Origin of the sequence: Paraburkholderia sp. J63, assembly GCF_905220245.1 — a bacterium.
GTDB lineage: Bacteria > Pseudomonadota > Gammaproteobacteria > Burkholderiales > Burkholderiaceae > Paraburkholderia.
This window is the reverse complement of the sequence record NZ_CAJMZF010000018.1, coordinates 1-115,343: the sequence shown is the minus strand read 5'-3', so window position 1 is coordinate 115,343 and position 115,343 is coordinate 1. Positions and strand designations below refer to the sequence as shown.

The 115,343-nt window shown below is 64.9% G+C and carries 96 protein-coding genes, 1 tRNA gene and 1 riboswitch (1 of these 98 running past the window's edge); of the genes, 36 read left to right on the top strand and 61 right to left on the bottom strand.

All coding sequences use genetic code 11. The features are described 5' to 3' along the window. From U5775_RS20420 to pyk, 3 genes are all read right to left on the bottom strand, one after another. Window positions 1-701: the 5' portion of a phosphoribosylaminoimidazolesuccinocarboxamide synthase gene (locus U5775_RS20420; RefSeq protein WP_322059900.1), read on the bottom strand. 190 nt of this gene lie to the left of the window's left edge; the window shows 701 of its 891 coding nt (coding positions 1-701); its start codon is at window positions 699-701; its stop codon lies off the left edge, out of view. Between the two features lie 221 nt (window positions 702-922). Next, window positions 923-1,987 carry a class II fructose-bisphosphate aldolase gene (gene fba / locus U5775_RS20415; protein WP_322059899.1) on the bottom strand — a complete coding sequence of 355 codons (1,065 nt, stop codon included), beginning with the start codon at window positions 1,985-1,987 and terminating at the stop codon, window positions 923-925. A 398-nt stretch (window positions 1,988-2,385) separates the two neighbouring features. Next, window positions 2,386-3,822, bottom strand: coding sequence for a pyruvate kinase (gene pyk / locus U5775_RS20410; RefSeq protein ID WP_322059898.1), 1,437 nt, complete (start codon window positions 3,820-3,822; stop codon window positions 2,386-2,388). Between pyk and U5775_RS20405 the strand changes: the two genes are divergently transcribed. Then, window positions 3,821-4,213, top strand: coding sequence for a hypothetical protein (locus tag U5775_RS20405; RefSeq protein WP_322059897.1), 393 nt, complete (start codon window positions 3,821-3,823; stop codon window positions 4,211-4,213). The two genes, pyk and U5775_RS20405, sit on opposite strands and share 2 nt — an antisense overlap. Here the strand turns inward: U5775_RS20405 and U5775_RS20400 are convergent. Beyond that, on the bottom strand, window positions 4,210-5,409 hold the full coding sequence (locus tag U5775_RS20400) for a phosphoglycerate kinase (protein ID WP_322059896.1): 1,200 nt from the start codon (window positions 5,407-5,409) through the stop codon (window positions 4,210-4,212). The two genes, U5775_RS20405 and U5775_RS20400, sit on opposite strands and share 4 nt — an antisense overlap. Window positions 5,410-5,997: 588 nt before the next feature. On the opposite strand from U5775_RS20400, the gene U5775_RS20395 reads away from it, so the two are divergent. The 5 genes from U5775_RS20395 to U5775_RS20375 all read left to right on the top strand — a co-directional run bounded on the left by U5775_RS20395 (window position 5,998) and on the right by U5775_RS20375 (window position 10,254). Further along, window positions 5,998-6,192, top strand: coding sequence for a zinc-finger domain-containing protein (locus U5775_RS20395; protein ID WP_028217833.1), 195 nt, complete (start codon window positions 5,998-6,000; stop codon window positions 6,190-6,192). Between the two features lie 515 nt (window positions 6,193-6,707). Further along, window positions 6,708-7,733, top strand: a complete 1,026-nt coding sequence (gene waaF / locus U5775_RS20390; RefSeq protein ID WP_322059895.1) for a lipopolysaccharide heptosyltransferase II — start codon at window positions 6,708-6,710, stop codon at window positions 7,731-7,733. A 265-nt stretch (window positions 7,734-7,998) separates the two neighbouring features. Continuing rightward, the gene (locus U5775_RS20385) at window positions 7,999-8,445 is read left to right on the top strand and encodes a nuclear transport factor 2 family protein (protein WP_322059894.1); all 447 of its coding nucleotides are present in this window, start codon (window positions 7,999-8,001) and stop codon (window positions 8,443-8,445) included. A gap of 80 nt (window positions 8,446-8,525) precedes the next feature. Beyond that, window positions 8,526-9,629, top strand: a complete 1,104-nt coding sequence (locus tag U5775_RS20380; protein WP_322059893.1) for a hydrolase — start codon at window positions 8,526-8,528, stop codon at window positions 9,627-9,629. Further along, on the top strand, window positions 9,622-10,254 hold the full coding sequence (locus U5775_RS20375; RefSeq protein ID WP_322059892.1) for a DUF2946 family protein: 633 nt from the start codon (window positions 9,622-9,624) through the stop codon (window positions 10,252-10,254). The genes U5775_RS20380 and U5775_RS20375 overlap by 8 nt, the downstream gene beginning before the upstream one ends. A 102-nt stretch (window positions 10,255-10,356) precedes the next feature. On the opposite strand, the gene U5775_RS20370 is transcribed toward U5775_RS20375, so the two are convergent. Then, window positions 10,357-12,327: a M48 family metalloprotease gene (locus U5775_RS20370; protein WP_322059891.1), complete on the bottom strand. Its 1,971-nt coding sequence runs from the start codon at window positions 12,325-12,327 to the stop codon at window positions 10,357-10,359. A gap of 181 nt (window positions 12,328-12,508) precedes the next feature. Between U5775_RS20370 and moaC the strand changes: the two genes are divergently transcribed. Further along, the gene (moaC, locus tag U5775_RS20365) at window positions 12,509-12,988 is read left to right on the top strand and encodes a cyclic pyranopterin monophosphate synthase MoaC (RefSeq protein ID WP_322059890.1); all 480 of its coding nucleotides are present in this window, start codon (window positions 12,509-12,511) and stop codon (window positions 12,986-12,988) included. 96 nt (window positions 12,989-13,084) lie between these two features. Here moaC and U5775_RS20360 read toward each other — a convergent pair whose 3' ends face one another. From U5775_RS20360 to recA, 8 genes are all read right to left on the bottom strand, one after another. Beyond that, window positions 13,085-14,920, bottom strand: a complete 1,836-nt coding sequence (locus tag U5775_RS20360; protein WP_322059889.1) for a PglL family O-oligosaccharyltransferase — start codon at window positions 14,918-14,920, stop codon at window positions 13,085-13,087. 242 nt (window positions 14,921-15,162) lie between these two features. After that, window positions 15,163-15,699, bottom strand: coding sequence for a pilin (locus tag U5775_RS20355; RefSeq protein ID WP_322059939.1), 537 nt, complete (start codon window positions 15,697-15,699; stop codon window positions 15,163-15,165). A gap of 389 nt (window positions 15,700-16,088) precedes the next feature. Beyond that, window positions 16,089-16,799: a TerC family protein gene (locus tag U5775_RS20350; RefSeq protein ID WP_322059888.1), complete on the bottom strand. Its 711-nt coding sequence runs from the start codon at window positions 16,797-16,799 to the stop codon at window positions 16,089-16,091. 191 nt (window positions 16,800-16,990) lie between these two features. Continuing rightward, window positions 16,991-17,872, bottom strand: coding sequence for a succinate--CoA ligase subunit alpha (gene sucD / locus U5775_RS20345; RefSeq protein ID WP_103706367.1), 882 nt, complete (start codon window positions 17,870-17,872; stop codon window positions 16,991-16,993). Window positions 17,873-17,970: 98 nt separating this feature from the next. After that, complete coding sequence (gene sucC, locus U5775_RS20340; RefSeq protein WP_322059887.1) at window positions 17,971-19,137, bottom strand: ADP-forming succinate--CoA ligase subunit beta; 1,167 nt, start codon at window positions 19,135-19,137, stop codon at window positions 17,971-17,973. Between the two features lie 50 nt (window positions 19,138-19,187). After that, window positions 19,188-19,880, bottom strand: a complete 693-nt coding sequence (locus U5775_RS20335; protein ID WP_322059886.1) for a DUF2889 domain-containing protein — start codon at window positions 19,878-19,880, stop codon at window positions 19,188-19,190. Window positions 19,881-20,011: 131 nt separating this feature from the next. Further along, window positions 20,012-20,977, bottom strand: a complete 966-nt coding sequence (gene recX, locus U5775_RS20330) for a recombination regulator RecX (protein ID WP_415913616.1) — start codon at window positions 20,975-20,977, stop codon at window positions 20,012-20,014. A 61-nt stretch (window positions 20,978-21,038) separates the two neighbouring features. Then, a complete protein-coding gene (recA, locus tag U5775_RS20325) occupies window positions 21,039-22,115 on the bottom strand; it encodes a recombinase RecA (RefSeq protein ID WP_322059885.1) in 1,077 nt (358 codons plus the stop codon). A gap of 272 nt (window positions 22,116-22,387) precedes the next feature. On the opposite strand from recA, the gene U5775_RS20320 reads away from it, so the two are divergent. The 4 genes from U5775_RS20320 to U5775_RS20305 all read left to right on the top strand — a co-directional run bounded on the left by U5775_RS20320 (window position 22,388) and on the right by U5775_RS20305 (window position 27,041). Next, entirely contained in the window at window positions 22,388-23,227 is an 840-nt protein-coding gene (locus U5775_RS20320) for a response regulator transcription factor (protein ID WP_322059884.1), read from the top strand. A gap of 12 nt (window positions 23,228-23,239) precedes the next feature. After that, window positions 23,240-24,895, top strand: a complete 1,656-nt coding sequence (locus U5775_RS20315) for a sensor histidine kinase (RefSeq protein ID WP_322059883.1) — start codon at window positions 23,240-23,242, stop codon at window positions 24,893-24,895. Between the two features lie 310 nt (window positions 24,896-25,205). Further along, window positions 25,206-26,864, top strand: a complete 1,659-nt coding sequence (locus U5775_RS20310) for an MFS transporter (protein WP_322059882.1) — start codon at window positions 25,206-25,208, stop codon at window positions 26,862-26,864. Window positions 26,865-26,964: 100 nt separating this feature from the next. Beyond that, window positions 26,965-27,041: transfer RNA gene (locus tag U5775_RS20305), tRNA-Met, on the top strand. 95 nt (window positions 27,042-27,136) lie between these two features. On the opposite strand, the gene U5775_RS20300 is transcribed toward U5775_RS20305, so the two are convergent. Further along, window positions 27,137-27,844: a FadR/GntR family transcriptional regulator gene (locus tag U5775_RS20300; protein WP_322059937.1), complete on the bottom strand. Its 708-nt coding sequence runs from the start codon at window positions 27,842-27,844 to the stop codon at window positions 27,137-27,139. A gap of 136 nt (window positions 27,845-27,980) precedes the next feature. Between U5775_RS20300 and dgoD the strand changes: the two genes are divergently transcribed. Together dgoD and U5775_RS20290 are read left to right on the top strand one after the other, a co-directional pair. Continuing rightward, complete coding sequence (gene dgoD / locus U5775_RS20295; protein WP_322059881.1) at window positions 27,981-29,129, top strand: galactonate dehydratase; 1,149 nt, start codon at window positions 27,981-27,983, stop codon at window positions 29,127-29,129. Between the two features lie 325 nt (window positions 29,130-29,454). Beyond that, a complete protein-coding gene (locus tag U5775_RS20290; protein ID WP_322059880.1) occupies window positions 29,455-29,754 on the top strand; it encodes a hypothetical protein in 300 nt (99 codons plus the stop codon). A gap of 34 nt (window positions 29,755-29,788) precedes the next feature. Here U5775_RS20290 and U5775_RS20285 read toward each other — a convergent pair whose 3' ends face one another. Next, entirely contained in the window at window positions 29,789-30,715 is a 927-nt protein-coding gene (locus U5775_RS20285) for a CopD family protein (protein ID WP_322059879.1), read from the bottom strand. Window positions 30,716-31,248: 533 nt separating this feature from the next. Between U5775_RS20285 and U5775_RS20280 the strand changes: the two genes are divergently transcribed. From U5775_RS20280 to U5775_RS20265, 4 genes are all read left to right on the top strand, one after another. Continuing rightward, entirely contained in the window at window positions 31,249-32,004 is a 756-nt protein-coding gene (locus tag U5775_RS20280; RefSeq protein WP_322059878.1) for a c-type cytochrome, read from the top strand. 21 nt (window positions 32,005-32,025) lie between these two features. After that, window positions 32,026-33,321 (top strand): cytochrome c, encoded by a 1,296-nt coding sequence (locus U5775_RS20275; protein ID WP_322059877.1) that lies wholly within the window; start codon window positions 32,026-32,028, stop codon window positions 33,319-33,321. Between the two features lie 321 nt (window positions 33,322-33,642). Next, window positions 33,643-34,263 carry a PAQR family membrane homeostasis protein TrhA gene (gene trhA, locus U5775_RS20270; protein ID WP_322059876.1) on the top strand — a complete coding sequence of 207 codons (621 nt, stop codon included), beginning with the start codon at window positions 33,643-33,645 and terminating at the stop codon, window positions 34,261-34,263. Window positions 34,264-34,528: 265 nt separating this feature from the next. Continuing rightward, the gene (locus U5775_RS20265; RefSeq protein WP_322059875.1) at window positions 34,529-36,202 is read left to right on the top strand and encodes a DEAD/DEAH box helicase; all 1,674 of its coding nucleotides are present in this window, start codon (window positions 34,529-34,531) and stop codon (window positions 36,200-36,202) included. Between the two features lie 127 nt (window positions 36,203-36,329). Here U5775_RS20265 and U5775_RS20260 read toward each other — a convergent pair whose 3' ends face one another. Beyond that, window positions 36,330-37,133 (bottom strand): ferritin-like domain-containing protein, encoded by an 804-nt coding sequence (locus tag U5775_RS20260; RefSeq protein ID WP_322059936.1) that lies wholly within the window; start codon window positions 37,131-37,133, stop codon window positions 36,330-36,332. Window positions 37,134-38,060: 927 nt separating this feature from the next. Here U5775_RS20260 and U5775_RS20255 point away from each other — a divergent pair. Then, a complete protein-coding gene (locus U5775_RS20255; protein WP_027817889.1) occupies window positions 38,061-38,258 on the top strand; it encodes a hypothetical protein in 198 nt (65 codons plus the stop codon). A gap of 344 nt (window positions 38,259-38,602) precedes the next feature. Here the strand turns inward: U5775_RS20255 and U5775_RS20250 are convergent, their stop codons facing one another. Continuing rightward, the gene (locus U5775_RS20250; protein WP_415913612.1) at window positions 38,603-38,971 is read right to left on the bottom strand and encodes a hypothetical protein; all 369 of its coding nucleotides are present in this window, start codon (window positions 38,969-38,971) and stop codon (window positions 38,603-38,605) included. A gap of 332 nt (window positions 38,972-39,303) precedes the next feature. On the opposite strand from U5775_RS20250, the gene U5775_RS20245 reads away from it, so the two are divergent. Beyond that, complete coding sequence (locus U5775_RS20245) at window positions 39,304-39,990, top strand: HAD family hydrolase (RefSeq protein ID WP_322059873.1); 687 nt, start codon at window positions 39,304-39,306, stop codon at window positions 39,988-39,990. Between the two features lie 196 nt (window positions 39,991-40,186). Here the strand turns inward: U5775_RS20245 and ribB are convergent, their stop codons facing one another. The 3 genes from ribB to U5775_RS20230 all read right to left on the bottom strand — a co-directional run bounded on the left by ribB (window position 40,187) and on the right by U5775_RS20230 (window position 43,683). Then, on the bottom strand, window positions 40,187-40,906 hold the full coding sequence (gene ribB, locus U5775_RS20240) for a 3,4-dihydroxy-2-butanone-4-phosphate synthase (RefSeq protein ID WP_322059872.1): 720 nt from the start codon (window positions 40,904-40,906) through the stop codon (window positions 40,187-40,189). 172 nt (window positions 40,907-41,078) lie between these two features. Next, a riboswitch (FMN riboswitch) is annotated at window positions 41,079-41,245 on the bottom strand. Between the two features lie 191 nt (window positions 41,246-41,436). Continuing rightward, on the bottom strand, window positions 41,437-42,273 hold the full coding sequence (locus U5775_RS20235; RefSeq protein ID WP_322059871.1) for an XRE family transcriptional regulator: 837 nt from the start codon (window positions 42,271-42,273) through the stop codon (window positions 41,437-41,439). A gap of 219 nt (window positions 42,274-42,492) precedes the next feature. Next, window positions 42,493-43,683 carry an MFS transporter gene (locus tag U5775_RS20230; RefSeq protein ID WP_322059870.1) on the bottom strand — a complete coding sequence of 397 codons (1,191 nt, stop codon included), beginning with the start codon at window positions 43,681-43,683 and terminating at the stop codon, window positions 42,493-42,495. A gap of 120 nt (window positions 43,684-43,803) precedes the next feature. Between U5775_RS20230 and U5775_RS20225 the strand changes: the two genes are divergently transcribed. The 5 genes from U5775_RS20225 to U5775_RS20205 all read left to right on the top strand — a co-directional run bounded on the left by U5775_RS20225 (window position 43,804) and on the right by U5775_RS20205 (window position 48,903). Continuing rightward, window positions 43,804-44,805, top strand: coding sequence for a LysR family transcriptional regulator (locus U5775_RS20225; protein WP_322059869.1), 1,002 nt, complete (start codon window positions 43,804-43,806; stop codon window positions 44,803-44,805). A gap of 237 nt (window positions 44,806-45,042) precedes the next feature. Then, entirely contained in the window at window positions 45,043-46,416 is a 1,374-nt protein-coding gene (gene miaB / locus U5775_RS20220) for a tRNA (N6-isopentenyl adenosine(37)-C2)-methylthiotransferase MiaB (RefSeq protein WP_322059868.1), read from the top strand. A 30-nt stretch (window positions 46,417-46,446) separates the two neighbouring features. Continuing rightward, window positions 46,447-47,571 carry a PhoH family protein gene (locus U5775_RS20215; protein WP_322059867.1) on the top strand — a complete coding sequence of 375 codons (1,125 nt, stop codon included), beginning with the start codon at window positions 46,447-46,449 and terminating at the stop codon, window positions 47,569-47,571. A gap of 59 nt (window positions 47,572-47,630) precedes the next feature. Then, complete coding sequence (gene ybeY, locus U5775_RS20210) at window positions 47,631-48,092, top strand: rRNA maturation RNase YbeY (protein ID WP_322059866.1); 462 nt, start codon at window positions 47,631-47,633, stop codon at window positions 48,090-48,092. A gap of 37 nt (window positions 48,093-48,129) precedes the next feature. Further along, window positions 48,130-48,903 carry a gamma-glutamylcyclotransferase gene (locus U5775_RS20205; RefSeq protein WP_322059865.1) on the top strand — a complete coding sequence of 258 codons (774 nt, stop codon included), beginning with the start codon at window positions 48,130-48,132 and terminating at the stop codon, window positions 48,901-48,903. Window positions 48,904-48,910: 7 nt separating this feature from the next. On the opposite strand, the gene U5775_RS20200 is transcribed toward U5775_RS20205, so the two are convergent. Genes U5775_RS20200 through U5775_RS20190 form a run of 3 tightly spaced genes read right to left on the bottom strand, consistent with a single transcriptional unit; the run spans window position 48,911 to window position 50,677 of the window. Further along, window positions 48,911-49,588 (bottom strand): DUF799 domain-containing protein, encoded by a 678-nt coding sequence (locus U5775_RS20200; protein ID WP_322059864.1) that lies wholly within the window; start codon window positions 49,586-49,588, stop codon window positions 48,911-48,913. A 10-nt stretch (window positions 49,589-49,598) separates the two neighbouring features. After that, the gene (locus tag U5775_RS20195; RefSeq protein ID WP_322059863.1) at window positions 49,599-49,979 is read right to left on the bottom strand and encodes a DUF4810 domain-containing protein; all 381 of its coding nucleotides are present in this window, start codon (window positions 49,977-49,979) and stop codon (window positions 49,599-49,601) included. Window positions 49,980-50,020: 41 nt separating this feature from the next. After that, window positions 50,021-50,677, bottom strand: a complete 657-nt coding sequence (locus tag U5775_RS20190) for a CsgG/HfaB family protein (RefSeq protein ID WP_322059862.1) — start codon at window positions 50,675-50,677, stop codon at window positions 50,021-50,023. A 469-nt stretch (window positions 50,678-51,146) separates the two neighbouring features. Between U5775_RS20190 and U5775_RS20185 the strand changes: the two genes are divergently transcribed. The 7 genes from U5775_RS20185 (at window position 51,147) to U5775_RS20155 (ending at window position 59,834) form a co-directional block, all read left to right on the top strand. Then, the gene (locus U5775_RS20185; protein WP_322059861.1) at window positions 51,147-52,040 is read left to right on the top strand and encodes an HlyC/CorC family transporter; all 894 of its coding nucleotides are present in this window, start codon (window positions 51,147-51,149) and stop codon (window positions 52,038-52,040) included. A 280-nt stretch (window positions 52,041-52,320) separates the two neighbouring features. Continuing rightward, window positions 52,321-54,039, top strand: a complete 1,719-nt coding sequence (gene lnt / locus U5775_RS20180; protein WP_322059860.1) for an apolipoprotein N-acyltransferase — start codon at window positions 52,321-52,323, stop codon at window positions 54,037-54,039. A 311-nt stretch (window positions 54,040-54,350) separates the two neighbouring features. Beyond that, complete coding sequence (glyQ, locus tag U5775_RS20175) at window positions 54,351-55,358, top strand: glycine--tRNA ligase subunit alpha (protein WP_322059859.1); 1,008 nt, start codon at window positions 54,351-54,353, stop codon at window positions 55,356-55,358. A gap of 16 nt (window positions 55,359-55,374) precedes the next feature. Further along, window positions 55,375-57,474 (top strand): glycine--tRNA ligase subunit beta, encoded by a 2,100-nt coding sequence (gene glyS / locus U5775_RS20170; protein ID WP_322059858.1) that lies wholly within the window; start codon window positions 55,375-55,377, stop codon window positions 57,472-57,474. 31 nt (window positions 57,475-57,505) lie between these two features. Continuing rightward, the gene (gmhB, locus tag U5775_RS20165) at window positions 57,506-58,069 is read left to right on the top strand and encodes a D-glycero-beta-D-manno-heptose 1,7-bisphosphate 7-phosphatase (RefSeq protein WP_322059857.1); all 564 of its coding nucleotides are present in this window, start codon (window positions 57,506-57,508) and stop codon (window positions 58,067-58,069) included. A 49-nt stretch (window positions 58,070-58,118) separates the two neighbouring features. Next, entirely contained in the window at window positions 58,119-58,880 is a 762-nt protein-coding gene (locus U5775_RS20160; protein ID WP_322059856.1) for a lysophospholipid acyltransferase family protein, read from the top strand. 57 nt (window positions 58,881-58,937) lie between these two features. Continuing rightward, on the top strand, window positions 58,938-59,834 hold the full coding sequence (locus tag U5775_RS20155; protein ID WP_322059855.1) for a SprT family zinc-dependent metalloprotease: 897 nt from the start codon (window positions 58,938-58,940) through the stop codon (window positions 59,832-59,834). A gap of 12 nt (window positions 59,835-59,846) precedes the next feature. Here U5775_RS20155 and U5775_RS20150 read toward each other — a convergent pair whose 3' ends face one another. The 13 genes from U5775_RS20150 to gloA all read right to left on the bottom strand — a co-directional run bounded on the left by U5775_RS20150 (window position 59,847) and on the right by gloA (window position 74,642). Next, the gene (locus tag U5775_RS20150) at window positions 59,847-60,263 is read right to left on the bottom strand and encodes a serine O-acetyltransferase (protein ID WP_322059854.1); all 417 of its coding nucleotides are present in this window, start codon (window positions 60,261-60,263) and stop codon (window positions 59,847-59,849) included. 43 nt (window positions 60,264-60,306) lie between these two features. Then, window positions 60,307-61,533 (bottom strand): hypothetical protein, encoded by a 1,227-nt coding sequence (locus tag U5775_RS20145; protein WP_322059853.1) that lies wholly within the window; start codon window positions 61,531-61,533, stop codon window positions 60,307-60,309. A gap of 113 nt (window positions 61,534-61,646) precedes the next feature. Then, on the bottom strand, window positions 61,647-62,342 hold the full coding sequence (locus U5775_RS20140; protein ID WP_322059852.1) for a WecB/TagA/CpsF family glycosyltransferase: 696 nt from the start codon (window positions 62,340-62,342) through the stop codon (window positions 61,647-61,649). A gap of 112 nt (window positions 62,343-62,454) precedes the next feature. Next, window positions 62,455-63,279 carry a heparin lyase I family protein gene (locus tag U5775_RS20135; protein ID WP_322059851.1) on the bottom strand — a complete coding sequence of 275 codons (825 nt, stop codon included), beginning with the start codon at window positions 63,277-63,279 and terminating at the stop codon, window positions 62,455-62,457. A gap of 18 nt (window positions 63,280-63,297) precedes the next feature. Then, window positions 63,298-64,104 carry a glycosyltransferase gene (locus U5775_RS20130; protein ID WP_322059850.1) on the bottom strand — a complete coding sequence of 269 codons (807 nt, stop codon included), beginning with the start codon at window positions 64,102-64,104 and terminating at the stop codon, window positions 63,298-63,300. A gap of 310 nt (window positions 64,105-64,414) precedes the next feature. Further along, the gene (locus U5775_RS20125) at window positions 64,415-65,629 is read right to left on the bottom strand and encodes a hypothetical protein (RefSeq protein ID WP_322059849.1); all 1,215 of its coding nucleotides are present in this window, start codon (window positions 65,627-65,629) and stop codon (window positions 64,415-64,417) included. Window positions 65,630-65,739: 110 nt separating this feature from the next. Then, complete coding sequence (gene wecC / locus U5775_RS20120) at window positions 65,740-66,984, bottom strand: UDP-N-acetyl-D-mannosamine dehydrogenase (RefSeq protein WP_322059848.1); 1,245 nt, start codon at window positions 66,982-66,984, stop codon at window positions 65,740-65,742. 52 nt (window positions 66,985-67,036) lie between these two features. Continuing rightward, the gene (gene wecB, locus U5775_RS20115) at window positions 67,037-68,161 is read right to left on the bottom strand and encodes a non-hydrolyzing UDP-N-acetylglucosamine 2-epimerase (RefSeq protein WP_322059935.1); all 1,125 of its coding nucleotides are present in this window, start codon (window positions 68,159-68,161) and stop codon (window positions 67,037-67,039) included. A 46-nt stretch (window positions 68,162-68,207) separates the two neighbouring features. Next, window positions 68,208-70,424 (bottom strand): polysaccharide biosynthesis tyrosine autokinase, encoded by a 2,217-nt coding sequence (locus U5775_RS20110; protein WP_322059847.1) that lies wholly within the window; start codon window positions 70,422-70,424, stop codon window positions 68,208-68,210. Between the two features lie 3 nt (window positions 70,425-70,427). Further along, window positions 70,428-70,868 (bottom strand): low molecular weight protein-tyrosine-phosphatase, encoded by a 441-nt coding sequence (locus tag U5775_RS20105; protein ID WP_322059846.1) that lies wholly within the window; start codon window positions 70,866-70,868, stop codon window positions 70,428-70,430. Then, complete coding sequence (locus U5775_RS20100) at window positions 70,865-72,109, bottom strand: polysaccharide biosynthesis/export family protein (protein ID WP_322059845.1); 1,245 nt, start codon at window positions 72,107-72,109, stop codon at window positions 70,865-70,867. Before U5775_RS20100 ends, U5775_RS20105 begins: the two co-directional genes overlap by 4 nt. A 17-nt stretch (window positions 72,110-72,126) precedes the next feature. Further along, window positions 72,127-73,536 (bottom strand): undecaprenyl-phosphate glucose phosphotransferase, encoded by a 1,410-nt coding sequence (locus U5775_RS20095; protein ID WP_322059934.1) that lies wholly within the window; start codon window positions 73,534-73,536, stop codon window positions 72,127-72,129. A gap of 722 nt (window positions 73,537-74,258) precedes the next feature. Continuing rightward, on the bottom strand, window positions 74,259-74,642 hold the full coding sequence (gene gloA, locus U5775_RS20090; RefSeq protein WP_322059844.1) for a lactoylglutathione lyase: 384 nt from the start codon (window positions 74,640-74,642) through the stop codon (window positions 74,259-74,261). A gap of 205 nt (window positions 74,643-74,847) precedes the next feature. Here gloA and panE point away from each other — a divergent pair, with 205 nt between their 5' ends. Beyond that, window positions 74,848-75,801, top strand: a complete 954-nt coding sequence (gene panE, locus U5775_RS20085; RefSeq protein WP_322059843.1) for a 2-dehydropantoate 2-reductase — start codon at window positions 74,848-74,850, stop codon at window positions 75,799-75,801. A gap of 109 nt (window positions 75,802-75,910) precedes the next feature. Here panE and rsmA read toward each other — a convergent pair whose 3' ends face one another. The 4 genes from rsmA to U5775_RS20065 all read right to left on the bottom strand — a co-directional run bounded on the left by rsmA (window position 75,911) and on the right by U5775_RS20065 (window position 81,641). Beyond that, window positions 75,911-76,738, bottom strand: a complete 828-nt coding sequence (gene rsmA, locus U5775_RS20080) for a 16S rRNA (adenine(1518)-N(6)/adenine(1519)-N(6))-dimethyltransferase RsmA (RefSeq protein ID WP_322059842.1) — start codon at window positions 76,736-76,738, stop codon at window positions 75,911-75,913. Between the two features lie 15 nt (window positions 76,739-76,753). Further along, window positions 76,754-77,776 (bottom strand): 4-hydroxythreonine-4-phosphate dehydrogenase PdxA, encoded by a 1,023-nt coding sequence (gene pdxA, locus U5775_RS20075; protein WP_322059841.1) that lies wholly within the window; start codon window positions 77,774-77,776, stop codon window positions 76,754-76,756. Window positions 77,777-77,799: 23 nt separating this feature from the next. After that, entirely contained in the window at window positions 77,800-79,170 is a 1,371-nt protein-coding gene (locus U5775_RS20070) for a peptidylprolyl isomerase (RefSeq protein WP_322059840.1), read from the bottom strand. A 95-nt stretch (window positions 79,171-79,265) separates the two neighbouring features. Then, on the bottom strand, window positions 79,266-81,641 hold the full coding sequence (locus tag U5775_RS20065) for an LPS-assembly protein LptD (protein WP_322059839.1): 2,376 nt from the start codon (window positions 81,639-81,641) through the stop codon (window positions 79,266-79,268). A gap of 145 nt (window positions 81,642-81,786) precedes the next feature. Here U5775_RS20065 and U5775_RS20060 point away from each other — a divergent pair, with 145 nt between their 5' ends. Together U5775_RS20060 and murU are read left to right on the top strand one after the other, a co-directional pair. Then, complete coding sequence (locus tag U5775_RS20060) at window positions 81,787-82,836, top strand: aminoglycoside phosphotransferase family protein (protein ID WP_322059838.1); 1,050 nt, start codon at window positions 81,787-81,789, stop codon at window positions 82,834-82,836. A gap of 90 nt (window positions 82,837-82,926) precedes the next feature. Continuing rightward, window positions 82,927-83,628: an N-acetylmuramate alpha-1-phosphate uridylyltransferase MurU gene (gene murU / locus U5775_RS20055; RefSeq protein WP_322059933.1), complete on the top strand. Its 702-nt coding sequence runs from the start codon at window positions 82,927-82,929 to the stop codon at window positions 83,626-83,628. A 25-nt stretch (window positions 83,629-83,653) separates the two neighbouring features. On the opposite strand, the gene U5775_RS20050 is transcribed toward murU, so the two are convergent. Then, window positions 83,654-85,555: an ABC transporter ATP-binding protein/permease gene (locus U5775_RS20050; RefSeq protein ID WP_322059837.1), complete on the bottom strand. Its 1,902-nt coding sequence runs from the start codon at window positions 85,553-85,555 to the stop codon at window positions 83,654-83,656. Window positions 85,556-85,874: 319 nt separating this feature from the next. Between U5775_RS20050 and U5775_RS20045 the strand changes: the two genes are divergently transcribed. Continuing rightward, the gene (locus U5775_RS20045; RefSeq protein WP_322059836.1) at window positions 85,875-86,270 is read left to right on the top strand and encodes an acyl-CoA thioesterase; all 396 of its coding nucleotides are present in this window, start codon (window positions 85,875-85,877) and stop codon (window positions 86,268-86,270) included. 24 nt (window positions 86,271-86,294) lie between these two features. Here the strand turns inward: U5775_RS20045 and U5775_RS20040 are convergent, their stop codons facing one another. Together U5775_RS20040 and U5775_RS20035 are read right to left on the bottom strand one after the other, a co-directional pair. Then, entirely contained in the window at window positions 86,295-89,837 is a 3,543-nt protein-coding gene (locus U5775_RS20040; protein WP_322059835.1) for an EAL domain-containing protein, read from the bottom strand. Window positions 89,838-90,055: 218 nt separating this feature from the next. Beyond that, window positions 90,056-90,550 (bottom strand): nitrate reductase associated protein, encoded by a 495-nt coding sequence (locus U5775_RS20035; protein ID WP_322059834.1) that lies wholly within the window; start codon window positions 90,548-90,550, stop codon window positions 90,056-90,058. Between the two features lie 336 nt (window positions 90,551-90,886). On the opposite strand from U5775_RS20035, the gene fdhD reads away from it, so the two are divergent. Next, window positions 90,887-91,735, top strand: coding sequence for a formate dehydrogenase accessory sulfurtransferase FdhD (gene fdhD, locus U5775_RS20030; protein WP_322059932.1), 849 nt, complete (start codon window positions 90,887-90,889; stop codon window positions 91,733-91,735). 66 nt (window positions 91,736-91,801) lie between these two features. Here fdhD and U5775_RS20025 read toward each other — a convergent pair whose 3' ends face one another. The 18 genes from U5775_RS20025 to U5775_RS19940 all read right to left on the bottom strand — a co-directional run bounded on the left by U5775_RS20025 (window position 91,802) and on the right by U5775_RS19940 (window position 114,660). Then, on the bottom strand, window positions 91,802-92,572 hold the full coding sequence (locus U5775_RS20025) for an enoyl-CoA hydratase (RefSeq protein WP_322059833.1): 771 nt from the start codon (window positions 92,570-92,572) through the stop codon (window positions 91,802-91,804). Window positions 92,573-92,705: 133 nt separating this feature from the next. Continuing rightward, entirely contained in the window at window positions 92,706-93,905 is a 1,200-nt protein-coding gene (locus U5775_RS20020) for an acetyl-CoA C-acyltransferase (RefSeq protein WP_322059832.1), read from the bottom strand. A 37-nt stretch (window positions 93,906-93,942) separates the two neighbouring features. Then, entirely contained in the window at window positions 93,943-96,384 is a 2,442-nt protein-coding gene (locus U5775_RS20015) for a 3-hydroxyacyl-CoA dehydrogenase/enoyl-CoA hydratase family protein (protein WP_322059831.1), read from the bottom strand. Window positions 96,385-96,548: 164 nt separating this feature from the next. Next, a complete protein-coding gene (locus U5775_RS20010) occupies window positions 96,549-98,336 on the bottom strand; it encodes an acyl-CoA dehydrogenase C-terminal domain-containing protein (protein ID WP_322059830.1) in 1,788 nt (595 codons plus the stop codon). An 88-nt stretch (window positions 98,337-98,424) separates the two neighbouring features. Beyond that, on the bottom strand, window positions 98,425-99,024 hold the full coding sequence (locus U5775_RS20005) for a TetR/AcrR family transcriptional regulator (RefSeq protein ID WP_322059829.1): 600 nt from the start codon (window positions 99,022-99,024) through the stop codon (window positions 98,425-98,427). A gap of 286 nt (window positions 99,025-99,310) precedes the next feature. Then, the gene (locus U5775_RS20000; RefSeq protein WP_415913615.1) at window positions 99,311-100,678 is read right to left on the bottom strand and encodes a phospholipase D-like domain-containing protein; all 1,368 of its coding nucleotides are present in this window, start codon (window positions 100,676-100,678) and stop codon (window positions 99,311-99,313) included. A gap of 131 nt (window positions 100,679-100,809) precedes the next feature. Next, window positions 100,810-101,295 (bottom strand): dihydroneopterin triphosphate diphosphatase, encoded by a 486-nt coding sequence (gene nudB, locus U5775_RS19995; protein WP_322059828.1) that lies wholly within the window; start codon window positions 101,293-101,295, stop codon window positions 100,810-100,812. A gap of 192 nt (window positions 101,296-101,487) precedes the next feature. Continuing rightward, window positions 101,488-103,293: an aspartate--tRNA ligase gene (aspS, locus tag U5775_RS19990; RefSeq protein ID WP_322059827.1), complete on the bottom strand. Its 1,806-nt coding sequence runs from the start codon at window positions 103,291-103,293 to the stop codon at window positions 101,488-101,490. 62 nt (window positions 103,294-103,355) lie between these two features. Next, window positions 103,356-103,985 carry a DUF502 domain-containing protein gene (locus tag U5775_RS19985; protein ID WP_322059826.1) on the bottom strand — a complete coding sequence of 210 codons (630 nt, stop codon included), beginning with the start codon at window positions 103,983-103,985 and terminating at the stop codon, window positions 103,356-103,358. 73 nt (window positions 103,986-104,058) lie between these two features. Next, entirely contained in the window at window positions 104,059-104,412 is a 354-nt protein-coding gene (locus U5775_RS19980) for an FmdB family zinc ribbon protein (RefSeq protein WP_322059825.1), read from the bottom strand. Window positions 104,413-104,615: 203 nt separating this feature from the next. Beyond that, a complete protein-coding gene (locus tag U5775_RS19975; RefSeq protein WP_322059824.1) occupies window positions 104,616-105,275 on the bottom strand; it encodes a thiopurine S-methyltransferase in 660 nt (219 codons plus the stop codon). A 54-nt stretch (window positions 105,276-105,329) separates the two neighbouring features. After that, complete coding sequence (gene ubiB, locus U5775_RS19970) at window positions 105,330-106,907, bottom strand: ubiquinone biosynthesis regulatory protein kinase UbiB (RefSeq protein ID WP_322059823.1); 1,578 nt, start codon at window positions 106,905-106,907, stop codon at window positions 105,330-105,332. 3 nt (window positions 106,908-106,910) lie between these two features. Next, window positions 106,911-107,594 (bottom strand): SCP2 domain-containing protein, encoded by a 684-nt coding sequence (locus U5775_RS19965; protein WP_322059822.1) that lies wholly within the window; start codon window positions 107,592-107,594, stop codon window positions 106,911-106,913. A gap of 160 nt (window positions 107,595-107,754) precedes the next feature. After that, on the bottom strand, window positions 107,755-108,771 hold the full coding sequence (locus U5775_RS19960) for a Tim44 domain-containing protein (RefSeq protein ID WP_322059821.1): 1,017 nt from the start codon (window positions 108,769-108,771) through the stop codon (window positions 107,755-107,757). Between the two features lie 36 nt (window positions 108,772-108,807). Beyond that, entirely contained in the window at window positions 108,808-109,539 is a 732-nt protein-coding gene (gene ubiE, locus U5775_RS19955) for a bifunctional demethylmenaquinone methyltransferase/2-methoxy-6-polyprenyl-1,4-benzoquinol methylase UbiE (RefSeq protein WP_322059820.1), read from the bottom strand. A gap of 100 nt (window positions 109,540-109,639) precedes the next feature. Then, complete coding sequence (locus U5775_RS19950; protein ID WP_322059819.1) at window positions 109,640-110,062, bottom strand: DUF971 domain-containing protein; 423 nt, start codon at window positions 110,060-110,062, stop codon at window positions 109,640-109,642. A 68-nt stretch (window positions 110,063-110,130) separates the two neighbouring features. Further along, window positions 110,131-110,562, bottom strand: a complete 432-nt coding sequence (locus tag U5775_RS19945) for an HIT family protein (protein WP_322059818.1) — start codon at window positions 110,560-110,562, stop codon at window positions 110,131-110,133. A 42-nt stretch (window positions 110,563-110,604) separates the two neighbouring features. Continuing rightward, window positions 110,605-114,660, bottom strand: coding sequence for an FAD/FMN-binding oxidoreductase (locus U5775_RS19940; protein WP_322059817.1), 4,056 nt, complete (start codon window positions 114,658-114,660; stop codon window positions 110,605-110,607). Window positions 114,661-115,343 lie beyond the last annotated feature (683 nt).

Below are 115,343 nucleotides of genomic sequence, written 5' to 3'. Positions count from 1 at the left end.
CAGAAACGCGACGAATCGGCGGTGAGCGCCTCGTCCATCAGATAAAGCTGGCCCTGGTCGTCGAGACCGAACTCGAACTTGGTGTCGGCGATGATGATGCCGCGCGTGGCCGCGTAATCGGCGGCTTCCTTGTACAGCTTGATCGAAATCTCTTTGATGGTGCGCGAGAGCTCGGTGCCGATGCGGCGCTCCATCTCTTCATACGTGATGTTCTCGTCGTGGTGGCCCATTTCGGCCTTGGCCGCCGGCGTGAAGATCGGCTCGGGCAGCTTCTGCGCGTTCTGCAGGCCCGGCGGCAACTCGACGCCGCACACGGCGCCCGTCGCCTGATAGTCCTTCCAGCCGCTGCCGGCCAGATAGCCGCGCACCACGGCTTCCACGAGGATCGGCTCGAGGCGCTTGACCACCACGGCGCGGCCCTTGACCTGCTCGACTTCGTCGGCGGCCACGACCGTTTCGGGCGCGATGCCCGTGAGGTGGTTCGGCACGACGTGCTTGAGCTTCTCGAACCAGAAGTCGGCCATCTGGTTGAGCACCTCGCCCTTGCGCGGAATCGGCTCGCCCATGATGACGTCGAACGCCGAGAGACGGTCGGTCGTGACGATCAGCAGCTTGTCGTTGCCCACGGCATAGTTGTCGCGGACCTTGCCGCGGCCGAGGAGCGGCAGCGAGCGGAGCGTGGATTCGTAGAGGGTAGACATCGTCGTGATTCGCTAAAAGGACAATCGAAAACGGGCAGATCCGGCTCGAATTCGCGGCGGCAAGCTGCGGCGGGAAACCGGATTCCCGGAGGTACTGAAGGGTAAACCAAAAATCTCAGAAAAGCCCATCGCCGTTCCCCCAAAACAGGCGGAAACGGCGATGTTTTTACGACTTCGGCGCGGCCGGACCGAGCCGGCGCGCCAGGCGCCCGAGGCCCGCTTTAGCGGACGATCTGCGCGAGTTCGCCCGACTTGTACTTCTCGGCAATCTTGTCCAGCGCGACCGGCTTGATCTTGCCAGCCTGGCCTTCGCAGCCGAACGCGAGGTAGCGGTCCACGCAGACCTTCTTCGCGGCTTCGCGCGCCGGCTTCAGGTAGTCGCGCGGGTCGAACTTCGACGGGTTCTGATACATATAGCGACGGATCGCGCCCGTGATCGCCAGACGCAGGTCCGTGTCGATGTTGATCTTGCGCACGCCGTGACGGATGCCTTCCTGGATCTCCTCGACCGGCACGCCGTAGGTTTCCTTCATGTCGCCGCCGAACTCGCGGATTTCCGCGAGCAGCTCCTGCGGCACCGACGACGAGCCGTGCATCACGAGGTGCGTGTTCGGAATGCGCGCGTGGATTTCCTTGATGCGCTGGATCGACAGGATGTCGCCCGTGGGCTTCTTCGAGAACTTGTACGCGCCGTGCGAGGTGCCGATGGCGATGGCCAGCGCGTCGCACTGCGTGAGCTTCACGAAGTCGGCGGCCTGCTCCGGATCGGTCAGGAGCTGTTCGCGCGTCATGGTGCCTTCGGCGCCGTGACCATCTTCCTTGTCGCCCTTCATCGTCTCGAGCGAGCCGAGCACGCCCAGTTCCGCTTCCACCGTCACGCCGATCGAGTGCGCCATTTCGACGACCTTGCGCGAGACATCGACGTTGTACTCGTACGAAGCGACCGTCTTGCCATCGGCTTCGAGCGAGCCGTCCATCATCACGCTGGTGAAGCCGCTGCGGATCGCCGCCATGCAGACCGCCGGCGACTGGCCGTGGTCCTGGTGCATCACGACCGGAATATGCGGATACGACTCGACCGCGGCTTCGATCAGGTGACGCAGGAACGGCTCGCCCGCGTATTTGCGCGCGCCTGCCGAGGCCTGCATGATCACCGGCGCACCGACCTGGTTCGCCGCTTCCATGATCGCCTGGACTTGCTCCAGGTTGTTCACGTTGAAAGCCGGCAGGCCATAGCCGTGCTCAGCCGCGTGGTCGAGCAGTTGACGCATTGAAACGAGAGGCATTGTTGCTACTCCTTTGATTTGAAACGAATTGCTTCGTGCCGCCGGCCGTCTTGCGCGACCGGTCGAGGGTGGCCTGGCGGCCACCGCCCGCGTGCCAGGCAGCGGGCTCGATGGCATGATTTTATCGCGAAGCCGCCGTGTTCCCGCCGCCAAAAAACTAAACTGGCATGAATTTGGCGTATCAGGACGTCAAATCGGCGAGAAGATGCAAAAAGAGTTGACAGCCCACGCGCTGCCTCTAGCGCGCGTGGGCCGCAATTGCAGGGAAAAAGCGCCTAATTAGCGCCCATCTGATACCAATTTGATACCAGTCGATCTCGGCACCCGTCGCCGCTCATCGACGTCAACGGCGCGACCTCGCGTGTCTCGAAAATAAAGCGAAAAAATTCGCCTTAAATTCAGAAGACGTCGCCGACCCGCACGATCTTCAGCGTGTTGGTGCCGCCGGGCTGCCCCATCGGCTCGCCCACGGTCAGCACGACCATGTCGCCGCGCGACGCGTAGCCCTTGCTCACCACCACTTCGATCGCCTGCTGGAGCGCGGTGTCGCGGTCGCTGCTGGTGTCCAGATGCAGCGGCGTGACATTGCGGTAGAGCGACATCGCGCGCTCGCTGCCCGTGCGCGGCGTGAGCGCGAAGATCGGCACGTGGGTCCAGTGACGCGACATCCAGAGCGCGGTCGAGCCCGACTCCGTGAGCGCGACGATCGCCTTGGCGCCCAGGTGGTAGGCCGTGAACAGCGCGCCCATCGCGATCGACTGGTCGATGCGCGTGAAAGTACGGTCGAGGAAATCCTTGTCGAGCTCGCTCTGCTCCGACTTCTCGGCTTCCACGCAGATCGCGGCCATCGCCTCGATGGTCTGCACCGGGTACTTGCCCGCCGCCGATTCGGCCGAGAGCATTACGGCGTCGGTGCCGTCGAGCACGGCGTTGGCGACGTCCGAGACTTCGGCGCGCGTGGGCACGGGCGCGTGGATCATCGACTCCATCATCTGTGTGGCCGTGATCACGAGCTTGTTCGACTCGCGCGCCATGCGGATCATGCGCTTTTGCAGCGCCGGCACCGCGGCATTGCCGACTTCGACGGCCAGGTCGCCGCGCGCGACCATGATGCCGTCCGACGAATCGAGGATCTCCTGGAGCGCCGGAATGGCCTCGGCGCGCTCGATCTTCGCGATCATCTTCGGCTTGATGCCGTAGGGCGCGCCCGCGATGTTCGCGAGCTGGCGCGCCATTTCCATGTCGGTGGCGTTCTTCGGGAACGACACGGCCACGAAATCCACGCTGAGCGACATCGCCGTGCGGATGTCCTCCATGTCCTTCGCGGTGAGCGCGGGCGCCGTGAGGCCGCCGCCCTGGCGGTTGATGCCCTTGTTGTTCGACAGGTCGCCACCCACGCGCACCGTGGTGTGGATCTCGCTGCCGATCACGCGCACGACGTCGAGCACGATCAGGCCGTCATTGAGCAGCAGCACGTCGGCGGGTTTCAGATCGCGCGGCAGGTCCTTGTAGTCGAGGCCGACACGCTCGTCGTTGCCGAGTTCGCACTCGGCGTCGAGGATGAAGGGCTGGCCCGGCTCGAGCGTCGTCTTGCCGTTCTCGAACTTGCCCACGCGGATCTTGGGGCCTTGCAGGTCGGCCATGATCGCGACTTCGCGGCCGGACTTGCGGGCGCACTCCCGCACCATTTCGGCGCGCTGACGGTGATCGTCGGCGCTGCCGTGCGAGAAGTTGAGGCGCACCACGTCCAATCCTGCGTGGATCATTTTCTGCAGGATGTCCGGCGTGCTGGAAGCCGGACCGATGGTGGCGACAATCTTGGTGGCGCGATGCATGAGTCTCCTCGTCTGGAAAGGATCGCTGGGAAAACCGTTGCTGCGAGACGTGCTGGCCGGCTCGACCGCCGATATGGCGTGGCCGGAACGCGCACCGGTTCGGGCCGGCGTCGCTTTCTGGGAGGGCGCCGCGCCAGTCGGCGAGACAGGCGCGGCGTTGCTGATGCTTGCGTTCGGGTCCGTGACGGGCGTCGCGTTCGCCCGCGCGGTGCCCGCGAGAGGCGCTGCGCGCCCCTGCGCTTTGGCGTTTTTTGCGTCTTTTACGTCATGCGCAGCCCCGGCGGCGCCGGCGCGACGCGGTTTCGCGGCGGCGGCCTTTGTCGCCGCGTTTGCGGTCGCTTTTGTCACCGCTTTTGCCACTTTAGCGGCCGGGGCGCGCGGCGCCACTTAGCTAGCCGCCCGGGTTTCGAGCACTTCGACGGCCGGCAGCTTCTTGCCCTCGAGGAATTCGAGGAAGGCGCCGCCGCCGGTCGAGATGTAGCTGACCTTGTCGGCGATGTCGTACTTCGCGATGGCCGCGAGCGTATCGCCGCCGCCGGCGATCGAGAACGCGCCAGAGCTGGCGATGGCGCTCGCGAGCGTCTCTGTGCCATTGCCGAACTGGTCGAACTCGAACACGCCGACCGGGCCGTTCCACACGATCGTGCCGGCCTGCGAGAGCTGCGCGGCGAGCGCGTTGGCCGTGACCGGGCCGATGTCGAGGATCATGTCGTCGTCGGCCACGTCGGCCACGTTCTTCGTCACGGCCTTGGCCGTCGGCGAGAATTCCTTGGCCGTCACGACGTCGGTCGGGATCGGCACCGAGGCGCCGCGCGCGCGCGCCGCGTCGATGATCGCCTTGGCTTCGTCGACGAGATCCGCCTCGGCCAGCGACTTGCCGATCTTCAGGCCCGCCGCAAGCATGAACGTGTTGGCGATGCCGCCGCCCACGATCAGCTGATCGACCTTTTCGGCCAGCGACTTGAGGATGGTGAGCTTGGTCGAGACCTTCGAGCCCGCGACGATCGCCACGAGCGGGCGCTTGGGCGCGCCGAGCGCCTTGCCGAGCGCGTCCAGTTCAGCCGCGAGCAGCGGGCCCGCGCAGGCGATGCCCGCGTACTTCGCGATGCCGTAGGTGGTGGCTTCGGCGCGGTGTGCGGTGCCGAAAGCATCGTTGACGTAGATGTCGCAGAGCTTCGCCATTTTTTGCGCGAGCTCGTCCGAATTCTTCTTCTCGCCCTTGTTGACGCGGCAGTTTTCGAGCAGCACCACGTCGCCCGGCGCGACGTTCACGCCGTTTTCGACCCAGTTCGCGACCAGCGGCACGTCGCGGCCGAGCAGCTCGGCAAGACGCTTCGCGACGGGCGCGAGCGAGTCTTCGGGCTTGAATTCGCCTTCGGTCGGGCGGCCCAGGTGCGAGGTGACCATGACGGCCGCGCCGGCGTCGAGCGCCGCCTTGATGGCCGGCACGGAAGCGCGCACGCGGGTGTCTTCGGTGATATTGCCCTGGTCGTCCTGCGGCACGTTCAGGTCGGCGCGGATGAACACCCGCTTGCCCTTGAGCTTGCCTTCGGAGATCAGATCGGAAAGACGCAGAACCTTGTTCATGGACATGTCATCTTGATGGTGGGAAGGCGGTGGCAAGGCGATGCGGGCGCCGGATGCAACACGGGCAATCAGCGCGCGGGCGGTACGGGCACAACGGGCGCGGCGCGGGATCCGCGCGGCTGCCTGGACTTAAACCTGGTCCTGGACCAGAGGCCGGCGCCGCTGCGGGTCGCTGCTCGGCGCCGGGCGCGAGGCCAGCATCGAATTGCGAGATCGGTATTTTAGCCGATAGCCAGGATGATCTGAGGCGTGCTTAAGCGAATGTCGCGTATTTGCGCGAACGCCGCGCGGATCTTGCTGACCCTTACAAGACTGACAGCTACAGCCGGCTCAGGCGCCGGGGCAAGCGAAACCCCACCGCATGCGCCCGCGAGCGCGCTTGCGGCGCACAAATGACGCTAAAATGCGTCTCTTTGCCCGGCGCACGCCCGAAGGGTTCGCGCATGGCCAGGTTGTGGCGTGAGAGCGGGCCTGTGCACATGCGGTCCGCTACGTCGCGCGACGCCCGGATTGTGGCCCCGAAGGTCTGAGCGCCCGCGGCCTGCCGCACCCTGCTGCACCCCATTGGATACAAAGAGAATCATCCTCATGAGCGAACTCAAGGAAATGCCGCTGGTCGAGTTGAAGGCCAAGGACCTGCCCGCGTATTGCCCGAATCCGTCGATGCCGCGCTGGAGCAATCATCCGCGCGTCTTTATCGACGTGACGCATGGCGAGGCGAAGTGCCCGTACTGCAGCACCCGCTACAAGCTGCGTGACGGCGAGGTCGTGCACGGTCACTGACGGCATCGTTGCTGGCATCGCTAGTGGCATCGCTGTTGGCATAAACGGCAGCTCGGTTCGCGCACACGGCAGCATATGAGGACAAGCAGCGCAAGGCGCCACGCCGCCCCCTGAACGCGCCGGCAACGGCAGGCGCACCGGGTTCGCGGCGGCGGCATCCGCTCTTGCAGCGCTCGCAACGCTTTGCGCACCCGGCGCCTCGACTGGAACCGGACGCGCGCAACGTTTGGGATTCCTCGCGTTTTTTGCCGGCGTCCAACGGCGCGGCACGCGGTGTGCTCCCAGTGCCTGCTCCGCGCTTGTCGCGTGCCTGCTCCGCGTTCGCCCCATGCCCGCCCTGCCGCCCAAGCCGCAGCCATGACATACAGCCGCTGCACCAGCCGCCTCGCGCGGCTCGCAGCCCGCCGGCGCGCTTGCCGCGCCGATCCCCTAACCGCGTTTCGCGCGCACGCTCTGGCCCAACCGGGCCAAACCGCGCACGAAATCTCTGCCCTTTTTCCGGACTCTGACTCCCGATGCGCCGCGCGCTGGTAATTGCACCGAACTGGATCGGTGACGCACTGATGGCGCAGCCGCTTCTTTCGCGGCTCGTAAAACTGCATCCGCGCATCGACATCGATGCGCTTGCGCCCACCTGGGTCGCGCCCGTACTCGAGCGCATGCCCGAGATACGCGACGTCTACGCCACCGACCTCGCCCACGGCAAGCTGCAGTTGCTGCGCCGCTGGCAACTGGCCGGCGACCTGCGCGCCGAACGCTACGACGCCGTCTATGTGCTGCCGAATTCGCTCAAGTCCGCGCTGATACCGTGGCTCGCGAACATTCCGCTGCGCATCGGCTACACGGGCGAGAGCCGCTACGGCTTCCTCAACGTGCGCCACGCGAATCCGCCCAAGGACGAGCGTCCGCCGATGGTCAAGCACTACGCCGCGCTCGCCTGGGCGCCAGGCGCCACCGTGCCCGACGATCTGCCGATGCCGCGCCTCGAATCGGACCCGAACGAGGCCTCGCGCGTCTCGGCGCGCTTCAATCTCGACACGCGCGTGCCGCTGCTGGTGTTCTGCCCCGGCGCCGAGTACGGCCCCGCCAAGCGCTGGCCGCCCGAGCATTTCGCGGCGCTCGCGCGCATGGTCGGGCAGTCGTTCCCGTACACGCAGATCGTCGCGCTCGGCTCGCCCAAGGACGCGCCGCTCGCCCAGGCCATCGCCGAAAAGGCCCCGAACGTGCGCAACCTGTGCGGCCAGACCGCGCTGGGCGAAGCCTGCGCGCTCATCTCGCGCGCGAGCGCCGTGGTCACCAACGATTCGGGCCTCATGCACGTGGCCGCGGCGCTGCGCCGGCCGCTCGTGGCGATCTACGGATCGACGGATCCGCGCCACACGCCGCCCTTGTCGGACCTCGCAAAGGTACAATGGCTGCATCTCGATTGCAGTCCCTGCTTTGCGCGCGAGTGTCCGCTCGGGCATCTGAACTGCCTGCGCGAACTGAGCCCCGAACAGGTCTTCGACGATTTGCGCGGCATGCTGGTCGCCCAGCGCTAGCGGCGCCAAACGCGGCGAGCGCGCCGCGCGTGCCCCGGCCGGCGATTTCCCTGCGGCCTGCCGGCAGACAGCCAGAAGTCGGCGAGCGGCACGCCTCACGCGCTTCGCACTGCGGATGTGCGGCACGCCACCGACGCCGTGCCTCGAGCGCGCGCCCAATTGAGGTAACGCGCATCGAAGCGGGGCGTCACAGGCCTGTCTCGCGTCTGTCTCACGAACGAAGCCAACGCCAACCCGCGCGAGAAGCGCATCAGATCAACGAGCCATGCCACGTTTTGCCCATATCTTCGAAGCCGCCGCGGACACTCTCAACGCGTACTACCAGGCCGTCGCGGAGGTCAACATCGACGCGTTGATGGGCCTGTGGATCGACGAGGAATTCGTGAGCTGCATTAGCGCCGAGGGCGCGCATCTGCACGGGCTGTCCGACATTCGCGTGGGCCTCGCCGCGGAGCTCGAGGCGGCGCCGGTGTCGATCGAGCCGCTCGACATCCGCGTCTACGACAGCCTGGGCACCGTGGTCTATGCCATCGTGGAGGCGCATCGGCCCGTGGATCCGGCTGCGATTCCGGCCATGGTCTTCACGACCTATGTGATGGTGCACGAGCGCGGCGAGTGGCGCATCGCGCACATTCACGCGAGCCGCATGCCCGACGACGCCGCAAGCCAGTTCTCGGCGAAGCTGCGCCACGGCCAGGGCGCGCTGCACTGACGTAAAGCGAAGCAAGGCGCGCCACGGAGCAGCACAGCGGTAGAAGAAAGTGGAAGCGCAGCAGAAAGAAGGGGACGGCCATGAGCACGGCAAGCGACAAAGCGGCGATCAGCCCGAGAAGCGACGATGCGGCAAGACGCGCCGCAACCTCTGTCCTGAACGGTGCGAGCGGCTACGCGCAGGCCAGCCCCGGCTATCGCGCGCCCTTCTGGCTGCCCGGCGCGCACATCCAGACCATCGTTCCCGCGCTGTTCTCGCATCTGCCCCTGCCCGTCTACCGGCGCGAACGCTGGGACACGCCCGACGGCGATTTCATCGAGCTCGACTGGGTCGATGCACCCGCTGACGTCTCCGGCTCCGCGCCGGCTGCAACGTCGGGCGCCCCGCTCTTCGTGCTGTTCCATGGCCTCGAAGGCAGTTCCGGCTCGCACTACGCGCGCGCGCTCGCCGCAGCGGCGCATGCGCGCGGCTGGCATGCGGTGATCCCGCACTTTCGCAGTTGCAGCGGGCCGATGAACCTCCTGCCGCGCTTCTACCATCTCGCCGATGCCGCCGAAGTCGACTGGGTCCTGCGCCGCCTCGCCGCGCGTCATGCGGGTCCGCTCGTAGCGGCAGGCGTCTCGCTGGGCGGCAACGTGCTGCTGCACTGGCTCGCGCAGCAGCGCGAGGACGCAAAAATCGTCTCGGCCGCCGCGGCGATCTCGGCGCCGCTCGACGTGCACGCGGGCGGCAAGATGCTCGCAAGCGGCTTCGGCATGATCTACACGCGCAGCTTCCTGAAGACGCTCAAAGTGAAGGCGCTGCAAAAGCTCGAACAGTATCCGGGCCTGTTCGACGCGCAAGCCGTGCTGGCGACCCGCAACATGTTCGAATTCGACGACGTCGTGACCGCGCCGCTCCATGGTTTTCAAAGCGCGCACGACTACTGGACCCAGGCGACGGTACGCCCGAAGCTCGGCGAGATTGCCGTGCCCACGCTCCTCATCAACGCCCGCAACGACCCGTTCCTGCCCGGCGACGTGCTGCCCGCGCGCCACGAAGTGAGCGCCGCCGTCGAGCTTGAGCAGCCCGAGGGCGGCGGCCACGTCGGCTTCATGACCGGGCCGTTTCCGGGCCGCAGCGACTGGCTCGCCCAGCGCGTGACCCGCTATCTCTCGCCTCACCTCCCCACGACTCATGGATGACATTGTCAAGCAGGCCCTCGCGCGCTGGCCCAACGTTCCCCATTGCACCGGCTGGCTGCTGCTCGACGCGCGCGGCCACTGGCGTCTGCGCGACGAAGCCGACCAGGCCCAGGGCGCACAGGGCACGCCGATCCGGCACGAGGCACTCATCGGCTTCATCAACCGCAATTACGAGCACGACGCGCAGGGCCAGTGGTTCTTCCAGAACGGGCCGCAGCGCGTTTATGTCGAGCTCGAATACACGCCGTGGGTCGTGCGTCTCGCGAGCGCGGACGGCGGCGCGCTGACGCTCACCGATCAAACGGGCCGGCCGTTCGAGCCGGCCGCCGTGTACGTGGACGAGCACGGCGCCGTGCTGTTCGCACAAGCTGGGGAGGCGGCGTCGGACACCGCGGACGGGACCGCCGATGCCGCCGCGAACGCGTATGCAAGTGTGGCACTGCTCCACGATCACGATCTCGACTGCTTCACCGAGCACGCGACGCTCGACGAGGACGGCGAGCGCGGCACGTTCCACTGGCGTGCCGGGACCGCGCTGCCCTTGCAATCCATCGCGCGCGCGGACGTGCCGGTGCGCTTCGCGTTCGTGCGGAGTCCCGAGCAAGCGGAAAAGGCTGCGGGCTGAGTGGCGCGGCGTGGCCTGAAAACAGCGCCGCCTTTATCGACGTTCCGACGTTCTCAAGCGATGAGCTAACCCGGCAAGCGCCGTGTGCCAAAGGCAGGCCGCTCATCCGCTGTCCTTGTCGTCCGCACGCTCTTCCTTGTAGCGCGCCTCGAATTCGTGCAGGCGCGCGTCGATCGTCGACAAGTCGTAGAACCCCAGCGACTTCATGTCGCGCGCCTCCTTGAGCTGCCGGATCGCCGAGGGCCACGCCCCGTCGAGCGCAAACTTCTCCGCGAGCGCGCGCCGCTGCGTGAGCAAATCGCCCAGACCCGCGCTCGACTGCGCGAGATACTGCCACCACGCGCCCTCGCGCGGCTCGGCCTGGGTCTCGCTGCGCGCGAGCGCCTGCGCTTCCTTGAAGCGGCGTGCGGCGATCAGCGCCTGCAGCAGGCTGTCGGTGGCCGCGTGCGACGCGGGCCACGCCGCATGCGCCGCATGCGCGAGCCGCACGGCCTCGTCGGTGCGGCCCGCGCGCCGCGCGATCTCGGCCGCGAGCACGTCGAGGCTGGGCGAACTATTCGGAGAACTGCCTGGAGAACCATTCGGAGAACTGAGCGCCTTGCCGCCGTCCGCGGCTTCGAAGCGGGCGAACGCCGCGCGCGCGTTCGCGAGCGACGCCGCAGCATCGTCATAGCGTTCCACTTGCAGTTGCGCAAAGGCGATCCCGTACCAGTTCGCCGCCACGTTGAGCGCGACGCGGTCGTCGATCTCGGAGCGCAAGCGCGCAATCTCGTCGAGATACTCGCCGTGCGAGCGATCCTGGAGCACCTGCACGCGCGCGCGCACGAAACCGTATTCGGGCGACTGGCGCGGCTGCCGGTAAGCCGCGCGGCGGGCGCGATCCTCCATGTCAGCGATGCGCGAAACGGTGAGCGGGTGCGTGCGCGCGTAGGCCGGCACGCCGGCGTCGCCCATCGAGGCGCGTTCGAGCCGCTCGAAGAACGCCACCATGCCCCACGGATCGTAGCCGGCGCCCGCCAGCAGCTTGAAGCCGACGCGGTCCGCCTCGTGCTCGGCGGCGCGCGAGAAGCGCAGTTGACTGTCCACGGCGTAGGCCTGGCTGCCGATGGCGATCGCGCTGCCGAGGTCGCCGCTACGCGCCAGCACGCCCGCGAGAATGCCGAACAGCATGCCCACGAGCGCGGCATAGCCGTTGCGCTCGCTCTGCGAGAGCATCCGCGCGATATGCCGCTGCAGCACGTGACCCATCTCGTGGCCGAGCACGGAGGCGAGTTCCGACTCGGTCTGCGTGGACACGATCAGCCCCGTGTTCACGCCGATGAAGCCGCCCGGCAGCGAGAACGCATTGATCTGGCCGTCGCGCACGGCGAACAGATCGAAGTCCGGTCGATATCCGCCAATGAACTGCGCCGCCGCCGACGCCGAGAGGCGCGCCGCAACCGAATCGAGATAGTCGCGCACGAGCCAGTCGCCGATGTAGTCGGGGTCGCGCCGGATTTCGCGCATCACGCGCTCGCCGATGCGGCGCTCGGCCTGCGGCGTGAGCGCGCCGCCCGAGCCATCGCCGAGATCGGGCAGTTGCGGGATCCAGGCGGGCGGGCGCGCGCTGCCGTTGCCGCTCGTGCCGGAGCTGTCTGCCGATTGCCCCGATCCGGACGAGCCGAAACGGCTCTGCGCGCCGCCATAGGTGCCGAATACGCCTTGCGCGATCGAGGCCGGAATGACGGGGTCGGCTTCGTCGTCGAGCGGGCCACTCACGAGCGCGGGCGAGTTGGGGGCGAGCGTAGTAGCGTCTGAGGTAGTGGCGCCACGCCTGATCGAACCCGACGTGGTGACTCTCGACGTAGCGGCGCCCGGAATAGTAACGCCCGGTTTGCCGGCCGACGGCGTGCCGGCACCCGGCCTGGCCGCGCCGGACACGCCGGACGCAGGCGCGCTCGCGGCACCGGGATCGAGCACGGCGGCACGCACAGCCGATGCCCCTGTCCCGCCGCCCGACGCCTGCGCGTATGCTTGCGGCGGAACGGCGAGCGTTGCGCACAACCACGCAGCAAGCAGCCGTTTCAGATGCATTGATGACAACGGGATCGGGAAAAGCGAATTGCCGGCCGGTGGCCAGCCACCGGGCAATTGTAGTCCGCACGGTCCGCCAGGCGCCCCGGACGGCCCGGCGTGAACCACCGCGGACCCGCGCGCCCGGGCCTGTCACACGCACCGCGCTGTTAAGATAGGCGCCCTTCACGGAGAACCCACCATGCCCGAACTCACGCATTTCGACGCCGCAGGCGACGCGCACATGGTCGACGTCGGCGGCAAGGCCGAGACCAAACGCATCGCCGTGGCGAGCGGCACGATCCGCATGCTGCCGGCCACCTTCGCGCTGGTGCGCGACGGCAACGCGAAGAAAGGCGACGTGATCGGCGTCGCGCGCATCGCCGCGATCCAGGGCGCCAAGCGTACCTCGGATCTGATTCCGCTGTGCCACCCGCTCGCGATCACGCGCGTGAAGGTCGATTTCGCGCTCGACGAGACGCTGCCTGGCGTGCATTGCACCGCGCAGGTGGAGACGCTAGGCCGCACGGGCGTGGAGATGGAAGCGCTGACCGCCGTGCAGGTGGGCCTCTTGACGGTCTACGACATGTGCAAGGCGGTGGACCGCGGGATGACCATCACCGATGTGAAGGTGATGGAAAAGCACGGCGGGAAGTCGGGGGATTGGGTTGCGGGGAGTTGAGGCACCAAGGAATACTACAGGGGCGCCGCGCAGCAATCCGGAAGCGCTGATCGGCGCCGCCGCGAGCGAGAACTCAGCCGCAGCAGCGCGGCCTCATCAATCGTCCGAATCGTCCTCGTCTTCTTCTTCGCCCTTCGCCGCGGGCTTGCCGTACTTCTTGACCAGCGCGGCCTTGAAGCCCGCGAGCGTCGGCTCGTCGTCGCACAGGGTGTAGAGCGAGGCCAGTTGCGTGGGCCAGTCGTGAAGCTCCAGCGCAAAGATCTTCAGGCGCTCGACCGTATCGAATGCGCCATCGTTATTCCCATCCAGCGCCTGCAGCACTGCATAGCGACGCAGCACGGTCTCGCCCGGCAGCAGCGCAATCGCGCGCTCGTGCGCCGCGAGCTTGGTCGCGAGGTTCTCGGCATCGATCGGCATGAGCGTCGCCATGCCGTAGTCGCCCCACGCGCGGAACAGGAACGACGGTTCGTCCGCATACTGCTGCGCGGGATGCGAGCCGTAATAGAGCACCTCGGCGCGGTTGTAGTCGCGCAGCACCGGCCACAGCGACGCGATGCCGCCGAACACCACCACCGCGTACACGGCGCGTGTGAGGTTCGACGGCACGACGCGCAGCGGTTTCGTCTCGAGCAGGCCGAACACGAACATCGCGGGCAGCAGGAAGAACATGTACTGCTGCGGATACTCGACGAGCGCATGCATGACCAGCGCGCCGATCAGCGCAAAACCGAAAATGCGCTCCGCCGTATGCGGCACGCGCAGCGCGCGCACGAACCAGGCGACGAGCCCGATCACGACGATCGCGCAACCCAGCACGCCCGTCTTGGCGAGCAAGTCGATGAAGATGTCGTGCGAGTTGTTGGCGATCTCCACGCCGCCCAGCTTGCGCGCGAGTTCGAACTGATGGATCGGGAAGTCGCCCCAGCCCACGCCCAGCAGCGGATGGGTCTTGAACATCGTCCAGCCGTAGCGCCATAGCGCGATGCGCGGCGCGATCTGGCCAGCGTCCTTGAAGCGGTCGGCCGCCGACTGGTCGAGTTGCAACTGATAGTGGACGTTGGCCCAGCGCACGAACCCATTCACGGCGAAGAAGATCGCGAAAAGCACGACCGGCACGACCCAGGCGCGCGCGTTGTCCACCCAACCGCCCGCCCAGCCGCCCGCGTCGGCACTGTTGCCTGCCTCGTCTTCGCCGCGCACGCCGCGCGTCGCGGAAAGCGCCATCCAGAACCCCGCAACGACGATCACGGCCATCTGCAGCCACGGGCCGCGCGAAACGGTGAGCGCAAGGCCGCCCGAGTAGATGGCCGAAAGCACGACCCACAGCAGGATGTTCAGGCGCCGCGTCTGCACGAGATAGAGCGCCGCGGCCGTCGCGAAGGCGATGTAGGTCGCGAGGTGGTTGGCCTGCGCCATGTTGCCGAACGGCCGCCGGTCGAACTGCACGTTATAGGCGACGACGAGCGGCGTGACCTTCGTTTCGAGATGCAGGAGCTGGATGACCTGGCAGAACACCGCGAACAGCCCGCCGATCACGAGCGCCCAGGCGCCCCACACCATCGCCGCGCGCGTGAGGTTCACGCGCGTGATGCCGTAGCCCGCGTGGACGGCCATGAAGGCGGCCAGCAGATAGCCCGCGCCGAGCCAGTTCATCGATGCTTGCGCAACCGGCAGCACGAAGGTCTGCACGATCAGCAGCAAGCCGAAGGCGAGCGGCACGAGCGCGACCACGGGCGAGCGGAAATCGACGGCCGGCCGCGCGGAACGCACCAGCAGCCAGACGCCCGCGCCCACCATCAGATAAAGCGCGAGCGCAGTGAATTCAGCGTAGAACGTCGGGATCGGATAAGTGTGTGCGACGACCGCATAAGGCAGGATCAACGCAACAGCGAGCAAGACAAACGTAAGGTAACGCGCAAAAGAAGAAGGCATGGGAATCGGGGGCGTCAGCAACCGGCGCACTATACAAAACTTTTCACTCCCTGTGCGGAAGCCAGCAGGACGAAATCGGCCCGCACGCGCCATGCCTTCGATCTGCGGGCCATACATGACGTATAAGCCCCTCTTTGGTGCAGCGTGTGTAGCGCATGACGCCACGCACGCGACGCATCGCGCACCGGACGCCAACACGGCATCCAGCGCACGAATGGCAACCGCTCACGCGCGCCTCATCCCTATGCGCGGCACTCCGGTGGCGCCAGGTTGGCGGGCAGCGTGGCCGCTTCTGCAGGCGACGGTCCCGCGCCTGGTGCGCCGAGCGAAGAAGCCGTCTTGCCGCCTGCGAAGCACTCCCAGGTGAGCGTGCCGCCCTGCACGCTGCCTTGCGTGAGCGCTACGCGCGCCGTGGGTGAATCAGCGTTATCGGGCACGGAAGGCACGAGCACGATCGTATTGGTCCCCTCGGGCGCGATGCGGCTGGTGAACGCCACGGTGATCTGGCCGGTCGTGTCGTCCACCTGCACCGAGGCGACGTTGCGCGTGGCCGGCGGCACCGTGTAGCCCGCGCCGAACGCATTGCCGCTCGCCGCGTTCTCGGCCACGGCAAGCCGCGCCGCGGAAGCGAGCGACAGGCCCTCGCCTACCCGGCTGCGCGCGAGATAGTCCTGATACGCGGGGATGGCATAGGCGGCGATCACGCCGACGATGGCGAGCACGATCATCAGTTCGATGAGCGTGAAACCCGGTGCGGTCCAGCGCCTCGCGAGACGCATGAGTGCCCGGCACGACTGCGCGAGCGAAGCCGCGGCATGCGTCGCGTGCGTGGCCAGTGAATGCGTGGCGAATGCGGGCGTGGCCAGGGCGGGCGCGGCAACGGCGCCTGAAACAAGGGCGCGCGAAGCGCATGGCCCGGCGACGCACAATGCGTCCGGGCGGGCGGTGGATGGAGATACGGTCATCATCAGGGCTCCTGAAACGAGAAACGCCTGCTCACGAAAAGGTGAACAGGCGTTTCGATCGTATCGGCGGCCCCCTCTGCGCAGCAGTCGGCCGGATGGCTTAGGCGCGGCGCTGTCAGAGCATCGGTTGGCGTGGAATCTGCGCCCTTTCCCTACGACGATCGGCTCAGGACGACCAGTCAGACTCCGTCATGCGCTCAAGCTCAATGCGAGCCCTGCGCGCGCCGCTCGTTGCGCCGCCTCAGCAGGTGCCCGAGCCCGACCACGAACAGCGCACCGGCCACGCTCATGCCATATTCGGCGATGGGCGTATCGAGCAGCGGCCAGCGGTCGCCGGCCGGATCGTTGATGATCAGCCCGCCCGCGATCCAGCCGAGCAGCGCGGCGCCCAGCGTCACCACCACGGGATAGCGGTCGAGCAGCCTGAGCACGAGCTGGCTGCCCCACACGATCAGCGGAATGCTGACCATCAGGCCGAAGATCACGAGCGCGATGCGATGGCGCGGATCGGCGGCCTCGGCTGCGCCCGCGATGGCCACGACGTTGTCGAGGCTCATCACCGCATCGGCGACGATGATGGTCTTGATCGCGCCGATCAGCTTCTCGGAGGGCTTCACGTCGGCATGCTCGAGATGCGAAGGCGCGAGCAGCCGCACCCCGATCCAGAGCAGCAGCAGGCCGCCCGTGAACTTCAGATAGGGCACGTTGAGCAGCACGACTGCGAACGCGATCAGCACGACGCGCAATACGATCGCCCCGACGGTGCCCCAGACGATGCCGCGCAGGCGCTGCTGCGCGGGCAGATCGCGGCAGGCGAGCGCGATCACCACGGCGTTGTCGCCGCCGAGCAGGATGTCGATGACGATGATCTGAATGACAGCGCCCCAGTGGAGCGACGTGAAAAACTCGAGCATGAAGGCGGGGGCGTGAGTACGTTGACGAGGCGCGTCCGCTCAAAAAAGCGCGCGCCAATAAAAAAGCGAGGCAGCCATGACTGGCTCCCTCGCTTCTGTCCGGAAACCTCGTGAAAGGGTTCCGCAAGCATATCAAAAAACGCCGGCCGCCCGCGCATAACGCAATGCGCGGGCGGCGGCGATCTTCGAAATTACAGCACCGACTTCAGCAGACGGCCCATTTCCGACGGGTTGCGCGTGACCTTGATGCCGCACGCGTCCATGATTTCCAGCTTCGCGTCGGCCGTATCCGCGCCGCCCGAGATCAGCGCGCCGGCGTGGCCCATGCGCTTGCCCGGAGGCGCCGTGACGCCCGCGATGAAGCCGACGACCGGCTTCTTCATATTGCCCTTGATCCACTCGGCGGCGTTCGCTTCATCCGGACCGCCGATTTCGCCGATCATGATCACGGCGTCCGTATCCGGATCGTCGTTGAACATCTTCATGACGTCGATGTGCTTCAGACCGTTGATCGGGTCGCCGCCGATACCGACTGCCGACGACTGGCCGAGGCCGATCGCGGTCAGCTGGGCCACCGCTTCGTACGTCAGCGTGCCCGAACGCGACACGACGCCGATGCGGCCCTTGCGGTGGATGTGACCCGGCATGATGCCGATCTTCAGCTCGTCCGGCGTGATCGTGCCGGGGCAGTTCGGGCCGAGGAGCAGCGTCTTGCGGCCTTCGCGGCGCATACGGTCTTTGACTTCGATCATGTCGCGGACGGGGATGCCTTCCGTGATGCAGATCGCGAGATCGAGGTCGGCCTCGACGGCTTCCCAGATCGCGGCGGCAGCGCCTGCCGGCGGCACGTAGATGACCGAAACGGTCGCGCCGGTGGCGTCCTTCGCTTCACGCACGTTCGCGTAAATGGGGATGCCCTCGAAGTCCTCGCCGGCCTTCTTCGGGTTCACGCCCGCGACGAATGCTTCGCGGCCGTTGGCGTACTCACGGCAGGCACGGGTGTGGAACTGACCGGTCTTGCCGGTGATGCCCTGCGTGATGACCTTGGTGTCTTTGTTGATCAGAATCGACATGTATTGACCTCTGTTCGTTTGGCGTCATGCGTCGCGCCAGGCCGCTTCTTGCGTTGCGGTGTTCGCGCCGGCAAGCCGCCATTCGTATCCGGTGAAAATTACTTGCCTTCGGCAGCCGCGACAACCTTCTGCGCGGCCTCTTCCATGCTGTCTGCCGAGATGATCGGCAGGCCCGAATCGGCCAGCATCTTCTTGCCGAGGTCCTCGTTCGTGCCCTTCATGCGCACGACGAGCGGCACCTTCAGGTCGACGGCCTTCGAAGCCGCGATCACGCCTTCCGCGATCACGTCGCAGCGCATGATGCCGCCGAAGATGTTCACGAGGATCGCCTTCAGGCCCGGGTTCTTGAGCATGAGCTTGAACGCTTCGGTGACCTTCTCGGTCGTGGCGCCACCGCCCACGTCGAGGAAGTTCGCCGGCTCGCCGCCGAACAGCTTGATGGTGTCCATCGTCGCCATCGCGAGGCCTGCGCCGTTCACGAGACAGCCGATGTTGCCGTCGAGCGAGATGTACGCGAGGTCGAACTTCGAGGCTTCGATTTCGGCCGGATCTTCTTCGTCCAGATCGCGGTAAGCGACGATTTCCGGATGGCGGAACAGCGCGTTCGAGTCGAAGTTGAACTTCGCGTCGAGTGCGATGACCTTGCCGTCGCCCGTGACGTTCAGCGGGTTGATTTCAGCGAGCGACGCGTCGGTTTCCCAGAATGCCTTGTACAGGCCCTTCAGGATTTCACGCGCTTGCGGAATCGAGGCAGCCGGCACGCCGATCTTCGCGGCGAGGTCGTCGGCCTGCGAGTCGAGCAGACCCGTGTTCGGATCGACGATGACCTTGTGGATCAGTTCCGGATGCTTTTCGGCGACTTCTTCGATGTCCATGCCGCCTTCGCTCGAACCCATCAGAACGATCTTTTGCGACACGCGATCGACGACGAGGCTGACATACAGTTCCTGCTTGATGTCGGCGCCTTCTTCGATCAGCAGACGGTTGACCTTCTGGCCTTCCGGACCGGTCTGGTGCGTGACGAGTTGCATGCCGAGGATCTGGCTCGCGTATTCGCGGACCTGCTCCAGCGTCTTCGCCACCTTCACGCCGCCGCCCTTGCCGCGACCGCCCGCGTGAATCTGCGCCTTGACGACCCACACCGGGCCGCCCAGCTCTTCAGCGGCCTTGACCGCGTCATCCACCGAAAACACCGGCTTGCCGCGCGGTACCGCGACGCCGAATTTCCGCAGGATTTCCTTACCCTGGTACTCGTGAATCTTCATGCGTGATTCCTTCAGTCTGAGAGTTGGAGTGAACTTCGTTTCCGCTGTTGTTATTCATGCGCGAGAACGTCGGCCTTGCCCTCGTGGCTCGGGCCTGGGTTGTCGCGCACGCTGGCGGCTTGCGCGCTGCGCTCTATTGAACGCGGCGCGTGGCCATACCAGCGCGGATAAAACTGCTTGACCGCCTCGCCGTCGAACCGCAGCGCGTGGCAGCGGCCGAGCTGGAAAGGCGGCTTTTCGCCGGCGGCTTCGCCGTCGGCGGTCTTGCTGAGCTCCGGTACGGACGCTTCGCCGAGCGTGCCGTTCGATGTAGTCCACACCGCTCCGACAAACGCCTGGACAGCGACAGTCGGCAGCACGCCCAGCATTTCGGTGAGGTGCGTGCAGCCGGCGGTGCCGCCGAGCAGCCGGCCCGCTTCGCGGCGGAAATTTTGCAGGAGATTGAGCCCGATAAGGGCCCGATAGGCGGGATTGGCGTTCTGGCACTGACCGTCGTAGGGGACCCAGTCGGACGACGCCTGGGCGTCGACGACGTTGAGCTTGCGATCGATCGTAATGCGGAGCCAGAGTTCATGGATCGGCAAACCGTTGGGCCGGACACCGGCGGCGAGCGGCACGTCGCGTGGCTTGTGATCGGTCAGGCACGCGTCGATGTCCCACAAGCCGTCTTCGCGCTCATAGGCGACCGCCTGAATAGCGCGCTGATGACGCAACTGGCGAGGCGCTGGCGGAGGAAGCGGCATGCTGAAGGTCAAACCGGACAGGAAAACCTCTCGATTTTAGCATACCGGGTATTTGAGACAGCGGCGAACCCACAGCGCCCGCCGGGGCTTGGCGGCAAGCCGTTTCCGAGGCAACTGGATCGGTTTTCCGGTCACTCGCCTTCGAAGCTGTCCTCGATGCCCTTCAGAATCTTGCCGATGATCGACATCGAAAAGCCGCGCGCGGCCAGAAAGCGGGCCTGACGCGCGCGCTCGGCGGGCGTCTCGGGCAGTTGACCATATTTCTTCTGCCAGACGGCGCGGGCGCGCGTGAGTTCGGTCTCGCGCAGTTGCGCGTTCACTTCTTCGATGAGCGCCTCGCCGACGGCATGGCGCTTGAGTTCGCTGACGATACGCCCCGCCCCGACGCGCGCGGCGCGGCGATACACGACGCTTTCCGCGAAACGGGCGTCGGATAACCAGCCTTCGCGTTCGAGCGCGTCGAGCAGCGCTTCGAGTTCGTCGGCGTTTTCGGTGTAGGGCATGAGCTTGCGCGAAAGCTCGGCGCGGCTGTATTCGCGGCGCGAGAGATAGCCGAGTGCACGACCCTTGAGCGAGCGCTCGGGACGCTGCTTGCCCGATGCTTCGGTCTTGCGCGCGTTGCGCGACATTCGCGAGGTGGAGGTGCGCTCGAAGCGGTCGGCTTGCGGCGCGGATTCTTCGTGTGCTCTTTCGTGGGCTTCTTCGTGTTCTTCGCGCTGCGCTTCGAAATGCGTTTCGAACCGGGCTTCGCGTTGTGCTCCGCGACGGGTTGCGCGCGGTGCCCCGGACGAAGCATCAGCGGGCGCATCGAAAAATGCCTCGAACGGCACTTCGAATACCGCCCCCCCTTCGTCGTCCAGATCGTGTGGCGCTGAATGCGCAAAGCCGCGAGCGCCCGCATGGGCGTCGCGGCTTTGCGTGTCGGTGCGTGGTGTGTCGCTGCCTGGTGTGTCGCTACGTTGCGCAGCAGCGCGGCGCGTGGTGCGCCGCGCCTCACGCGGGTGTTCCGCCTCGTCCGAAGCCGGAGACGTTGCCGCCGAAGCTGAATCCGCAGCTGAAACTGAAGTTGCAACCGAAGTTGAAACCCCACGCGGCACCGAGGCTGACCCGCCCTTACGCATCACGATAGTGCTGACTCCCTGGCGCCGACTTCGGGACTTATTCTTCGCCCGCGACTTCCACTTCGCCGGAATCGTTGACGCCGTCCGGCATCACGCTCACGCCCAGCGATTCGCGGATGCGGTTTTCGATCTCGCGGGCGATGTCGGCGTTCTCACGCAGGAATTCGCGCGCGTTGTCCTTGCCCTGACCGATACGCTCGCCGTTATAGCTGTACCACGCACCCGCCTTGTCGACGATCTTGGCTTGCACGCCCAGGTCGATAATTTCGCCCTGACGCGAGATGCCTTCGCCGTAGAGAATGTCGAACACGGCTTCGCGGAACGGCGGCGAGACCTTGTTCTTCACGACCTTCACGCGCGTTTCGCTGCCGATCACTTCGTCGTTCTTCTTGATCGAACCGATACGGCGAATGTCCAGACGCACCGACGAGTAGAACTTGAGCGCGTTGCCGCCCGTGGTGGTTTCCGGGTTGCCGAACATCACGCCGATCTTCATACGGATCTGGTTGATGAAGATCACCATGCAGTTCGTCTTCTTGATCGTGCCGGTGAGCTTGCGCAGCGCCTGCGACATCAGACGCGCCTGCAGACCCGGCAGCGAATCGCCCATTTCGCCTTCGATTTCGGCCTTCGGCACGAGCGCCGCCACCGAATCGATCACGATCATGTCGATCGAGCCCGAGCGCACCAGCGCGTCGGTGATTTCGAGCGCCTGCTCGCCCGTGTCCGGCTGCGAGATGAGCAGTTCGGGCACGTTCACGCCAAGCTTCGAGGCGTACTGCACGTCGAGCGCGTGTTCCGCGTCGATGAATGCCGCCGTGCCGCCGAGCTTCTGCAATTCGGCGATCACCTGCAGCGTGAGCGTGGTCTTGCCCGACGATTCCGGACCGTAGATCTCGACCACCCGGCCGCGCGGCAGGCCGCCCACGCCGAGCGCGATGTCAAGGCCGAGCGAACCGGTGGAGACCACCTGGATGTCTTCGACCGCGTCGCCATCGCCGAGTCGCATGATCGACCCTTTGCCGAACTGCTTTTCGATCTGCGCGAGCGCGGCGGCCAGCGCCTTGCTCTTTTCAGCAGTCAGCCCAGCCGAGCCTTTCTTGCTATCTTCCATGAATCGTCCTTTGCTATGATGAACGGCGTCTGGTGACGATGCGCGCGTGCTTTCGTGCGCATATACGTGAACGCAGACACTGTATAAAAAAACAGTAGTTTTGGCAAGCGCGTTTTTTGCGGACCCGCATGCCAGAACCGCGAATTTTCGGAGACCGCCGCCCGATGCTGCCCGGGCTCGCCCCCTGCCAGGAGCGCTACGCGCATCGCGAAGCGTGAACCAGGCAGCGAAGCGCGGGCTGCAAAACGCTTCGAGGGCGACGCTGGCGCATCATGCGAATTCTCATTGCCGAAGACGACAGCATACTCGCGGACGGCCTCGTCCGATCACTCCGCCAATCGGGCTATGCCGTCGATCACGTGCGTCATGGCGTGGACGCCGATACGGCCTTGTCGATGCAGTCGTTCGACCTCCTGATCCTCGATCTGGGCCTGCCGAAAATGCCGGGCCTCGAAGTGCTGCGCCGCTTGCGCGCGCGCAATTCCAACCTCCCTGTCCTGATCCTCACCGCCGCCGACAGCGTGGACGAACGCGTGAAAGGCCTCGACCTCGGCGCCGACGACTACATGGCCAAGCCCTTCGCGCTCAACGAGCTCGAAGCGCGCGTGCGCGCGCTCACGCGGCGCGGCGCGGGCGGCGGCCCCACGGTCGTGCGCCACGGCGCGCTCGCGTTCGACCAGGTCGGGCGCGTGGCGCGCATCCACGACCAGGTGCTCGATCTCTCGGCGCGCGAGCTCGGCGTGCTCGAAGTGCTGCTGCAGCGGCTCGGACGGCTCGTCTCGAAGGAGCAGCTCGTCGACCATCTGTGCGAATGGGGCGAGGAAGTCAGCAACAACGCGATCGAGGTCTACGTGCACCGGCTGCGCAAAAAGCTCGAAGCCGGCGGCGTGCGCATCGTGACCGTGCGCGGGCTCGGGTATTGCCTCGAAAAGGAAGCGAATCCGGCGAACGCGACCGCGCCGGCCGCGGCAAATTCCGCGACGGCGGCGCGCTCCGAGGCATCGGGCGTCGGTACGTCGGGCGTCGATACGCCAGGCACCACCGCATCGGGCGCTAACGCGCCGGGCGCCGCAGCGCCGCCCGCCATGCCGGCCAGCCACTACTACAAATAGCCAGGTGCGACGATGGCCGAGCCCGCTCCCGCCGCACGCTCCGCGCCGCTGTCCGCCGCGCAGGCCGCCGCCGAAGCTGGCGCGCTCGACGACGAAGCGCGCGACGCCCGCTACGCCAATCCCTTCGCCCCGCCCGACGAAGCCGAAGCCGCCGCGACACGCCCGCGCTCGCTGTTCGGCGAGATCCTCGACTGGATGCTCGCGCCGCTCCTGCTGCTCTGGCCGATGAGCATCGCGGTCACCTATCTGGTGGCCAAGTCGATCGCCAACGGCCCGTTCGACCGCGCACTCGAAACCGACGCCTACGTGCTCGCGCGCCAGATCCATCCGGTCAACGGCGTGGCCGAACTCTCGCTGCCCGACTCCACGCGCGACTTCCTGCGCGCCGACAATGTCGACAGCGTGTTCTACCAGGTGCTCGGCAGCCGGGGCGAGCTGGTGGGCGGCGATCGCGAAATGCCGCTGCCGCGCGACGAAGACCGGCCGCCCGCGGGCCTCGTGGAATTCCGCGACGACATGCTGCATGGCATCGACATCCGCGTGGCCTACACGACGGTCGAGCTGCCGAATCTGTCGGGCTCGCAGCCCGTGCTCGTGCAGGTGGCCGAGACGCTCGACAAGCGCCGCCAGCTCGCCAACGACATCATCAAGGGCGTGATCCTGCCGCAGTTCGTGATCTTGCCGCTCGCGATCCTGCTCGTCTGGTTCGGCCTCTCGCGCGGCCTTGCGCCCCTGCACGCGCTGCAATCGAACATCCGCATGCGCCGCCCCGACGACCTCTCGCCGCTCGAAGCGCGCCGCGCGCCGCCCGAGATCGAGCCGCTCGTCACGTCGTTCAACGACTTGCTCACGCGCCTCGAACAGAACATGCAGCTGCAAAAGCGCTTCATCGCCGATGCCGCGCATCAGATGAAGACGCCGCTCGCGGGCCTGCGCACCCAGGCCGAGCTCGCGCTGCGCCAGGACGCGAGCGCCGAGGTGCATCGCTCGCTGGAACAGATCGCGACGAGCTCCGAGCACGCCGCGCGGCTCGTCACGCAACTGCTCGCGCTCGCGCGCGCTGAGAACCGCATGTCAGGGCAAATCTTCGTCCCCGTCGATATCGCCGACGTGGCCCGGCACGCGGTGCGCGACTGGGTGCAGCCTGCGCTGGCCAAGCAGATGGACCTCGGCTACGAAGGCCCCGAGCACGGCATGCCCGGGAAGCACGACGATAGCCACGATAGTCACGACCCTCACGAAGGCCCCGACGACGAAAATGCCGGGCCCACCACTCAGAGCGACGCCGCGCCGGTGCAGGTCGACGGCAACCCCGTGATGCTGCGCGAGATGCTCTCGAACCTGATCGACAACGCGATCCGCTACACGCCCGCCGGCGGCCGCATCACGGTGCGCGTGCGGCCCGAGCCCGCGGCGCACGTGGTGCATCTGGAGGTGGAGGACACCGGCATCGGCATTCCCGCGGCCGAGCGCGGGCGCGTGCTCGAGCGCTTCTATCGCATCCTCGGGCGCGACGGCGAGGGCAGCGGCCTCGGACTCGCGATCGTGCGCGAGATCGCGACGATGCACGGCGGCACGCTCGCCATCGACGACAACGTCTACCAACTCGAACCGCGTCTCGCCGGCACGCTCGTGCGCGTAACGCTGCGGCTGCGCGGCGCAAGCTGACGGCAGCCCTGCCGAAACTGACGTCTGCGCGGCCCGAAGCGAGGATGGGACTTACCCTTATCCGCCGCTCACTCGCTCCGCATGAATTCGATCAATCAATGAAATTGAGCGACGTTAGATCATCGTTTGACGCACATTGTCGACAGTTAGCAAATCATCGGAAGCCTGAAGCGCCCCGCAAAAAAGACGCCCCGCCGTCAGAACCCCGTAAGTTTCCATTCCAATAATGCTCCGCAGGACCGCACGAGCCCAGGATCGCCGGCCGGGCGGGCCGTACAGACACGTCGGCATATCAAAAATGGAGACACATATGGCAACCGTTGGCGGACAAGTCTCACACGCGCCGATGACCAGCGACGAAAAACGCGTGATCTTCGCGTCGTCGCTAGGCACGGTGTTCGAGTGGTACGACTTCTACCTGGCCGGCTCGCTCGCGGCCTACATCAGCAAAAGCTTCTTCTCCGGCGTGAATCCCACCGCGGGCTTCATCTTCACGCTGCTCGGCTTTGCGGCGGGCTTCGCGGTGCGGCCGTTCGGCGCAATCGTGTTCGGGCGCCTGGGCGATCTCGTGGGCCGCAAGCACACGTTCCTCGTCACCATCGTCATCATGGGTCTCTCGACTTTCGTGGTGGGCTTCCTGCCCGGCTACGCGTCGATAGGCATTGCCGCGCCCGTGATCTTCATCGGCATGCGCCTCTTGCAGGGCCTCGCGCTCGGCGGCGAGTACGGCGGCGCGGCCACCTATGTGGCCGAGCATGCGCCGCCCGGACGCCGCGGCTTCTACACCTCGTGGATCCAGACCACGGCGACGCTCGGCCTGTTCCTCTCGCTGCTCGTGATCCTCGGCGTGCGCACGACGGTGGGCGAGGAACAGTTCGCCTCGTGGGCGTGGCGCATCCCGTTCGTCGCGTCGATCCTGCTGCTCGCGGTGTCGGTGTGGATCCGCCTGCAGCTCGACGAATCGCCGGCGTTCAAGCGCATCAAGGCCGAAGGCAAGATCTCGAAGGCGCCGCTCTCCGAGGCGTTCGGCCAGTGGAAGAACCTCAAGGTCGTGATCCTCGCGCTGATCGGCATCACGGCGGGCCAGGCCGTGGTCTGGTACACAGGCCAGTTCTACGCGCTCTTCTTCCTCACGCAGACGCTCAAGGTCGACGGCGCGAGCGCCAACATCCTGATCGCGCTGGCGCTGCTGATCGGCACACCGTTCTTCCTGTTCTTCGGCGCGCTCTCGGACAAGATCGGCCGCAAGCCGATCATCATGGCCGGCTGCCTGATCGCGGCGCTCACCTACTTCCCGCTCTTCAAGGCGCTCACGCACTACGCGAACCCGGCGCTCGAAGCCGCGACGGCGCGCGCACCGATCGTGGTGATCGCGAACCCCGACGAGTGCTCGTTCCAGTTCAATCCGGTGGGCACCTCGAAGTTCACGAGCTCGTGCGACATCGCCAAGAGCGCGCTTTCGAAGGCGGGCCTGAACTACTCGAACGTGGCCGCACCGGCGGGCACGCTCGCGCAGATCAAGGTGGGCGATACGACCATCGACACGTTTGACGGCAAGGCGGCGGGCGCGAAGGAGGCGGGCGCAACGTTCGAGAAGACACTCTCGGGCACGCTGAAATCGGCGGGCTACCCGGCCAAGGCCGACCCCGCGCAGCTCAACTGGCCGATGACGGTGGTGGTCCTCACGATCCTCGTGATCTTCGTGACGATGGTGTACGGACCAATCGCGGCGATGCTGGTGGAGATGTTCCCGACGCGTATTCGCTATACGTCGATGTCGCTGCCCTATCACATCGGCAACGGCTGGTTCGGCGGCTTCCTGCCCGCGACGGCGTTCGCGATCGTGGCGGCCAAGGGCGATATCTACTCGGGGCTCTGGTATCCGATCATCATCGCGCTCGCGACCTTCGTGATCGGCATGCTGTTCGTGAAGGAGACCAAGGACTCGGATATCTATGCGCAGGATTGAGCTCGTTGTCACTTAGTCGATGTGGCCCGGCGTCGGCCTCGAAAAAATTGGAGATAGCTCTTGACAGGCCGCCCGGGCATAGCCATAATCTTTCTTCTACGGCGAATTAGCTCAGTCGGTTAGAGCGACGGAATCATAATCCGCAGGTCCGGGGTTCGAATCCCTGATTCGCCACCAAATGCGAAAGCCGCTGTTCCGAAAGGAACAGCGGCTTTTTCTATTTCAGCCGTCTGCCGATGCGGGACAGGTTCAGATCGCCCCCCCGCCGCCCCTCACCCCTCAATCCGCTCACGCGTCACGCGCAGCAGCGCCGCCATCGCGGCGCTCGCCGCGTGCGCGTCGCGCCGGCCGATGGCCTCGAACACGGCCGTATGGTCGGGCAGCGCCGCGTTGAACACGTCCGCGCGCTTCGCGTTCACGCGCAACTGGCCTTCGAGCGTGCGCTCGATCAGCGTGCCGAGCGGCACCAGCAGTTCGTTGCGGCACGCCGCCAGCACGGCCAGGTGAAAGCGCAGGTCGGCGCGCACCCACTCGTCCACGTTGCGCGCCAACGCCATCGCGGCGTGCGCGTCGCCCATCGCAGCAAGCGCATCCGCGTCGTGCGCGCTCGCGGCAAGCCCCGCCGCGAACGGCTCGATCATCTCGCGCATCTCCTGGAGCTTGAGCGCGAACGCGAGCGGCGGCGCGACGCGCGCGTACCAGTCGAGCACGTCGGCGTCGAGCAGGTTCCACGCCGCGCGCTCGCGCACCCGCGTGCCCACCTTCGGCCGCGATTCCACGAGCCCCTTCGAGGTGAGCGTGCGCAACGCCTCGCGCAACACCGTGCGGCTCACGTCGAAGGCCGCCATGAGTTCGGCCTCGCGCGGAAGTATTTCGGCGGGCGCGTAGTCGCCGCGCAGGATCGCGCTGCCGAGCTCGAATGCCACCGTTCCATGCAGATCGCGTTGAATCGCCGTTCTCCTTCGAAGTCGCCAGCCCAGATATTGGGAGCGGATGTGAAATAGTACTATTAATAGCACTTAAAAGCGATTTTTGCAGTAGCATGGGCGCTAACGACGCGCCACCGCTTCGCTTTGCCTTTCCGCGCGCATCCACCCCGTCCTCCGGAGACCCCGCATGAAAATCACCAGGCTCGAAACCTTCGTCGTACCGCCCCGCTGGCTCTTTCTCAAGATCGAAACGGACGAGGGGATCGTCGGCTGGGGCGAGCCTGTCGTCGAAGGTCGTGCGCACACGGTCGCGGCCGCCGTCGACGAGCTCGCCGACTATCTGATCGGCAAGGACCCGTTGCTCATCGAGGACCACTGGCAGGTCATGTACCGCGCGGGTTTCTATCGCGGCGGCCCGATCTCGATGAGCGCCATTGCGGGCGTCGATCAGGCGCTATGGGACATCTTGGGCAAGCATCACGGCGTGCCCGTGCACGCGCTGCTCGGCGGCCAGGTGCGCGAGAAGATCAAGGTCTATTCGTGGATCGGCGGCGACCGTCCGAGCGATGTCGCGAACAACGCGCGCGCCGTGGTCGAGCGCGGCTTCAAGGCCGTCAAGATGAATGGCTCCGAAGAGCTGCAGATCATCGACACCTTCGACAAGGTGCAGGGCGTCATCAACAACGTCGCGGCGGTGCGCGAGGCCGTGGGCCCGAATGTCGGCATCGGCGTGGACTTTCATGGCCGCGTGCACAAGCCGATGGCCAAGGTGCTCGCGAAGGAACTCGATCCGTTCAAGCTGATGTTCATCGAGGAGCCCGTGCTCTCGGAGAACGTCGAAGCGCTGCGCGACATCGTCAATCAGACCAGCACGCCGATCGCGCTGGGCGAGCGTCTGTATTCGCGCTGGGACTTCAAGCATATTCTCGCGGGCGGCTATGTGGACATCATCCAGCCCGATGCCTCGCACGCGGGCGGCATCACCGAGTGCCGCAAGATCGCCGCGATGGCCGAGGCCTATGACGTCGCGCTCGCGCTGCATTGTCCGCTCGGCCCCATCGCGCTGGCGACCTGCCTGCAGATCGACGCGGTGAGCTACAACGCGTTCATCCAGGAGCAAAGCCTCGGCATCCACTACAACAAGGGCAACGATCTACTCGACTACATCCGCAATCCCGAGGTCTTCAAGTACGAAGACGGCTTCGTGTCGATTCCGCAGGGCCCGGGACTCGGCATCGAGGTCAACGAGGAGAAGGTGCGCGAGATGGCGAAGACGGGTCATCGCTGGCGCAACCCCGTGTGGCGTCACGAGGACGGCAGCGTCGCCGAGTGGTGATCTCGCGGCAGTCGGGATCGATGCGCCCGGAGATCGGTCGCATGCGCGCTCGCGCGATGCGCGTTACGTGACGCTCTCGCGGCGGCGCGTTTCAGCGCCGTAACGTTTGAGGCCCTTTTGCGGGCCGATAGCCGCATCGCGCCTTCGGGCGCGTGCGGCGAATGGCGCTTTCGCACATAGCGAAAGCGCCCGCGAAAGCCCGCCGCGCAAGGCGCCGGCGCCCTTCGCGCCTGGTCCGCGCGCAACGCGCGGCGCAACCTGGCCCTTTCTGGCCTGCTCCTTGCTGAATTCCTGCGAAAACCCATACCCGGCCGCAGGAATTCACATGGAAGCCATGCTCCCCGACTATCTGATCCGCGAACAGGCCGCCGTCGGCGCGCTGGTCGTGTTTGGCCTGTTGCGCGTGATCGTCGCCGCCGTCGCGTGCACGCGTGGCTGGCGCATCCTCGTGGTCGAGCAGAGCTTCATCGGCATCGCGATCCTCTGGTGCTTGCCGCAGCTCCTCGACCTGATCGCGCATCCTTCGTCGGTGCTCGCGCTCGCCGGGCTCGAGGGCAAGGCCGTCGGCTGCGCCATCGCCCTCTTCTTCTCGCCCATTCTCAGTCATCGGCTCGGCTACGAGTGACCGACCTTCGCCCGGCGTTTCAGCCCTGCGCGTTTCAGCCCTGCATCACATAGCCCGGCACGCTGTGCCCCAGCACGGCCGCGACGATGAGCACGGCCATCATCACCAGTGCCTCGAGATGCAGCACGTTGACGAAGCGGCGCGCCGCAGCCGTCGACGCCGCGCGGCGCAGCTCGGGCATCGCCACCATGCGGTTGAAGCCGCCCAGCACAAGCGCCAGCGCGACGAGTGCAAGCTTCGCGAGCAGCACGTGGCCCCACGCGCTCGCCGTGAGCGCGTCGAACGAGCCGCCGGTGCCGCGCACGGCATTGAACACGCCAGTCGCGAGCACGAGTCCCACGGCAAAGAGCGCTACGTTCGAGACCTGCCCCGAGGTGCGGATCAGCACGCCGCGCGCCGTCGATGCGCCCAGCGCCGGCAACACGGCCAGGCCGCCCGCCATCACGATGCCGCTCCATGCGCTCGCGCTCAGCAAGTGCAGCGTCTGCACGCCGAGCGCCGCCGAGGCGAATCCGGCATCGGCGGCATGGCCGAGTCCCGCGCGCCCGGCGGCCGTGGCAATGAGTGCGAGCCACAGTACGCCGTCACGCAGCGGACCGGCCGGCATCAGCGCGGTGGCGAGCACCACCAGCGCGCCCACGAACGCGACGCTCCACGCGTGGCCCACGTGCGTTTGCGCGAGCACCGTCGGCACGACGCCGAACGAGCCGGCCAGCGTGCCGCCGCTGATCGACGCGCTTTCGTACAGCAGCCAGATGGCGAGCGCGATCACGAGCACGAACGAGGCGCCCCGCAGCGATGTTTGCGCGCGCAGCCATGCGGGCCGCGCGGGCGCGACCGCGCTGCGCGCGTCCTTCTCGAGCCACGCGCCATAGAGCGTCGAGCCCAGCGCAAACGCATGGGCGATGTTCACGAGGGCGGCCATCGCGACCTGCCCGATCCACAGCCAGTCAGCTTTCATCGGAGCGCGACCTCCCGGCGTTCACGACGGACGGGAAGCGGAGCGAGGCGAGCGGCGCGTGCCAGCGGCAACGGAGGAGAAAGTGCAATTGGAGTCATCGAAACGAGTGGCAAGGAAACAACAAGAAAACAAAGGTGGAATCGACATCGACGTGGATGCGGCCACGCCATCGCAGTGGCGCGCAGAGGTGCGTGCCATTTCGGGACGTGCCTGCTTCGATAGCCGCCGCGCGAATCGGTTCACCGATATGCATGGCATGCAATAACGCGCGAGTCCGCGCAAGCAGGGTCAATCCCGAGTCACGGATCGGCCAACAGGTGCAGAATCATAACCGGCGACGTTGCGACCCTCTGCCGCAATCGTGTCCCCGGCAAGCCCGTCCAGGCGGCTCCGTGGCGCGCGCGGCAAATAGTCACTATCAGGCCTCGATGATAGAATCTGCTGCGTCGCCGCAGCGCGCACGGTCTCACGTTCTAACAGCGCGCAGCCTGGAAGCCGGGTCGTTCGAAGCCTGGTCAGGTCCACGATAAAGAATGGAGTCACGCGTGTCCCCAAGACGTATCTCCAGACCGCTCATTCCGCTCGCCGCGCCGCTCCTGGCCGCATTGCTGTTCGGCACGACCGGAATGTTCAGCACAGCGTCCGCCCAGACCCCACAGCCCAAAGCCCCCGACACGATCGCCGCGCGCGTGCAGGGCTGCACCGCGTGCCACGGCACGCACGGCCAGGGGACCGACAACGATTACTTCCCTCGCCTCGCCGGCAAGCCGACGGAGTATCTGTACAACCAGTTGATGAATTTTCGCGAGGGCCGCCGCAAGTACCCTCCGATGAATTACCTGGTCACCTATCTCTCCGACGATTACCTGCACGAGATCGCGACGTACTTCTCGCAGCAGCGGCCGCCCTATCCGCCGCCTTCGAAGCCGACGGTCGGCGACAGCACGCTCGCGCACGGCCGCGAGATCGTGCTGCATGGCGACGCCGCGCGACAGGTGCCCGCGTGCGCGGCCTGCCACGGCGCGAAGCTCACCGGCATGGAGCCTGCGATTCCGGGTCTCGTCGGCCTGCATGCGGACTACATCAGCGCGCAGATCGGCGCCTGGCGCTCGGGTTCGCGCCACGCCAAGGCGCCCGACTGCATGCATGAGGTCGCCACGCGCCTCACCGATGACGACGTGAACGCGGTCGCGGCCTGGCTCTCGACGCAAAGCGCGCCGCAAAATCCCGTGCCGGCACCGGCTGGCTCGTTGAAGACGCCGCTTGCATGCGGCAGCGAACCGCAATAAGGCGCCGGGGGAGACAGCCATATGAACCGCAAGTCCCTGTTCGCACTGTCCGCAGTCATCGTCACCGCCGCCGCGGCGCTCGTGCCGGTGCTGTGGACCGGCAACGACTATCTGGGCAACAGCTCGGCGCAGGCGGCCACGCCCGTCGACCAGTCCGATCTCATCAAGAAGGGCGAGTATCTGGCCCGCGCCGGCGACTGTATCGCCTGCCACACGGTGCGCGGCGGCAAGACCTTCGCGGGCGGCCTGCCGATGGCGACGCCGTTCGGCACGCTCTATACGCCGAACATCACGCCCGACGACCAGTACGGCATCGGCAAATGGAGCTCCGACGACTTCTATCGCGCCATGCACACGGGCCGCTCGAAGGACGGCAGCCTGCTCTATCCGGCCTTCCCGTTCACGAGCTACACGAAGGTCTCGCGCGCCGACTCGGACGCGATCTACGCGTATCTGCGCTCGGTCGCGCCGGTGAACGTGCCGAGCCGCCCGCACGAGCTCAAGTTCCCGTTCAACAACCGCAACCTGCTGATCGGCTGGCGCACGCTGTTCTTCCGTGAAGGCGAGTACAAGCCCGATCCGACCAAGTCGGTCGAATGGAACCGCGGCGCGTATCTGGTCGAGGGCCTCGGCCACTGCGCCATGTGCCATACGTCCATCAACATGATGGGCGGGCCGGTCAACTCGTCGGCGTTCGCGGGCGGCCTGATCCCGCTGCAGAACTGGTATGCGCCCTCGCTCACGTCGAGCGAAGGCGGCCTCGGCGACTGGGACATCAAGGACATCCAGAGCCTCCTGAAGACCGGTGTCTCGGAACGCGGCGCGGTGTTCGGCCCGATGGCGGACGTGATCCATAACAGTCTGCAATATCTGTCTGAAGACGATATCCAGGCGATGGCGACGTATCTCAAGACGATCCCGCAAAAGAAGGAAGCGCCTGAGAACATGCAGATGGAGACGTCCGAAGCGTTCGGAAGCGAACTCTTACAGCAAGGTCAGAAGATCTACCATGACCAGTGTGCAAAGTGCCACTCGGAGAACGGCCTCGGCATGCCGCCGAACTTCCCGCCGCTCGCGAACAACCAGTCGATCCAGATGAAATCGGCGGTGAATCCGATCCGCATGGTGCTCAACGGCGGCTATCCGCCCAGCACGCAGGGCAATCCACGCCCGTACGGCATGCCGCCGTTCGCGCAATCGCTGTCCAACCAGGAAGTGGCGGCGGTGGTGACGTTCATCCGCATGTCGTGGGGCAACAAGGGCACGCCGGTGTCCCCACAGCAGGTGGCCGATCTGCGCTCCGCGCCGCTCGACTGACGCTCGCCCGTATCGACCGCCGTCAGCGCCTGGGCGCTTGCGGCGGCCCCATACGGGTCGTTACTGCTATAGTGGCGTCTGCCTGACAAGGGCGCAGCCGGCAAAACGCCGTCGGCTGCGCCCTTCGCCTTTGTTGGGGCACGCTTTGGCCAGCTAGGGCATGGCGTGTGCGCAGGCTGGATGGAAGCGGGTTTCAAGCCGGTTTGAAGCAAGATTGAAGCGAATTCCAGGCGGGATTCAGGCGCGTACCGGAGTCGAAGCGGAATCGAAGCGATTTCGAGACGGCGCGCCGCAGGGCAAGAAGAACAAGGAGTAGTCGTCATGAACGCGGGTGAGCGTCTGAACAGCATTACGCACCTCGTGGGCGCGATGCTGTCGGTCGCGGGTCTGGTTTCGCTCGTGATACTCGGGGCGCTCGATCACGACGCGTACAAGGTCGTGAGCTTCGCCGTCTACGGCGCGATGCTATGCGCGCTGTATACCATTTCCACGCTGTATCACGGCGTGCGCGGACCGCGCATCAAGGCCGTGCTGCAAAAGTGCGATCATGCCGCAATCTATCTGCTGATCGCGGGCAGCTATACTCCGTTCTCGCTCGTCACGCTGCGCGGGCCGTGGGGCTGGTCGCTCTTCGGCGTGAGCTGGGGACTGGCCGTGCTCGGGATCGTGCAGGAGCTGACGCTCGGGCGCCGCACGCGTGTGCTCTCGATGGTGCTCTACGTGGTCATGGGCTGGCTCGCGCTGATCGCCGTGCATCCGCTCCTGGGCGCCCTGCCTGCCGCCGGCACCGCGTGGCTGCTGGCAGGCGGCATCATCTATAGCGTCGGCATTTATTTTTTCGTCAACGACGAACGCATCCGGCACGGACATGGTATCTGGCATCTGTTCGTGCTCGCCGGGAGCGTCTGTCAATTCGTGAGCGTCGCGGGCTACGTCGCGTGATGCACCCCGCCGGGGCTCGTTCGAACCACCATCGAACGGCACAGGCGCACGAAGCAAATGCGAAGACCATCGCGCGGCGGCCGCAGTGTCCGCGGTCGTGCGATGCAACTTTACGCCAGCAGGCGGGTCTGCATAGACCGCCGACACGCGGCGCGCGCACTGGCGCGCCGTCCGAATGAACGCGAGCGGGCGCAACCGCCTTTGCGCGCCGCGCCGTAACCGGCAGCGCCTTGCCGCTCGCGCCACTGCAATACAACAGGTGTTTATGTCTTTCGATTCTCTCGGCTTGTCCGAACCGCTGGTCCGTGCTGTCAACGAACTTGGCTACACCACTCCGACGCCCATCCAGTCGCAAGCCATTCCCGCCGTGCTGAACGGCGGCGACCTGCTCGCCGGCGCGCAGACCGGCACCGGCAAGACCGCCGGCTTCACGCTGCCGATCCTGCAGCGCCTCACGGACATGCCGGCCGCCGCGGGCGGCAAGCGCGTCGTGCGCGCGCTCATTCTCACGCCCACGCGCGAGCTGGCCGCCCAGGTCGAGGAAAGCGTGCGCGCCTACGGCAAGTACCTCAAGCTCAAGTCGACGGTGATGTTCGGCGGCGTGGGCATCAATCCGCAGATCGACGCCCTGAAGCGCGGCGTGGATATCGTGGTCGCGACGCCTGGCCGTCTGCTCGATCACATGCAGCAAAAAACCATCGATCTCTCGCACCTCGAGATCCTCGTGCTCGACGAAGCCGACCGCATGCTCGACATGGGCTTCATCCACGACATCAAGCGCGTGCTCGCAAAGCTGCCGCCGAAGCGCCAGAACCTGCTGTTCTCGGCCACTTTCGCCGACGAGATCAAGGCGCTCGCCGACAGTCTGCTCGACTCGCCCGCGTTGATCGAAGTCGCACGTCGCAACACCACGGCGGAAACGGTTGCACAGAAGGTCTACCCCGTCGATCGCGACCGCAAGCGCGAGCTGCTCACGCATCTGATCCGCCAGCACAACTGGTTCCAGGTGCTCGTGTTCACGCGCACCAAACATGGCGCGAACCGCCTCGCCGAGCAGCTCACGAAGGACGGCATCAGCGCGCTCGCGATCCACGGCAACAAGAGCCAGTCGGCCCGCACGCGCGCCTTGAGCGAGTTCAAGGACGGCACGCTGCAGGTGCTCGTGGCCACCGACATCGCGGCGCGCGGCATCGACATCGACCAGTTGCCGCACGTGGTCAACTTCGATCTGCCCAACGTGCCCGAGGACTATGTGCACCGCATCGGCCGCACGGGCCGCGCGGGCGCGACCGGCGAAGCGGTGTCGCTCGTCTGCGTGGACGAGCATCAGCTCCTGAAGGACATCGAAAAGCTCATCAAGCGCGCAGTGCCGCAGGAGGTCATTGCGGGCTTCGAGCCGGACCCGAACGCGAAGCCCGAGCCGATCCTGCGTCGTGGCCAGCAGCAAGGTCGCGGACAGCGTCAGGGGCAAGGCCAGGGACGCGGCGCGGCGGGCAGCAATGCGGGTAATGGCGCCGCAGCCAAGCCTGCTGCGCAGGGACGCGATGCGCGTGGCGGCAACCGTGAGGGTGGCCGCGAGTCTGCCCGCGAAGGCGGTCGTGACGGCGGCCGCGCGCAGGCAGCCGACGGTGGCGGCAATCGTCACAACAACGGCGGTAACAACGGTAACGGTGCGGGCAACAACGGCGGCCAGCGCGCAGCCAAGCCCGCCGCCCCCAACGGCGTGCGCACTGCCAAGCCGGTGAAGCAGCAAGGCGCGAATCACGGCGCACAGGGCGGTCGCGGCGAACATACGCGCCGCGAAAGCCAGCGCGGCGTGTCGCACGAAAGCGCGCTGGGCCGTCCGCAGCGCAAGTCGCAATCGAATCCCGGCGCGCTGCTGGGCGGTCGCACCGGCGGCGGCTCGCGCCGCGACGGCAACGGGCAGCGCGAGCGTTAATCGCCATTAGCGCCCGCGCGAGCGACGCCTCGCGCCCCCGAACGTACAAAGGCCCGCTTGCATAGCGGGCCTTTGTGTTTCTGGCTTGCTCGCACCCAACGGCGCATGCACGAGACGACGCGTGCTTTTAGCGGAAGAACACGTGCTGCGTGATCTTCGCGAGCGGATAGTGCACGCTCGGCTGAATCTTCGCGGGAATGTCGAGCGGCTTGAGCAGCATCTTCACGCACATGTCGGCGGAAAGATTGTGGCGCACGAGCTTGTTCACGCGCGCCGTGAGCTCGCGGTTATAGGCCGTATCCTTCACGCGGTCGGGATAGCGGATCGCGAACACGTGACGCAAGGCGATCTCCGAGTCCTCGTTCTTGATTTCCATCACGCGACGCATGAGCGCGCCGAGCACCGCGAGGCGCCCATGACCCTCGACCTGGTTGTACTTCTTGAAGTAGCGGAAAAAGTGCTTGTAGTGGCGCACTTCGTCGCTGCGAATGTTGTCGGTGATTTCCTTGAGCACCGGCTCGTTCGAGCATTCGCCGATCGCGCGATAGAGCGTGGCCGTGCCCGTCTCCACCACGCAGCGCGCGACCATCTCGAGCGCGCGCGTGCGCTCGAACTCCTCGAACGAGCAGGTCTTCGAATACTCTTCGATGAAATTGTGGAATGCCGTATCCCAGTCGAACTCGGGCCACACGTACTGGATGTAGGTCTTCAGCGCGCGGCCATGCTGAAGTTCCTCGTGCTCCCACTCGTTGTTGAGCCACCCGGAAATTTCCGGGTCGCCGTTGAAGAAGACGCTGAGGTTGCTCGTGTAGAGGTCCGAGCCGCTTTCGATGAACGACGACGCGCAAAGCAGCAGCATCAGGTCTTCGTTGGCGCGGGCATGCTGACGGTCAATCCGCGTAAGGTCGATATCTTCGATGCGCCAGGGCATCACGTGGCGAGGCTCAATGTCGTTGCGCATTCTGTCGTGCTCCAAAGCGGTATCTCTTTCGCGCGGCGCGCCGCCGGTTTGGCGACCCGGTTCTGCGTGCCCGCCGCGCAGTGAAAGGTACCAGCCATGATTACTTCATCTTAGCTGTTGTTTCGCGAAGCTGCAGTCTGAGAGCACAGACCGATCCCGCGTGCCGCAGTTCCGGGAAGAGTCAACTTGTAAGGCGCTTGCGAACACGTTGTCGTGTCGTTGTTCAGCGCCACGGACCTGGGGCGGGCTGCCTTTTGCTTCCGCATCTTCTCGGGCCAATTTGCCGCCCGATACCGGCAAAGCCGCATGCGGCGGGCCTGGGGCGGCGAGTGACGACTCCGGAAAGTGCCCGATCGCGGCAAACGCGCGCGCGACATTGCATGCAGGAACCGCCAGCCCACCGTCAAACCGAGGAATACCTCCACGCTGCCCGCTTGACGGCGCATGGATGCACCACCCGGGTCATAGGTCGCAGCGGCACGGATAGCATCGGCGCCATGGGGAAACACGTGCGCCATTGCACATGCACGGAATCCGGATCGCCGTGCATTCCCGCGCTGCGGCAAGAACTTGAAGTGAAATCAAGGATCTGCGCGCACGGCTCGACCGCCGCTGCAGGCGCCGAATGTCAAACAGAATATTTTCGGGGTGTGGTTTGTACAACGCAGGGCGGTTGACTACACTCCAGTTCCCCGGCGCCGATCCGGGCTGGATGCCGTTTGGGCTGTTTGTCGTCACCTTGCCGGATTGAGTGATGCACGACAGCAAAACGGACCGCACGTCCGGTAACTGTTTCGCGCCGTTGCAGGCTTTCGCTCACGCCCACCGCATGATTGTCGTCACGCCGCCCCGCGGGCCGCGATGGACGACCTCTGATGCGGCAACATGGAGAGAACGATGCTGAGTCCGCATGAATTCGCCACCCTGCTGCTAGTGAAGGACGCCCCCAACCAGATCGACATGGAACGCGAAGAACTCGACGCCCTCCTCGAACGACAGCTCGTCCAGTTGGAGCGGCTCGCTTCCGGCCTCCAGCAATGGCGACTTACCGAAATCGGCGACTCCGCGTTGCGCGCCATCAAACGATGTTCATAACGGGACAGGTGCGCGGCGCTCGTGCGCCGGCCCGATCCTTCACATGACGTTTTGCTGATTTTTCTCGACCTGCGCGGACGCGGGAATGGTCCGCCAGCGTGGTTTGTCGAGACATTCCCCGATGCAGGCGCACGGCTGTAGACGTACGCCTGCAGTGCATGGTCACGCGGACCCGCGCGCTTCATGCCCGCGTGACCATTTTTTTCCGCGCCCGGTTTTCTGCCCTGCGCGTGCAAGGGTGCACGCGCGGCGCGGGGCAACGCCCCTTCTTCCCTGCCCTATGCGCGGACGCTCGCCGTTGCATGCGCTGCCGCACGTCTCGTCCCGCTCTCGTTGCGCTACCCTCAGCCCCCGCGCAGGGTCGGGTCGGCCGATGCGCGCCAGCTGAGTGCCTGGGCGCGCTGCTCGTTCAGATACGTCACCCATTCGTTGCGCGCCTGCGCATTGGGGTCCGTGCCGTGCGCGGCGTATTGCTGCGCGAGACCCGTCTGGAAGCTGCAGAACTGCGCCTGCGGCAGCTTGCCGTGACGGGTCGCCACCCACGCGTCGTAGACGGCCGAATAGACGGCCTGCGTGTCGGCGCCGTAATCGGGCTGCTGGCCGCCGCACACCTGCTGTAACTGGGCGAAAGGCGGCGCGCGCCAGCCGCCGATGAGCCCCGACGTATTCGCGCATCCGGCACAGCCGACGGCCAGCACAGCTGCGCCGATCATCGCAAGTCCACGCATAGCGTTCCCCCTTGTCCCTGTTCCCCTTGTGCTGCTGGTTTCCATTGGCTTCGACCGGTTTCGATCACGCCGACTATTGTCGCATCGCGCGGCGCGCGCCACACCCTGGCCGTACGGCCGAGGCGCAACGGCCATCCGGCTCATCCCCGGAACACACCGCGAACCGCCCCACGCCCCCGCCCGCCGCGCGCCTCATGAGAAGGCCGCCACGCCCGCAAAAGCACGTATCATGACGCTTTCGGCGTTCCCGCCTTGCCGGCCCACGCGGCCCCGCCGTCAGGCCCGGCTGTCCCGCCTTCCGCACTTTCGTCTTGCGCATGATCGACCATCTCATCTGCGACTGCGACGGCGTACTCGTCGACAGCGAAGTCATTGCCGACCACGTCCTCTTCGATACGCTCAGCCGCACCTTTCCCGGCATCGACTTTCGCGCCGCCGTGGCGACGGCGTTCGGCCAGCAGACCTCGCGCTTTCTCGCCGACGTCGCCACCCGCTTCAATCTCACCCTGCCCGAGCACTTTCTCGAGACGATCGATCACCACTGCGAAGTCGCCATCGCCGAATCGGTGAGCCCGATCAATGGCGTGCGCGATGCGCTGCGCCAGGTCGCGCTGCCCGCCGCCGTGGTCTCGAACAGCCGGCTTACGCGTGTGCATGCCTCGGTGCGGCGCGCCGGGCTCGACACGATCTTCGGCGAGCGTATCTTCAGCGCCGAGCAGGTCGCGCGGCCCAAGCCTTATCCGGACGTCTATCTGCACGCGGCCTCCGAGCTCGGCGTGGAGCCGGAGCGCTGCGTCGTCGTCGAGGACAGTCTCTCGGGGCTGAACGCCGCGCGCGCGGCCGGCATGAAGACGATCGCGTTCGTCGGCGCGAGCCATATCCCGTCGGGCTATGCCGACGTGCTACGCGAGATGGGCATCACGCGCATCATGAAGCACATGGATGAGCTGCCTGCGCTCGTCGAGGCCGGCATGCGCGGCGAATTCGGCGATCAGCAGTCTTAACGGCGAGCGCTAGCTTCGCCTCTTCGCTGCCGTAACGCGGCACGCGACGCCTGCGCCAAGGTTCGCACTCGCACAACGACAAACGGCGCGTGGGCCGCAAAGCCCACGCGCCGTGATGGCGACTCAGATGGCTACAACGATGGCCACGGCACCCTGGCCGACCGCACAAGCGCGGCCCGGCCCGGCGCCAGCCGCCTTATGCCGGCTCGACGCAGCGCTCGCGCGCTTGCGCCAGCGCCTCGCGGAACGCCACCAGCTCGGCGATCGTCAGCATCGGCAGGTTGTGCCGCTTCGCGAAATCGTCGACCTGCTGGCCGCGCGCCATCGTGCCATCCGGGTTCATCAGCTCGCAAAGCACGCCGGCGGGCGCGAGACCCGCGAGCACGGCCAGATCGACGGTGCCTTCGGTATGGCCGCGGCGCGCCAGCACGCCGCCCGGCTGCGCGCGCAGCGGGAATACGTGGCCGGGACGCACGATGTCGGCGGGCTGTGCGTTCGGGGCGATGGCCGCGCGGATCGTCGTCACGCGGTCGGCTGCGGACACGCCCGTGCTCACGCCGTCGCGCGCCTCGATCGACACCGTGAACGCGGTGCGGTTGCGGCTCTCGTTATGCGCGACCATGGGCGGCAGTTCGAGCGCGCGCACCTTCTCGTCGGACAGGCACAGGCACACGATGCCGCTGCATTCGCGGATGAAAAGCGCCATCGTCTCGGGCGTGAGGCGCTCGGCGGCGAGCACCAGGTCGGCTTCGTCTTCGCGGTCGTGGTCGTCCTGCAGCACGACCGGACGGCCCTCGCGCATGGCCTGCAGCGCGGCGGCAACGCGTGGCGGCACCGGTTCGGTGTCGAGCAGGGAAAGGTCTTCGATGGCGTCGAGCGGCGGCTCGACAGATACGGCATTGCGGGTAAAGGACATGTGAAACGCTCCTCGCAAGAGTTGGGCGAAAAACGTTTCAGGGCATTGCAAACAGACAGGAATCCCCGGCGCGCGACGTCGGGCACGCGCCGCCGGAGCGCGACGCCGAAACATCGCGCGAAAGGCCGGCGCAGGCCGAAAAGCCGCGGCGGATGGGCAAACATGACCATCTGCACATCTTCTTCCATCCGGACTATGACCGTCGGCTCTGGCATCGCACCAGATCTGCTGACCCTGCGCGAAAGGCTTCGCGCAGGCGCTCGCGGGCTCGTCGGCCTTGCCTTGCGGCGCGGCCGGCATACCGCCGGTGGGGAATTTCACCCCGCCCTGAAGACGCACTGATTACCGGTTGAACCGGCGGACAAAGAATACAACAGAGCGCGCCGTCGTGCAGCGCGGAAAAAAAACCGTAGACAGCCGGCGCGCGCCGCGTCCCGTGCGGGGCGGGAACGCCGCACGCGCCGTTGGCGCTCGCGTGCGAGCGGCTATCGTGAAGCGGACGACGTTTGCCGCGCTGCGCAAACTCGCGCTCATGCCGGGCTTGCGGGCACAGCCGGCTGCGTATCGCGCGCATCGCGCGTATCGCCGGGCAGCGGCGCGTCCCAGCGCGGCGGCGTCTCGGCGTTGAGCGTCACGCGAAAAACACGAGCTTCGGTGTCGCCGGGGTTGCGCAGGCTGTGCGGCTGATCCGCGTCGAAGACGATGGCATCGCCGGTCGCGAGCAACTGGCGCCGGTCGTGCACGCTGACCTCGAGCGTACCCTCGCTCACCACGAGGTTCACGGTCGTGCCCGGCGCGCGGCGCGTGCCCGGCTCCGTATGCAGCGGCGCGATGCGCAGCTCATGGAATTCGGCGACGGCCGGGCCGTCCTCGGGATAGAGCGCGCGCGCCGAAAAACGGCCATCGGCGCTCACGCGGCGCGACGCGCGTTCGGCGGGCAAATGCTCGAAACCGCTCACCGCGTGCCGTCGCAGGAACGCCGACACCGACACCTTGAGCGCCGCCGCCACCTTGCAGAGCACCTTGATCGACGGCACGCTGCGCGCGGACTCCACCTGCGCGAGCATCGCGCGCGAGACGCCCGATGCGCGGGCGAGCGCGTCGAGCGAGAGCTGGCGCTCGGCGCGCAGCCGCGCGAGGTTCACGCCGACGAGATATTCGAGCCCATCGAAAGAACCGTCGGTGGGCGCGGCCGCACTGGCCTGCGAAGCAGAATGCGCGGCTAAAGCCTGCGCATCGCGCTCGTCAGTTGCGCGATCGGTGTGAGCGTCGCGGGTTGGATGATCGCCAGAAAAATGATTCGCACTCCGATGCGTGACCGGACGATCGACCTGCGCGTCCATCACAAACGCGAGTGTTGAATGCATGGCAGCCTCCGAGGCGCGCCGTCAAACGGCGCAAAAGCTTGAATGGAGGCAAGACTAGCATCGCGTCCGGCCGCGCCCAACGAAGTTATCTTCACACTGTTATCAGCATTGCAGAGCGCGATTTCGGGAATGCTTTTGCATTGCGGCGATATATGCGCGCGCCGCGCGCCCTGCCGCCGCCATGACGACGCGCGAACCGCCATCGGCCGCCCGCGCCGCTCAGCAGGCGTCCTGCCGCATGGCCACGCCCGTGGCGCGCAGCGGCGCCTTGCGCGCGTCCAGACGCGCCGCCGTCCAGGTCAGGACGAGCGCGCCCAGCGCGACGGCCGCGGCCACCCAGGGTAGCGCCGCAAGCGCGACGCCGTGCGCGATGGCGAGACCGCCCAGCCAGGCGCCCATCGCGTTGCCCACATTGAACGCGCCGATATTCAGCGTCGACGCGAGATTGGGCGCGGCCGACGCCTTCGCGACCACGCGCATCTGCAGCGGCGGCACCGTGGCAAAAGCGGCGACGCCCCACACGAACACGGTGATCGCGGCGGGCACGCTCGCGTGGCTCGTCTTCGTGAAAATGGCCATGACCACCGCGAGCGCCGCGAGAATGCCCATCAGCGAACGCATGAGCGCGCGGTCCGCGAGCTTGCCGCCGAGCATGTTGCCGAGCGTGAGACCCACGCCGAACAGCACGAGCATCAGCGTGACGCCGCGCGGCGAGAAGCCGCTCACCTGCTCGAGAATCGGCGCGATGTAGGTGAACACGACGAACACGCCGCCAAAGCCGAGCACCGTCATGCCGAGCGCGAGCCACACTTGCGGGTCGCGCAGCACGCGCACTTCGTGGCCGAGCTTCGCGGGCGCGATGTCGTGAAGATTAGGCACGAGCGCCGTCACGCCGATCAGCGCAACCACGCCCAGGCCGCTCACGATCCAGAACGCCACGCGCCAGCCGAACTGCTGGCCGATGGCCGTGCCGAACGGCACGCCGAGCACGGTGGCGAGCGTGAGGCCCGTGAACATCATCGCGATGGCGCTCGCGCGCTTGTCCTGCGGCACGAGCGAGGCCGCGACCACGGCGCCGATGCCGAAGAACGAGCCATGCGCGAACGAGGCCACGACGCGCGCGACCATCAGCAGCGCGTAGTTGCCGGCGACGGCGCACATCACGTTGCCGACGATGAACACGCCCATCAGCAGTTGCAGCGCGAGCTTGCGCGGCATGCGGCTCGTGAGCACGGCGAGCAGCGGCGCGCCGGCCGCGACGCCGAGCGCGTAGCCCGTCACGAGCAGACCCGCGGCGGGAATCGTCACGTGCAGATCGCGCGCCACGTCGGGCAGCAGGCCCATGATGAGGAACTCGGTGGTGCCGATGGCAAAGGCGCTGATCGCCAGCGCAAGCAAGGGGATGGGCATCGAAATCTCCGGATTACAGCCTTGAACAGCCTCGAAAACACGCGCATTGTCGCGGCCGCTCGCCAATTTGATAATTGGCGTAGCATTTGAAGCATTTTCAATTTCCATCGAATAATCGCCATGGACAATCTCGGCGACGTGCGCCTCTTCGTGGAAGCCGCGCGCCTGGGCAGCCTTTCGGCGGCGGGCCGCAAGCTCGGGCTCACGCCTGCCGCGGCAAGCGCCCGGCTCGCGCGGCTCGAAGCGGAATTGCGCGCGCGCCTGTTCGAGCGCACGACCCGCCAGCTCCGGCTCACGGACGAAGGCCGGCTCTATCTGACCTGCAGCGAGCACGCGCTGCGCTCGCTCGACGACGCCAAGGCCGCCCTTCAGGAGGGCCAGAACGCGGTGCGCGGCAAGCTGCGCATCTCGGCGACTTCCGACTTCGGGCGCAATCTGCTGATGCAGTGGCTCGACGAATTCCGCGCGCTCTACCCCGACGTGCGCTTCGCGCTCACGCTCACCGACACGCTCTCGAATCTCGTGCTCGAAGACATCGACCTCGCGATACGCTTCGGCACGCCGGCGGACAGCTCGCTCGTGGCGCGGCCGCTCGCGCCGAACCGGCGCGTGCTGTGCGCCTCGCCCGCCTACCTCGCGCGCATGGGCGTGCCGCGCGAGCCCAGCGATCTGGCCCGGTTCGATTGCATCGTGATCGGCTCGGCGACGGGACCGGTCAACGAATGGCGCTTCACGCGCGACGGGCAAACGCAGACCTGGACAGTGCCGATGGAAGACGCGCTCGAAACCACCGACGGCGCCGTGGCGCGCCAGTGGGCACTGTGCGGCTACGGTCTCGCCGTGAAATCGATCTGGGACGTGGCCGACGATCTGCGCGCCGGGCGCCTGAAAATCGTCATGCCGGACTGGCGCTACCCGGACGCGCCGCTGCATGCGCTCTATCACCGCAACCGCTTTCTCGCGCCGCGCGTGCGCGCGCTGCTCGACTTCCTGACCGAGCGCTTCGCACAGACCGCCGGCGAGCTGAACGCGCTCGTGCCCTGCACCGAGGATGCGGTGCCCGGCGGGCGGCGCAGCCATGCGCCGCGGGCAGCGCGCCGCCCCAACCCCGCGGGCGCATAAGGCTATAATGCTGGATTGCGCTGAATGGCGATTCGCACCGCGAACAGGTGACAAAAAAGCGGCAAAAAGACGTAAAAGCGAAGACGTAGAAGCACGCGAATCGCTCCGACTGGACTGCGCTACGGCCCGCGCGGCCCGGCCCCCTGTTTCAGCCCTCTTTATCACCGTAGTCCTGAAGTGCATGAGTGCATCAACCGGACGACGCCCCCAGGTAAACCACTGCGAACGGCGACCCCGATGACCAAGAAAGTTTATGTAAAGACCTTTGGCTGCCAGATGAACGAGTACGACTCCGACAAGATGGTCGACGTACTCGGCGCCGCTGAAGGCCTCGTGAAAACCGACACGCCCGAAGACGCGGACGTGATTCTCTTCAACACCTGCTCGGTGCGCGAAAAGGCCCAGGAAAAGGTGTTCTCCGACCTCGGCCGCGTGCGCGAGCTCAAGGAAGCGAATCCGAACCTGCTGATCGGCGTGGGCGGCTGCGTGGCGAGCCAGGAAGGCGCGGCCATCGTGCAGCGTGCGCCCTATGTGGACCTCGTGTTCGGCCCGCAGACGCTGCACCGCCTGCCGCAGATGATCGACGCGCGCCGCGCCTCGGGCCGCGCGCAGGTCGACATCACGTTCCCCGAAATCGAGAAGTTCGACCATCTGCCGCCCGCGCGCGTGGAAGGCCCGAGCGCGTTCGTCTCGATCATGGAAGGCTGCTCGAAGTATTGCAGCTACTGCGTCGTGCCCTACACGCGCGGCGAGGAAGTCTCGCGCCCGCTCGACGACGTGCTCACCGAAATTGCCGGCCTCGCCGACCAGGGCGTGCGCGAAGTCACGCTGCTCGGCCAGAACGTGAACGCTTATCGCGGTGCGTTGACGGCCGGCGCGCACGAGATCGCCGACTTCGCCACGCTGATCGAATACGTCGCCGACATTCCCGGCATCGAGCGCATCCGCTACACCACCTCGCATCCGAAGGAATTCACGCAGCGCCTGATCGACGCCTACGCGAAGGTGGAGAAGCTCGTGAGCCATCTGCATCTGCCGGTGCAGCACGGCTCGGACCGCGTGCTCATGGCGATGAAGCGCGGCTACACCGTGCTCGAATACAAGTCGGTGATCCGCAAGCTGCGCGCGATTCGCCCCGATCTCTCGCTTTCCACGGACATCATCGTCGGCTTTCCCGGCGAGACCGAAGAGGACTTCGAGAAGACCATGGCGCTCGTCGACGAGATGAAGTACGACACGAGCTTCTCGTTCATCTACAGTCCGCGTCCGGGCACGCCCGCGGCGAACCTGCACGACGACACGCCGCGCGAAGTCAAGCTCAAGCGCCTCCAGCACCTGCAGGCCACGATCGAAGAAAACGTGCAGCGCATCAGCCAGTCGATGGTCGGCAAGATCGAGCGCATCCTGGTGGAAGGTCCGTCGCGCAAGGACCCGAGCGAACTCTCGGGCCGCACCGAGAACAATCGCGTCGTGAACTTCCCGGCGCCGCTCGCCTCGCACGCGCGCCTGACCGGCCAGATGATCGACGTGAAGATCAACCACGCCTACCCGCACTCGCTGCGCGGCGAGCTCGTCCTCGCGCACGAGGACACTTCGGCGCTCCCGCACTAAAGCGGCGCCTGAACGGAGTTCACTGACACCTTGAAGCCCAATCAGCAGCATCTGGAATTCACCGCGCCGCGCGACGACAATGCGCGGCTCGCGAATCTCTGCGGCCCGCTCGACGAAAACCTGCGGCAGATCGAGCAAGCGCTCGACGTGACTCTCGCGCGACGCGGCCATCGCATCACGATCCGCGGCCGCGGCGCGAAACTCGCGCTCGCCGCGCTCGAAAACTTCTACAACCAGGCGCGCGATCCGCTTTCCGTTGACGACATCCAGCTCGCGCTCGTCGAAGCGCGGCACCCCGGCAACCCGGCCAACGATCCGCGCGGCAATGGCAATGGCGGCGTCCGAGGAAACAGCGGTGGCAACAGCGGCGGCAGCAACGGCGCCGACGCCGAGATCGATCCGCGCTTCCGTGGCGACCCCGATCACCCGTTCGACGAGCCCGCGCACGAAGGCGTCGATGTCGAGGAGCTCGGTCCGAAGCTCTACACGCGCCGCGCCGACCTGCGCGGCCGCACGCCCGCGCAGCGCGAGTACCTCAAGCAGATCATCTCGCACGACGTGACGTTCGGCATCGGGCCGGCGGGCACGGGCAAGACCTATCTCGCGGTGGCCTGCGCCGTGGACGCTTTGGAACGCGACCAGGTCAAGCGCATCGTGCTCACGCGTCCGGCCGTGGAAGCGGGCGAGCGCCTCGGCTTCCTGCCCGGTGACCTCGCGCAGAAGGTGGACCCGTATCTGCGTCCGTTGTACGACGCGCTCTATGACCTGCTCGGCTTCGACAAGACCGCGAAGATGTTCGAGCGCCAGATGATCGAGATCGCACCGCTCGCCTACATGCGCGGCCGCACGCTCAATCACGCGTTCATCATCCTCGACGAGGCGCAGAACACCACGCCCGAGCAGATGAAGATGTTCCTGACGCGTATCGGCTTCGGCTCGAAGGCCGTCGTGACCGGCGACACCACCCAGGTGGACCTGCCGCGCGGCCACAAGAGCGGGCTGATCGAGGCGCAGCAGGTGCTGCAGAATGTGCGCGGCATCGCGCTCACGCGCTTCACGAGCGCCGACGTCGTGCGCCATCCGCTCGTCGCGCGTATCGTCGAGGCTTACGACGCGCACTCGAAGAAGGACGAAGGCGACGGCGACGCGCGCTGATGCGCGAGATCGAGCCTGCATCGAAGCCCGCATTCGCGCCGATAAAGAAGCCCGCACCCATGGCCCGCGCACCGAAACTCAAACTGAACCTGCAGTTCCCCGCCGCGAAGGCGTTTCCCGAGCACAAGGCCGCGCTGCCGCGGGCGACCGTGGCGGCGTGGGTGAAGGCCGCCCTGTTCGCCGACGCCGAGCTGACCGTGCGCTTCGTCGACGCCGACGAAGGCCGCACGCTCAACCGCACGTATCGCGGCAAGGACTACGCGACCAACGTCCTCACCTTCGCCTACGCCGAAAGCGAGGACGACCCCGTGACCGGCGACCTGATCCTCTGCTGCCCGGTGGTGGAGAAGGAAGCCGCCGAGCAGGGCAAGCCGCTTTCGTCGCACTACGCGCATCTGCTCGTGCACGGCACGCTGCACGCGCAAGGCTACGATCACGAGGACGAGGCCGAAGCCGAAGAGATGGAAGGCATCGAAACCGAAGTCCTCAACTCGCTTGGCTTTCCTGATCCGTATAAATAAGGCCGCGCCTCACCCTTCCCGCCCGACCCCGTCCGATATGAACGACAAGCGCGCGAACGATTCCGGTGATGTTTCCGACCCGCTGGTGGAAAGTGGTGCGCCCTCTGGCGGGGCGCCCTCTGGCGGGGCGCCCTCTGGCGGGGCGCCCTCTGGCGGAGCGCCCTCTGGCGGGGCGCCCGCAGGTGTCGTCGCGCTGCCTTGCCCAGGCTATCCGCCGGCGCTCGGCGAATCGCGCCTGCTCACCGAAGACGAGCTGCGCGTGTCGCTCGACTGCACGCTGCGGCAGTGGGATGGCACGAGCGACCTCTGGCTGTTCGGCTATGGCTCGCTGATCTGGAATCCGGGCCTGCCGACCGTCGAAAACGTACGCTCGCGCGTGCACGGCTACCATCGCGGACTCTATCTGTGGTCGCGCGTGAATCGCGGCACGCCCGAGCAACCGGGCCTCGTGCTCGCGCTCGACCGTGGCGGCTCGTGCGCCGGCGTGGCGTTCCGGCTCGCCGCCGATGGCGTGATGCCGCATCTGGAAGCGCTCTGGCGCCGCGAAATGCCGATGGGATCGTATCGCCCCGCCTGGCTGCCCTGCGCGCTCGCGGACGGCCGGCGCGTCGCGGCACTCGCCTTCGTCATGCGCCGCGACGTGCCCACCTATACCGGCAAGCTCGGCGAAGACACGGTGCGCCAGGTGTTCGGCTGCGCGGCGGGCCGCTACGGCACGACGCTCGACTACGTGCGGCGCACCGTGGAAGCCTTGCGCGAGAGCGGCATGCCCGACCGGGCGCTGGAGCGGCTGCTCGCGCGCTGCGCGTGAGCGGGCTTCAATCGCTGCCGTACTTCGGCGAATGCGGGCCATAGAGCAACCCATTCGGCTGCCCAGCCGACAACAGCTTCTCGCTCGTCAAGCCCGCCACCTTCTGGCTCTCGTCGGAGAGCGAATGCGCAACCTGCTTGACGGCCGCCTGCACCAGCATGCCGACGATGCTGCCGCTGCCAAAGTCCACGTTGCCGAGCTCCTTGCCGTTGGCGCTTGCCCTGCCTTCCCAAAGCACATCGCCGTTGTCGAGGCTGACGAGCTTCGCCGACGCCGCCACGACCGTATTGGCGTCCACGACCTGATAGACGGAGCCGTACTGCGTCACCTTCGTATAGAGCGCCGCATCGGCGCCAAAGATCTCATGCAGCTTCTTCGGCGACGTGGCCTGCATCTCGGCGGCCATCGTCACGCCGTTCTGGCGGAAGGTCTCGGCCACTTCGGCAACGGGCATCACGTAGTAGCCGGACTCCGCGAGCGGCATCGTCATTTGCGAAAGCATGCCGTTCGTGGCGTTCACGTCGGCGGTCTCGTTCAGCGGCGGCAGCACGAGAATCGATTTCGGCTTGGCGCTCCTGAACGCGGTGTAGTCGTAGCTGGCCGGCTTCTGCAGGCCCGCGCACGCCGCGAGCATGGCGGCCACCGCCAGCACCGGCAGGCATTTGAGTGAGGAAAACTTGAGCATGATCGGTCGCTTACTTCGAAAGATTTTTCAGCAAAAAGTCCATGTAGGCGGACGACTCGGGGAAGGCGGCCTTTTCCGCCAGCAGTTCCTGCTGCGCCTGCTGGCCCTTGCCGACGCTGGCGTACAGCGCGCCCAGGTGAGCATGGAAGCCGGGCGGCGGCCGGTTGCCCTTCGCGCGGATTTGCTGTAGCGCCTGTTCAAGCGAGCCGATCTGCTGTTCGGGGCTCGCTTCTCCTTTCAGGTACGCGTACACCTGCGGCTGATAGGCGTCCCATTGATAGAGCGTTTGCGGCTTCTGCGCCGCGCAGCCCGCGAGCAGCGCGCCCACGACGGCCAGTGCGACCCCGAGCGGCACGCCGGCGCGCGGCCGCGTGATGATGTTGCTGGTCATGTGTTGGTCTCTCGTTCTAACCGGATTGATAGATGCCGCCGTTATTTCCCGGCGGCCAGCGCGCCCGCGTCGACGCGTTCGGCGAGGTGATTGACGGCCTCCTCGATGGCGAGGTCGAGCACCTTGCCGTTGAGCGTCGAGTCGTAGCCCGAGGTGCCGCCGAAGCCGATCACCTCGCGGCTCGACAGGCTGTATTCGCCCGCGCCCTGTGCCGACGCGACGACCTCGGACGTCACCGTATCAACGACGTTGAGGCTGACCTTCGCGTACGCCACCTGGCTCTTGCCGCGCCCGAGGATGCCGAACAGTTGCTGGTCGCCGACTTCCTTGCGGCCGAACTCGGTCACGTCGCCGGTGAGGATGTAGCGCGCGCCCTTCACGGCCTGCGCCTGCTTCGTGAAACCGGCTTCCTGGCGAATCTCGTCGAGGTTGTCGCGGTCGAGCACGTTAAAGCGCCCGCTCTGCTGGAGCGCCGTGATCAGAATGGTTTTGGCCTGGGCGCCCAGACGGTCGATGCCGTCCGTGAAAATGCCGCGCATGTAGCTCGACCGGTTGTCGAACTTGCCGACGGCGACCGCCACGGGCTTGCCCGCGTAGGGCGTGCGCGACGCCGCCACTTCCGGGACGGGCAGCGCGCGCGACGCCTCGGTCGCGCAGCCGGACAACGTGACGATCAGCGTGGCGAACAGCGGCGGCATGAGCCACGCCGCGCACCGCCTCGCGCGCTCCCTGGTATGTTTTTTCGATAACGCCAGCAAAATGGATCTCCTTACGCACCTGAACCGGGCTGCATGCCCGGCCAACGCCACGCGGAACGATCGAGTCCCGCGCGAAGGTTCGCATTAGAGACCTTTCCCTGAAAGGAAAATGTCAAACATCCCAGTGAAAACGATCCCCATCAAACTCAAGATGGAAATCGCCAAAGTCCGAGCCCCATAAATCGGCGAGCTGTGCTAACCGCGCTCACGGTAGCCGCCGACTGCCGGCAGCGTCGCCCGGCGCCTGTGAGCGAAGACGCCCTCGCCGGCGCGCCCGCCCCCGATCGCCCCGCATCTGCGTTAGGATTGATCTGCGGGCTTGCCCTACACGGGCCTGCCACACGCATGTTGTATCCTTTCCCATCCGCAACAGCGCGTCCGGCCATCAAGAGGCCCAGGACGCACCACCATGAACGACTCCTATCCCAGTCGACGACAAACCGACAAACCGCAGGAAAAGCGCTCCCTTCTCGAGCGGCTGACCGACTTCATCTCGCCCGAGCCCGACTCGCGCAGCGAGCTTCTCGAAATCCTCCAGGACGCGCACGCGCGCAATCTGATCGACGCCGATTCGCTTTCGATGATCGAAGGCGTGTTCCAGGTGTCCGAGCTCTGCGCGCGCGACATCATGGTGCCGCGCGCCCAGATGGATGCGATCAACATCGCCGAGACCCCCGACGAATTCATCCCCTTCGTGCTGGACAAGGCGCACTCGCGCTATCCGGTCTACGAGGGCAACCGCGACAACGTGACCGGCATACTGCTGGCCAAGGACCTGCTGCGCTACTACGCCGAAGAGGAATTCGACGTGCGCGGCATGCTGCGCCCGGCCGTGTTCATCCCCGAGTCCAAGCGCCTGAACGTGCTGCTGCACGACTTCCGCCAGAACCGCAATCACATCGCCATCGTCGTCGATGAATACGGCGGCGTGGCCGGCCTCATCACGATCGAGGACGTGCTCGAGCAGATCGTCGGCGACATCGAGGACGAGTACGACTTCGACGAGGAAAGCGGCAACATCATCGCGTCGCCCGACGGGCGCTTCCGCGTGCGTGCGCTCACCGAGATCGAGCAGTTCAACGAGGCGTTCGGCACCCATTTCCCGGACGAGGAAGTCGATACGATCGGCGGCTTCGTCACGCACCATTTCGGGCACGTGCCGCATCGCGGCGAAAAGGTCCGCATCAATGACCTGATCTTCGAAGTGCTGCGCGCCGATGCGCGCCAGGTGCACATGCTGCTCGTGCGCCGCGACCCGCTCGCGGGCCAGCGCGAAGCCGCGCTGCAGCCGCCGGGGACCTGACGCCCCGCGCCTTGCGCGCAGATCGAACGACGCCGGCCCGCGGTTCCCCTGCAGCCGGCGTTTTGCTTGATGGCATGCGCGGCGCACGATCGGTCCCCAAACCGTCTCCAGACGGCGGACCCCGACGCCATGCATTGCCGACGCGCGAAAATGCTATCGTTGCGCTCGCTGCACGCACAGCGCGTGCGGCAAACGCTTCGCACCGCGCAAGCATTCGCACAAACCCGCAACCCGCGCCCCGAGCGCCCCTGCAGTCGGACTGCAGCGCCCAAGCATATCCATGGCTGAACCGATCGATTCCCGCACGCGCGACGGCGCGCGCGCCGCAGACCCCACCCATGTCGCAGGCAACGCGGCCGCACGCCGCGCGCTGCCCGCCTGGCACTACCTGGCCGCCGCCGCGCTGGGCGCGCTCAACACGCTCTCGTTCGCGCCCACGCCGCACGGCGGCTGGCTCGAAATCGCGATCTTCGCGGGCTTTTACTTCTGGCTCACGCGCACCCCGGGCTGGAAGAGCGCGCTCTTCACGGGCTGGGCGTTCGGCTTCGGCAACTTCGTGAGCGGCGTCTGGTGGCTCTACGTGAGCATGCACTTCTACGGCGGCATGCCCGCCGTGCTCGCGGGCGCGGCGCTCGTGCTGTTCTCGCTCTACCTCGGCCTTTATCCCGCGCTTGCCGCGCTCGTCTGGTCGTTCTGCGCGGGACATGCGAGCAACGGCCGGAACCGATCGAAGACGGACACGCTGCCGTTTGCGCCGACATGGCACGGCGCCTTTGCCTTCGCGAGCGCCTGGGCGCTCGGCGAATGGGCGCGCGGCTATGTCTTCACCGGCTTCCCGTGGCTTTCCAGCGGCTACGCGCAGGTGGACGGGCCGCTCGCCGGATTTGCGCCGATCGTCGGCGTTTATGGCGTGGGCTGGGTGCTCGCGCTCGTCGCCGCGCTGATCGTGCAGGCGCTCATCCATCTCCATGTGCGCAGGGTGCGCCCGGATGCGCCCGCGTCCGCCGGATCGTCGCCTGACGGCATCGCCACGCCCGCTGTGGCCGCTTTGGGCGCCGTGGCCGTGATCGTCGCGGGCCTGCTGCTGCCGCTCGTCAACTGGACGCATCCCGAAAACGCGCCGCTGAACGTGCGCCTCCTGCAAGGCAACGTGAAGCAGGAGATGAAGTTCTCCGAATCCGGCCTCGTGGACTCGCTCAGCGAATTCCAGAAGCTCATCACCGAGAAGCCCGCCGACCTCGTCGTCACGCCCGAGACCGCGATTCCCGTGCTCATGCAGGAAATACCGGAGAAGTTCGGCCGTGACGTGCGCGCCTTCGCCGACGGCACCGGCACCTCGATCCTGTTCGGCGCCGTGGGCGGCACGATCACGCCGGACGGGCGCGTGGTCGACTACACCAACAGCCTGTTCGGCATCACGCCGGGCCAGAACGGCCTGTACCGCTACGACAAGCACCATCTCGTGCCCTTCGGCGAGTTCGTACCGTGGGGCTTCCGCTGGTTCGTGAACCTCATGAACATTCCGCTCGGCGACTTCGCGCGCGGCGCGCCCGTGCAGCCGCCGTTCCTCGTGCACAACCAGCCCGTGGCCGTCGATATCTGCTACGAGGACATCTTCGGCGAGGAAATTGCGCGCACCGTGCGCGAGAACCCGGTCTCGCCAGGCATCCTCATCAATTCGACGAATCTCGCCTGGTTCGGCGACACCATCGCGCTCGACCAGCATCTGCAGATCGCGCGCATGCGCTCACTCGAAACCGGCCGGCCGATGCTGCGCGCGACCAACACGGGCGCGACGGCCGCCATCGACGCGCACGGCAACGTGATCGCGCGTCTGCCCGCCTTCACCGTGGGCTCGCTCGACGTGCGCGTGGAAGGCACGCAAGGCTTCACGCCCTACGTGACGAGCGGCAACAACACGGTGATCGCCGTGTCGCTGCTGTTGCTGGCGTTCGGCTTCGCGTTCGGGCCGGGCCGGCCGGGGCGCAAGAAGGCTTGATGGAGCGCGAAGCGGCAGCGCCGCGCGCGGCGGCCGCTTCTTCATGAGCGCATCGGCAATCGATGCCGCCGCGGCCCGGCATCGACGCCGAAATCCTTGCGGAACCCCGCCGCGGTCTCAACGCCGCGCCAATCCGGTAAAATTCAAGGTTTTAGCACCGGGCCGCCCCTCCTGACCGGGGGCTGGGACCGCAGCACGCAAGGAACGCCCGCCGCGCGCGGAACGCCATGTCTGGCCAAACTCCGGCCGCGCGTGGCCGCCCTTGCCGCCGCAGCCCACGCCTTTCGCCCTAAAAGACACTGCAGGCACACATGCTCACGTTTCAGCAAATCATCCTGACGCTCCAGTCTTACTGGGACAAGCAGGGCTGCGCGCTGCTCCAGCCGATCGACATGGAAGTCGGCGCCGGCACCTCGCACGTCCACACCTTCCTGCGCGCGATCGGCCCCGAGCCGTGGCGAGCAGCCTATGTGCAGCCCTCGCGCCGCCCGAAAGACGGCCGCTACGGCGAGAACCCGAACCGCCTGCAGCACTACTACCAGTACCAGGTGGTGCTCAAGCCGGCGCCGGAAAACATCCTCGACCTGTACCTGGGCTCGCTCGAAGCGCTCGGCTTCGACCTGAAGCAAAACGACGTGCGCTTCGTGGAAGACGACTGGGAGAACCCCACGCTCGGCGCCTGGGGCCTCGGCTGGGAAGTCTGGCTCAACGGCATGGAAGTCACGCAGTTCACGTACTTCCAGCAAGTGGGCGGCCTCGACTGCAAGCCCGTGCTCGGCGAAATCACCTACGGCCTCGAGCGCCTCGCGATGTACCTGCAGAAGGTCGAGAACGTCTACGACCTCATCTGGACCGAGTGGGAAGAGGAAGGCCCGAACGGCCCCGAGCTGCGCCGCCTCACCTATGGCGACGTCTACCACCAGAACGAAGTCGAGCACTCCACGTACAACTTCGAGCACGCGAACGTCGACCTGCTGTTCACGTTCTTCAACGCGTACGAAGGCGAAGCGAAGCGCATGATCGATCTGCGGCTCGCGCTGCCCGCCTACGAGCTCGTGCTCAAGGCCGGCCACACGTTCAATCTGCTCGACGCGCGCGGCGCGATCTCCGTGACGGAGCGCGCGGCGTACATCGGCCGCATTCGCGCGCTCTCGCGCAGCGTGGCGCAGTCGTACTACGAATCGCGCGAGAAGCTCGGCTTCCCGATGCTCGGCAATCCGGTGCACGGCGTGCCGGGCCTGACCACCGACGAACAGGACGCCGCGATGCCCGCCTGGGCGCCGCCGCTGAAGGTCGAACGCAAGTTCGACGAGGAATGACCGGATCTCCAGAACAATGACCCAAGCTCATCACGCCACCCTCCTCGTCGAACTGCTGACCGAGGAACTGCCGCCGAAGGCCCTCGCGCGCCTCGGCGACGCGTTCGCCGAAGGCATCGCGCAGCGCCTCGCCGCGCGCGACCTGATCGAAGGCGACCTCTCGTTCGAACGCTTCGCCACGCCGCGCCGTCTCGCCGTGACGATCAAGAACGTGCGCAGCGTCGCGCCCGAAAAGCAGGTGCGCGAAAAAGTGCTGCCCGTCTCGGTCGCGCTCGACGCCAACGGCCAGCCCACCGCGCCGCTCGCGAAGAAGCTCGCCGCGCTCGGCTTCCCCGACTTCCCCGTCTCCGACCTCGAACGCGCCAGCGACGGCAAGAACGAAGCGTTCTTCCTGCGCTATTCGGCGCCGGGCGCGACGCTCGCCGACGGCCTGCAAGCCGTGCTCGACGAAGCACTCGCCAGGCTGCCGATCCCGAAGGTCATGACGTACCAGCGCCCGGACGGCAGCAACGTGCAGTTCGTGCGCCCGGTGCATCGCCTCACGGTCCTGCACGGCGACCAGATCGTGCCCGTCACGGCGTTTGGCATCGACGCCGGCGACACCACGCGCGGCCACCGCTTCCTCTCGCACGGCAACGTCGCCATCACGCACGCCGACGACTACGCGCACACGCTGCAGCACAAGGGCCACGTGCTCGCGAGCTATGCGGACCGCCGCGAAGCGATCCGCGAACAGCTCATCGAGCAGGCCGGCGACGACCAGGTCGTCATGCCCGAGGCGCTGCTCGACGAAGTGAACTCGCTCGTCGAATGGCCGGTTGTCTACGCGTGCAAATTCGAGGACGAATTCCTGCAAGTGCCGCAGGAATGCCTGATCCTCACGATGCAGACGAACCAGAAATACTTCGCGCTTACCGACGCCGCAGGCCGCCTGCGCTCGCGCTTTCTGATCGTCTCCAACATCGAGACCGAAACGCCGGGCGAAATCGTCGAAGGCAACGAGCGCGTCGTGCGCCCGCGTCTCGCCGACGCCAAGTTCTTCTTCGAGCAGGATAAGAAGAAGCCGCTGGCCGATCGCGTGCCGCTGCTCGCGAACGTGGTCTATCACAACAAGCTCGGCTCGACGCTGCAGCGCGTGGAGCGCCTCGAAGCGCTCGCGGGCGCCATCTCCGACATGAGCGGCGCCGACGCCGCGCTCGCGAAGCGCGGCGCGCGCCTCGCCAAGGCCGACCTGCTGACCGACATGGTGGGCGAGTTCCCCGAGCTGCAAGGCACGATGGGCACCTACTACGCGCGCCACGACGGCGAGCCCGAAGAAGTGGCGATTGCGTGCACCGAGCACTATCAGCCGCGCTTCTCCGGCGACGCATTGCCGACCACGGCCACGGGCACGATCGTCGCGCTCGCGGACAAGCTCGAAACGCTCGTGGGCATCTGGGGCATCGGCCTTGCGCCAACCGGCGAGAAAGACCCGTTCGCACTGCGCCGCCACGCGCTGGGCGTGCTACGCATCCTCGTCGAGAAGCAGTTGCCGCTCGATCTCGTCGAGCTGCTGCGCACCGCTTACGCGCAGTTCGCCGGCATCGAAGCCGTCACGGAATCGACGCAGGCGATCTACGAATTCTGCATGGACCGCCTGCGCGGCATGCTGCGCGAGCGCGGCTACGCGGCGCAGGAAATCGACGCGGTGCTCGCGATGAACCCCACGCGCCTCGACGATATCGTCGCGCGTCTCGACGCCGTGCGCGAATTCGCGGCGCTCGAGGAAGCGGCCTCGCTCGCGGCGGCCAACAAGCGCATCTCGAACATCCTCAAGAAGTCCGACGGCGCCGAGGACGCGGGCGTGCAGAGTACGCTCTTCGTGGAAAACGCGGAAAAGGCGCTCTACGCGCAGCTCGAACAGGTTGCGCCGCGCGTGCAGACGCAACTGGCCGCGCGCGAGTACACGGGCGCGCTCACGGCGCTCGCGGCGCTGCGCGAAACCGTCGACACGTTCTTCAACGACGTGATGGTGAACGCGGAAGACCCGGCGCTGCGCGCGAACCGTCTCGCGCTGCTCAAGGCATTGCATCGCCAGATGAACAGCGTGGCCGACATCTCGCGCCTCGCCGCGTGATGGCCGTCGTGCCCCTCTACTGAACGACGCCATGCCGACCAGCACCAGCCGCAAACTCGTGATCCTCGACCGCGACGGCGTGATCAACGTCGACTCCGACGCCTTCGTCAAGTCCGTGGACGAATGGATCGCGATCCCGGGCAGTCTCGAAGCGATCGCTCGCCTGAACCAGGCGGGCTATCGCGTCGCCGTCGCGACGAACCAGTCCGGCATCGGCCGAGGCCTGTTCGACACGACGGCGCTCAACGAGATGCACGCCAAGATGCAACGCCAGGCCGCCGCGGTGGGCGGACGCATCGACGCCGTGTTCTTCTGCCCGCACACCGCGCAAGACCATTGCGACTGCCGCAAGCCCAAGCCCGGCATGCTCAAGATGATCGCCGAGCGCTTCGAGATCGATCCCGCCGACACCCCCGTGGTCGGCGATTCGCTGCGCGACCTGCAAGCGGGCGCCGTGCTCGGCTTTCCCACGCACCTCGTGCGCACGGGCAAAGGCGAGAAGACGCTCGCGGCGGGCGGCCTGCCCGAAGGCACGAAAGTGCACGACGACCTGCGCGCGTTCGTGCTCGACTTCCTCGCGAACGAGCCGGCTTAGCGCCGCGCCGTAGCCCTGTCGCCCTGCCCTTCGAAGAACGGTCCAACCGATGCGCCTCATCCGCTCCCTGCTGCTGTTCATCTACCTGATCGTCTACACGATCCCCTACGCAACGGCATGCTTCATCGCGTTCCCGTTCCTGAACGCCGCGCGGCGCTACTGGATGGCCGTGGGCTGGTGCCGCTCGACGCTCTTCGTCACGCGCTGGCTCAACGGCATCCGCTACCGCATCGAGGGCATGGAGAACCTGCCCAACGGACCGGCCGTGCTGCTCTCGAAGCACCAGTCGGCATGGGAAACGCTGGCCTTTCCCGCACTGATGCCGCGGCCGCTGTGCTTCGTGTTCAAGCGCGAACTGCTGTACGTGCCGTTCTTCGGCTGGGCGCTGGGCATGCTGAAGATGGTTCAGATCGACCGCAAGGAAGGCAAGTACGCATTCGCCTCCGTGACGCGCCAGGGCAAAGCGCGCATGGCCGAAGGCGCGTGGGTCATCATGTTCCCGGAAGGCACGCGCACGCCGGTGGGCAAGCAGGGCAAATACAAGACCGGCGGCGCGCGCTTTGCGATTTCGACCGGCGCCCCCGTCGTGCCGATCGCGCACAACGCGGGGCACGTCTGGCCCCGCAACTCGTTCACCAAATATGCGGGTATAGTCACGGTGTCGATCGGCAAGCCGATCGAGACAACCGGGCTCACGCCCGACCAGGTGAATACGCGTGTGGAACAGTGGATCGAAGCCGAAATGCGACGCATCGATCCAGACGCGTATCGCGAAACGAATGGCGCATCGGCAGACGCCGCGAGGATCTGACGCTCAAGCGGCAAGCTAGCCGCGCGCCACGCATGCCATCCCGCACCCAGCCTGACGATGCAGAAGTCCTCTACGCCGCGCCCCGTCGCGGCGCTCGACAATGGGCAACTCGATTTGCCGCTCTTTGCTGAGCCGGCTGTTCCGGTTGCTACGCCCTCGCCTTCATTGCCGTTTTCCGCTCCGCCTCCCGCACAATCGCCTTTCACGGCGCCCAAGGCACCGCTCGCGCCCGATGGTACGCGGCTGCGCACGCTCGAACTGGGCGCGCGCACGTTGCAGTATCGGCTCAAGCGGTCCTCGCGCAAGTCGATCGGGTTTGCCATCGACGGCACCGGGCTCACGATCACTGCGCCCCGATGGGTGACTCTAGCTGACATCGAAACCGCCATCGTTGAGAAGCAACGGTGGATCTTTGCGAAGCTGATTGAGTGGCAAACGCGGGTTGAACAGCGTGCGCTGCCGCGCGTGGAATGGGGCGATGGCGCTGAACTGCCCTATCTTGGCAAGCCGATGAGCGTGAGGCTGGGGGCATCGGTGCTCGCGTTTGATGAGGCAACGCGGGTGCTGGCGTTGCCGCTGCCGCCGCACGCGGACGCGCAGCAGATCAAGGACCGCGTGACGGGCTGGCTTCAGGGGGAAGCGACGCGGATTTTTGGCGAGCGGCTTGCGGTTTATGCGGCGAGGCTTGGGGTGACGTTTCGGTCCTATGCGCTTTCTTCAGCGATGACGCGCTGGGGAAGTTGTTCTAGCGAAGGACGGATTCGTTTGAACTGGCGGTTGATTCATTTTCCGCTTTCGGTTGTCGACTATGTTGTGGCACATGAGCTCGCGCATTTGCGCGAGATGAACCATAGTCCGCGGTTCTGGCAGACCGTGGAGTCGATTTTTCCTGAGTTTCGTGAGGCCAGGAAGCAGCTTAAGCAGCATCCGCCGGAGATGGTGCCGGGGATGTGAGGGGGCATAACGTCAGGCGGCGGAAGAGACAATTCTCGCCGGGATACCCACCGCGATCGCGTGCGGAGGCACATCTGCCAACACGACAGCATTGGCGCCGATCTTTGCTCCCCTGCCAATTCTGATCGGCCCAAGAACACTGGCGCCAGCGCCAATCAAGACATCATCCTCGATGATAGGCGCGCCCATTTTCCCACTTCGACCGCCGATAACGACATTCGGCGAAATAGTAACGTTGTTACCGATTACCGCGTGACGATGTACGACAATGCCAAGGCCTTGATAGCCAAAGATCACATTTCTTCCAACCTTTACCGAGGGGGGAACCGATACTGAAAAGAGAATACGATTAACAATTTTAAAAGCCCAGGGAACAAAAGGAATGCGAAGAATATAAAAAAATCTCGAGATCCTGAATATATAAATCACATGCAACTCCAGTCAAAAAAATTAATACTTCGATATTTATAATTCAGCCAGCACCACCAACCTTCCTCGAGCTCATCGTCTTGAGCAGGTCAAAAATACGAATGATTAGCAAAAAAAATAGAAAAAATACGAAACCGGCATCCCAGTAACCATTGTGTATCGCCATAATGGAAAGTGTCAGCAAATAACAAAAGCTGAATTTCCCAACAGCACTCCATTTCTCTGTTAAACGCCAGAGATTTCCAACGATCGCAACTATCAGAAAGAACCCAAAAAAGACTCCAACGTAGCCAAAATCGACATAGAGTGCCCCTTGTAACGTTGGAGTAATGCTCATTGGCCTGCCGGCAATCCAGCGTGCTGAAGTAATTGCCCCGATAATATTGCGTGCTCCCCAATGCTTACCGGGCAGGAATGTCTCATAGTTACTGATGAGCAACTGGCCATACATGTGCTCATGGAGCGCGCTGCCTATGGTACTGATTGTGTTCTGGCTAAAATCAAACATTGCAAGCGCAGGAACAAACGGCAGCAAATATTTGTGATCGTTTATGTACCGAAAATCAATATTTTTAAAAAAAATTACAAAATCATAACTCTGCGACACCCTATACGCAGCAAATACTGCGGAAAATATTACAATAGATAAAATCGCACAAAACCCGAGCACCACACCCTTTCCTCTTGAGACCTTGAATGTGATCAGATAGACAAATATTACGAAAACAAAAATCAGTATCGGCGTCCTGTATCCAAAACATAGCGCTCCCGCCATGTATAATATCGGATGAAAATAACGAACCCTTCTACCGGTTTCCATGCTGGATATTGTCCTGACTAAAGCCCAGAATCCATACAATTGAATTAAATTGAAAGCAAGGGCAGAGTTTCCAAAACGCTCCTCCCCGGCAAAGAGCGGTATTCCGCCAGTCATAAAAATAGCCGATGCAAGGCAGGCCGTAAACATCAGAAAAAAGAGCGCCGTTAATTGCCTTGACGTTCGCCGCCTGATTATTGGCTCAATCCTATATTCACGATGCCCACCCCAAAAAACAAGCGCAACGCTCGCGCCCGCCAACCCTGTGAGAAATAGCTCCCAGCACAGGGTTTTGTCGTATGCACCAGCAATTGTCCACGGCGTATCAATCAAACCGATGCCATTGTAGGCAATATAAATCAGGATAAATAGTAAAAGTGGATTGAGGTGCCTCACGCTGCTATCCGAACCCTTCTTTTCCGGCCGCAAACGTTCATACAAGTAATTCTTCATACGACTGCGATCCAACGATATTCATTCAACCACAAAATTTAGGGAAAGTGATGCACGGAACCCGATCAGAGCAGTTCCGCTCATCGAGGGGAAAAAATCCCATTTCACAGAACCTACGCCTGGCGCGCCGACAAATAGGCCTTGCCTAGCATAAAAGCAAACCGTATATTAGTTAAAAAATAGCGCTTCCACATGCGTCTGGGCTCCTGAGTTACACGATAAAACCACTCCAAGCCGCTACGCTGCATCCATTCGGGCGCGCGACGAACCTTGCCCGCAATGACATCGAACGTTCCGCCCACGCCCATTACAAAATCCACACCGAGTTCGTCCTTCCAGCGATTGATGAAGATTTCCTTTTTCGGCGAGCTAATTGCGACAAACAGGAGACGTGCTCCTGATTGCCTGATCTTATCCACCACTGCCCCTTCATCGTCCCAAAAGTATCCATTGCTGAATCCCGCCAGCAGGAGTTCCGGATGACGTTCCGCCAGGATCTCCGCGGTCTTTTCGACGACTGCGTCGGTCGCACCCAGCAGATATATCGGCAAGCCACCAGAACTCGCCATTTCGATTAATTTCCCGAACAGATCCACTCCGGCGACACGTTCTGGCACAGGTTGCCCGAGCATGCGTGCTCCCCAGACTACGCCCATTCCGTCAACGTTTATAATGTCGCAATTTTTGACCGAAAGAGCCAATTCCTTGTCTGTCTGCATATGAACGAGCTTAGCGACATTCACAACAACATGTTGTGTAAAGACGCGACGTTCTATTCGATCTGCAATCCACGCAACGGTCTCGTCCATCGTTGCAGCGTCCATCGGACAGTCAAATATATTTATGCGATTCATGAAACCTCACAGATTTCAGAATTCATCGAACTAAGCGAAGATACTCTGAAAACAAATGCAACCAGCATTACTGCCATCGCACAGATCGGCGATTTATCCATCTCTTTAAAAATATGGAAAGTCGACCAAAATACATCGTCCTGGCACGGACGTCGGAGGGCTTTACCTGCCATCCGGCTTTATAAATTCCGAATTTAAGGTATGCATTATCATCGTTAGCATATGCATTAGGAGTACCTTTACTTATAAACACCCTTTGTCCATCCTTGAAGAGCTCGGTGAGCGCACACTTTCCAGTGTCGTCTGGAATGTAATGCAGGCTCCAATTTACAACTCTCCCTCTATCATCCGTTGGATTTCCGAATATTTTTCCTATTGAATCGTTGGAATTCTGCGTATGACTACGCACACCATAGCCTCCATCAGCAGACAAAAAGAGCGCAAACGTGGGATAACCTGTTTTGATCTGAGCGCCTTGGTGGATTTGCGTGATCACCTCCGGCTGCTCCTTGTCTAACACATAATCCGCCGGGATATATGTCTGCCAATTCACAAGATAGTCGCCGTTTCGATGAAATTTGATGAATTCACCAAACGATATTTCGGCACGAGGCGTTCCGTTGGCAACGCCTTTGTAATTTTGATCTCGAAAGATGGTTACTTTCAGAGCTCGGGGAGTTTCCGGAATACCGAAATCGACATCTTCAATCGAATCCCTTTCAGGCATTTGATACTGAAGCCGATCGTCGACGCCATGCTCCCACGAAGTGGTGAACAAAACATCATATTGTTGCCGCTCAGACTCGGTTGCGAGCACCACGGTCGAGATCGACATTAGAATTATTAATTTTGCCACAGCCGGAAAATTATTCCATTTTAACTTTATTTGCATAAAAATAACTCCAGCTTCCTAGGGGCAACGTTTATTAAGAGCTTCCTCTATGATTCCACCCAAGAGATTGGCTATTTTCGAAATACCAAATAAATCGTTTACCCATTTCGCTCCACCTTCCAGAACTCCTTCTGAACCTATTTCAGCCGCCTTTTTTATGGCTTCTGCCAGGCTGTCTATGGCAAGTTCACTCACAAAGATGGCTCGCTCAGGGCATATGACCTCCAATACAGGCGGGTGCCTAAAAGCCACGATCGGCAGGTCATAGCACTGGGCCTCAACGAAGCTCATCCCAAATGAATCGACAGTACTCGGCAAGCAAAATACATTGGCATTGGCTAAAAGCTCATCCTTTTCCACGCCGGAAACCCAACCTTTCATTACCACGCGCGATTCGAGACGATTTTCTGAAATCACCTCCCTCATCAGAGCTGCCAGTTCACCATCTCCGGCGACAACGAGACGATAGTTCCCTGGAAGTCGTGACATCGCCATAACTGTTTCCAGTATTCCCTTACCCTTGACGAGTCGCCCCATGGTCAGGACTGTCACTTCGCCACTGACGTTTTCTATCCGCTCTGCCCGCCTCGCACATGCCCGAAACGGGTTTGGTATGACACGAGCTTTTCCGGATAAGCCGTGCTTGGCCAGCACAGCGCGCGCGTATGACGTGAGGACAATCACGTAAGTCGATTGTCTAGCCAGCGCTCCGATGATCAACTGCCATACAGGGTTCTCCAGATATGTCTCGAGGTATGGCGTGTGCAGATATACGAGAACTCTTTGGCGCGCAACGCTGCGAAGGAATATTGCCAGGAACAGCATTCGGACAATGCAAAAACCCGACCCCGGATGCAGATGAAAAAACAGCCGCGAACTACGCTCTCGCGCCATTGTTCTCATACAACGGAAGAAAGAGCAGAGCCACGGCCCAAACTTTCCCCAAAACTTCCGGCTACTATGAGTCGGGATAAACTCGGTTTTCCCTAACTCGCTCAGCGCCTCAAGGTACATCGGAACAACCGTGGCAACCCCACCCTTTCCACCACGCGGCTCCGTTGATAAAACTACGTTACATAATGTCATGACGGGTCTGTTTCGTCGTTTTTGCCAGTTTCGGCGGTTCGAAATTCCATCAGCAGGGACGAACACTCGATGCCAAGAGCGGGGCACTCCTACGCCTGAGCATGGAGTTGCGCACGAGGGTCGCAACAATACATACAGCCAATACGAAAGAAAAATTGAGCCCGCCAGAAACAGCATAGAAAACGGCCATAGTGGCGACAAACAATCCGCAGGATGTCAAATTGATGGCCATTGATGCCCGACTTGCCTCACGAACCATTAGCACGTTGCTTTGCGCCATGCCCAGCATGCTTATGCAATTCTGGGCGCAAATCACAAGACCGCAAATCAGCGCATACCAAGAGCGCGCCTGTGCATCCTGATAAAGCGCGAGCCCCACAACCATCCCGACATTCACCAGAAATGCTCCACCACAGGCCAGCGCCACTTCCCGAGCGGTCCGCGAAGTCAGGTCCGCTAGCGACTTGCCGGCGCTGACGAGTTTGCTGAGTTCAGGTAGGCGATATAACGAAATTGCGCGTGGAATCAGTGCACAAATAGCGCTGAAGGATACAACCAGCGATACAACGCCAGCAAAGTGGGCACCTTCGGTGAAGTTCGCGATTGGCACCAGGCTAAGCGCAACGCCGCCGGATAGAAAATTGTTGAAGCCGAATTCGAGCCCCTTGAATTCGAATGTCGTTGCACGCAGGAATTTTTGTGGTCGACCTATATTCACGAGTATGAGTGCGCCCGTCGTCAGCAGCGCGAGGCCAAGAGGGAACCCGGCAGCTATTCCGAAGTCGTGACACCCGACCACATACGCTGCCGTCGCCGCGAGCAGAAAAAGGTCATAAGCAATAATGCGCCTATATTCCCGCAGAGCAACAAAGTAATGCCGCGTCACCTGATAGAACGTCCACCCCGCCATGATTACACCCGTCTCAAGCCCTGAAACCTCGGACGGAAAGGCCCACGCCCAGAGCACAATACCGACAGCAAATGCCACCAAGGAAATGGCAGCCATCTGAACCAGTTCATAGAAGCGTTGAACGCCGTCCTCTCGGCAATGTGCCGCAGGCACGCGCGCGAGTATCAGAGTCGTCCACCCAATTGCCGTAAAAAACGCCAGAATCTGCGCAACTGAGAACGCCGAGGCGGCTCGCCCGAGATCGCTGAGCGAATAAATTTTCTGAACACCTATGAACGCCAGGACGCGATAGAGTCCCGGCATCCCGGTCGCGATGATCGCCTCTGCCTTTCCGATTAGTCGTCCGTAGTTCATCGTCAATTCGGTTACGCCCGGGGACGATCCCCACCTGTGAAACGTGGTGTAAATCGTCCCCGGTCTCACATGGGACTGCTACATTGTGTTTGCCTCGGCAGGCCACGCCATCAGACACGCGCCAACACACCCCGCGTATCAATCACCACCTTCGCCTGCAACCTGATCGGATCGACCTGCTTGAATTGCGCGTGGTCCACCAGGATCACGATCACATCCGCCTCGGCCAGTGCCGTGCGCAGATCGCAAAGTTGCAAAACGCCCTGCAGTCCTGACGGCAGTTCCCGAATATTTGGCTCGACAGCCACCACCTTTCCAGGAAACCGTTGCCCCAGTTCCTTCGCGATTTCCACCGCCGGGCTTTCGCGCAAATCGTCGATATTTGCCTTAAATGCCAAGCCAAGGCACGCAATCACCGGTTCACGGAAACGCTCCGCCGCTCGCTCTACACGCTCGATCACCCAGTGCGGCTTCTCGTCGTTCACATTTCGGGCGGCGCGAATGAGCCGAGCCTGCTCGGGCGCTGAATCCACGATGAACCACGGATCCACTGCAATACAGTGACCGCCCACGCCAGGCCCCGGCTGCAGAATGTTCACGCGAGGATGGCGATTCGCCAGCTTGATGAGTTCCCAGACGTTGATATCGAGCCGATCGCAGATCAGCGAAAGCTCGTTGGCAAACGCGATATTCACGTCGCGAAACGAATTCTCAGTGAGCTTGCACATCTCTGCCGTGCGTGCCTCCGTGATAATGCATTCGCCACGCACGAACACTTGATAAAGTTCGCGCGCCATCTCGCTACAACGGTCCGTCATGCCACCAATCACGCGATCGTTTTCAACCAGTTCACGAATCACGTGCCCCGGCAACACCCGCTCGGGGCAATGCGCCACACGGACATCCGATGCGTCGCCAACCTGTTGCGGGAAGGTAAGATCCGGCCGCATCTCGGCCATCCATTCAGCCATCTTCGCGGTCGCGCCCACGGGCGAGGTCGATTCAAGGACGATCAGGTCGCCCTTTTTCAACACAGGCGCCACCGTGCGGCTCGCAGCCTCGATATAGGACAGATCGGGCTTGTGACCGTCCGCGAACGGAGTGGGAACGGCAATAAGAAATGCATCTGCGGGTTCGGGCGTTGTGGTGGCACGCAAATAGCCTTGCGTCACGGCAGCATGCACGAGCATGTCGAGTTCCGGCTCGACGATGTGAATTGCACCGCGATTGATGGTGTCGACTGCATGTTGATTGACGTCGACGCCGATCACTTTCTTGCGTCGAGCGGCAAATGCTGCCGCCGTCGGCAAGCCAATGTATCCGAGCCCTACAACCGAAATCGTTTCGAAGTTCATGATGTCGATGCCTTGATTTGTCGTTGCTTCACGCCGCGCGCTTTGCGGCAATTCAACGGGACTTCAACGTGGCCGCAATGCGGTCGCACGCCTTTCCATCTCCATAGGGGTTCTCTCCGCGGCTCATCGCCGCGTACGCTTCACCGTCATCCAGCAACCTCGCAACGCCCTCGACAATCGCGCGAACCTCGGTGCCCACAAGTTGCACGACACCTGCATCGATGGCCTCCTGACGCTCAGTGGTGTCTCGCATCACGAGCACCGGCTTGCACAGCGAAGGCGCCTCCTCCTGCACACCGCCCGAGTCGGTCAGGATCAGATATGCGTGATCCATCAGGCTCACGAACGGCAGGTAATCGAGCGGCTCGATCAGGTGGACATTGGCGATGCCCGTGAGCAGGCGATTCACCGGTTCGCGCACGCTCGGGTTCAAATGCACGGGATAGACGATGTCGACGTTCGGGTAGGCATGGGCCAACTGCGCGAGTGCCGTGCAAATGCGCTCAAAGCCGTTGCCGAAGCTTTCGCGGCGATGCCCAGTGACCAGCACGAGGCGTCGCCCTGGCTGAAAAGCAGGCAGCATGTGTTGAACTTCGGTTCGCAAATGCACGTCGCTCGAGAGACGCTCGCGCACGTGAAGCAGTGCATCGATCACCGTATTGCCAGTCACCACGATCGAGTCGTCGCTCACACCTTCGGCTAGCAGGTTCTGCCGAGCTCGGTCGGTTGGTGCAAAGTGGAGCGTTGCCAGTGCTCCCGTCAGCTTGCGATTTGCCTCCTCGGGCCACGGCGAAAGGAGATTACCTGTGCGCAACCCCGCCTCCACGTGAGCGACAGGAATGCGCATATAGAACGCCGCGAGCGTTGCCGCCATGGTCGTGGTGGTATCGCCATGCACGAGCACCATGTCCGGTTTGGCGCACGCCAGCACGCCACGCAAGCCCGAGAGAATCGCTGTCGTGACGTCGTAGAGATCCTGACCACGCTTCATGACGTTCAGATCAAAGTCCGGCTCGATATCAAAGATCGCCAGAACCTGATCGAGCATCTCGCGGTGCTGCCCGGTCACGCATACCTTGCAATCGACGTCCGGATCGCGCCGCAAGCGCCGTACGAGTGGCGCCATCTTGATTGCTTCCGGGCGCGTTCCAAATATTAGTAGTACTACTTGTTTCATTGCTGTGACCTCGCGCAAGCTACCCATTTGGGCTGAACTCGTTGCTCTATTCGGGCTTCTTCCGGTAGTCGGAATACGCGCCGTAGGTTGCGCCGCGCTGCGGCACATCAGTCAGCAACACGCCATCTACCGCTACACCTGCGCTGGACAGGTGACGCGTCGTCTCCCTCAGTTCGGCGGCGGAGTGGCGGCCATGGCGTACCACCATGAGCGTCGCACCAGCCTCCTTGCCGATGAGAACAGGATCGGTCACCGCAAGCACAGGCGGCGAGTCCACGATCACCATGTCGTAGGTCGAGGCGAGCGACTTGAGCACTGTCGCAAAGCGTTCGCGCAACAACAGTTCTGACGGACGATCCGGTGCCACCCCCGCCATCATGACGTCAAGGTTGGGTAGCACCTGGTGGTGAATGACGTCGGAAGGCTCACGACCTGTCAGCACCTCGGAGAGCCCGGGCTTGTTGTTGATCGAGAAGTACGAATGCACATCTCCGCGCCGCATATCGGCGTCGATCAGCAAGATGCGCTTGCCGGTCGAGGCCAGCACCGTCGCGAGATTCACGGAGACGAACGACTTGCCCACGCCGGGCCGCGGGCCGGTAATCATCACGATGTTGTTCTCGGGCTTGAGCACGCCGAATTGCAGCGCTGTCCGCAGACTGCGCAATCCTTCGACCGCGACATCGTCCGGGAAGACGGCAGCGAGTACACCCGGCTTGGACGGATTGCGGCGCACCGACTGTTCGAGCGTGAGTTGCTTGTCGCTATGCGAGATGATCGCGTAGACGGGTACTTCTACGGCGTGTTCAATTTCCGCGGGGCTCTCCAGGCCGCGATTGAGCATGCGGCGGCCGAGGGCAACCGCACAGCCGACCAGGAGACCCAACATTGCAGCAATCGGAAGTACAAGGATCGGCTTCGGGCGCACCGGCATCTCGGGGACAACAGCAAAGTCCACCGTGCGCACATTGCCAAGCTGACCTGCTTTCAGCACGCGTAATTGTTGAGTGCTGTCCAGCAACTTCATGTAAAGGTCCGTGTTGACTTTCACATCGCGCATGAGACGCAGTGCTTCCTGCTGCGTCTGTGGCAGGCCACTCACCTGACGCTCATATTCATCCTGTTGCCGCTCCAGCTCGGCGACGCGCGCATCGATAGCAGCAACGGCGGGATGCGAAGGCGTATAGCGCTGGACCAGATCGGCGCGTTGCTGTTGCAGCTCGATCAGATGAGATTTTGTATCCACCACGGATTGCAGCAGGAGCTTGCCTTGGGCGTCGAGGTCGATAGCGCCCGTTTTCGCGCGAAATGCGTTGTAGCGCGCTTCCGACTGGTCGAGGTCGGATCGCAGTTGTGGCAGTTGGTCACCAAGGAAGGAGAGCATCTGCTGCGCCTGCGCCGATTTCCGGTCGACATTGCGCTGAACGTACAGGCTCGCGATCATGTTGATCGTTGCCGTGATGCGTTGTGCATCGTCGCCATCAAGCTTGACTCCGATGATGCCAGACTGTTTCGTCTTTTCCGCAATATCCAGTTTCTTTTGGAATTTTTCGACGGTTTGCTGCGTCGAGAAGCGCTTGAGGTCGAAGAGCGTGTCGGGCCTGGCCACAAACGAAGCCACGGTCAGGTGCACGGCGCCCTCTGCCATCATGCCGCTTGCAGATTCGCCGACGTGCGCTCGAAGCACTACATTGCTATCCGGATCGATGAGTTCGTATCTTTCGGCGTCGAGCACGCGCAGTTTGAACTTTTCCTCATAGAGCACGGGAGGGACATCAAACCGCGTTATGCTGATTCGCTCGCCGCCCCATGCATAGCGCCCCAGGCCAAGAACCGGCTTTGCCAGCTCCCCAGTCCCGTTGCCCCGCGAACGCCGAGCAATCGCCGCCCCAATCAGCGGAAAATAATGCGGCTTCGCACTCACATCCAGATGAAGGCGGCTCACCGTCTCGCCCACCACCATACGTGAGCGAATCAATTCGATTTCCGCATCCGCGGTTGCCTTGTTCTGAAACAACGACGCGAGATCACCCAGCTTGTCGTTGATCGAACTCATGCCCGAATCGTCGTCCACCTGAATGACGGCATCCGCACGATAAACCGGCGTGCCGAGAAACGCGTACGTCGTCCCCAGAAGAAGCACGCACGCCGCCACCACAGCAATCAGCCGCCAGCTTTCACGAAGGACATTAAAGACCTCGGAAAGGTCGATTTCATCGTCATCCGCCTGCTCGGCCAGACGATTTTGCTTAAGAAGAGTCATGATTCAGTGAGCCAGTCCTGCCAATACGCCACGCCAATGCGCAACGCCGTGCTCGATTTGCGCGAATGCGAGTTCGAATGCCACACGATGGCGCTGATACGGGTCGACGACATCAACGCCGTCGCTCTCGTTGAGCCGATAAACCTTGCCGCGCGCATACGGCCACACGTGCTCGATCTGCTCGCGCTGCACTCTCGTCATCGTCAGAATGAGATCTGCAGCGCGTACCTGCTCGTCCGTAAGCGCGGTGGCAATGTGCTCTTCGAGCGGCACACCGCGCTCACGCGCCATTTCAAGAACGAGCGGGTCCGCACCCTCACCTACCAGCGCATGCGTGCCCGCCGAACTAAAACCGATATCGGGCAGCGCCTGAGCGAGCATCGCGCAGGCCAATGGACTGCGGCAGATGTTGCCTTCGCAAACCACCAGAACGCGATCGATCATTTCGCCACCAACCCCGCGGTCAGGCCCGCATTGATGGCCGGAATCAGCAACGTCAGCACACGGTTGAAGCGGACAAGGCCATTGCCGTCCACGTACACGACGTCCTTGGGCTGCAGGTCGAACTCCTTGGCGACCAGCATTGCCACCGGCGAGCGCCCATCCAGGTGGAACACCTGAGGTGTGCCGCTCAAGCTGCCACGAATCACGAACATCTGGGCAGCGTCGGCCGTAGACGAGTTGACACTGCCCGCCTGCGCGATTGCATCCGCCAGCGTGATGCGGCCGGTACGGCGCGGGATCGCGGAAATCGGCTTGTTGACCTCGCCCATGACGTAGACGTCGTTTTCGTCACGCGCGACCACGCGCAGCAAGTCGCCGGGCTTGAGGTACAGGCGTGACGGACTCGTTCCGCTGGCCAGCATGCGGGTGAGATCGACGCGATGAGTCACGCCATCGCGCACGAGTACGAGGTCGCTCTGGTCGGCTGTGTCGCTGAATCCACCGGCGCGTGCAACGGCTTCGTAAAGCGAAAGCGGCACGTCGTTGACCGCGACGACGCCGGGGTTGCGCACCTCGCCATCGACGTACACTTCATGTGCGCGATACGAAGCCATGCGCACGGTCACTTGAGGTTTGACGAAATATTTGCCGAGCGCAGCGCTCAAGTGCTTCTGCACTTCCTCGGTGCGCATGCCGGCAACATGCAGCGTACCCGCGTACGGGAATGTCACGTCACCGGCCTGATCGACCACGAAGCCCGACGTCGGGTCACCAGGTCGCGTGGATTGCTGAGACTGCGTCGAGCCCATCGCGGCCGCAATTTCCGGGTGATCCCACACCACGATCTGCAGCACGTCGCCCGCGCCCACGGTATAGGGCTGAGGCGCAGGAGACAGCAGCTTGACCTGCTCCTGCTGCTTCTCCACGCGCTCTTCCTGCATGCGCCGCACGACGTCCACGCTCAGTTCGGTAATAGCCACTTCCGGCGTGGCCGGCGTTGCGTCGGCTACCTGCGTCGTCGGCGGCGTGCCGGCCGCGTCGGTGCCCGCCCCAGCGCCCTGAGGGGCCCTCTGCGCGGTTTTCCCGCCGGATACCATCATTCGCATGCCCGGTGCAACGGCGCACGCACCCAACATCGAGCAGAGCACGACTGCAACGCCCATGGAAGACAGCCGAAAGGCTCTGTCCCCGCGGGGTCTGTGCGTCGCCTGAACAGACAGCTTTTTCAATCGTTTCAACACTTCTGCGTTCCAGCTAATCAATAAGCATTGCGATGAACCAGTCCCGTGAAGATCGTCGCGAGGACGATCCGCATGTCGAGCCCGAAGGACCAGTTGCTGAGGTAATAGAGATCGTGTTCGACGCGGTCACGCATCTTTTCGATGCGGTCGGTTTCGCCACGGAATCCATTCACTTGCGCCCAGCCCGTGATACCGGGCTTGATGCGATAGCGATGGATATAGTTGTCCACGATGTCCTGATAGAGCGTGTCATGCTCGAGGGCGTGCGGCCTCGGCCCCACAACCGACATTTCGCCGCGCAGCACGTTGATGAACTGCGGCAATTCATCAAGGCTCGTGCGGCGCAGAAATGCGCCTACGCGTGTGATGCGCGAGTCGCCGCGCGTCGCCTGCTTGACTACGCCATGAGCCTGCACATGCAGCCGCATGCTGCGGAACTTGTAGATATTGAAGACCTTGCCGTTGGCGCCCTTGCGCCGTTGAGTGAACAGCACCGGGCCCCGGGACGTAAGTTTCACCGCGAGCGCGATGGCGAGCAGCAGCGGCAAGCTCGCAACCAGCACGAAGCAGGCAAAGATGCGGTCGAACACTTCCTTCTGCGCAAGCGCTTCGGACGAAAGCGGCGAGCCGACGAGATTGATCGCCGACGTGCCGCCGAGATTCACCATTTCGCCTTCGAAGAGCGCAAGGCCGCTGACGTCGGGAATAAAGCGAATGTTGACGAGATCGTTGCGAAAGAGCTCGGTGAACGCGAGGATCGTTTTCTCCTCGGAAAGCGGCAGCGCGAGCCACAGCTCGTCGATGTGGTAGCGCCGCACGTAGGCCGCAAAGCCCGCGCGGTCGCGAAATGCCGGCACCGTGCCGGGCGGCTCGCCAAGATCCGGGCCGGTGTCGAAGAGCGTGGCGATGTGGTAGATCGAATCGGGCGTCGTTTCGACTTTGCGCAATAGCTGACGACAATGCGCACCGGTACCGACGATCGCAACCATTCTGTAGCTCGCCGTCTGATCGGCACGTCGCAAGCTCAGTGCGGAATCCAGCACCCTGCATGCAATGAGCCCAAGACCGGAGACGATCGCCCATGAGGAAAACCACGCGAATGCGGGATGGTATGGTCGATGCATCACTGACGCGATTAACGTGGCGGCAGCGAGCGCAAGGAGCCAGACGATCCCGGGCACGCAGACGCAGCGCCAGAGCAGGTGCGTGCGAGCCGTGCGGTACAGCCCGAAGGAAGGAAACACAAGCAAGGTGGCCAACAGCGTGAAAGCGACGAGAGCGCTGTCATATCCGGCCTGGCCAGGCACACCGTGGCCGGACATCGTGATCTGCGCTCCCGCGGCGATGACCAGCATGTCCAGCAGGCGCGCCAGAAGGCTGCCGTTGAAGGAAGGTGCACTGGCCTCGGTTTGAGTAGGCTGGTTCATGGCGTTTCCTTTGAATGTTCGTGTTCCCGCGCCGGAATGCACACGCGGTTGCTTGACGGACGCCGCCGTTCGACGGCCCGAAGCAGACGAATCATTCGATAAGGTTCCAGCCACACCGAGCACCCAAATACGTAAAGGACAGAGGACTGCCTGGTTGAAGGAAAACCTGCATTTCGTGCATCTCTCAGAAAATCCGGAGGCACTCGCATGCCAATAGCAATCTGATTGCGACAAGCCGCTGAAGGTAGGGCCCTCGCCCCCCGTCATACGCGAGACACTTGCTCCGAATCGCTTTGTAGTTGGTTAATATCCGAGGGACAGAGTCTCGTCCGTTGTGCTATTCCCGTATATAGGAAGACTCCGAAATGGATGCAGGATGTCACGCCAGGAAAGGCTCGAACGCGTCTCTAAATTCGCTCTGAGACGCAATCGATGGCCCCAAAAAGGCATTTCGCCGTCTCTAAATTAGGATGGCGAAATATTTGTATCGATTTGTATCCTATTCGGCGCACACAGAGGAATATGCGGATCTTTATTTTTGCTGACAAAGCTATCGAATGTATTCGAATAGCATCCGAATATTCTTCAGGAATAGCTTTAAATTTGTATAAATCGCGCTTTAATTTTATTTTTTATTACTGGGCGCTTTGTTGAATGATAATGCTTCCCACCAAGCAAAGTGGCGATATCAGAATAATCCGATATCGCCAATCGAAGAATTCCTACTTCTTCTGAATAAACTCGATCTTGTACCCATCCGGATCGGTGACAAACGCGATCACCGTCGTGCCGTGCTTCATCGGCCCCGCCTCGCGCACCACCGTGCCGCCCTGGGCCTTGATCTTCTCGCAGGCGGCGTAGGCGTCGTCCACTTCCACGGCAAGGTGGCCGAAGCCCGTACCCAGGTCGTAGGAAGGCGTATCCCAGTTATGCGTGAGCTCGATCACCGTGCCGTCGCGCTCGTCGGTGTAGCCGACGAACGCCAGCGTGAACCGGCCTTCGGGATAGTCGTCGCGGCGCAGCACTTTCATGCCGAGCAGCTCGGTATAGAACTTGATCGAGCGGTCCAGGTCGCCGACCCGGATCATCGTGTGCAGAAAGCGCATCGTGTACTCCGTTTTGCCATCGTAAAAACGCGACTGTACCAAAATCCCACTGGCCCTGCCGACGCCGGCAACCAGCGCCAGGCAAGCCACACCAAGCAGGCCGCACCGATTTGCTCTAGCATGACGCCATCCCGAAACGGCCGGAGCCCGATGCGAACGGTCGCCGGCCAGCGTGGCCGATAACGAAAGGAAACAAGGAGTCGATATGCGGATTCTGGTGGTGGGTGCAGGCGCGACAGGCGGTTATTTCGGCGGCCGGCTGGCCGCTGCGGGGCGCGACGTGACGTTCCTGGTGCGCGAGGCGCGCGCTGCGCAGTTGCGCCGGGACGGCCTCGTGATCCGCAGCCCGCACGCCGGCGATCTCACGCTGCGCGAGCCGAAGACCGTCACGCGCGAAGCGCTCGAATCACAAGGCGCACAGCCCTTCGATGTCGTACTGCTGAGTTGCAAGGCTTACGACCTCGAAAACGCCATCGATTCGTTCGCGGCGGCCGTCGGCCCCAACACCGCCATCCTGCCGCTGCTCAACGGCATGAACCATCTGGACGTGCTCCAGGCACGCTTCGGCACGCAGGCGGTGCTCGGTGGCGTCTGCCTGATCGCGTCCACGCTCAACGAGAAACGCGAGATCGTCCATCTGAACGACGCGCACGCCATCTCGTTCGGCGAGCTCGGCAACGGCGTCTCGCCGCGCGTGCAAACCATTGCCGATGCGTTCGGCAATGCCGGCTTCAACGTCAAAGCCAGCGCGCACATCCTGCAGGAAATGTGGGAGAAGTGGGTGTTCCTCGCGACGCTCGCGGGCAGCACGTGTCTGTTTCGCGCGCCCGTGGGCGTCATCGTTGCGACGCCCGACGGCGCGGCGACCGTCGAGCGTCTTTTCGCGGAGTGCCGCACGGTGGCCGCCGAGCACGGTCACGCGGTGCGCGACAGCTTCCTCGAGCGCTCGCGCGCGATGCTGTTCGCCACCGGCTCGACGCTCACCGCCTCGATGCTGCGCGACGTGCAGAACGGCTCGCGCATCGAAGCCGATCACGTCCTCGGCGATCTGATCCGGCGTGGCGGCGCGGCGCAGCGCGCGTCGAGCGAGCTTTCGGTGCTGCGGATCGTCTACAGCCAGCTCAAGGCCTACGAGGCGCAGCGCGCCGAAGCGGGCTAAAGGGCGCGAAGAAAAACGAACGGCGGCGCACCAGCGCCGCCGTTTCCGATTGCGCGCCTATCGCCTCATGCGCGCTCAATCCCTCTCATGAGCATTCTCTAGAGCCCGCCTACGCCGCCGCTGCCTTCCCCAGCGCCTGCGCAACGCGCACATACTCCTCCACCGGCACGTCTTCAGCGCGGCGCGCGAGATCGAAGCCGAGCGCCTCGAAATCCACTCGATCGCGATAATCGCCGAGCGTATTGCGCAGCATCTTGCGCCGCTGCGAGAACGCCGCCGTCACGAGCTCGCCGAGCATCGCCTCGTCCACCTGCGGCAGCTCGTGCGGTGCATACGGGATCATGCGCACGATCGCCGAGTCCACCTTGGGCGGCGGCTGGAACGATTCGGGCGGCACGTCGAGCATCTTGTCCATCACGTAGCGGTACTGAAGCATCACCGTGAGGCGGCTGTACGCCTTGCTGCCGGGCTCCGCCACCATGCGCTCGACCACTTCGTTCTGCAGCATGAAGTGCTGGTCGATCACGCGATCCGCGAAGGTCGCGAGGTGAAACAGCAGCGGGCTCGAAATGTTGTACGGCAGGTTGCCGACGATACGCAGCGTGGGCTTCTCGCCCGCCGCGGCGAGCGAGCCGAAGTCGAACGCGAGCGCGTCGCCCGCATGCAGCTCGAGCAGCGGCCCGAACTTTTTGGTGAGGCGCGCGATGAGGTCGCGGTCGAGCTCGACCGCGTGCAGCGGCGCTTCGGGCGTGGCGAGGCGCTCGATCAGCGGCTCGGTGAGCGCGCCGAGGCCCGGCCCGATCTCGACCATGCGTTCGCCGCGCTGCGGGCGAATGACGTCGACGATCGCGTCGATCACGCCCGTGTCGACGAGGAAGTTCTGGCCGAAGCGCTTGCGCGCGAAGTGGCCCTGGTGCTGTCTGCTGCTGTTGGACATGCTAGATCTGGTTAATCAGATAGCGCGCCGGTGGCGCGCCATCGAAACGGCGGTGTCGATGGCGGCGATCAGGCTGCCCGCGTCCGCGCGGCCCGTGCCGGCGAGGTCGAGCGCGGTGCCATGATCGACCGAGGTGCGCACGATCGGCAGACCCAACGTCACGTTGATGCCTTCGCCGAAGGTCGCGTATTTCAGGACCGGCAGGCCCTGGTCGTGGAACATCGCCAGCACGCAGTCGGCCTCGCTGAGATAGCGTGGCTGGAACAGCGTATCGGCGGGATACGGCCCGCGGGCGTCGATGCCCTCGGCCGTGGCTTGTGCAAGCGCCGGCGAGATCACGTCGATCTCCTCGCGTCCCAGGTAGCCGTTCTCGCCCGCGTGCGGGTTCAGGCCCGTCACGAGGATGCGCGGCGTGGCCACGCCAAAATGGTGGCGCAGGTCGTGATTAATGATGCGCAGCGTCTCGAGCAGGCCGTCGATGCTGAGCGCCGCCGACACGTCCTTGAGCGGCAGATGCGTGGTCGCAAGCGCGACGCGCAAGGGCCGCGCGCCGGTGCCCGCGAGCATCATGACCACGCGCGGCGTTTTCGTGCGCTCGGCCAGGTATTCGGTGTGACCGGTAAAGGGCACGCCGGCGTCGTTGATCGTGCTCTTTTGCAGCGGCGCGGTGACGATGGCGTCGAATTCCTGGGCCATCGCGCCGTCGATGGCGCGATCGAGCAGGGCGAGCACATAGGGGCCGTTGGCGACGTCGAGCTTGCCCGCTTTCGCCGGCGCGCCGAGCGCAACGTGCTCGATGCTCACGTGCTGGCCCGCCAGCACGGCGGCCCAGTCCACGCCGGCCGCCGCGGCGCGCTGCTCCATGAGCGCCTCATCGCCGAGCACGACGAATTCGGCGCCGGGCCAGTGCGCCGAGGCGCCCGCGAGCGCCGCGGCGGTGAGCTCGGGGCCCACGCCGGCTGGCTCGCCGGTGGTGATGGCTATGCGGACCGGCCGCGGCCCCCGCGGCGCAGAAGACGAAGTGGCGGGAGCATTCACGGCGCGGTTCCTCTGGGGGTGGGTCAGTGCTGCTGCGGCGGCGTCAGGCCGCTGATCTTGTAGTCGACGTAGGCGCTGTCACGCAGTTCGCGCAGCCAGTCGGCGTAAGCCTGCTCCGCCTTGCGCTGGCCGATGGCCTGGCGCGCGAGGTCCATCTGCTGCGCGATCGAGCCTTCGGCTTCGCGGCGGCCCAGCACCTGGATCAGGTGGTAGCCGTATTCGGTGCGCACCGGGTCGCTGATCTGGCCGTCCTGCAGCGTGTTCATCGCGCGCTCGAATTCGGGCACGGTTTCGCCGGGGCTGATCCAGCCGAGGTCACCGCCTTGCGAGGCCGAGCCGTCCTGCGAATAGGTGCGCGCGAACTTGGCGAAGTCGCCGCCCGCCTGCACTTCCTTCTTGATCTCCAAGAGCTTCTGGCGCGCCTGCGGCTCGGACATGCCGTCGCCCACGCGCAGCAGAATGTGGCGCACGTGCGTCTGCACGAGTTGCGGCGCCGAGGCGCTGGTGCCCTGCCCCTGGCGACGCTCGACGAGACGCACGATCTCAAAGCCGTCGTTGGTGCGGATCACCGCGGGATTCACTTCGCCCGGACGCAGCGTGGCAGCGGCCGTCACCCACTCGGGCGGCAGCTTCGAAGGCGGCAGGAAGCCCATGTCGCCGCCCTTGCTGGCGTCGGGGGCCTGCGAGTTCGACTTCGCGAGGCTCGAGAACTTGCTGCCCGATTGTGCCTGCTTCAGGAGATCGTCGGCCTTCTTCTGCGCGGCCTCGATGTCGGTCTCCGACGCGTTCAGCGGCGCCTTGATGAAGATGTGCTCGAAGTGCAGGTCGTTCTGCTGGCCCGCGTTCGGCCCGCGCTGGCTCGCGATGTAATTCGCGACTTCGGCGTCCGTGACGGTGATCTTGCTGTCGACTTCCTTCTCGCGCAGCTTCGAGAGCGTGAGCTCGGTGCGCGCGTCGTTCGTGAACGTGGCCCACGGCACGCCGGCGGCTTCGATGCGCGCGCGGTAGGTCGCGAGGTCCATGCCGTTGGCCTGGGCGAGGCGCTCGAGGGTGCGCTGCACGGCGGTGTCATCGACCGAGATGCCGTCTTCCTTCGCCTTTTGCAGCTGAATGCGCTCGAGCACCATCTGGTTGAGCACCTGCGCCTGCATCTGGTCCATGGGCGGCACCGGCGCATTCTGCTGGTTCAGGCGGCGCGTGATGAGCCCGACACGGTTGTCGAGCTCGCGCTGCGTGATCACGCCGTCGTTGACGACCGCCGCGATCGTGTCGGCAGTCTGGCCGCCGGCGGGCGCGAGCCCCTGCGCAAATGCCGGCGCGGCCGGCAACAGTCCTGCGACGGCGAAGATACTCGCAGCGAACGCTGCCAGGCGAAGCTTTTTCATGATTCCCACAGATACTCCAAAGTTGGCGGGCAGCTTCGCCCGTCTCTATGCACCGACCCCGCGCTGCACCGGCTCGCGAGCCTCTCGGGCCCCCGGTTCACGCGTTATTGATAATCCGTGAAGCGCGATGGCAGCGGCGGCTGCCCCGGCGGCTGCGTATAGCCCGGCACGCTGGCCTTGAACGCCGCAACCAGCCCGTTGTCCACGTTCGACAGCCCCTTGAGCGTCAGCTGCGCGAGAAAACGCGTGGCCGAATTGTTGCCGCCCGTGGTGTTGATCCCGTTCGCATAGCGCTGGATGCCGACGCCGAGCGCCCAGCAATCCGCGTCGTACTGCATGCCGACCAGGCCGTCCACGATCTTGTGGCCGTTCAGATCGTAGTTGAAGCGGCCCACAGCGTACACCCGATGCGAGAACGGCCATTGGGCCGAAATCAGAATCTGGTTGATGGGCTGGTTGTCGAGCGTGCTGCTGTTCTCGCGCGTATAGCGGTAGGCGACGTTGAGCACGCGGCTCGGCCCCGGACTGTAGCCAAAGCCAACGCTCGCCTTCGTCAGCTGGCCCTGGTCGGCATTATATTGGAACGCCGTTTCCGAAGCGAAACCGCCCCCGATCTTCAGCGACATGCCCGCAATCAGGTCCGAATGCGCCGAGCCCGAAGGCGTCGTGTCGCCCGGAATCAGCGTCACGCGCTGGTCGGTGAAGTAGTACTGCTGCGCGATCACGAAGCGCGCACGCTCGTCGCCCGTGGCCGCGTCGATGAAGCGCGTGGTCAGCGCCGCCGTGAGGCGGTTCGCGTCGGCTATGCGGTCGTTGCCGACGAAGGTGTTCGGCGTGAAGATCTCCGCCAGGCCAAAGTCGGCATCGGCGGTATCGAAAAGGGGCGCGAACTCCTGGTTGCGGTACGGCGTGTAGACGTAGTACAGGCGCGGTTCCAGGGTCTGGATGTAATCCGTGCCGAACAGATGCACCGAGCGATCGAACACGAGCCCCGTATCGAAGCTGAACGTGGGGACTGATTCGGTGAAGCTCTTGGGCGTGCCCGCGGGCACGTCGTTGCCGATGTTGCTCAGGTTGTAGTCCGCGAAGTGCCATTGCACCTTCGGCGTGACGAAGTAACCCGGCCCCATTAACGAGTACGACAGGTACGGATTGAAGACGACGCGGTCGCCTTCGGTGGCATCGGCCGTCGTGATGCGGAAGCGCGAGTAGTCGGCTTCCATGCCGTAGTCGAAGCCGTCCACGTTGTACTTCGCGTACTTCACGTTGAGCTCGGGCTCGCGGCCGTACGGCGCAGTCGACGGCGACAGCGTCTGCCAGTGCTGATAGCGGCCGAGCACGGACCACGGCCCGTTGTTGTACGTGACGCCCGCTTCCTGCTGGTACAGCGTCTGCGTGCCGTTCAGGAACTGGTTGGCCGGCGACGCCAGGTCTTCCGGATAGGTGTTGTCCGAGACCTTGTTGTAGTAGATGTAGCCGCCGAACCCGTTGCCGAAGTTCTGGTTGTGCTGGATGAACAGCGCGTAGCGGTTGGTCTTCGTGATCGCGTCGTTGGGCAGGAACGTGCCGGTGATCGAGCCCGAGTAGTTGGTCGAGAGATACCGGTAATTGCCCTGCAGGAACACGCCGCGCTTCGAGATGATCTCGGGCGTGAACGTGAAGTCGCGGTTCGGCGCGATGTTGAAGTAATACGGCATCGACAGCTCGACGCCGTTCGTCGAGCTCATCGAGAACGTCGGCGGCAGCAGGCCGCTGCGGCGTTCGCCCGAGAGCGGGAACGAGAACCACGGGCTCGCGAAAATCGGCACGTTCTGGAAGAACAGCACGCTGTTGTGCGCGACGCCTTCGTCGGCGCCCGTGTCGAAGTCGAACTCGGTGCCCTTGATGTACCAGGCCGGATTCGACGAGCACTGGCAAGCCGTGTAGGTGCCGTTGGTGAGCACCGAGCGCTCGTTGTCGAGCAGGTCCGCACGCTCGGCGCTGCCCGAGCCGCCCGTGATCGAGAAATGGTACTTCGGCGCGGGCATGAAGCCTTCGTTCGCCTCGACCTTCAGGTGCGCTTCCGGGCCGGCGAAGGTGGTGCCGCTCTGCTCGACGACGACATTGCCGTAAGCGTCGGCCATGTCGGTGTCTTCGTCGTAGTGCAGCGCGTCGCCCTTGACGACGTTCGGGCCCTGGCGCAGTTCGGCCGAGCCCTTGACGGCGGTGTCGACGCCCGACGTGCCGGTGGCCGAATTGCCGAGCACGAACGTGGCGGGCCGCTGGCCGGGCGCGTTCGGACGGTCCTCGAGCTGGGGGGAAAGGCGCAGGCTCCACGCGTCGTCCAGCCGCTGGGGCTGTGCGGCGTCGCCCGCGAGCTGCGCGTGCGCGAGCCCAGGCACGAGACCCGGCATGGCCACGAGCGCCGCGATGAGCCGCCGTTTGCCCGGCACGCCGTCGTCACTTTTGGAGATCGTCTGGAAAAACTGTCTGGGCGGCATGTATGGTTTTGGCGTATCGGCCCGATGGACTGGCGATAAGTGCGGCGAGCGAACCGTCATGCGGGCTTTGGCGCGAGTCGCGTCAAAAAAGTCGTGGGGTATTATATGGCAAGACGTTGATCCACTGATTTTGCCTCCGGTTTTCATGACCCTCACCGCCCTGTCTTCCCTGGCCGATGCCCGCCGCGACCTGCTCGCCGCCTGGCTCACTGGCCACGCAGAAAAATACGCGCTCGACCTCGCCACGCTCGCCCCGGCCTCCGCCGACGCGAGCTTTCGCCGCTACTTCCGGCTCGCGAGCGCCGGCGCCCACGGCGCCACGCTGATCGCCGTCGACGCGCCGCCGCCCGAAAAATGCCGCGAGTTCGTGCAAGTCGCGCAATTGCTCGAAGCGGCCGGCGTGCACGTGCCGCGCGTGCTCGAAGTCGATCTCGACGCCGGCCTCATGCTCGTGACCGATCTCGGCACGGCGCCCTACCTCAAGGCGCTCACCGAAGCGGGTCCCGGCCGCGAGGCGCGCAGTCTCATGCGCGACGCCATCGACGCGCTGGTGCGCTTTCAGCTCGCCTCGCGCCCGGACCTGCTGCCGGCCTTCGACGAGGCCTTCCTGCGCCGCGAGATGGAGCTCATGCCCGAGTGGTATCTGGAGCGCCATCTGGGCCGCAAGGTCGACGAAGCCACGCGCGCCATGCTCGATCGCACGTTCGCGCTCCTGATCGCGAGCGCGCGCGCCCAGCCGCAGGTTTTCATGCTGCGCGATTTCATGCCGCGCAATCTCATGATCGCGACGCCCAACCCCGGCGTACTCGACTTCCAGGACGCGGTCTATGGGCCCATCACCTACGACATCGCCTCGCTGCTGCGCGACGCCTTCCTGAGCTGGGACGAAGAATTCGAGCTCGACTGCTTCGCGTACTACTGGGAGCGCGCGAAGAAGGCCGGGCTGCCCGTCGATGCCGACTTCGGCGAGTTCTACCGCCAGCTCGAATGGATGGGCCTGCAGCGTCACATCAAGGTGCTGGGCCTGTTCTGCCGCATCAACTACCGGGACGCCAAACCGCACTACATGGCCGACCTGCCGCGCTTTCTCGACTATGCGGGCAAGGTCGCGCACCGCTATCGTCCGCTCGTGCCGTTCGCGCGGCTCATCGACGAGCTCCAGGGCACGAACGCCGAAGTCGGCTATACGTTCTGAGCGCGCCGCCGCTCTCCCCTCATCATCCATGACAAGGTCGACGAATTCATGACGCGTGCCACTGCAATGGACACCGCGGAGCGCCCGGCGATGATCTTCGCCGCCGGGCGCGGCGAGCGCATGCGCCCGCTCACCGACACCTGCCCGAAGCCGCTGCTCGAAGCGGGCGGCAAGCCGCTCATCGTCTGGCAGATCGAGCGCCTCGCGGCGGCGGGCTATACGCGCATCGTCATCAATCACGCGTGGCTCGGCGCGCGGCTCGAAGCCGCGCTCGGCGACGGCGCGCGCTTCGGCGTGCAACTGCACTACTCCGCCGAGACCGACGCGCTCGAAACCGCGGGCGGCATCGCGCAGGCGCTGCCCTTACTGGAGCGCGCGGGCGAGCCGGCCGTGTTTCTCGCCGTGAGCGGCGACGTCTATAGCGAATACGACTTCGGCGCGTTGCACGCGCGCGCCGCGGCGCTCGCGGCGCAGCCCGAGCCCGGCATGCATCTCGTGATGGTGCCCAATCCGCCGTTTCACCCCAAGGGCGACTTCGCGCTCGGCGCCGACGGCCTGCTCGCGCTCGACGGCGCGCCGCGCTACACCTTCGGCAATATCGGCCTCTACGACACGCGCATGTTCCGCGGCCTGCCGCGCGGCGAGAAGCGCGCGCTCACGCCGTATTACCGCGAGACCATCGCGGCAAAGCGCGCGAGCGGCGAAGTCTTCGAAGGACATTGGGAGAACGTGGGCACGCCCGCGCAACTCGCGGCGCTCGACAGCGCATTGCGCGCGACGCTGCGCGGCTGATACCTTCAGTGACTTTCGGTGACCTTCAGTGGCCGCGCCCGGCGGCCACCGGGGCCGGCTCGGCCGCCGCGTCCCGATCCGCTTCGCTCGCGCGCTGCTGCTGGAGCGCCCACATCTGCGCATAGTGCCCATCGGCGCGCAACAGCTCGGCGTGCGTGCCGCGCTCCACGATGCGTCCGTGGTCCATCACGATGATCTGCTGCGCGTGCACGACCGTCGAAAGCCGGTGCGCGATCACGAGCGTCGTGCGCTCGCGCGCGATCTGGTCGAGCTCGTGCTGGATCGCGCGCTCCGAGCGCGAATCGAGCGCCGAGGTCGCCTCGTCGAACAGCAGGATCGGCGGATTCTTGAGCAGCGTGCGCGCGATCGCCACGCGCTGCTTCTCGCCGCCCGAGAGCTTGAGCCCGCGCTCGCCCACCGGCGTGTCATAGCCCTTCGGCAGGCTCTCGATGAACGCGTGGATGTGCGCCGCGCGCGCCGCCGCGATCACCTCATCGCGGCTCGCCGAAGGCCGGCCGTAGGCGATGTTGTAATAGATCGAATCGTTGAAGAGCACCGTGTCCTGCGGCACGATGCCGATCGACGCGCGCAGCGAATCCTGCGTGACGTCGCGAATGTCCTGACCGTCGATCATGATCGCGCCGCCCGTCTCGCGGTCGAGATCGTAGAAGCGGAACAGCAAGCGCGAGAGCGTGGATTTGCCCGAGCCGCTGTGGCCCACGACCGCCGTCGTCGTGCCCGCGGGAATCGTGAAGCTCACGTCGTGCAGGATCTGGCGCGCCGGCTCGTAGGCGAAATTCACGTGCGAGAAGCGCACCTCTGCGCCGCGCACCGCGAGCGGCGGTGCGCCCGGCACGTCGGGCACCTCGCGCGCGACCGTGAGCAGGTTGAACATGCGGTCCATGTCGGTGAGGCTCTGCTTGAGCTCGCGATACACCACGCCCAGAAAATTCAGCGGAATGTAGAGCTGCAGCATGAAGGTGTTGATGAGCACGAGGTCGCCCAGCGTGAGCTTGCCGGCCATCACGCCTTGCGTCGCGCGCCACAGGATGAACACGAGCCCCGTGCCGATGATCGCCTGCTGCCCGAAGTTCAGCGCGGAAAGTGACTGCTGCGACGTGATCGCCGCAGCGCGATAGCGGCGCAGATTCTCGTCGTAGCGCTGCGTCTCCCACGCTTCGTTGCCGAAGTACTTCACCGTCTCGTAGTTGATGAGCGAATCGATCGCGCGTGAATTCGCGCGCGAATCGAGCTCGTTCATCGTGCGCCGGAAATGCGTGCGCCACTCGGTCACCTTCACGGTGAAGACGATGTACGCGGCCAGCGCCACGAGCGTGACGATTGCGTAGTACGCCTCATATTTCACCGCGAAAAAGCCCAGCACGAGGCCCACTTCGACGAGCGTCGGCAAGATGCTGTAGAGCGAGTACGAGATGAGCTGCGTGATGCCGCGCGTGCCGCGTTCGATGTCGCGCGACATGCCGCCCGTCTGGCGCTCCAGATGAAAGCGCAGCGACAGCGAGTGCAGATGGCGGAACACCTTGAGCGCGAGCTGGCGCACGGCGCTTTCCGTCACCTTCGAGAACAGCATCTCGCGCAGCTCGGTGAACAGCGACGTCGAGAGGCGCACCACCGCGTAGGCCACCACGAGCAGGCCCACGCCGCTCACCAGCACGATGCCGGGCGCGTGCTCGGCGCGCCCGAGCGCGGTGAGGTGCTTCACGGCCGCGAGATTGTCGACGATGTGCTTCATCACGATCGGCACACCGAGGTTGGCGACCTTCGCGCCGATCAGGCAACTGAGCGCGAACGCCACGCGCCATTTGTAGGCGGTGAGATAAGGCAGCAGCGAGACGACGGTCTGCCAGTCGTTGCGCGGCCCGGTGGCGGGCGGCGCGGGTTCGTTGGAAGCGGGAAAGCGGCGCATGGGCGAGCGGCTGGGGACGTGCCGCAGGGGCGCCTCGACACTCGAGGGCGCGCGCGAGAAGCACGGCGTATTGTTGGGGAGCTGGACGACGGGTTCCGGGGCGCGCTGGTGCGAGGCTTGGCGCCGTTCTGGCCGCACCGCTGCGCCTGCCGCTTTCCCGTACAATTCCTGAGACCGTATTGTCGCAGAAGGCCGCGCGCGCCGCTGACGGCCCCAAGGCCCGCGCCACGAGGCGGCGCAACCCGCGCACCGCAACCACGAGGCCTCACTTGCGCCGCGGTTCGCGCCCCGCCGTTCCCGCCCTTTTCATGGACCCCCGATGACCGATTCCTCTCCGCTCCCCCAGAAAGCGCCCGCGCTGCGCGTCGTGCCGCAGCCCTCCGACGCCAACGTCCACGGCGACGTGTTCGGCGGCTGGATCATGTCGCAGGTCGACATCGCCGGCTCGATTCCGGCGAGCCGGCGCGCCAACGGGCGCGTCGCGACCGTCGCGGTGAACTCGTTCGTGTTCAAGCAGCCCGTGTTCGTCGGCGACCTGCTGAGCTTTTACGCCGATATCGTCAAGACCGGCTCGACCTCGGTGACCGTCGAGGTCGAGGTCTATGCGCAGCGCATGCGCCTCGCCGACGAAGTCGTGAAGGTGACCGAAGCGACGCTCACCTACGTGGCCACAGGCGCCGACCGCCGTCCGCGACCGCTGCCGGCGGTCGAATAAGATCGGGCTCGCGCGGGTCGCGCATCACGCCGGCCACGCGAGCCCCGCGCCCTCCTCATAGGCTGCGCTCGCGCTCAGGAGCGCCGCGGCTTCCGGCCCCGGCATCGGCGGCGCGAAGAAATACCCTTGCAGCTCGTCGCACGCGCGCTCGCGCAAGAACGCGAACTGCTGCGACGTTTCCACCCCTTCGGCGATCACCTGCAGCCGCAACTCGTGCGCGAGCGCGATGATGGCCGCCGTGATGGTCTCGTCGTCGCTGCTGTTGCCGATGTCGGCCACGAACGAGCGGTCGATCTTGAGCCGGTCCACCGGCAATCGCGTGAGGTAGCTCAGGCTCGAATAGCCGGTGCCGAAGTCGTCGATGGCGATGCCCACGCCCGCCTCGTGCAGCGCGTCGAGCATCGAGACCGCCTCTTCCGTGTTGCGCATCAGCGTGCTTTCGGTGAGCTCGACTTCGAACCAGCACGGATCGAGCCCCGTCTCCTGAAGCACGCCCTTCACCAGTTCCGCCATGTCGCGCTGGTGGAACGTCTTCGCCGAAAAATTCACCGAGACGCGCACGGGCGGCAGCCCCGCGTCCTGCCACGCGCGGTTCTGCCGGCACGCCTCGCGCAGCACCCAGTCGGAAAGCGGGCCGATCAGGCCGCTCTCCTCCGCGATCGGGATGAACTGCGAGGGCGGCACGAGCCCCGCCTCGGGATCGCGCCAGCGCACCAGCGCCTCCATGCCGACGATGCGGCCGCCCTCGATCTCCACCTGCGGCTGGTAGTGCAGCAGGAACTCGCCGTCGCGCAGCGCGCGGCGCAGACGCCGTTCGAGATCCATGCGCGCGCCCGCGCTCGCGTTCATCTCGGGCTGATAGAACTGGAACGTGTTGCGGCCCAGCTCCTTCGCGCGGTACATCGCCACGTCGGCCTTCTTGAGCAGCGCCTCGGCGTCGTTGCCGTCCTGCGGATAGACGCTCGCGCCCATGCTGCAGCCCACGTAGAGCTCGGTGCCGTCGATCCAGACCGGCTCCGAGATCATCGAGCGCGCGCGCTCCATCCAGCCGATCAGCGATTTTTCGTCGATGGTGTCGGTCAGCACGATCACGAACTCGTCGCCGCCGTGGCGCGCGACGGTATCGCTCGTGCGCGTGCAGCGCGTGAGCCGCTCGGCCACCACGCCCAGCAGCCGGTCGCCCACGCTATGGCCGAGGCTGTCGTTGACGTTCTTGAAGCCGTCGAGGTCGATGAATACCACGGCCACGCCGCGCTCGTGACGCTGCGCCGAGACGAGCGCCTGCTGGAGGCGATCGCGCAGCAGATTGCGATTGGGCAGTTGCGTGAGGCTGTCGTAGTTCGCCTGGTATTCGAGCTGCTCCTGATAGCGGATCAGCTCGGTCACGTCGTTGATGATGCCGATATGGTGCGTGATGCGGCCGCCGAGATCCGGCACCGGCGCGATCAGCAACTGATTCCAGAAGAGCGCGCCGTCCTCGCGGTAGTTGCGCAGCACGGCGCTCACTTCGCGGTTCGAGAGCAGCGCCCGGCGAATGGCGATGAGCCCTTCCTGGTCGCGGTCGTCGCGCTGCAGGAAGCGGCAGTCCTGGCCGATCACCTCGGCGGGATCGTAGCCGGTGATGCGGCGAAACGCCGGATTCGCGTACTCGATCAGGTTGCTGCCGCCCGGCCCCGGCCCGGTGATCAGGATCGCATTGACGCAGGCGTCGAGCGCCCGGCTCTGCAGACGCAGCGCGAGGTCGGCGCGCTTGCTTTCGGTCGTGTCCGAGTAGCTGCCGAGCACGCCCATCACCTGGCCGTCGCCGTCGAGCAGCGGCAGCTTGCTCGTGAGCGTGGTGCGGTGCAGGCCGTCGATCGTCAGTTCCTCTTCGTAATTGATGCGCGGCAGCCCCGACTCGATCACTTCGCGGTCCTGTGCATGCAGAACGCCTGCGTAGGCGCGCCACGGCAGTTCGTCGTCGGTCTTGCCGACGATCTGCTCGGGGTAAGCGAGGCCCGCGTCGCGCGCGAAGGTCATGTTGCAGCCCAGATAGCGCGATTGCGCGTCCTTCCAGAAGATCCGCTGCGGGATGTTGTCGATCACGGTCTCGAGCATCTGGTTGGAGCGCTGCGCCTCGACCTCGGCCTTGATCTGCTCGGTCACGTCGTCGGCGAGCACGAACACCGCCGCGCGGCCCTGGAAGACGAGCGAATGATGCGAGATATCGGCGCTGATGAGCGAGCCGTCGCGGCGCGCATGACGCCAGATGCCGGCCATCGTGCGCACGTTCTCGGTGAGCGTGTCCGAGCGCGTGAGATGCTGCTCGAGCCGCGAGACGTCGTCGGCGGGACGGATGTCGCGGATCGTCATCGCGAGAAACTCTTCCTCGCTATAGCCGTATTGCTGGATCGCGGCCGCGTTGACCGCGAGAAAGCGCAGCGTCTCGCGGTCGAAGACGTACATGGGCACCGGGTGGGCGTCGAACAGCCCCTGGAAGCGCTCGTTGCGCGCGCGCATGCCGGCGAGCGCGCGCAGCTTTTCGCGCGCGGCGTTCTCGCGCGCGCCAAAGGTGTAGATCAGGAGCGCCGCGCCCGAGAGCATCGTCAGGATCAGCAGAATCGACGCGCGGCGGCCCGCGCTCGACGACTCGGCGAACGCGCCCGCAAGCGCGCGATCCTGCTCGGCCTGCAAGGCCGAGAGCCTGGCGTCGACGCGGTCGGCGCGTGTGTCGAGTCGGATGTATTCGCTTGCGGTCCAGGACGCTATGCTGGCTAGTGTGGTGTCGGGTGCGGGTGGTGGCGTGGAGATGGCTTGCGGGGCGACTTGCGGGGTCGTTGCCGCGATGGCTGGGGTCGCGACGGGTGCGGCGCTCGCGTAGGGCTCGGCGAGATTCAAAGCCGATGCGCCCGGCTTGCTCACATACGGCTCTGCAAGACCCGATGCCGATACGCCAGCCTTGCCCGCATAAGGTGCAACAAGCCCCGAAGCCGATCCGCGCGCCTTACCCGACGAATACGTCGACGAAAAACCGCCCCCACGCGCTTGCGCCGCCACATCGTGCCCGACCGCCCCGGATGATCCCTCATCCCGCACCGCGCCGCTCACCGCCAAGCCACCACCCTGCCCCGCCGCCGCGTCCCGCACCGCCGCGGCTTGCTCCGCGCTGGCCTGCACGCGCGCATCGGCAAGTCGCTCCAGGGCCCGCGCGAGCGTTTCGTCGATCTCGCGCGCGAGCCGCGAGGCTTGTGCCGCCACGTTGTCAAAGCGCTGCGCCTGTGCCGGATCGCCCGACAGTTCGGCGCGCAGCGTCTGTGCCGTATCGTCGAGTTCCGCTGCGCGCGCCTCGCGCGCGCCGGGCGGTTCGGCCTGACCGTCGGCCTCGAAACGGCCGAGCGCCGCGAGCCCGCTGCCCAGCGTGGTCCTGAAACGATCCAGATCGTGCCGCACGCGCGCGGCCTGCGCGGCGCGCTGGTCGATCTCGCGCTGCGCGCCGATCTGCGCCCAGGCCACGAAAGCGTTTGCGCCGACGGCAGCCGCAACGACCAGCAGGTTGATGAGATGCCGCTTCGAGTAGTGAAGATTCATGAATGCCGTACGTCGTTCGTCCCCGTACGACGGGCACGGAAAGACTGCTAACGACCTGCGCGCGACAGGCTGGCGCGCGATGCGCCATTCCGGATAACGGCAAAAAACGGCAAGGGCTTTAGGAAAATGCGCGCGCCCGGCGCGGCACCGCTCATGTCACGGCGCGGGGCGCGGCTCGTGCACGACGCTTGGGGCGATTCGGGGCGATTCAGGACAACTCAAGGCGCCGCCTGGCGCGGCGCCGCGAGCCCGAACTCCTGCATCGCGGGCACGAAGTCGTGATTCGCCTCGGACTTGCGCGCGAGCTTGGTCAGCACATAGCGCTGGAACGGCGCGAGCCGCGCCCAGTCGTCGATGCCCGGCGCGCGCAGGTTCGCAAGCGCGGCCTGATTCGCGATGCCGCCCGGCACGGCGTTCGGGTCCCGCCACGCGGGCGCCTCCTCGGGTGCGAACCATTCGGGCTCGACATTGGCATGCGTGCGCATCATCTCGAAGAGCGCGTGATCGAAATTGGGCTCGATCTCGGTGTCCTCGTCGACGGGAAAGCGCGCGAGCAGGCGGCGATCTTCGTAGGGCAGCAGTTGCCACTGCGCGAGCGAGATGCGCAGCCCGAAGCGGTCCAGATTGAAGCGCACGCACATGGGGATGAAGGTGAGGTCTTCCGACGATTCGACCTCGTAATGGAACAGCAGCGGAGCGTCGTTCAATGCCATGGCGTTATCCTCGCGAAGCGGGCCGGTCCTGGTGACGATTAGGTGACAAGCTGGACGACAGCGAAAGGGGCCCGCTTGAGGTATTTTAGAACCTTCCGCGTCAAGAGCACCCCCGCGCGGCCCGGCGCAACGCCCGGACAACCCGGCATTGCGCATCGCACAAGGCCGTACAACGCAGCACAAAGCAGCACAACGCAGCCTCAGGACGCACATGGATTTGATGGAGCACCCCGCTTGAATTCCCTTCCGAACCCTCATTTGCCTGCCTCCGCAGACGCAGCAGACGCAGCAGACGCCGCAGACGCCGCAGCAAACGCGCCTACCGCGCCGAATCCGCTGGCAAGCGAAGGCCAGCCCGGCGCCGTCGAACTGCGCGTGCATCGCCACCGCGCCGACACGGTGCAGACGCTCACCGATCACGTCGGCCAGGAATGGCCCGTCGCGCTCGTCTTCAACGGCATCTCGCACGCGGTCATGATGTGCACGCCGCGCGACCTCGAAGCGTTCGCGGTGGGCTTTGCCATTTCGGAAGGCATCGTCGGGCGCAACGCCGATATCCAGGACATCGAAGTCTTCTGGTACGAGAAGCCGGATTCGGCCGATTTGCCGCACGCAGAAGTTCATCTCACGGTCGTGCAGCAGGCGTTCGTCGAGTTGAAGGAGAAGCGCCGCGCGCTGGCCGGACGCAGCGGCTGCGGCGTGTGCGGCATCGAGAGCATCGACTTGCTCGATCTCGAGCCGGAAACGGTGCCCGACACGGGCTTCCTGGCGCGCCTCGCGCCGGACGCCATCGCGCGCGCCGCACGCGAGCTGCCGCAGCATCAGGCCCTCACGAAGCTCACGGGCGGTCTGCACGCCGCCGCCTGGTGCGACGCGAGCGGCGCGATCCTGCGCGCGTTCGAAGACGTGGGCCGTCACAACGCGCTCGACAAGCTCATCGGGCAGTTGGTGATCGAGCGCGCCGATACGCAGCAGGGCTTCGTGTTCCTCTCGAGCCGCGCGAGCTACGAGCTCGTGCGCAAGGCCGCGCGCGTGGGCATCCCGATGGTGGCGACCATCTCGGCGCCCTCGACACTCGCCATCGCCATCGCGAAGCGCGCCGGGCTGCGGCTCGTGAGCTTCTGCCGCGAGTCCGGCTATGTCGATTACGACACGGCGCCGGACACCGCGCCGGACGCCGGCTAGGCCAGCGATAAATCAGCGGCGCCAGTGATAAGCGAGCCCAGGCGGCGCCCACCGCGCCGCCCCGCCTCAATCGAACTGCCTGAAATCCGGCTTGCGCTTTTGCAGGAAGGCCGTGAACGCCTCGCGCGCTTCGGGCGCGAGCAGCATCTTGCCGAAGTGCACCGACTCCTCGCTGATCTGCGTCTTGATCTCGTGCCCGGACGCGCGCTTCATGAGCGCCTTGGTCACGCGCAGCGACGAGGCCGGCAGCGCAACGAGCTTCGCCAATTGGCCGCTCACGAACGCATCGAGCCCGGCGGCGGGCAGCACGCGATTCACGAAGCCTATGCGGTGCGCCTCGGCCGCATCGAAGGTCTCGCCGAGCAGCAGCTTTTCCGCCGCGCCCTGATAGCCCGCCACGCGCGGCAGCAGCAGCGACGAAGCCGCCTCCGGGCACAGCCCGCGCTGCGCGAACGGCATGGCAAAGCGCGCGCTCTCGGCGGCATAGACCAGATCGCAATGCAGCAGCAGCGTCGTGCCCACGCCGATGGCCGCCCCCGCCACCGCCGCCACGAGCGGCTTCTCGAAAGTCGAGATCGCATGCAGGAAGCGAATCACGGGCGAATCGCCGCCGGCGGGCGGATTCTTCAGGAAGTCCTCGATATCGTTGCCCGCCGTGAAGATCTCGGCATGACCGCGCAGCAGCACGGCGCGCACGGCGGCGTCCTCGTGCGCCGACGTCAGCGCATCGGTCATCGCCTGGTACATCGCGGGCGTGAGCGCGTTCTTGCGCTCGGGCCGGTTGATAGTGATCGTCAGCACGCCGTTCTCGCGTGCGATCAGGATTTCATTGCTCATGTAGAGGTCTCCAGTCCGATGCCGGGCCAGACATCGTTGCCAGCCCGATACGGAAAACGGCCCGCAGACCGCGAGGCCTGCGAACCGTGCCGATAACTTCAATGCGCGTCGATGCGCTAACGCCGAGGAACGCTTACAGCCGCTCGATGATGCCCGCCGCACCCATGCCGGTGCCGACACACATCGTCACCATGCCGTACTTCAGGTTGCGGCGACGCAGGCCATGCACGACCGTCGAGGCGCGGATCGCGCCCGTCGCGCCGAGCGGGTGGCCCAGCGCGATCGCGCCGCCGAGCGGGTTGATCTTCGAAGGATCGAGGCCAAGGTCCTGGATCACCGCCAGCGACTGCGCGGCAAACGCCTCGTTGAGCTCGATCCAGTCGAGGTCGTCCTGCTTCAGGCCCGCGGCCTTCAACGCGGCCGGAATCGCTTCCTTGGGGCCGATGCCCATGATCTCCGGCGGCACGCCGCGCACCGCGAAGCTCACGAAGCGCGCGAGCGGCGTGAGGTTGAACTGCTTGAGCACCTTCTCGGAAACGACGATCAACGCGCCCGCGCCGTCCGAGGTCTGCGAGCTGTTGCCGGCCGTGACCGAGCCCTTGTTCGCGAACACCGGGCGCAGCTTCGCGAGCCCTTCGAGCGTGGTATCGAGACGCGGACCTTCGTCGAGCTCGATCAGGCGCTCCTTCACCTTCACTTCGCCCGAAGCGAGATCGGGAAAACGCTCGATCACGGTGTACGGCGCGATCTCGTCCTTGAACTCGCCCGCCTGTTGCGCGGCCAGCGCGCGGCGATGCGATTCGACCGAGAACGCGTCCTGCGCCTCGCGGCTCACCTTCCAGCGCTCCGCGACCTTCTCGGCCGTCAGGCCCATACCGTAAGCAATGCCAATGTCTTCATTGCGGTCGAAGATGTGCGGCGAAAGCGAAGGCTTGTTGCCCATCATCGGCACCATGCTCATCGACTCGCAGCCGCCCGCGATCATCGCGTCCGATTCGCCGACGCGGATGCGGTCCGCGGCCATCGCGAGCGCCGTGAGACCCGACGCGCAGAAGCGGTTGACGGTCACGCCGCCCACGCTCTGCGGCAGCCCCGCGAGCAGCGCGCCGATGCGCGCCACGTTCAGTCCCTGCTCGGCCTCGGGAATCGCGCAGCCGACGATGGCGTCTTCGATCACGCTCGTATCGAGCCCCGGCACCTGCGCCACGGCCGACTTGATCGCGTGGACCAGCAGCTCGTCGGGGCGGGTGTTCCTGAACACGCCGCGCGGCGCCTTGCCGATGGGCGTGCGGCTCGCGGCAACGATGTAGGCGTCCTGCAACTGTTTGCTCATCTGTAACTCCAGTATTGGTGTGCGTACGTCGTACCGCTTAGTTGCGCACCGGCTTGCCGGTCTGCAGCATGCCCATGATGCGTTCCTGCGTCTTTTGCGTGCCGAGCAAGTCGACGAAGGCGCGGCGCTCGAGCTTGAGCAGCCATTCTTCGTCGACGAGGCTGCCCGCCTCGACGTCGCCGCCGCAGACCGCCTCGGCGATGCGGCTCGCGATCAGGAAGTCGTGGTCGCTGATGAAGCGGCCGTCGCGCATGTTCACGAGCGAGGCCTTGATGGTCGAGATCGCCGAGCGGCCCGCGACCGGGATCTGCGTCGCGCGCAGCGGCGGACGCCAACCGGCGGCGCTCAGCGCGCGCGCTTCCTTCTTCGCCGTGTCGAGCAGCTCGAACACGTTGAAGACGATCGTGTCCGAAGGCTTCAGATAGCCCATCGCTCGCGCTTCGAGCGCCGAGCCCGAGACCTTGGCCATCGCCGCGTTCTCGAACGACTTCTGCAGGAATCGCAGCAGATCGCTGGGCATCGCGCCCACGGCTTGCGCGGCGTCGGCCGCACGCAGCGCGGCTTCCTTCAGGCCACCGCCCGCCGGCACGAGCCCCACGCCCACTTCCACGAGACCGACATAGCTCTCGATGTGCGCGACGCGCTTCGCGCTGTGCAGCATGATTTCGCAGCCGCCGCCGAGCGCGATGCCCGAGACCGCCGCCACCACCGGCACGTTCGCGTACTTCACGCGCAGCATGGTGTCCTGGAACTTCTTCACAAACGGCTCGATGCCCTTGGCGCCGCCCATCATGAACGCGGGCATGGCCTCTTCGAGGTTCGCGCCCGCCGAGAACGGGCCGCCCGGCGCGCCGAGCTTCAGCGACGTCGGCTGCCAGATCACGACGCCCTTGTAGCCGTCCTCGGCGATCTCGATCGCCTTCACGAGGCTGTCGAGCACGCCCGGGCCCATCGTGTTCATCTTGCTCTTGTACGAGACGACGACGACATCGTCCTCGCCCGCGCGGTCGTCGGTCCATGCGCGCAGATGCTCGTTCTCGAACAGCGTCTTGCCGAACGACTTCGGATCGCGCGCATTCGATTCGCCGAACAGCGCCGCGCGGAACACCTGACGCTCGTAGACCGGCAGATTCGAGCGCGGCACGAAGCGTTGCGCAGCGGGCGACCACGAACCTTCCGCGCCATGCACGCCGCCGTTCGCGGCGACCGCGCCTTCGAACACCCAGGCGGGCAGCGGCGCGTTCGAGAGCGTCTTGCCCGCGTCGATGTCTTCCTTGACCCACTCGGCCACCTGCTTCCAGCCCGCGGCCTGCCAGCCTTCGAACGGTCCTTCGTTCCAGCCGAAGCCCCAGCGGATCGCGAGATCGACGTCGCGCGCGTTGTCGGCGATCGACTCCAGATGCACGCCGATGTAATGGAACACGTCGCGGAAGATCGACCAGAGGAACTGCGCCTGCGGGTGCTGCGTCTCGCGCAACAGCTTCAGGCGTTCGGCGGGCGCACGCTTGAGAATGCGGCCGACGATTTCGTCGGCCTTGCCGCCGGCGTCGACGTACTCGCCCTTCTCCGCGTCGAGCACCTTGATCGCCTTGCCTTCCTTGCGATAGAAGCCGCCGCCCGTCTTCTGGCCGAGCGCGCCCTTCGCCACGAGACCCGCGAGCACGGCTGGCGTCTCGTAGACCGGGAAGAACGGATCGTCCTTGAGGTTGTCCTGCATCGTCTTGATGACATGCGCCATGGTGTCGAGACCGACAACGTCAGCAGTCCGGAACGTTGCCGACTTCGCGCGACCCAGACGGCTGCCCGTGAGGTCATCGACTTCGTCGAAGCGCAGGCCGAACTTCTTCGCCTCCGCGATCACCGCGAGGATCGAGAAAATGCCGACGCGGTTCGCGATGAAGTTCGGCGTATCCTTCGCGCGCACCACGCCCTTGCCCACCACGCTCGTGAGGAACGTTTCGAGCTGGTCGAGGATTTCGGGCTGCGTGTGCGTCGTCGGGATCAGCTCGACGAGGTGCATGTAGCGCGGCGGATTGAAGAAGTGCACGCCGCAGAAGCGGGCTTTCAGCGCATCGTCAAAACCTTGCGACAGTTCGGTGATCGAGAGACCCGACGTATTCGAAGCGAAGATCGCGTTCGGGCCGAGGTGCGGCGCGACCTTCTTGTAGAGGTCGTGCTTCCAGTCCATGCGCTCAGCGATCGCCTCGATCACCACGTCGCATTCCGCGAGCTTCGCGATGTCGTCTTCGTAGTTCGCGGGCGTGATGTACTGCGCGTCGTCCTTCACACCGAACGGCGCAGGCGAGCGCTTCCTGAGGTTCTCGATCGCCTTGATCGCGATGGCGTTCTTCGGGCCTTCTTTCGCGGGCAGATCGAACAGCAGCACGGGCACGCGCGCGTTGATCAGGTGCGCGGCGATCTGCGCGCCCATCACGCCGGCGCCGAGCACGGCCACCTTGCGAATATTGAGATTGCTCACGTTGTTCCTCCAGCGGAACCGCAATGTTGAATAAATCGGGAGGTGCGCGACGCGGCGTGGTGCTTGTTCTTGCCGTGGGCGCCGCGACCGGGCATTCGGTGATTCAGGCGCGGCATGCTCGCATCGTTCACGAGCGCGCCGCGCCTGTCGTCCGACGCAGCGCCTTAGAACAGCGCTTCGTCCACTTCCATCAGCGTCTTCGAACCCGCGCGCGCCTGGCGGATCGAGGTGGCCGTTTCGGGCAGCAGCTTCGAGAAGTAGAAGCGCGCCGTCGCGAGCTTCGACTTGTAGAACGGATCGCCCGACGCTTCCTTGTCGAGCGCGATGCGCGCCATGCGCGCCCAGAAGTACGCGAACACGAGGTGGCCCGCCGTGCGCAGATACGGCACCGCGGCCGCGCCCACTTCGTCGGGGTTCTGCATCGCCTTCATGCCGATTTCCATCGTGAGCTTCTGCATCTTCTCGCCGATATCGGCGAGCGGGTTCACGAACTCCTGCATCTCCGGCTTGATGCCTTCGGCCTCGACGAAATCGGTCACGAGCTTGCCGAACTTCTTGAGCTTCGCGCCCATGTCGCCGAGCACCTTGCGGCCGAGCAGGTCGAGCGACTGGATCGTGTTGGTGCCTTCGTAGATCTGGTTGATGCGCGCGTCGCGCACGTACTGCTCCATGCCCCACTCGGAGATGAAGCCATGGCCGCCGTACACCTGCATGCCGAGGTTGGTGCTCTCGAACGCGTTATCGGTGAGGAAGGCCTTGATGATCGGCGTGAGCAGCGCGACCAGATCCGCGGCTTCCTTGCGCTCGCCTTCGTCGCCGTGCGAAAGCTCCTTGTCGATCTGGAGCGCGGACCAGTACGTGAACGCGCGCGCGCCTTCGGCCCATGCCTTCTGCGCGAGCAGCATGCGGCGCACGTCCGGATGCACGATGATCGGATCGGCGGCCTTCTCAGGCGCCTTCGGGCCCGTGAGCGAGCGCATCTGCAGACGCTCCTTCGCATAGACGAGCGAATTCTGGTACGCGACTTCGGTGAGGCCGAGACCCTGCATGCCGACGCCGAGGCGCGCGGCATTCATCATCACGAACATCGCGTTCAAGCCCTTGTTCGGCTCGCCGACGAGCCAGCCCTTCGCGCCGTCGAGATTCATCACGCAGGTCGCGTTGCCGTGAATGCCCATCTTGTGCTCGATCGAGCCGCACTTGATGCCATTACGCTCGCCCACTTCACCCGAGGCCGTGGGGATGAACTTCGGCACGACGAACAGCGAGATGCCCTTGGTTCCCGGCGGCGCATCCGGCAGACGCGCGAGCACGAGGTGGACGATGTTCTCGGCCATATCGTGTTCGCCGCTCGAGATGAAAATCTTCGTGCCCGAGATCGCATATGAGCCGTCGGCGTTCGGCTCGGCCTTGGTGCGCAGGATGCCGAGGTCGGTGCCGCAATGCGGTTCGGTCAGGCACATCGTGCCGGTCCAGACGCCTTCGACGAGCTTGGGCAGGTAGGTGTTCTGCAACTCGGGCGTGCCGTGCGCGTGCAGGCACTCGTAGGCGCCGTGCGAGAGACCCGGATACATGGTCCACGCCTGGTTCGCCGAGTTGAGCATTTCGTAGAGCGCGTTGTTCACAAACGCGGGCAGCCCCTGGCCGCCGTATTGGGGATCGCAGCCGAGCGCCGGCCAGCCGGCCTCGACATACTGCTTGTACGCTTCCTTGAAGCCCGTCGGCGTGGTCACGACGCCGTCACCGGCATAGGTGCAGCCTTCGCGGTCGCCCACCTGGTTCAGCGGAAACAGCACTTCCGAGCAGAACTTGCCGGCTTCTTCGAGCACCTGGTTGATGGTGTCGGCGTCGAGCTCGGCGTGCTTCGGCATCTGCTTGACTTCGCCTTCCACGTTCAGCAGCTCGTGCAAGACGAATTGCATGTCGCGCAGCGGCGCGGTGTACTGTCCCATGTCTTCTCTCCCTTGATATAGAACCTGGAGTTTCGGGCCCTTCGCGTACCCCTCGTGCCGCTGCTGCGCGAACTCGCGCGAGCGGCCGCTACTGGCTTACGCTCTGGTACGAAACAATCAGCTTTTCGAACGCGGCCCACGTATGCTCGACCGCATCCGGCAGGTGCAGGAAGCGGCCATCATGATGCAGACCGAGTGTCACGCTATACAGTTCGAACAGCATTAGCGCGGGGTCCGTGTCCTTGCGCAAATGCCCTTCTTCAATTGCCTGCGAAATGGCCCTCAGAAGCGCCGCACGCCACATCGTCACGCTCGCCGCCAGTTGCTCGCGCACCTGGCTGTCCGCGCGGTCGTCGTACTCGACCGCGCCGCTGATGTAGATGCAGCCGGTCGTGACCTCGTGAATGCGCTTCTCGATCCATCGGGAGAGCATCGCACGCAGACGTGGCAAACCGCGTGGCTCGCGCAGACTCGGAAAGAAGACTTCTTCCTCGAATCTACGGTGGTACTCGCGCACCACCTCGACCTGCAGGTCCTCGCGCGACCCGAAGTGCGCAAAGACGCCGCTCTTGCTCATCTGCATGCGCTCGGCAAGCAGGCCAATCGTCAGACCTTCCAGTCCATCGCGGCTCGCGAGGTCGAGGGCTGCATCCAGAATGGCGGCTCGTGTCTGTTCGCCTTTTCGCATAGCTTTTTTACCGTAACGATATAAGGCCCCGATGCGGTGTCCGAAGCGCTCATCTAAAGCTCGCAACCACCGATCGCATCTGGGCCGGAATGAAATCGAACGGCCGTACTATTATTGAAGACAGCCGTTCGGGAAAACAAGAACTTTATTAGAAACCGATTTCTAGCCGGTACTCTAATTTTCGGGCATCGCGCGCCATGCACAAGCGAACATTTCTCGATTGCAAGCCTGATGGCTCATATGGCAGGCGCGCCGATCGGAGGCCCGCCCGCGCGCGGATCGCCGGCTAGTCGTAGCCGCCCACGGTGAGCAGCTTCATGGTCGCGCGATAGAACGACCACGCGAGCCAGTTCACCGTGCGCACGTACCAGGGCCGCGCCTCGTAGCGCGCACGGTCGATCTGCGGGGACTCCTCGAACGCGCCGAGGATGGCATCGCGCAGTTGCTGGATCTGCGGATGCATCACGAGCAGCACGTTCGCTTCGTTATTGAGCACGAGGGAGAGCGCGTCGAGGTTCGAGGAGCCGACGGTCGCCCAGTTCGAATCGACCACGGCGACCTTGCCGTGCAGCATGGTCTTCTCGTACTCGGCGATCTGCACGCCCGCGCTCAGCAATTGGTTGTAGAGGAACGGCACGCCGTAGTCGAGCACCGCGAATTCTTTTCGTCCGATCAAAAGCTTGACGGTCACGCCGCGCTCCGCGGCTTCGAGCAGCGCGCGGCGCAGCCGCCGGCCGGGCATGAAGTACGGATTGGCGAGCAGCACTTCCTTGCGCGCCTCGCCGATGGCGTCGAGATAGGCTTTTTCGATTGCGCGCCGGTTCACGACGTTGTCGCGCGCGACGAAGGCCACGCAGGGCACACGCGCCACGCGCGGGTCGCGCACGCTCGCGCGCAGACGCTCGCGCAAGCGCGCAAAGAGGCGCCCCGCGGGCCCCGAACTCGCGGCGGGCGCGAGCGCGCGCAGCGCGTCGTCGACGATCTGCGTGGAGCGCGCGATCGTATGCCCGGTCGGATGCGGCGCCATGTAGCCCGCGCTCGCGGGCACTCCCGGCGAGAGCGTGCCCGCCGGCAACGGCGGCCGGTGGCCGAGCCGGATGCGCCGCCACTGCTGCTCGAACGCCACGCGCACGTCCACCACCACGGGCCCGTGCAGCTCGACGGCGAAGTCCCAGCGCGGCCAGGGCAGCGTCTTGCCGTCCTGCTTGAGGTCGTCGACCACGTTGATGCCGCCGCACGACGCGTACTGGTCGTCGATCACGGCGAGCTTGCGATGCGTGCGCGAAAAGCCGAAGCGCCCGAAGATATGCGGGTTGTAGACGCGATGCTCGATGCCGGCCGCGGGCCAGGTCTCGAAGAGCGCGAGATGGGGCGTGCCGATGCCGTCGGTGATGACGCGCACGCGCACGCCGCGCCGCGCCGCGCGCACGAGCGCGGCCGAGAGCGCGCGGCCCGTATCGTCGTCGCAGAAGATATAGGTTTCGATGGCGACATCGCGCGTGGCGGCGTCGATGCGCTCGATCATGGCCCCGAAGAAGTCCGCGCCCGAGCCGAACAGACATACCTCGTTGCCGCCCGTGAAGCGGTAGCGCGAGCGATAGCGCCGGCCCAGCAACGCCTCGCGCAGGCGCACGACGCGCTGCGAGTCGGTCACGGAGGCGCCGTCGTCAGCGCGCTTTCCCGCGCCTCCGCCAGCGCCATCTCCCGTGCCTTTACCGGGCCCGCTTCCTGGACGATCGCCCGTGCCGTTGCCGCGCTCGGTGTCGGGTTCGGTGCTGGCGTCGCTCACGTGCGCACTCCCCCAAGCTGCTCGAGCCGCGCGGGCAGTTGCAGGATCGCCTCGCGATTCGACGACGAGAAGCACTGCTCAGCGGCCTCTTCATAAGGCAGCCATCGATACGCGACATGCTCGCGCGGCGCGAGCGTGACGACCGTACCCTCGGGCACTTCGAGGCTGAACCAGTGCTCGACGTTGCGCGTGACGCCCGCTGCATAGCGGTGGCGCCAGACCGGGTAGATTTCATACTCGATCTCGTGGCGCCAGTCGCGCAGCGCCTGCTCGGGCACGCCCGGCGCGCCGACCACGATGCCGGTTTCCTCGGCCACCTCGCGCACGGCCGTCTCGGCGAACGGCTCGTCGAGCCGGTCCTTCGAACCCGTCACCGACTGCCAGAAGCCCGGCCGGTCGGCGCGCTCGATGATCAGGACTTCGAGCCGCGGCGTATGAATGACGACGAGTACGGATTGTGGAATCTTCGGCGGCTTCTGCATGGCGATGGAGCGAGGTGCATCTTCGTGCGTCGTGGGAATGCGCGACACAGCGCGCAGGAAAACGCGCGGCGCTTGAGTAAGGAATTTAACGCAAAAAGCAGGAAAGGCGCACGATGCGCCTTTCCTGTGGGGTGTTGCGTTGCGAGACGCAGGAGCCGCGCTGCGGCGGCTCATGCGCCCGCTGCGGCGCGCTTACTGCGCCGTCTTCTGCTCGGGCTGACGCAGACGGATATGCAGTTCGCGAAGCTGGCGCTCGTCCACTTCGCTCGGCGCCTGCGTGAGCAGACACTGGGCGCGCTGCGTCTTCGGGAACGCGATCACGTCGCGGATCGAGTCGGCGCCGGCCATCATCGTGACGATGCGGTCCAGACCGAACGCGATGCCGCCATGCGGAGGCGCGCCGTACTGGAGCGCGTCGAGCAGGAAGCCGAACTTCGCACGCGCTTCTTCCGCACCGATCTTGAGCGCGCGGAACACCTTGCTCTGCACGTCTTCCTGATAGATACGCACCGAGCCGCCGCCGATTTCCCAGCCGTTCAGCACCATGTCGTAGGCCTTCGCGAGGCAGCGGCCCGGGTCCGTTTCGAGGTATTCCAGGTGCTCGTCCTTCGGGCTCGTGAACGGGTGGTGCGCCGCCACGTAGCGGTTTTCTTCCTCGTCGTACTCGAACATCGGGAAGTCGATGACCCACAGCGGCTTCCAGCCCTTCTCGACGAGGCCGTTGGCCTTGCCGAATTCCGAATGGCCGATTTTCAGACGCAGTGCGCCGAGGCTGTCGTTCACGACCTTCGCGCGGTCCGCTGCGAAGAAGATGATGTCGCCGTCTTGTGCGCCGGTGCGCTCGAGAATCGCGGCGATGGCGGCGTCGTGCAGGTTCTTGACGATCGGGCTTTGCAGACCGTCACGGCCCTTCGCGGCTTCGTTGACCTTGATCCACGCGAGACCCTTCGCGCCGTAGATGCGCACGAATTCCGTGTAGCCGTCGATGTCGCCGCGCGAGAGCTCGGCGCCCTTCGGGACGCGCAGCGCCGCGACGCGGCCGTCCTTCGTGTTGGCCGGTGCGCTGAACACCTTGAAGTCGACGTCCTTCATCGCGTCGGTCAGCTCGGTGAATTCGAGCTTCACGCGCAGGTCCGGCTTGTCCGAACCAAAGCGGCTCATGGCTTCCGAGTACTTCATGACCGGGAACTTCGCGTCGAGCTCGACACCGATCGTTTCCTTGAACACGTGACGCGCCATGTCCTCGAACAGGTCGCGGATGTCCTGCTCGCCGAGGAACGATGTTTCGCAATCGATCTGCGTAAATTCGGGCTGACGGTCGGCGCGCAGATCTTCGTCGCGGAAGCACTTGACGATCTGGTAGTAGCGATCGAAGTTCGCCACCATCAAGAGCTGCTTGAAGAGCTGCGGCGACTGCGGCAGCGCGAAGAACTGGCCCGCGTTCGTGCGCGACGGCACGAGGTAATCGCGCGCGCCTTCCGGCGTGCTCTTCGTGAGCATCGGCGTTTCGATGTCGATGAAGCCGAGCGAGTCGAGATACTTGCGCACGGCCATCGTCACGCGGTAGCGCAGACGCAGGTTGTGCTGCATCTGCGGACGGCGCAGGTCGAGCACGCGATGCGTGAGGCGCGTGGTTTCCGAGAGGTTGTCGTCGTCGAGCTGGAACGGCGGCGTGACCGATGCGTTGAGCACCACGAGCTCGTGGCACAGCACTTCGATCTTGCCGCTCGTGAGGTTCGTGTTGACCGTGCCTTCGGGACGGTTGCGCACGACACCCAACACCCGCACGCAGAACTCGTTGCGCACGCCCTCAGCAGTCTTGAACATCTCGGCGCGGTCGGGGTCGCAGACCACCTGAACGAGACCCTCGCGATCGCGCAGGTCGATGAAGATGACGCCGCCGTGGTCGCGGCGGCGCTGCACCCATCCGCACAGCGAAACAGTTTGGCCCAGCAGCTGTTCGGTCACCAGACCGCAGTATTCAGATCTCATCGACATGATGTTCGTCTTTCGTTATGCATGAATGAACGGGAGCGCCGCATGCGGCGCGGCGTCCGGTATTAAAGCGGGGGATCGATGGGGCGGCGGGCATTCGCGGCCGGCGCGACGACGCCCATCGAAACAATATACTTGAGCGCGGCATCGACCGTCATGTCGAGCTCGATCACCTCGCTCTTCGGCACCATCAGGAAAAAACCCGAGGTGGGATTGGGCGTGGTGGGCACATAGACGCTCACGTGCTCCTCGCGCAGATGGTTCACCACGTCGCCGCCCGGAATGCCGGTGAGGAACGCGATGGTCCAGGAGCCCTTGCGCGGGTACTCAATCAGGAGTGCCTTGCGAAAAGCATTGCCGTTGCTGGAAAGCAGTGTATCGGAAACCTGCTGGATGCTGCTGTACAGCGGACCCACGATCGGGATGCGGCGCACCAGCGCGTTCCACCACACCACCAGCTTCTGGCCGATAAAGTTGTGCGTGAGCAGCCCCACCACGAAGATGAACGCGAGCGTGAGCACCGCGCCGAGGCCGGGCAGGCGCACCGAAGGCCGCCATGACTCGGGCAGCAGCAGCAGCGTCTGATCCATCGTGCCGATGACGAGATTCAGCACCCACAGCGTGATGGCCAACGGCACCAGCACGAGAAGGCCGGTCAGGAATACCGATTTGAAGGTCGCTTTCTTGATCGTCATGTACACGCCATCCGGGCCGCGCGCGACGCGCGGCGCAAGCGCCGCCGGGCTCCGGGAGCCGGGCGGCAGGGTTTCAGGTGGAGCCGGCCGTGCCGGACGCCGGGCTCGCGGGTGCGGGCGTGGCCGACGACGAAGCGGCGCTCGCGCCCTCGCCCGCCGGCTTGCTGCCTTCGGACGACGACGCGCTCTCCTCGGACTTCGCGCCCGTTGCAGCAGCATTCGTGCCGCCGGACTTGCCGCCGTTGCCGCCGCGGAAATCGGTGACGTACCAGCCCGAGCCCTTCAGCTGAAAGCCGGCCGCGGTGACCTGCTTGCGAAATGTGTCCGCGCCGCAGCTTGGGCACTGCGTCAGGGGCGCATCGCTGATCTTTTGGAGCACGTCCTTGTCGAAGCCGCACGACTCGCAGCGATAAGCGTAGATCGGCATGATCTCTATCCTGATGAAACGAGTGAAATTCTGATAAAAGCTTGCAAAGCCTTGAATTATAGCCGGAAACGCGCCCCTGGCCCGGTATTTGCCGGGCCTGCGTGGCGGAATGCGACCTGGCTCTAGTTGGGGGCGGTTTGCGCCCGATCAAGGGCGTAGCCGTGTTTCGACGTTTTCGGCGTGCGAGAGCGGGTTGCGCGGCGTTATCCGGCGCTGTGCGGCGCGACCGCGGTGTCGTTGCGTTGCCACGTGAGCCAGCGCTCGCGGCCGACGAACACGGGCAACGAGCCCTCCACGGGCTGGTCGTCGAGCAGCGTGAAGTACGGCGCGAGGAGCGTGTCGAGCTCGGCGCGCTCGATGCCGAAGGGTGGCCCCTTGGGCGTGTCGCCGAGGAAAAAGAAGCCCGCCAGCAGCGCCGCCGGCTCGAGCAGCCCGGCCATGCGCCGCGCGTAGTCCGGCCGCTGCGCCTTGGGCAGCGCGCACAGGAATGCGCGCTCGAAGATCCACTGGGTCGCGAACGGCGGCTCGTACGTGTAGAAGTCCGCTTCCTCGACCACACCCGCGAACTCGCCGAGCACCGCGCGCGCATTGTCCACCGCCGATGGTGCGAAATCGATCGCGCGCACCGTGCGGCCACGTTCGGCCAGCCAGCGCGCTTCCCAGGCATTGCCGCAGCCCGGAATCAGCACGGCGGCGCCGGGATGCGCGGCCGCGAAGGTCTCGAAGGCCGGCTGCACGCCGGCCTGATCCCACGGTGTGAAGCCGCGCTCGAAGCGCTCGTTCCAGAACTCGCGCGCGCCGGGGTCGCGCGTTTCGAACTCGGGCGCCTCGCCCGGCTGCTGGGGAAGGGTCGGTTCGCTCATCGCCTCGCTCCTGTCGATCCACCTGCCTGTCTATCTGCCTGCGCCTGGCCTGCGTCAGCCGCCATAGGCCATCGCCAGCCATACGCGCGCCGCGACCATGCCCAATCCCACTGCCACGCCGAACACCACGAGACCTTGCAGCAGGCGGTTGGTACGGCGCTGCTCGGCAAGAATCTGGCGAATGGTGTCGTCGTTGCCGAGATGCCCGGCGTCCTGGCGGTGCAGCAGCGCCTGATGCACGAGCCGCGGCAACTGCGGCAGCGTCTTGCTCCACTGCGGCACCTCGATCTTGAGGCGCTCGTACCAGCCGCGCAGGCCGATTTGCTCGGTCATCCAGCGTTCCAGATAGGGCTTGGCGGTCTTCCAGAGATCCAGCTCCGGATCAAGCGAGCGCCCGAGGCCCTCGACGTTGAGCATGGTCTTCTGCAGCAGCACGAGCTGCGGCTGGATCTCGACGTTGAAGCGGCGCGAAGTCTGGAAGAGGCGCAGCAGCACCTGGCCCAGCGAAATATCCTTGAGCGCGCGGTCGAAATACGGTTCGCAGACGGCGCGGATGGCGCTCTCCAGTTCCTCGACGCGCGTCGTCGGGGGCACCCAGCCCGATTCAATGTGCAGCGTCGCGACGCGGTGATAGTCGCGCTTGAAGAACGCGAGGAAGTTCTGCGCGAGATAGTTCTTGTCGAAGTCCGAGAGCGCCCCGACGATGCCGAAGTCGAGCGCGATATAGCGCCCGAAGTGCGCCGGATCGAGGCTCACCTGGATGTTGCCGGGGTGCATGTCGGCGTGAAAGAAACCGTCGCGGAACACCTGCGTGAAGAAGATCTCGACGCCCTCGCGCGCGAGCTTCGGAATGTCGACGCCCGCCGCGCGCAGCTTGTCCACCTGGCTGATCGGCACGCCCACCATGCGCTCCATGACAAGCACGTTGGGCGTGCTGTACTCCCAGTACATCTCCGGCACGAGCAGCAGATCGAGGCCCACGAAGTTGCGGCGCAACTGGCTGCCGTTGGCGGCCTCGCGCATGAGGTCGAGCTCGTCGTGCAGGTATTTGTCGAATTCGGCCACCACCTCGCGCGGCTTGAGGCGCTTGCCGTCGGCCCAAAGCCGCTCGGCCCAGACAGCGAGGTCGCGCAGCAGCAGCAAGTCCGAATCGATCACGGGCCGCATGTTCGGGCGCAGCACCTTCACGGCCACCGCCTTGCCCGCGTGCTGGCCGGACTTCACCTTCGCGAAGTGCACCTGCGCGATCGAGGCGCTCGCCACGGGCACGCGCTCGAATTCGTCGAACAGCGTGTCGACGGGCGCACCCAGCGATTTTTCGATGATGTCGATCGCCACCTGGGATTCGAACGGCGGCACCTGGTCCTGCAGCTTCGCGAGCTCGTTGGCGATATCGAGCGGCAGCAGATCGCGGCGCGTGGAGAGCACCTGGCCGAACTTCACGAAGATCGGCCCAAGGCTTTCGAGCGCGAGGCGCAGGCGCACGCCGGGCGGCTGATCGAATTTGCGGCCGATGGTGGTGATACGCAGCAATAGCCTGACGCGCCGGTCATTGATCCGGCTCAACATCATTTCGTCGAGGCCGAAGCGGATGACCGTAAAGAAGATCTTCAGGAAACGCAGAAAACGCATGTCTTAGAGGCCTGTTGTCTGGCTCGGGCCGCGCGGTGCGGCGCCCGGCGGCGACGCCGCGGGGCTCGCCTGGGCGCCATGCGGGCCGCCACGCGCTTGTGATTTTTGTTCAAGGCGCTCGATGCGCTTCTCCACGCGCGCCAGTGCGTCGCGCGCGCGTGACAGCTCCACGTTGAAGCCGTCGAGCTCGGCGCGCCGCACGAGCTGCGGATTTTCGTCGAGCAGGTATTCGGTCACGGAGCCGAGCACGTTGCGCCCCGTGCGCAACGCCTGCTCATGCACGGTGCGCGCGAGCGTCGCGACGCGCGAAGCCGGCGCGTCGCCGATCAGCTTCGCGAGGTCCTCTTCGGGCTCCCAGCGCAGGTGCTCGGCCAGCTTGCCGATGATCTGCGCGAATTCCGCGTCGCCCTCGATCTTCACGTGCTTCATGACGGCGGACTGGCCGCCCTGGACATACGAAGAGAGCGCGCCGGCCGGCAGCGAGAGCGCAACGTCCGCGTGTTGCGCGTCGTGCTCGTCGACTGCGGCAAGATAGCCGTCAGGCTCCACGAGCAGCGTGAGCACGACAGGCGGACACGACAGACGCGCGGTCTTGCCGGCATAGGGAGCGAGGCGGTCGCGGGCCCACGATTCGCGGGCGAGCAGGTGATTGACGGCGGCGGCGAAGGGCTTGGCGGCGAGAGTCATCGGCGTGGAATAAAGAAACCCGCGCGGGCGTCAAGCTCGCGCGGGTTCCTATTGTAGCGTTCGCGCCGCCCGATCGCGCCGCGCCGCGGCCTGGCCGGATGGCCAACGTAGACGTGCGTTCGACCCAGCCGCGCGGGATCAACGCCGCATCAGCGCCGAATCAATGCGATTCGACCTGCTGGATGCCGGCGAGCAGCCAGCCCTCGCCCGAGGTGCGCGACTTCGAGAGATTCCAGATCTCGATGAACGGCGCGGCGGCCGCGCCCGCTTCTTCGCGAATCAGGCCGGAGAAGCGCACGCTCGCGAGATATTCGCTGCCGCGTTCTTCCACCGCGAGCAGATCGGCATTGAGCTGGACGACGTCGGTCTGATTGGGCTGCGTGCCGCGACCCGCGAGGTCCACGCGGATCTCGGCGAACATCTCGGGCGTCGTGAATTCGCGGATGTCCTCGACGTTACCCACGTCCCACGCAGCCTGCAGGCGCACGAAATAAACCTTCGCGTTGCGCAGGAACGCTTCGGTGTCGAACCCTGCCGGAACGGTCAGCGCCGTATCGATTTGCGGCGTGCTCAAGGGATTGGCTTCGGGCGCGAGGTACTGGCCCGTGGGCGGCGCCGTGTAGCGCGGCTCCTGCGGCTGGTAGCCGCCCATCTGGTTCAGGCCGCCCGAGGGCGGCAGGCCCGCGCCGCCCGTCTGATAGGCGGGCTGCGGCCCGCGACGGCGGCTCGTGAACTTGCGGATCACCCAGATCGCGATGAACGCGAGCAGCGCGATCACGATCATGTTCGCCATCATGCTGGCAAACGCGCCGCCAAGGCCGAAGTGCGAGAGCAGCGCCGCAATGCCGAGGCCGGCCGCGAGGCCCGCGATAGGTCCGAGCCAGCGGTTGCGCGCCGGAGCCGCGGGCGTGGGCGCCGGCGTGCCGGGCGCGCGCTGGGCGCCGGCTTGCTGCGCGGGATTCGTGGGGCTGGGCTGGGCCGGCGGCGGCGTGGTGCTGCGCTGCGAGGCCACCGACGACTGCTTGCCGAAGCTGCGGCCGCCACCCATGCGGCGCGCCTCGGCATCGAACGACGCCAGGCTGCCGGCCACCATCACACCCACGAGGGCCAGAGCTCCAATCTGCCTGGCCCACGACACTGAAAGCTTTTTGGAAGCAACATTGCGGGACTCAGACATGACGGAATTTCCTTTAAAGACAGAGAGTTGGGAACACTAATACTTTGTGCCGACGTGTAAGGCTACCACGCCAGCTGACAAATTGTAATATTTGACGGCGTCGAGGCCGACTTGTTCCATCATCGTCTTCAATGTTTCCTGGTCGGGATGCATGCGGATCGACTCGGCGAGATAGCGATAGCTGTCGGCATCCTGTGCAAAGCGTGCGCCCAGCCACGGCAGCACCTTGAACGAATAGACGTCGTAAGCCTTCTTGAGCGGCTCCCAGACCTTGGAGAATTCGAGCACGAGCAAACGGCCGCCCGGCTTGAGCACGCGGCGCATCTCGGCGAGCGCGGCGTCCTTGTGCGTCATGTTGCGCAGGCCGAAAGCCACCGTCACCACGTCGAAGTAGTTGTCCGGAAAGGGAATTTTCTCAGCGTCGCAGAGCAGCGCGGGCGTGATCACGCCGCGGTCGATGAGCCGGTCGCGGCCCACGCGCAGCATCGACTCGTTGATGTCGGTGTGCCAGACCTCGCCGGTCGGGCCGGCCTTCTTCGCGAACGCCATCGAGAGGTCGCCCGTGCCGCCCGCGATGTCGAGCACGCGGGCGCCCGGCCGCACGTTCGCCTCTCCGATCGTGAACGCCTTCCAGGCGCGATGCAGCCCGCCCGACATCAAGTCGTTCATCAGGTCGTAGTTCGAGGCGACCGAATGGAACACGCCGGCCACCTTCTTCGCCTTGTCCTGTTCGTCGACTGATTCGTAGCCGAAGTGGGTTTTGCTCATCGCGCTCGTCCTTTCGCGGGTCTGACCGGATCGTGTCCGGTCTTATGTGATCAAGTGCGGCGCGTAGGCGCCGCGGCGGGCAGGATCGTAACAGGAAGCGTCAGTGGCAGTGGCCGTGTGCGGCACCGCCATGGGATTGCGGGGCCATCGGCGCATCGCGTTCGACGCCCGCGGCCTTCAGTTTGGCGAAGTACTCCGCCCAGAGCTCGTCCTGGCGCGTCGCCAGCTCGTAGAGCTGATCCCAGGAGTAGATGCCGCTACTATGGCCGTCGGAAAAAGTCGGTTGCAGCGCATAGTTGCCGACGCCTTCGAGCGCCGTGATCGTCACTTCGCGCTTGCCGGTTTGCAGCGTCTCCTGGCCGGGCCCGTGGCCGCGCGCTTCCGCCGAAGGCGTATAGACGCGCATCAACTCGAACGGAACGCGGTAGCTCTCGCCGTTGCCGTACTGGAGTTCGAGCACGCGCGATACCGCGTGCACCACAACGCCGGTCGGCACCGGCGTATCGGATTTCAGTCCACTCATGATTGTTTCTGTCCCTTCCTCAGCGGCGCCCGCGCGAGCGCGCATGACGTTCACGCATGACGGCTGGCTCAGGCCAGCGCCTGCTCGATTTCCTGACGCACCGCGTCGCGCAGCAGCGTGGCCTGCGCGCGGCGCTGCCCGAGCATCGCCTCCGAGACCGTGCGCTGGCGCGGCGACCATACCGACATCGGAAAATGCGCGTCGTTCGTGAAGCGCGGAATCACGTGCCAGTGCACGTGCGGCACCTGGTTGCCAAGGCTTGCGAGATTCACCTTCGATGGCTGCATCACGCGGCGCAGCGCGCGCTCGACCGCGTAGACGGCCCGCATCAGGTGTTCCCGGTCCGCCGCTCCCAGATCCGAGAATTCGGCGACATGCGCATTCCAGATGACCCGGCAAAAGCCCGGATACTCGGTTTCGGCGGTCGCGAGCACGACGCGCATGCGCTCGTCCTCCCACAGCACGTCACCGCCTTCCTCATTGCAGAATACGCATCCCATCGTCGTCCTCGAACCCGTGTTACGGAAAATTTTGCGCTGCCATTAGACCAGCACGCGCTCGATTCCGCCATTGTTCGCCTTCTGAACGTAGTCCGCCATCCAGTTTTCGCCAAGCACATGTCGGGCGATTTCCACCACGATGTAGTCGGCTTCGATGTTGGCGTCCTCGTTGTACCGCGACAGCCCCTGGAGGCACGACGGGCAGCTCGTCAGAATCTTCACGTCCTGGGTGCTGCCCTGCCCGCCCGCTTCCTGCTGCGTGGCCGGCTGCACCCCGTTCGCACCGCTTATGCCCGTCGCGACAATCGGAATGTTGCGCAGCTTCGCCGCGCCCTTGCGGATTTCCTCTTCCTTGCGGAAACGCACCTGCGTCGAAATGTCGGGACGCGTCACGGCGAGCGTGCCCGATTCGCCGCAGCAACGATCGTTCTTCTCGATCTTGTAGCCATCGTGTTCGGAACCCATCAGCTCGTTGACGAGCTTGACCGGGTCCATCGTCTTGATCGGCGTGTGGCACGGGTCGTGGTACATGTAGCGCGTGCCCGTCACGCCATCGAGCTTGATGCCCTTCTCGAGCAGGAACTCGTGAATGTCGATGATGCGGCAACCGGGGAAGATCTTGTCGAATTCATAACCGGCAAGCTGGTCGTAGCAGGTGCCGCACGACACGACCACCGTCTTGATATCGAGGTAGTTGAGCGTGTTGGCGACGCGGTGGAACAGCACGCGGTTGTCGGTGACGATCTTCTCGGCCTTGTCGAACTGGCCCGAGCCGCGCTGCGGATAGCCGCAGCACAAGTAGCCCGGCGGCAGCACGGTCTGCACGCCCGCCTCCCAGAGCATCGCCTGGGTGGCGAGGCCCACTTGCGAGAACAGGCGTTCCGAGCCGCAGCCCGGGAAGTAGAACACCGCTTCCGAATCCACGCTCGTGGCCTTCGGATTGCGAATGATCGGCACGATCTTGTTGTCTTCGATGTCGAGCAGCGCGCGCGCCGTCTTCTTCGGCAAATTGCCCGGCATCTTCTTGTTCACGAAGTGGATCACCTGCTCGACCACGGCCGGCTTGCCCGTCGACGCGGGCGGATGCGCGGTCTGCTTCTTCACGAACTTCTTTAGCACATCGTTGCCGAGGCGCTGCGCCTTGTAGCCCACGCCCATCATCGCGTTGCGCGCGAGGTTGATGGTCTGCGGGTTCGTCGCGTTGAGGAAGAACATGCCCGCCGCGTTGCCCGCGTTGAACTTCTTCTTGCCCATCTTGCGCAGCAGGTTGCGCATGTTCATCGTGACGTCGCCGAAGTCGATCTTGACCGGGCACGGCGTCACGCACTTGTGGCAGACCGTGCAGTGGTCGGCCACGTCGTTGAACTCGTCCCAGTGCTTGATCGACACGCCGCGGCGCGTCTGCTCTTCATAGAGGAACGCCTCCACGAGCAGCGAGGTCGCGAGAATCTTGTTGCGCGGGCTGTAGAGCAGGTTCGCGCGCGGCACGTGCGTGGCGCACACGGGCTTGCACTTGCCGCAGCGCAGGCAGTCCTTGACCGACTCGGCAATCGCGCCAATGTCGGACTGCTGCATGATCAGCGATTCGTAGCCCATCAGGCCGAACGACGGCGTATAGGCGTTGCGCAGGTCGGCGCCTTCGAGTAGCTTGCCCTTGTTGAAGCGCCCTTCCGGATCGACGCGCTGCTTGTAGGCGCGGAACTCGGCGATTTCGTCTTCCGTGAGGAATTCGAGCTTCGTGATGCCGATGCCGTGCTCGCCCGAGATCACGCCGTCGAGCGAGCGCGCGAGCTTCATGATGCGCGCGACCGCGTGGTGCGCGTCCTGCAGCATCTCGTAGTTGTCCGAGTTGACCGGGATGTTCGTGTGCACGTTGCCGTCGCCGGCGTGCATGTGCAGCGCCACGAACACGCGGCCGCGCAGCACCTTCTTGTGGATCGCCTGGGCTTCGTCGAGAATCGGCTTGAATGCGCCGCCGTTGAAGATCTGGCGCAGCTCCGCGCGAATCTCCTGCTTCCACGAGATGCGCACCGTGCGGTCCTGCGTGACGTGGAAGACGTTGGCTTCGGGCTGCACGTCGACGCGATCGGCGAACTTCTCCGCGAGCGCCTCGTAGCCCAGTTGCACGAGATAGTGCTGTGCCTCGCGCAGCGGCAGATCGAGCTTCTCGCCCACGAAGGTCCAGCGCTCGCGCACGCGCTTGAGCAGGTCGAGCGCCTGCTGCACGCGGTCTTCGAGCAGCTCCGCCGACGGGATTTCGTTCGCGTCGTCGGTCTTGCCGAGCGGCAGCTTGCCTTCCTTGAAGAACGCTTCGAGCGCATCGATCAATTGCAGCTTGTTCTTGATCGACAGCTCGATGTTGATGCGCTCGATGCCGTCCGTGTACTCGCCCATGCGATTGAGCGGGATCACGACGTCTTCGTTGATCTTGAACGCGTTGGTGTGCTTCGCGATCGCGGCCGTGCGGCTGCGGTCGAGCCAGAAGCGCTTGCGCGCCTCGGCGCTCACCGCCACGAAGCCTTCACCGCTCTTGCCGTTGGCCATGCGGATGACTTCCGAAGTCGCCGACGCCACGGCGTCGGCATCGTCGCCGACGATATCGCCGATCAGCACCATCTTCGGAAACGCGTTGCGCTTGCTCTTGGTCGCGTAGCCCACGGCGCGCAGATAGCGTTCGTCCAGATGCTCGAGACCCGCGAGAATCGCGCCGCCTTTCTTCGAGGTCTCGAACAGATAATCCTTGATCTCGACGATGCTCGGAATCGCCTCGCGCGCCTGGCCGAAGAATTCGAGGCAGACCGTGCGCGTATGCGCGGGCATCTTGTGCAGCACCCAGCGCGCCGACGTGATGAGCCCGTCGCAGCCTTCTTTCTGCACGCCCGGCAGGCCGGCGAGGAATTTATCGGTGACGTCCTTGCCGAGGCCTTCCTTGCGGAAGCGCTTGCCTTCGATGTCGAGCCATTCGGTGCGCAGCAGCTTTTCGCCGGGCGCATACTCGCCGTCGAACCACTTGAGCTCGAAGCGCGCGACGGCGATGTCGTGGATCTTGCCGAGGTTGTGGTCCAGACGCGTGACTTCGAGCCAGTTGCCCTGCGGATCGACCATGCGCCACCAGGCGAGGTTGTCGAGCGCCGTGCCCCAGAGCACGGCCTTCTTGCCGCCCGCGTTCATCGCGACGTTACCGCCGATGCAGGACGCGTCGAGCGAGGTCGGATCGACCGCGAACACGAAGCCCGCCGCGTCGGCCGCCTCGGTCACGCGGCGCGTGACGACGCCCGCGCCCGAGAAAATGGTCGCGACCTTGCGGTCCACGCCGGGCAGATCCGTCATCTCGACGGGGCCGAGCTGCTCAAGCTTTTCGGTGTTGATGACGGCCGAGAACGGCGTGAGTGGCACCGCGCCGCCCGTGTAGCCCGTGCCGCCGCCACGCGGAATCACCGTGAGGCCGAGCTCGAAGCAGGCCTTGATGAGGCCCGCGATTTCGGCTTCGGTGTCGGGCGTGAGGACCACGAACGGATATTCGACGCGCCAGTCGGTTGCGTCCGTGACGTGCGCGACGCGCGCCATGCCGTCGAAGCGGATGTTGTCCTTCTGCGTGCGGCGGCCGAGCACCTTGTTGGCGCGGCGGCGCAGGTCGGCCATCTTCTCGAATTCGGCGGCGAAGTCGTCGATGGCGCGGCGCGTGGCGGCAACCAGCGTCTCCACGCGCGCGGCGCGGTCCACGCCTTCCTTGTCGCCATGCTCCTGAAGATCGGCGCGGCGGCGCTTCTCGATTTCGGCAAGGCGGTGGTTCAGCGCCTCGATCAGCAGCGCGCGGCGCTTCGGGTTGTCGAGCAGGTCGTCCTGCAAATACGGATTGCGGCGCACGACCCAGATGTCGCCGAGCACTTCGTAGAGCATCCGTGCCGAACGGCCCGTGCGGCGCTCGGCGCGCAGTTCGGCGAGCGCGTTCCATGCATCTTCGCCCAGCAAACGGATGACGATTTCGCGATCCGAAAAGGACGTGTAGTTATAGGGAATCTCGCGCAGGCGCGGTTCGACATCGGTGGCCACGGCGGCGGCAGCGCCGTGAGGATCGAAAACTTGAGGTGCGTTCATGGTTGGACGACTCTTGGTGACAGCCCCGCGCATGGGGCTCGATGCCTTGCATGGCGGACGCTGACGGGGCGCGTGGAGCGCTATTCTGAAATCGTGTCCGCCGGCGGCTCGCGATACGCGCGCTGTGGGCTGATAGCGGACTTTAGGGGTGGGGAAGCATGGCGGCTGCACTCACGCCGATGGTTCCCCGGCGCTCGGACTTAGCGGCACGATCGTGCGTGCCGGACTTGCCGCTGCGCCGCGGGGCGGGTCTCGCGCCGTGCGGGCATCAAATGGGCTATCCGAGTCTGCCAGTGCATCTTCCGATCCTTGTTTCAAAAAGCGATTTTAACGCATGATCCGCGCCCGCGCTGAGGGTGGTCGGGAACTTCGCCACACCTGCGGGCGCGAGTATCCATGAGGAGCGCGACCGGCCGGTGATAAGGGGGTGATACGGGCGTGATCCCGGTGTAACGGGGCCATGCGCCCATGAATTCGCCGTCCGAAGGGTCGGGAATTGGCAGGCTGTGGGCACACTGTCGGCACGATCATTGGCGCTATCATTTACGTTTTCCCGTCAAATCCCGCGCTCGGCGCCTCCCTCGCATGGCCTCCCACGACGATTATCTGAAGAAAGTCCTTACCGCCCGCGTCTACGACGTGGCCCGCGAGACCGAGCTCGAGCGCGCGCCGAACCTCTCGGT

What these genes read in the sequence shown, in the direction of transcription:
- sucC (WP_322059887.1), bottom strand. Translation starts at nt 19,137, where the DNA reads ATGAAGATTCACGAGTACCAGGGTAAGGAAATCCTGCGGAAATTCGGC.
- ubiE (WP_322059820.1), bottom strand. Translation starts at nt 109,539, where the DNA reads ATGAGCAAAACCCACTTCGGCTACGAATCAGTCGACGAACAGGACAAG.
- U5775_RS20225 (WP_322059869.1), top strand. Translation starts at nt 43,804, where the DNA reads ATGGACAATCTCGGCGACGTGCGCCTCTTCGTGGAAGCCGCGCGCCTG.
- U5775_RS20035 (WP_322059834.1), bottom strand. Translation starts at nt 90,550, where the DNA reads ATGGCATTGAACGACGCTCCGCTGCTGTTCCATTACGAGGTCGAATCG.
- U5775_RS20135 (WP_322059851.1), bottom strand. Translation starts at nt 63,279, where the DNA reads ATGCAAATAAAGTTAAAATGGAATAATTTTCCGGCTGTGGCAAAATTA.
- U5775_RS20195 (WP_322059863.1), bottom strand. Translation starts at nt 49,979, where the DNA reads ATGACCAGCAACATCATCACGCGGCCGCGCGCCGGCGTGCCGCTCGGG.
- panE (WP_322059843.1), top strand. Translation starts at nt 74,848, where the DNA reads ATGCGGATTCTGGTGGTGGGTGCAGGCGCGACAGGCGGTTATTTCGGC.
- U5775_RS20005 (WP_322059829.1), bottom strand. Translation starts at nt 99,024, where the DNA reads ATGCGAAAAGGCGAACAGACACGAGCCGCCATTCTGGATGCAGCCCTC.
- U5775_RS20020 (WP_322059832.1), bottom strand. Translation starts at nt 93,905, where the DNA reads ATGAGCAAACAGTTGCAGGACGCCTACATCGTTGCCGCGAGCCGCACG.
- U5775_RS20285 (WP_322059879.1), bottom strand. Translation starts at nt 30,715, where the DNA reads ATGAAAGCTGACTGGCTGTGGATCGGGCAGGTCGCGATGGCCGCCCTC.
- waaF (WP_322059895.1), top strand. Translation starts at nt 6,708, where the DNA reads ATGCGCCGCGCGCTGGTAATTGCACCGAACTGGATCGGTGACGCACTG.
- U5775_RS20010 (WP_322059830.1), bottom strand. Translation starts at nt 98,336, where the DNA reads ATGGGACAGTACACCGCGCCGCTGCGCGACATGCAATTCGTCTTGCAC.
- pyk (WP_322059898.1), bottom strand. Translation starts at nt 3,822, where the DNA reads ATGCATCGCGCCACCAAGATTGTCGCCACCATCGGTCCGGCTTCCAGC.
- U5775_RS20025 (WP_322059833.1), bottom strand. Translation starts at nt 92,572, where the DNA reads ATGAGCAATGAAATCCTGATCGCACGCGAGAACGGCGTGCTGACGATC.
- U5775_RS20265 (WP_322059875.1), top strand. Translation starts at nt 34,529, where the DNA reads ATGTCTTTCGATTCTCTCGGCTTGTCCGAACCGCTGGTCCGTGCTGTC.
- miaB (WP_322059868.1), top strand. Translation starts at nt 45,043, where the DNA reads ATGACCAAGAAAGTTTATGTAAAGACCTTTGGCTGCCAGATGAACGAG.
- U5775_RS19945 (WP_322059818.1), bottom strand. Translation starts at nt 110,562, where the DNA reads ATGGGATGCGTATTCTGCAATGAGGAAGGCGGTGACGTGCTGTGGGAG.
- U5775_RS20125 (WP_322059849.1), bottom strand. Translation starts at nt 65,629, where the DNA reads ATGAACTACGGACGACTAATCGGAAAGGCAGAGGCGATCATCGCGACC.
- U5775_RS20360 (WP_322059889.1), bottom strand. Translation starts at nt 14,920, where the DNA reads ATGCCTTCTTCTTTTGCGCGTTACCTTACGTTTGTCTTGCTCGCTGTT.
- U5775_RS20275 (WP_322059877.1), top strand. Translation starts at nt 32,026, where the DNA reads ATGAACCGCAAGTCCCTGTTCGCACTGTCCGCAGTCATCGTCACCGCC.
- U5775_RS19985 (WP_322059826.1), bottom strand. Translation starts at nt 103,985, where the DNA reads ATGACGATCAAGAAAGCGACCTTCAAATCGGTATTCCTGACCGGCCTT.
- U5775_RS20310 (WP_322059882.1), top strand. Translation starts at nt 25,206, where the DNA reads ATGGCAACCGTTGGCGGACAAGTCTCACACGCGCCGATGACCAGCGAC.
- U5775_RS19965 (WP_322059822.1), bottom strand. Translation starts at nt 107,594, where the DNA reads ATGACTCTCGCCGCCAAGCCCTTCGCCGCCGCCGTCAATCACCTGCTC.
- U5775_RS20045 (WP_322059836.1), top strand. Translation starts at nt 85,875, where the DNA reads ATGACCGATTCCTCTCCGCTCCCCCAGAAAGCGCCCGCGCTGCGCGTC.
- ribB (WP_322059872.1), bottom strand. Translation starts at nt 40,906, where the DNA reads ATGTCCTTTACCCGCAATGCCGTATCTGTCGAGCCGCCGCTCGACGCC.
- U5775_RS19950 (WP_322059819.1), bottom strand. Translation starts at nt 110,062, where the DNA reads ATGAGTGGACTGAAATCCGATACGCCGGTGCCGACCGGCGTTGTGGTG.
- U5775_RS19940 (WP_322059817.1), bottom strand. Translation starts at nt 114,660, where the DNA reads ATGAACGCACCTCAAGTTTTCGATCCTCACGGCGCTGCCGCCGCCGTG.
- U5775_RS20255 (WP_027817889.1), top strand. Translation starts at nt 38,061, where the DNA reads ATGCTGAGTCCGCATGAATTCGCCACCCTGCTGCTAGTGAAGGACGCC.
- U5775_RS20400 (WP_322059896.1), bottom strand. Translation starts at nt 5,409, where the DNA reads ATGAACAAGGTTCTGCGTCTTTCCGATCTGATCTCCGAAGGCAAGCTC.
- U5775_RS20385 (WP_322059894.1), top strand. Translation starts at nt 7,999, where the DNA reads ATGCCACGTTTTGCCCATATCTTCGAAGCCGCCGCGGACACTCTCAAC.
- fba (WP_322059899.1), bottom strand. Translation starts at nt 1,987, where the DNA reads ATGCCTCTCGTTTCAATGCGTCAACTGCTCGACCACGCGGCTGAGCAC.
- U5775_RS20290 (WP_322059880.1), top strand. Translation starts at nt 29,455, where the DNA reads ATGGAAGCCATGCTCCCCGACTATCTGATCCGCGAACAGGCCGCCGTC.
- U5775_RS20160 (WP_322059856.1), top strand. Translation starts at nt 58,119, where the DNA reads ATGCGCCTCATCCGCTCCCTGCTGCTGTTCATCTACCTGATCGTCTAC.
- rsmA (WP_322059842.1), bottom strand. Translation starts at nt 76,738, where the DNA reads ATGTCCAACAGCAGCAGACAGCACCAGGGCCACTTCGCGCGCAAGCGC.
- ybeY (WP_322059866.1), top strand. Translation starts at nt 47,631, where the DNA reads ATGGCCCGCGCACCGAAACTCAAACTGAACCTGCAGTTCCCCGCCGCG.
- U5775_RS20245 (WP_322059873.1), top strand. Translation starts at nt 39,304, where the DNA reads ATGATCGACCATCTCATCTGCGACTGCGACGGCGTACTCGTCGACAGC.
- U5775_RS20335 (WP_322059886.1), bottom strand. Translation starts at nt 19,880, where the DNA reads ATGCCGCTTCCTCCGCCAGCGCCTCGCCAGTTGCGTCATCAGCGCGCT.
- U5775_RS20405 (WP_322059897.1), top strand. Translation starts at nt 3,821, where the DNA reads ATGAGTCTCCTCGTCTGGAAAGGATCGCTGGGAAAACCGTTGCTGCGA.
- U5775_RS20200 (WP_322059864.1), bottom strand. Translation starts at nt 49,588, where the DNA reads ATGCTCAAGTTTTCCTCACTCAAATGCCTGCCGGTGCTGGCGGTGGCC.
- U5775_RS20235 (WP_322059871.1), bottom strand. Translation starts at nt 42,273, where the DNA reads ATGCATTCAACACTCGCGTTTGTGATGGACGCGCAGGTCGATCGTCCG.
- U5775_RS20315 (WP_322059883.1), top strand. Translation starts at nt 23,240, where the DNA reads ATGGCCGAGCCCGCTCCCGCCGCACGCTCCGCGCCGCTGTCCGCCGCG.
- U5775_RS20395 (WP_028217833.1), top strand. Translation starts at nt 5,998, where the DNA reads ATGAGCGAACTCAAGGAAATGCCGCTGGTCGAGTTGAAGGCCAAGGAC.
- trhA (WP_322059876.1), top strand. Translation starts at nt 33,643, where the DNA reads ATGAACGCGGGTGAGCGTCTGAACAGCATTACGCACCTCGTGGGCGCG.
- recA (WP_322059885.1), bottom strand. Translation starts at nt 22,115, where the DNA reads ATGGAAGATAGCAAGAAAGGCTCGGCTGGGCTGACTGCTGAAAAGAGC.
- ubiB (WP_322059823.1), bottom strand. Translation starts at nt 106,907, where the DNA reads ATGCGTTTTCTGCGTTTCCTGAAGATCTTCTTTACGGTCATCCGCTTC.
- U5775_RS20230 (WP_322059870.1), bottom strand. Translation starts at nt 43,683, where the DNA reads ATGCCCATCCCCTTGCTTGCGCTGGCGATCAGCGCCTTTGCCATCGGC.
- wecB (WP_322059935.1), bottom strand. Translation starts at nt 68,161, where the DNA reads ATGAAACAAGTAGTACTACTAATATTTGGAACGCGCCCGGAAGCAATC.
- murU (WP_322059933.1), top strand. Translation starts at nt 82,927, where the DNA reads ATGATCTTCGCCGCCGGGCGCGGCGAGCGCATGCGCCCGCTCACCGAC.
- aspS (WP_322059827.1), bottom strand. Translation starts at nt 103,293, where the DNA reads ATGTCGATGAGATCTGAATACTGCGGTCTGGTGACCGAACAGCTGCTG.
- U5775_RS20105 (WP_322059846.1), bottom strand. Translation starts at nt 70,868, where the DNA reads ATGATCGATCGCGTTCTGGTGGTTTGCGAAGGCAACATCTGCCGCAGT.
- gloA (WP_322059844.1), bottom strand. Translation starts at nt 74,642, where the DNA reads ATGCGCTTTCTGCACACGATGATCCGGGTCGGCGACCTGGACCGCTCG.
- U5775_RS20130 (WP_322059850.1), bottom strand. Translation starts at nt 64,104, where the DNA reads ATGCTGTTCCTGGCAATATTCCTTCGCAGCGTTGCGCGCCAAAGAGTT.
- U5775_RS20260 (WP_322059936.1), bottom strand. Translation starts at nt 37,133, where the DNA reads ATGCCCTGGCGCATCGAAGATATCGACCTTACGCGGATTGACCGTCAG.
- U5775_RS20280 (WP_322059878.1), top strand. Translation starts at nt 31,249, where the DNA reads ATGGAGTCACGCGTGTCCCCAAGACGTATCTCCAGACCGCTCATTCCG.
- gmhB (WP_322059857.1), top strand. Translation starts at nt 57,506, where the DNA reads ATGCCGACCAGCACCAGCCGCAAACTCGTGATCCTCGACCGCGACGGC.
- U5775_RS20370 (WP_322059891.1), bottom strand. Translation starts at nt 12,327, where the DNA reads ATGCATCTGAAACGGCTGCTTGCTGCGTGGTTGTGCGCAACGCTCGCC.
- lnt (WP_322059860.1), top strand. Translation starts at nt 52,321, where the DNA reads ATGGCTGAACCGATCGATTCCCGCACGCGCGACGGCGCGCGCGCCGCA.
- U5775_RS20205 (WP_322059865.1), top strand. Translation starts at nt 48,130, where the DNA reads ATGAACGACAAGCGCGCGAACGATTCCGGTGATGTTTCCGACCCGCTG.
- U5775_RS20380 (WP_322059893.1), top strand. Translation starts at nt 8,526, where the DNA reads ATGAGCACGGCAAGCGACAAAGCGGCGATCAGCCCGAGAAGCGACGAT.
- U5775_RS20350 (WP_322059888.1), bottom strand. Translation starts at nt 16,799, where the DNA reads ATGCTCGAGTTTTTCACGTCGCTCCACTGGGGCGCTGTCATTCAGATC.
- U5775_RS20110 (WP_322059847.1), bottom strand. Translation starts at nt 70,424, where the DNA reads ATGACTCTTCTTAAGCAAAATCGTCTGGCCGAGCAGGCGGATGACGAT.
- U5775_RS20375 (WP_322059892.1), top strand. Translation starts at nt 9,622, where the DNA reads ATGGATGACATTGTCAAGCAGGCCCTCGCGCGCTGGCCCAACGTTCCC.
- dgoD (WP_322059881.1), top strand. Translation starts at nt 27,981, where the DNA reads ATGAAAATCACCAGGCTCGAAACCTTCGTCGTACCGCCCCGCTGGCTC.
- U5775_RS20050 (WP_322059837.1), bottom strand. Translation starts at nt 85,555, where the DNA reads ATGCGCCGCTTTCCCGCTTCCAACGAACCCGCGCCGCCCGCCACCGGG.
- U5775_RS20320 (WP_322059884.1), top strand. Translation starts at nt 22,388, where the DNA reads ATGCGAATTCTCATTGCCGAAGACGACAGCATACTCGCGGACGGCCTC.
- U5775_RS20060 (WP_322059838.1), top strand. Translation starts at nt 81,787, where the DNA reads ATGACCCTCACCGCCCTGTCTTCCCTGGCCGATGCCCGCCGCGACCTG.
- U5775_RS20155 (WP_322059855.1), top strand. Translation starts at nt 58,938, where the DNA reads ATGCAGAAGTCCTCTACGCCGCGCCCCGTCGCGGCGCTCGACAATGGG.
- U5775_RS20355 (WP_322059939.1), bottom strand. Translation starts at nt 15,699, where the DNA reads ATGCGTCTCGCGAGGCGCTGGACCGCACCGGGTTTCACGCTCATCGAA.
- nudB (WP_322059828.1), bottom strand. Translation starts at nt 101,295, where the DNA reads ATGCAGAAGCCGCCGAAGATTCCACAATCCGTACTCGTCGTCATTCAT.
- U5775_RS20095 (WP_322059934.1), bottom strand. Translation starts at nt 73,536, where the DNA reads ATGAACCAGCCTACTCAAACCGAGGCCAGTGCACCTTCCTTCAACGGC.
- glyS (WP_322059858.1), top strand. Translation starts at nt 55,375, where the DNA reads ATGACCCAAGCTCATCACGCCACCCTCCTCGTCGAACTGCTGACCGAG.
- U5775_RS19960 (WP_322059821.1), bottom strand. Translation starts at nt 108,771, where the DNA reads ATGTCTGAGTCCCGCAATGTTGCTTCCAAAAAGCTTTCAGTGTCGTGG.
- U5775_RS20040 (WP_322059835.1), bottom strand. Translation starts at nt 89,837, where the DNA reads ATGAATCTTCACTACTCGAAGCGGCATCTCATCAACCTGCTGGTCGTT.
- U5775_RS20065 (WP_322059839.1), bottom strand. Translation starts at nt 81,641, where the DNA reads ATGCCGCCCAGACAGTTTTTCCAGACGATCTCCAAAAGTGACGACGGC.
- U5775_RS19975 (WP_322059824.1), bottom strand. Translation starts at nt 105,275, where the DNA reads ATGAGCGAACCGACCCTTCCCCAGCAGCCGGGCGAGGCGCCCGAGTTC.
- moaC (WP_322059890.1), top strand. Translation starts at nt 12,509, where the DNA reads ATGCCCGAACTCACGCATTTCGACGCCGCAGGCGACGCGCACATGGTC.
- U5775_RS20185 (WP_322059861.1), top strand. Translation starts at nt 51,147, where the DNA reads ATGAACGACTCCTATCCCAGTCGACGACAAACCGACAAACCGCAGGAA.
- sucD (WP_103706367.1), bottom strand. Translation starts at nt 17,872, where the DNA reads ATGTCGATTCTGATCAACAAAGACACCAAGGTCATCACGCAGGGCATC.
- U5775_RS20250 (WP_415913612.1), bottom strand. Translation starts at nt 38,971, where the DNA reads ATGATCGGCGCAGCTGTGCTGGCCGTCGGCTGTGCCGGATGCGCGAAT.
- U5775_RS20145 (WP_322059853.1), bottom strand. Translation starts at nt 61,533, where the DNA reads ATGAAGAATTACTTGTATGAACGTTTGCGGCCGGAAAAGAAGGGTTCG.
- wecC (WP_322059848.1), bottom strand. Translation starts at nt 66,984, where the DNA reads ATGAACTTCGAAACGATTTCGGTTGTAGGGCTCGGATACATTGGCTTG.
- U5775_RS20140 (WP_322059852.1), bottom strand. Translation starts at nt 62,342, where the DNA reads ATGGACGAGACCGTTGCGTGGATTGCAGATCGAATAGAACGTCGCGTC.
- U5775_RS19980 (WP_322059825.1), bottom strand. Translation starts at nt 104,412, where the DNA reads ATGCCGATCTACGCTTATCGCTGCGAGTCGTGCGGCTTCGACAAGGAC.
- U5775_RS20190 (WP_322059862.1), bottom strand. Translation starts at nt 50,677, where the DNA reads ATGCCGCCGCTGTTCGCCACGCTGATCGTCACGTTGTCCGGCTGCGCG.
- glyQ (WP_322059859.1), top strand. Translation starts at nt 54,351, where the DNA reads ATGCTCACGTTTCAGCAAATCATCCTGACGCTCCAGTCTTACTGGGAC.